Genomic DNA, 115,343 nt, shown 5'->3' with positions numbered 1-115,343 from the left:
ATATATTCTGGTGTTTTTTTCACCTCAATGTCGCCAATCCACAACACCTTAATGATTGATTTTTTATAGCATTTAAAATCAACAAGTTAAATGTCTCCAATTGGAGACACGATAAAAGCAGAGGTGTCGGGATTTAGTGACAAAAAAAGCCCCTCACCCTAACCCTCTCCCCAAAGGGGCGAGGGAACTGGATCGGAGCTTTTGCTTGGTACCTGCCTCACAAAAGGAGGGAACTGGATCGGAGCTTTAGTTTGTTCCCCTTCTTTTCCCCCTCTCCCTTTAAGGGAGAGGGTCGGGGTGAGGGTAATCAGCCCAGTTGCTTACGCGCATTGCGGAAAATACGCATCCACGGGCTATCTTCGCCCCACTCAGCCGGATGCCAGGAGTTGCTCACGGTGCGGAAAACGCGCTCAGGGTGCGGCATCATAATGGTGACACGCCCGTTTTCGCTGCTTACCGCGGTTATCCCGTTTGGCGAGCCGTTCGGGTTTGCCGGGTAGGTTTCGGTCGCGTTGCCGAAGTTGTCCACAAAGCGCAGCGCTACCAGGCCTTTGCTCTCCAGCGCGGCCAGATGCGCGGCATCACGAACCTCCACATGCCCCTCACCGTGAGAAACGGCAATCGGCATATGGGAACCGGCCATGCCCTGCAACAGCAGCGACGGGCTGGAAGTGACTTCTACCAGGCTGAAACGCGCCTCGAAGCGGTCCGAGAGGTTGCGTACAAAGCGAGGCCAGAGGCTGCTGCCCGGGATCAGCTCACGCAGGTTGGACATCATCTGGCAGCCGTTACACACGCCCAGCGCCAGGGTTTCCGGACGGTGGAAGAAGGTTTCAAACTCGTCGCGAACGCGCTGGTTAAACAGAATGGACTTCGCCCAGCCTTCACCCGCGCCCAGCACGTCTCCGTAAGAGAAGCCGCCGCACGCTACCAGCGTATGGAAGTCCTCAAGGCCGGTACGGCCGGCCAGCAGGTCGCTCATATGAACGTCGATGGCGTCGAAGCCCGCGCGATGGAAGGCGGCAGCCATCTCAACGTGGGAGTTAACGCCCTGCTCGCGCAGAATCGCGACTTTAGGCCGTGCGCCGGTGGCGATGTACGGTGCAGCGATGTCTTCTTTAATATCGAAGCTCAGCTTCACGTTCAGGCCAGGATCGTTTTCATTCGCCTTGGCTTTATGTTCTTCATCCGCGCAGTCCGGGTTATCACGCAGGCGCTGCATCTGCCAGGTTGTTTCCGCCCACCACATACGCAGCCTGCTGCGGCTTTCGCTAAACACCGCATGGCCGTCGGCACTAATGTTGAAGCGGTCACCCGCAACGGCTTTGCCGAGGTAATGCACGCAGTTTGCCAGGCCGTTCTCCGCCAGCAACGCTTCCACCGCCGCGCGATCTTCGGCGCGAACCTGGATAACCCCGCCCAGTTCTTCATTGAACAGCGCGGCCAGACGGTCCGCACCCAGGCTCGCGATATCAACATCCACGCCGCAGTGGCCGGTAAAGGCCATTTCAGCCAGCGTAACCAGCAGGCCACCGTCTGAGCGGTCGTGCCAGGCCAGCAGTTTGCGTTCGGCTACCAGCGCCTGCATCGCACTCCAGAAGCCTTTCAGTTGCTCAACGCTGCGAACATCAGCAGGTTTATCACCCAGTTGGCGGTAAACCTGGGCCAGCGCGGTTGCGCCCAGAGCATTGTGGCCAGCGCCTAAGTCGATCAGCAGCAGAGCGTTGTCTTCGGTGCTCAACTGAGGAGTCACGGTAGCCCGCACGTCTTCCACGCGGGCAAAGGCGGTAATAACTAGCGACAGCGGAGAGGTCATCTCGCGCTGCTCGTTACCTTCCTGCCAGCGGGTTTTCATCGACATAGAGTCTTTACCCACCGGAATAGTGATACCCAGCGCCGGGCAAAGCTCTTCGCCTACGGCTTTAACGGCTTCATACAGGCCAGCATCTTCGCCAGGGTGGCCTGCGGCGGCCATCCAGTTGGCGGACAGTTTAATGCGTTTCAGGGAACCGATTTGGGTCGCTGCGATGTTGGTCAGCGCTTCGCCAACCGCCAGGCGGGCGGAGGCGGCAAAGTCCAGCAGAGCCACAGGAGCACGTTCGCCGAGAGACATTGCCTCACCGTAGTAGCTGTCGAGGCTGGCGGTAGTCACCGCGCAGTTCGCGACAGGAATCTGCCACGGGCCAACCATCTGGTCACGGGAAACCATGCCGGTAACGGTGCGGTCGCCAATGGTAACCAGGAAGGTTTTTTCCGCCACGGTTGGCAGGTGCAGCACGCGGTTTACCGCGTCGGCAATGGAAATGGCGCTGCTATCGAAGGCATCACCCTTCGCTTTTAGCGTCTCAACGTTACGCTCCATTTTCGGCGTTTTACCCAGCAGCACGTCCAGCGGCATGTCGATTGGCTGGTTGTCGAAATGGCTATCGTTGAGGGTCAGATGCTGTTCGGTTGTGGCTTCGCCGATAACCGCATAAGGCGCACGTTCGCGGCGGCACAGTTCATCGAACAATGGCAGTTGTTCAGGCGCAACGGCCAGCACATAACGTTCCTGGGATTCGTTACACCAGACTTCCAGCGGGCTCATGCCCGGCTCGTCGTTAAGGATGTCACGCAGTTCAAAGCGGCCGCCGCGACCGCCGTCGCTCACCAGTTCCGGCATGGCGTTAGACAAGCCGCCCGCGCCCACATCGTGGATGAAGAGAATCGGGTTGTCTTCACCCAGCTGCCAGCAGCGGTCGATAACTTCCTGGCAACGACGCTCCATTTCCGGGTTGTCGCGCTGTACGGAGGCAAAGTCCAGATCCGCGTCGGACTGGCCGGATGCCATAGAAGAAGCCGCCCCGCCGCCGAGGCCGATATTCATTGCCGGGCCGCCGAGGACGATAAGTTTGGCGCCCGGAGTGATTTCACCTTTCTGAACGTGGTCGGCGCGGATATTGCCGATGCCGCCAGCCAGCATGATAGGTTTGTGGTAGCCACGCAGCTCCACGCCGTTATGGCTGTTGACCTGCTCTTCGTAGGTACGGAAGTAGCCGGTCAGCGCCGGGCGACCGAATTCGTTATTAAACGCGGCTCCGCCAAGCGGGCCTTCGGTCATAATATCCAGCGCGGTGACGATACGGTCAGGTTTGCCAAAATCCTGCTCCCACGGCTGTTCAAAGCCGGGAATACGCAGGTTAGATACGGAGAAGCCCACCAGACCTGCTTTCGGTTTAGCGCCGCGCCCTGTTGCGCCTTCATCGCGGATTTCGCCGCCGGAGCCGGTTGCGGCCCCCGGCCATGGAGAAATGGCGGTCGGGTGGTTGTGGGTTTCTACCTTCATCAGGATATGCGCTTCTTCCTGATGGAAGTCGTAGCGCCCTGCTTCGCGGTCGGCAAAGAAGCGGCCAACGGCGGAACCTTCCATTACCGCGGCGTTGTCTTTATAGGCGGACAGCACGTAATCCGGCGTTTTCTCGAAGGTGTTTTTGATCATCTTAAACAGCGATTTCGGCTGTTTTTCGCCGTCGATAACCCAATCGGCGTTAAAGATTTTGTGACGACAGTGCTCGGAGTTCGCCTGAGCAAACATATAAAGCTCGATGTCGTTCGGATTGCGGCCAAGTTTGTTGAACGCAGCCTGTAAATAGTCGATTTCGTCTTCCGCCAGCGCCAGGCCAAGGCGTAGGTTAGCCTCCACCAGCGCTTTACGCCCCTGCCCCAGCAGGTCAACGCTCTGAACCGGAGCCGGCTGATGTTGGGCGAACAGCTGTTGCGCGTCGTCCAGAGAACCGAATACGCTCTCCATCATGCGGTCGTGCAGCAGAGCGGCAACATCCTGCCACTGTGCGGCGGTCAGCGTGCTGCCGGTAACATACCAGGCCACGCCGCGCTCGAGGCGTTTTACCTGAGGCAAGTCACAGTTATGGGCGATGTCGGTCGCTTTAGAAGACCACGGGGAGATAGTGCCCGGGCGTGGCGTAACCAGCAGCAGGGTGCCGGTCGGCGCGTGTTCTGCGAGGGTTGGGCCATACTTCAACAGCCGTTGCAGACGCGCGAGCTCATCAGAGTTCAGCGGCGCATCGAGGTCGGCAAAATGAACATACTCGGCATAAATATCGCTTACCGGAAGGTTAGCATCGTTAAAACGGGCCAGGAGTTTGTTGATACGAAATGCCGAAAGAGCAGGCGAACCACGCAGAATTTCCATCATTAAAGATCTCTCGTCTTCAGGGCGAAGGGGGGAAAACGGGCGGTATTATAGTGAATCCTCCGTCTTGACGAAACCGTTTGCGTATAAATAACAGCAGAAGTTTTTATCGTGCAAAAACTAAACGATATATTCTTAAAAGTTGCTTACTGGCGTTTTCTTACGCAAAATGCGCCTCATCAACACACGAGGTTCATATAAATCATGTTTATTGTTGGCTGAGACTTAACCCGCTGCAGAATGTTATCTATTTGAAAAGAATAAAGATTAATTATCTGCTTATCGGTATCGTCACCTTGTTGCTGGCAGTGGCATTATGGCCCTCCATTCCAGGTTTCAATCAGACCGAAAACCGCATCGCCGCGATTAAAGCGCGGGGGGTTTTGCGCGTCAGTACAATCTCATCTCCGCTGACCTATACATTGATTAACGGTAAGGCATCCGGGCTGGATTATGAGCTGGCGAGCCAGTTTGCCGATTACCTGGGCGTAAAGCTCAAAATTACCGTACGCCCGGATATCAACGTGCTGTTTGATGACCTGGACAACGATAAAGCCGACCTGCTTGCCGCCGGACTGGTGTACAACTCGCGCCGCAGCAGCAATTACCAGGCAGGGCCTACTTATTATTCCGTCTCTCAGCAAATGGTGTATCGCGTGGGCAGCCCGCGCCCAAAAACGCTGGCTGGCGTGAAGGACAATCAGCTGGTGCTCTCTTCGGGCCAGGCCGTGGTAAGCGATCTTCAGAAACTGAAAGAAAGCCAGTATCCTGACCTTAGCTGGAGCATTGCGGCCAAACAGACCAGCAACCAGCTGTTGCAGCAGGTCGTTGACGGCACCATCGCTTTTACTATTTCTGACTCCATCGCCATCAGTATTTTCCAGCGCGTCCATCCGCAGCTGGCCGTTGCGCTGGACGTTACCGACGAACAACCCGTCACCTGGTTTTCAACCCGCGACAGCGACGACAGCATGAGCGCCGCCCTGCTCGATTTTTATAATCAAATCAGCAGCGACGGCACGCTGGCGCGGCTTGAGGAAAAATACCTCGGCCACGTCGGCGATTTTGATTATGTCGATACCCGTACTTTCCTTAACGCGGTGGACTCCGTCTTGCCAGACCTGCAGCCGCTATTTGAAAAGTACGCCGACGAAATAGACTGGCCTCTGCTGGCGGCAATCTCTTACCAGGAATCACACTGGGACACCCACGCCACTTCGCCGACCGGGGTGCGCGGCTTAATGATGCTGACCAAAAATACCGCCCAAAGCCTCGGTATCACCGACCGACTGGATGCTGAGCAGAGCATAAGCGGCGGCAGCCGGTATTTGAAAGATATGATGAGCAAAGTGCCGGACACGGTGCCTGAATATGAACGCATCTGGTTTGCGCTGGCGGCCTACAACATGGGCTATGCCCATATGCTCGATGCCCGTCAGCTGACGGCGAAGCAAAAAGGCAACCCGGACAGCTGGGCGGATGTTAAAACCCGCCTGCCCCTGCTGAGCCTGAAGCCTTATTACAGCAAAACGACCTATGGTTATGCTCGTGGACACGAGGCTTATGCGTACGTGGAGAATATCCGCAAGTATCAGTTAAGTCTGGAAGGGTATTTGCAGGAAAAAGAGCGGCAGGCGGCGCAGGAAGAGAAGTTTGCCGAGGCTTACCCGGTGGTGGCCCCGGTGGAGCTGTCTACTCCGCCTTACGGTCCTTTTCCTTTAGGGCCTTTTTCTCAAGACGACGGGCGCGAAAAAAATCACTCAGCATGGCCGAGCACTCTGACGCCAGTACGCCCTCAGTAACCTCAACCTGATGGTTCATACCGGGGTGGCCGAGAACGTCCATCAGCGAGCCAATAGCGCCAGTTTTTGCGTCACGCGCGCCAAACACCAGCCTGCCGATACGACTGTGTACCATCGCGCCCGCGCACATCACGCAGGGTTCGAGAGTGACATAAAGCGTGGTGTCGAGCAGGCGGTAGTTTTGCAACACCAGCCCGCCCTGTCGCAGCGCCATTATCTCGGCGTGTGCGGTAGGATCGTGGCGGCCAATCGGTCGATTCCATCCTTCACCAATCACCTGATTGTTATGTACCAATACCGCGCCAACCGGTACTTCGCCCTCATCCCAGGCGCGCTGTGCCAGCGTTAAAGCATGGCGCATCCAGTGTTCATGGGTAAATTCTGTCTCAGACACAAGGCTCTCCGCGGGATAAGTGGGCGGCGCATTATACACACCGCATACCGGATGCGAAACGACCTCACTCGAGCTGCTGTAGCTGCCCCTGCGGGGTGACGCGCCAGCGATGCTGGCAAAAATAGAGCAACGGGTTGTCCTGGTGGCTGTCGCTGTAGCCACTATAGAGGCACAGCGGAGCGCCAATTTTCTGCTCCAGCTGCACGACTTTTTCGTGGCCGAGGCAGCGCAGCGTTAGCACCCAGCCGCCGTTAGCCCGCGCAATCTGGCTGGCGATAATCTTTACTCTCGGCAGCCACGGCGTATCGAAGTAAACCTGCTCCACCAGCGGCTGCGGCGAGCCGGTTATCAGCCAGACATCGGCATCCGGGCTGCTGAGATAGCCGGTAAGCCGCTGCTGAACGACGGGAAATGCCGTGACCTTATTGCGAAACCAGGCAACGAACTCCTTTTGTAACCGCTGGAGGCGAGCTTCGCTGCGGCCAAAAGTCGCTCCCCACAGCAGCACGCTCATCGGCCAGCGCGCAGCGCTTCCTTTAACCAGCATTCCCACGCCGACTATCGGCAATAACAGCGTAACCAGCAGAATATTCAGCGGCAGCCGCCGCAGAAGATAGATCAGAAAGCTGCCAAACATGTCCTGCTGATGTAAGGTGCCATCCAAATCGAAAAAAACGACGCGGCGCGAGTTGTGGATCGTCAAAGCTGGCTCCTTTAATGTTCTGGTTCCCGATATAGCCCTCGTCAAAGCCTAACAGATAGCGTGGCGCTTTTCCGCGCCCAATCCGCCCGGTGGCCTGGCGGCAGTTGAAAAAAACCAGAATATTTAATTCGGTAACATTGCTCTATAATGGAATTTATAATTCGCTCAGACGCTTATAATGGCGACCTGTCATCGAAATTGCCGTTTCGGAGGTGAAATGAACTGTTTACTGCGCATCAGAAGTCGTTACGCCATGCTGGCCCAGAGTGACCGCAAGCTGGCCGACTTCCTGCTCTCTGAACCCGACCGTGCACGCCATCTTAGCTCTCAGCAGCTGGCGGAGGAAGCCGGTGTCAGTCAGTCCAGCGTAGTAAAATTTGCGCAGAAACTGGGGTTCAAAGGCTTTCCGGCGATGAAGCTCGCGATTAGCGAAGCCTTAGCCAGCGGCCAGAATCCTAACTCCGTGCCGGTACATAACCATATTTTGGGTGACGATCCGCTGCGCCTGGTTGGGGAAAAACTGATCAAAGAGAATATCGCGGCGATGCATGCCACGCTGGATATCAATGCGGAAGAGAAGCTGCTGGCGAGCGTAGCGCTGCTGCGTAACGCGCGGCGCGTGCTGCTGGTGGGAATAGGCGCATCTGGCCTGGTTGCGAAGAATTTTTCGTGGAAGTTGATGAAGATCGGCATTCATGCCGTAGCAGAACAGGATATGCACGCCCTGCTGGCGACGGTACAAGCCATGACGCCGGAAGATGTACTGCTTGCAGTCTCCTACTCTGGTGAGCGCCGCGAAATTAATCTGGCGGCCGATGAAGCCCTGAACGCTGGGGCAAAGATTCTCGCCATTACCGGGTTCACGCCCAATGCGCTACAGCAGCGCGCCAGCCTTTGTCTGTATACCATAGCGGAGGAGCAGGCTACCCGCAGCGCGGCAATTTCCTCCACCAGCGCCCAGATGATGCTCACCGACCTGCTGTTTATGGCTTTGGTGCAGCAGGATCTGGAAAACGCCCCGGAGAGAATTCGCCAGAGCGAGGCTTTGGTTAAGAAGCTGGTTTAGTGGGGCAGAAAAGCCGCCCGCAGGCGGCTGAAACAGGGCTTACAGCCCTTTGCTTTTGAGGCGAGCAACATGCTCGACGAACAATTGAACCGGATCGGTGTTATTAGCCACCACGCCCGCCAGCTGGTTAATGGCGTCAACGTGATCCATTGAATAGTCGGAACCAATCACTTTGCCGAGGTGGCTGCTGTAGCGGCCGACCAGACCGTCGTTCTGGAAGCGCTCATTGGTGAAGAGGATGGAGAAAGCCAGCATCGCGACGTGCAGCGGATCGAGGTTGTTGGCGCCCTGATGCAGCGGGTTGTAGTCGATGATGCCGCTCCAGGAGTAGTAATAGACGCCGTTAACCAGCTCTTTACCCTCGCCGCCCCACTCCGCCGGCAGACCCTGCGGATATTTTTTGTTGAAGGCCGCAACACCCTCGCTGGTTAATGCCTCCAGCGCCTCAATGCCGGACTGCGGCAGGCGCGGAGAACCGGCCAGCGCGGAAAGTAGCTGCCCAAAGGCGGACATCGCCGCATTAGCGATAGACTCCGGTAGGCGGCCCGGCGTCAGCGCAAGACGCACCAGGTCGGCAACTTCAGAGCCGTGGTTTACCCCGTTGACCGAGGTCACAGAGGCAATCAGTTCCGGATGGGTAGCCGCAACGTAACGGCAGGCCAGCGGCCCCTGGCTGTGGCCAATCAGGTTAACTTTCGCCGCACCGGTCTCAGCCTGAACCTTGCGGACAAACTCAAGCAGCTGTTCACCACGTAGTTCGTTGCTGTTTAGCGCGGAAAGCGTGGCGATGTAAACCTTCGCTCCTGCCTTTTCCAGCGCCTCTTTGATGCCATAAAAATAGGGATAGATCCCACCGATTTTGTCGAAACCAAGTAGGCCGTGAACCAGGACGATAGGGAACTTTAAGGATGAAGCTGACATATGAATAACCTCTTTGACGTTGAAATAAAAAAGCCTCGCACGCGAGGCTTATCGAAGGCACTGATTGCGGATGTACTCTTGCAGCCCCGCTAGCTGCTTGTTGCTCGTTTCGATCCGCTCCCTGAGACGGAAATAATCCCGTTGAGCGGCGTCAGTAAGTCCGGGGGAGGCTGCATCATCCAGCCCGGTGGCGCTGGCGGAGCCAGGCATTGTTTTACAGGTGCCGTTGAGCCGCAGCCGCTGACTGCCAGCAGCCACATCACGCTGCAAATTTTCAATCGTGAGGCGGGCATGAGTTAGCTCCTCGCTATAGCGGGCATCCAGTTGGCTGATTTTCTGCTGCCGCGTGCGCAGGTTTTGCAAAGCGGCCTGCTGCTGAGCAAGCTGCTTCAGGGCTTCGTTTGCTTTCTGTTTTTGAGCGCCGTATTGCTGCTGAAAAAACCAACAGCTGACGATAAGCAGGGCAAATGCGGCCGCGAGCATGGTCTTTAATCCTTTCACTTTTTCCCCTCCTGCCAGTTGCAGACCTGGTATTCCACCTCGCGGCGGTTAACCAGCCCCTGCCACTGCCTGCCCCCGGCCAGCGTCCAACTTTTCAGCCCGGCACAAGCCCGCGTGTAGTCACCGGCGTTTAAAGCCCGCAGCAGAGATGAGCGCAGAAAAGCGGCGGTGCCTACGTTGTAGGTAAAGCTAATCAGCGCCGCTTTCTGGTATTCGTTAACGGGAACCTTTATTGCCTGCTCTACTGCGCGAGCGGCGGGCTGCAAATCTCTATCAAGCAGCGTTTTGCATTCAGCGGGGGAATAGGTTTTAGCGGGAGAGATGTCTTTCCCGGTATGCCCGTAGCAAACGGTAAGCACGCCCGCCACGTCGTAGTAAGGCGTATAACGTACGCCCTCAAGCTCGGGCAGCATCACGCTGGCTATCGTCAGAGCGCCCGCCCCCGATAAACCCAAAAGTGCCTTTCTCAGTCCGGGAGAGAGAGCCATTAATTACCTGCCTTTTTCACTACCTCGCTGACTGCCCTAATAATTTCAATCTGCTCGGCTCGGTTAAGGGTATGCAAGTCATCCACCAGCGCCTGGAGGATGCGGGTGCGCTTCTGGTCTTCAAGATGCTGGCGGTGCGCGTCCAGCCTGCCGCCCAGCCACGAAGCCATAGAAATCAGTACGCTAATCAGCCCGAATATCATGTAGACCATATCCTGTGTCGTGATACCCAGACCGGCGGCAAGCGCCGCAAGCCACGCAGAACATTGCGTGACCAGATTCGCTGGTTGGTCATTCATGGGGGTAAACCTTCGGTTGAAGTGTCGAACTACTGGACAAGTAAGGATGAAATGCGGAGTTAAATAAGCGCTATTGATTTGCCGCGCCGGGTTTGCTTCCCGGTCGCGCTCGGTAAACCGGCCTCATTAGTAGGGCCAGCCTGATAAAGTTTTCTTTGTTTCGCATCCAGCTGATTGCGCAGTAGCTGGTAATGCTCCGCCTGCTGGATGATATGCAGGCCGTAAATGTTAATCACCTCCAGCGCCTTATCGGGGCGGCTGCCGGGCTTGCGATTTAAAGTGAGAATGGGTCGCGCATCGGGTTTTGCCCTCACCCCCACCAGAAGCGGGTTTGCGGCTTTCCAGACGGCCTGCTTTGCCTCGCGCCGCTGGCGGCGACGTGTCTGTGCGTCCATACAACCTCCTGTCAATCAACTTTGGTGATACCTTATTGATATCCCAAAGCTTATTGCTTTGGTGTATGCGCCCTTTTTCAGGGCCTGATGTTAAGGAGCGTTCACTTACCTGTGAGTCGGTGCGTCCTGCCGATGAATTGATATTGAACCAAAAGTACGAACCAGTCAAGAACCCAAAGTACGAAATATTTCAAAAAAAACGGATTTAGCAATTAACTATTGATTAATAATAAGATTATTTTTAGATGGCTCTGTATTCGAGTGGCGGCAAGAGAGCACGCTTCAGAAGTTTACTCAGGCCAGTGACTAAAGCTGGAGAGCGCAGCCAACACGGCTGCGGCTTGTAGGATGCGCTATTTCAGGCGTGGCGGCGTATCGCGTGGCTATACATCACCCGGCCGATGATTTTGAGATGCTGTTCATTCTCTTCGCTAATTCGCCAGTCCGCATATTTGGGGTTGTCGGAGCGAACCAGCAGGCTGTCGTGGGTCATTTGCAGACGCTTGACCAGCAGTTGGCCTTTATAGAGGAAGACATAAATTCCGTCGCCGTCGAAATAGTCTTTCGCGATATCGACAAAGATATAGTCACCCAGCTCGATAGTGCCGGACATACTATCGCCGGTGACGGTAATCACCTTGATTGTCGAGGCAGGACGATGGCCGAACAGCTCCAGCGCCTCCTGGCTGTCGTAAACAATATGATTGATGGTTTCGGTAACTTCACTGGAGATAAGCCGCCCCGGCCCCGCGCTGGCTTCGATATCCAGCACGTCGATACGAAAGCCCTGCTCTTCCGGCTGCCGAAATTCGTAAACCACCGCATCCTCAGCATGAACGGCAAGATCGCGAGCCTCCGGCGAATAAGCGCCTTCGCTGCCGTGTTGTAACCACAGCACGTCGGCATGGAGGAAGGTTGCAAGCTCATACATCTTATCCTGCCTCGGGATCGACTCGGCGTTGAGCCATTTACTTACCGCCTTAGAGGAGACGCCCAGCGCGCGCGCTATTGCCATACCGCGCCCAAATTCATCGAGGTTTGCTTCGCTGCAGGCCTGCGCCAGCCTGCGGGAAAAAGCTTCGCGCAGTTGTTCTCTCTGTACCATAAGTACGATCCCGGTGGAGTTATCATGACCAATAGTTCAAGTCTACCACGTACTGAAAGTACGGGAAGCAGAAAACGTAAAGGCTCAGCATCATTGGGGATGTTTTGCTTTTGTGGTAAAGTGCGCGCCATCGAAATTTCCGTGCGGTAGAGAATGCATTCATTGAACAAAACACTGTTTAAATATACATGCATTTTTGATTTTACCAGCGGGAAACGTGAAAATATCTTTTTGACCGGCAGGACGGGTAAGGCAAGGCACTGAAATGGCACTATTAATTACGAAAAAGTGTATCAACTGCGATATGTGCGAGCCGGAGTGCCCGAACCAGGCTATTTCGATGGGGGAGGCTATCTACCAGATAGATACCGACCGCTGCACCGAATGCATTGGCCATTATGAAACGCCGACCTGCCAAAAAGTTTGCCCTATCCCGGGCACAATCATCGGCGATCCGGCGCATAAAGAAAATGAAGAGCAGCTTTGGGATAAATTTGTGCTGCTCCACCATGCCGATAAGCTTTAGCTTTCGATTATCACCGTCGCGCAGGCGTAATGGCGCTCGTCGGCAAGCGTTACGTGTACCGACCGCACGCCCATTTTCTTCGCCAGCCTTTCGGCCTCCTCCCAGAAACGCAGCTGCGGTTTACCCAGCGGGTCGTTAAACACCTCGAACTGATTAAACGCCAGCCCGTTGCGGATCCCGGTGCCGAAGGCTTTCGCTGCCGCCTCCTTCACCGCAAAACGCTTCGCGAGGAAACGAACGGGCTGCTGATGAGCCTGATATTGAGCCCATTCGTTTTCGCTCAACACGCGCTTTGCCAGCCGGTCGCCGGAGCGGGAGATGACGCCTTCAATGCGTTCAATCTCCACGATATCGGTACCAAGGCCAAGGATCGCCATTAACGACGCGCTTCCAGCATCAGGCGTTTCATTTCCGCCACGGCTTCTTTCAGGCCGCTCATCACCGCTCGCCCGATAATGGCGTGGCCGATATTCAGCTCATACATTTCAGGAATACGGGCGATAGCCTGCACGTTGTGGTAAGTCAGGCCGTGCCCGGCGTTAACCTTCAGCCCTTTAGAAGCTGCATAAGTAGCCGCTTCGGCAATACGCGCCAGCTCTTTAGACCGGGTCGCTTCGTCTTTCGCATCGGCATAGCAGCCGGTGTGAATTTCGATATACGGCGCGCCAACCGCAACGGCAGCATCGATTTGCGCATGGTCAGCGTCAATAAACAGCGAAACCAGAATACCCGCGTCGGCCAGGCGTTTACAGGCATCGCGCATTTTGTCCAGTTGGCCAGCCACGTCAAGCCCGCCTTCGGTAGTCACTTCCTGACGCTTTTCAGGCACCAGGCAGCAAAAATGAGGTTTCGTCTCGCAGGCGATAGCAAGCATCTCTTCGGTGACGGCCATTTCGAGGTTCATGCGGGTGTCGAGGGTTTCGCGCAGCACGCGGACGTCTCTGTCGGTGATATGGCGGCGATCTTCACGCAAATGTACCGTGATGCCGTCCGCTCCGGCCTGTTCTGCGATAAACGCAGCCTGGACCGGGTCCGGGTATGCCGTGCCGCGTGCGTTACGCAGGGTAGCGATATGATCGATGTTGACGCCTAACAGTAATTCAGCCATGACAATCCTCAGAGTTCGCAGACAGATGCCGGGCAGTTTACACCTGCCGGGGAAAGCGTGGCTACAGGCGGTGATTACTGTGAGCTATCCGGGGATTCAGGTGGCGATTTTTTCGGCACAAACTGGCGGAACAGTTCGCGGCTTTTAAGCGGTTTACCTTGCAAATAAGGTTTGAGCGCCATACGGGTGAAGCGTTTTGCGGCACGGAGCGTATCACCGTCCGGAAATTCACGCTCGGCCAGCGCCCTCAGATGGCGGCCGGTAAAACTGTTATGGCCAATGACCACGCTGGCGATAAAGCCTTTTTCTTCCCGATAAGTGTAGGTCATGGTGTCGCTGACCTCTTCCCCGCTACCGGCGCAGTGGAGAAAGTCCACGCCGTAGCCAAGATGCCCCAGCAAAGCCAGTTCAAAACGACGCAGCGCAGGCTCCGGCGTGCCTATGGTGCCAGCCAGCGCCTGAATACAGTAAAGGTAGTCGAAGAAGAGTTCAGAGAAACGGGTCTCCTGCTCCAGCACGCGAGCCACCAGCTCATTAACGTACAGGCCGCTATAGAGAGAAATACCGCTTAGGGGAAGTGCCAGCGAGACAGCTTCGGCGCTGCGCAGCGTTTTGACTTCGCCGCGCCCGCCCCAGCGAACCAGCAGAGGGGTAAAAGGCTGTAACGCCCCTTTGAGGTTAGAGCGTTTCGAACGCGCGCCTTTAGCAATCAGACGGACGCGCCCGGACTCTTCGGAAAACAGGTCGAGCAGAAGGCTGGTTTCGCTCCAGGGGCGACTATGCAGGACAAAAGCCCGTTGCCAGCCTTCCATGTGATTAACTCAGGTCGTCGGTATAACCGAGGCTACGCAGCGCGCGCTCGTCATCGGCCCAGCCTGATTTCACTTTAACCCACAGCTCAAGGTGAACTTTGGCTTCGAACATCTCTTCCATATCTTTACGGGCTTCAATGCCGATGGTTTTGATTTTGGCACCTTTGTTGCCAATGACCATCTTCTTCTGCCCTTCACGCTCAACGAGGATCAGCCCGTTGATGTCGTATCCGCCGCGTTCGTTGGTAACAAACTGTTCAATTTCAACGGTGACGGAGTAAGGCAGTTCGGCCCCCAGGAAACGCATCAGTTTTTCACGGATGATTTCTGACGCCATAAAGCGCTGGGAACGGTCGGTAATGTACTCTTCCGGGAAGTGATGGATTGCTTCCGGCAGGTGCTTACGAACGATTCCGGCGATGGTGTCAACGTTCATTCCGGTTTCAGCAGAAATCGGCACGATGTCGAGGAAGTTCATCTGGCTACCGAGGAACTGCAGGTGCGGCAGCAGAATGCTCTTGTCCTGAACGTTATCAACCTTGTTTACCGCCAGAATAACCGGCGCACGGCTATCACGCAGCTTGTTAAGCACCATCTCGTCGTCCGGCGTCCAGCGGGTGCCTTCAACCACGAAAATAACCAGCTCAACGTCGCCGATAGAGCTGCTGGCCGCGCGGTTCATCAAGCGGTTGATGGCGCGCTTTTCTTCCATGTGCAGCCCCGGGGTATCGACATAAATAGCCTGATAAGCCCCTTCGGTATGGATACCCATAATGCGGTGACGCGTGGTCTGCGCCTTACGCGAGGTAATGGAAACTTTCTGCCCAAGCAGCTGGTTCAGCAGCGTGGATTTGCCGACGTTCGGACGGCCAACGATGGCCGCGAAGCCGCAATATGTTTTTTCTTCGCTCATTCCAGCTCCAGCTTTTTAAGCGCCTGCTCAGCTGCAGCCTGTTCCGCTTTACGGCGGCTCGAACCAGTCCCAACGACCGGCTCAGGCAGGCCACTCACCTGACAGTGAATGGTAAATTCCTGATCGTGCGCTTCACCACGAACCTGCACCACCAGATAAGACGGCAGCGGCAAATGGCGACCCTGCAGATACTCCTGCAGACGCGTTTTAGGGTCTTTTTGCTTGTCGCCCGGACTGATTTCGTCGAGACGGGTCTGATACCAGGAGAGGATCAGACGCTCAATGTTCTGGATATCGCTGTCGAGGAAAATGCCGCCGATTAATGCTTCAACGGTATCGGCAAGAATCGACTCACGGCGGAAGCCGCCACTTTTCAGCTCACCCGGCCCAAGACGCAGACACTCACCCAGCTCGAATTCACGAGCGATTTCAGCCAGCGTATTACCGCGAACCAGCGTCGCACGCATACGGCTCATATCGCCCTCGTCTACACGAGGAAAGCGATGATACAGCGCGTTAGCGATAACATAACTGAGAATGGAGTCACCCAAAAACTCAAGACGCTCGTTGTGTTTGCTGCTGGCACTACGGTGGGTTAATGCCTGTTGCAACAGATCCTGATGTTGAAAAGTGTAGCCCAGCTTACGCTGCAGCCTATTTATTACGATGGGATTCATGCGATACCAAAATTAATGAATGCGTCAACTATTCAGCACACGGAACAGACCTGAGAAACAAACCAACGCTGTTTCGTGTGCCGTGGCTCCCTTTCGGGAGCCAACCTTTAAAAGCGGGATTATTCTATACACAACGACAGGGGATGTCGTTAGTTTGTGGGATTTAATTGCTTAATGAATGCCGCCAATCCGATTCAAACGAACACCCGTTGGCCATTCGCCTTCCTGTTTCTCGAAACTCATCCAGATAGCTGTCGCTTTACCGACCAGATTTTGCTCCGGAACGAATCCCCAGTAACGGCTATCGGCGCTGTTATCGCGGTTGTCACCCATCATGAAATAATGACCCGGTGGCACAATCCACGTTGCCAGCGGCAGGCCGGACTGCTGGTAATACATTCCCACCTGATCCTGAGCAATCGGCACGGTCAGAATGTTGTGAGTGACGTCGCCCAGCGTCTCTTTACGCTCGCTCAGGCGCACGCCGTCATCACGGGTCTGGTCTTTGGGCATCTGGAAGAAACCGGAGGTCGCTTCGCTGCCGTTACGGCGGGCAAAGGTCTGCACAAAATCACTGGCTTCCACATTGGAATAAGTGATTGGCAGCGCATTGTCACAGGCCTGACCGGAACTGCAGTTCGGCTGAACGGTCACTTCCTTAGACTGCGGATCGTAGCTTACGCGGTCACCCGGCAACCCCACCACGCGCTTGATGTAATCCAGACGCGGATCTTCAGGATATTTAAATACCGCGATGTCACCGCGTTTAGGGTGCCCGGTTTCAATCAAGGTTTTCTGGTAAATCGGATCTTTAATTCCGTAGGCAAATTTCTCTACCAGAATAAAATCACCGATTAACAGCGTTGGCATCATCGAACCTGATGGGATCTGGAACGGCTCGTAAATAAATGAGCGCACCACCAGAACAATAGCCAGCACCGGGAATACCGAAGCGCCGGTTTCCAGCCAGCCCGGTTTAGGGCCGACCTTTTTCAGCGTCTTTTTGTCCAGCGCGTCACCGGTGGCAGCCTGAGCTGCCGCCTGTTTTTCACGACGTTTTGGCGCAAAGATAAATTTATCCAGACACCATAAAATGCCCGTCACCAGCGTGGCTACCACGAGGATCAAAGCAAACATATTCGCCATGCCAACTCCTTAGATTATTTGCCGTCTTTGCCGACATGCAGGATGGCGAGGAACGCTTCCTGAGGCAGTTCGACGTTACCGACCTGCTTCATACGCTTCTTACCGTCTTTCTGTTTCTGCAACAGCTTTTTCTTACGGCTTACGTCACCGCCGTAGCATTTTGCCAGTACGTTTTTACGCAGCTGTTTCACCGTCGAACGCGCGATGATGTGGTTGCCGATGGCAGCCTGAATCGCGATATCGAACTGCTGGCGAGGGATCAGATCTTTCATCTTCTCCACCAGCTCGCGGCCGCGATACGGGGCGTTATCGTTGTGCGTAATCAGCGCCAGGGCATCCACGCGGTCGCCGTTTATCAGTACATCAACGCGCACCATGTTGGAAGCCTGGAAACGTTTGAAATTGTAATCCAGCGACGCATAGCCACGAGAAGTCGACTTGAGGCGGTCGAAGAAGTCGAGCACCACTTCCGCCATCGGGATTTCGTAGGTCAGGGCAACCTGGTTCCCGTGGTAAACCATGTTGGTCTGCACGCCACGTTTTTCGATGCACAGCGTGATCACGTTGCCGAGGAATTCCTGCGGCAGCAGCATGTGACATTCGGCGATAGGTTCACGCAGCTCTTCGATGTTGTTCAGCGCAGGCAGCTTGGACGGGCTATCAACGTAGATAATCTCTTTGTTGGTCGTCTGCACTTCGTAAACTACCGTTGGTGCGGTGGTTATCAGGTCGAGGTCATACTCACGCTCCAGACGTTCCTGGATAATTTCCATGTGCAACAGGCCGAGGAAGCCGCAGCGGAAGCCGAAGCCCAGCGCAGTGGAGCTTTCTGGCTCGTAGAACAGGGAGGCGTCGTTCAGGCTGAGTTTGCCCAGCGCATCACGGAAGTTTTCGTAATCGTCAGAGCTGACCGGGAACAGACCGGCATAAACCTGAGGCTTAACTTTCTTAAAGCCGGGCAGCGCTTTGTCCGCCGGGTTGCGGGACAGCGTCAGGGTATCGCCTACCGGCGCGCCCAGGATGTCTTTAATCGCACAAACCAGCCAGCCAACTTCCCCGCACTTCAGTTCGGTACGGTCAATTTGCTTCGGTGTGAAGATGCCCAGACGGTCTGCGTTATAGACCTGGCCGGTGCTCATTACTTTTACTTTATCGCCCTTACGCAGGGTGCCGTTTTTCACACGGATCAGGGAGACAACGCCGAGGTAGTTATCGAACCAGGAGTCGATGATCAGCGCCTGCAGCGGCGCGTCCGGGTCGCCCTCAGGTGCCGGTATGTCGCGTACCAGGCGCTCTAAAACGTCAGGCACGCCCACGCCGGTTTTCGCGGAGCAGCGCACCGCGTCGGCCGCGTCGATACCAACAATATCCTCAATCTCTTCAGCCACGCGCTCAGGGTCAGCGGCAGGCAGGTCAATCTTGTTGAGAACCGGAACTACTTCCAGGTCCATTTCCATGGCCGTGTAGCAGTTTGCCAGGGTCTGAGCTTCAACGCCCTGCCCGGCATCCACCACCAGCAGAGCGCCTTCACAGGCCGCCAGCGAGCGGGAAACTTCATAGGAGAAGTCAACGTGCCCAGGGGTGTCGATGAAGTTCAGCTGATAGGTCTCACCGTCTTTGGCTTTGTAGTCGAGCGTGACGCTCTGCGCTTTGATGGTGATACCACGTTCACGTTCCAGATCCATGGAGTCCAGAACCTGAGCCGCCATTTCGCGGTCGGACAGGCCGCCGCAAATCTGGATGATACGGTCAGACAGCGTCGATTTACCGTGGTCGATGTGGGCAATAATAGAAAAGTTGCGTATGTTCTTCATAGTTAGAGGTTTTTATGCCTTACAAATGGCCTGTGAGCTCGGCGCTTCGCGCAGTACGGAGCAGGATGTCAGTGACTGTCTTCTGCCTGAAACGCCGCATTCTACACTACAACCAGAAAGCGAGGAAACTGCTCATCCTGCAAGCTTAGTTAAGCCGTAGGCAGGATGTGCAAAGATATGTCAACCAGAGGGAAATTACGGGTTTTCAGCCGGGGGAGTTGAGGTGTCGACGCGTAATGCATCCGGGCCAAGCGCAACGCTCAGGATAACCGGCTGCCAGCTTTCACGGCTGCTGAAGCGCTGTGAAACGCCTCGCGCAATCAGGAAGCCGCCCACGCCGCCCAGCAGCGCCCCGGCCATAGCAGCGAGGTTGGTGCTAAACAGCGTCTGGAACAACGCGGAACAGAGGAACAACCCGACCAGAGGCGACATATAAACCAGCAGAGCGGAACCCAGCAGGCTGCCTTCGGCAATGCCCAGTTCAACTTTCTGCCCCGCCACCAGCGGCTGCTCGCTTGGCACCGACAGCAAATGACTGGTTTGCGGCCCGAGCTTATTCAGTACCCGGGTGCCGCAGCCCGAACGCGAAGCGCAACTGCTGCAAGAAGCCTTGACGTCGCAGTGCAATAAAGCCTCGCCGTTTTCCCAGGAGACAACGGTCGCCCACTCTTTAATCATGGCGTCGCCCCGTTGAATTTAATGCTGTCGGTAATACGTTTGGCCGTTTGCGGAGGTAACTCACCCACAACGGTAATTTCCGTTTTATCCCGAATTTCAGTATTCACGGTGCGGCGGCCGGTGCGTACCATCTGATCGCCATTGGTGCTGGCAGCCGGCGCCTGGCTGACGTTCACCGAGAAGCTGAACAAACCGTCAGAATAGAGGCGAGACTCAATCGGAACGCCAACGGTCGGCAGCGGCCTGCGGCTGCTGGAAACTTCACTGAACCCCTGCGGCAGCCAGGACGGCGCCCATGAGAAGTTAGCTTTCTCCGCGCCCGGCACAGACAGCAGCGGCGGCAGAGTAGCCTTCGCAAGGTTCTGCATCAGGCTGCTGGCCTGGTTCTCTACGGAGAACGAAACCACCCGGAATTGTTCCAGCGTTTCGCCATCGCGATCCAACAGATCGACGCGCAGCGGCAGCTTGGTTTCAGTATCGATCCAGACAATATAGTTATAACGCGTTCCGTCTCGCGCAACGACGCGAATTACCTCGCACAGGCGATCGGCAATACGCGTGCGCCCGACGGAGATAAAGTCGTAATACGGCGTTAAGCGCTTGAAGTCGGTATAGACGATGGACGGAAGGGAGTCGACGATGTAGTCCCCGGTGAGCGTGAACGGCTCAAGCCCGGGTTCAAAATAGCTTATCTCGTTGCCGCGCTGAACCACTTCCCTGCGCGGGCCATCCATTTGCAGGAACTGGGCAAGCGGGCGGTTATCAAGACGCGCGTGGCGGTAACTAAGAGACTCAATCCCTTGTTTACTGATATTGATAAACGCCAGCTCATAGTTGAGTGACTGACTTGCCTGGTTCATCTGCTGCAACAACGCCCCGGACGAAACAGTGTCCGCCGAGGCGCTGGAGGTGAACAACAGGCTGCCTGCCACTAAAGACAGGGCACACCAAAGTTGCTTCATTACTGCGATTGCGTTCCTAAAGTTTGGTTTCCTGGCACTTGCACAGCGGCCTGCTGGGTTTGCGCCTGTTCAAACTGGAGCTGCTCGGAGTGTAAACGACGCTGCAATTCATAATCCTGCAGCATAGCGTTAATACGACGACGCTGTTCCTGTACCTGCTGACTGCTGCTGCCGTTGCTGGCAGTTGCATCAGACGGTACGCCCAGGCTTACCGGGCTGGCTTTGCCCATCATCGGCAGCGTGTTAAATACCGGAGTTTCCGGCTGAGCAGCACCATCAGACTGGCCGTTATAGTGCTGTACGCCGACGATAACCGCAAGCGATACGCATGCAGCAACGCCCATCTGGGTTAGCTGGCTCGCCCACGGACGCACCTTGTGCCAGAACGGCATTTTCTGCCATTGCTGAGGCTGCGGCTGTGATTCGGCAATCAGCGGCGCGACTTTGCGCACTGGTTCATCAGCGATAGCCGCCATCACTTTGGCAGAAATATCGAAATGAAGAATGTCACTGGTATCTCCGCGCATCGTGTCGCGGATGAGATGGTAGCTCTCCCAGCTCTGCTGTAGCGTCTGGTCTTGCGACAAACGGTTAAGCAGCTCGCTATCGAGAGATTCGCCATCCATTAAAGCGGAAAGTTGTTCTTTCTGCATGCCTAAATACCCTTCCAGTAATCCGCTATCGTCAACGCCTGATAAGCGGTTGAACTTTATTATCGATAGCTTCCCGAGCACGGAAGATACGAGAACGCACTGTACCTACCGGGCAGTCCATAATGGCGGCTATCTCTTCATAGCTCAAACCATCCAGCTCCCGCAACGTAATTGCCATGCGTAAATCTTCCGGGAGCGACTCAATAGTACGGAAAACTATCTGTCTCAGCTCTTCAGACAACATTAAGTTCTCAGGGTTCGAAATTTCTTTCAGCGCGCTGCCACTTTCGTAGTTTTCCGCATCAATTGCGTCTACATCGCTGGAAGGTGGACGGCGCCCCTGAGCAACCAGATAATTTTTTGCCGTGTTGACCGCGATGCGGTACAGCCACGTATAAAACGCGCTATCGCCGCGGAATGAGTCCAGCGCGCGATAAGCCTTAATGAATGATTCCTGTACCACGTCCGGGACATCCCCTGACGGTACATATCGGGAAACCAGGCTCGCAACTTTATGCTGGTAGCGAACCACCAGTAGGTTGAAAGATTTCTGATCTCCCTTCTGGACCCGTTCGACGAGGACCTGATCCGTTAACTGCTCGCTCATCCGAGGTAATGTCTCCCCAAACCTAATATCCACGCGTAATCGAAATGCCACTCGAACCCTGCATTTTTGAGCAAGCTTAGAGTTGGAGCGCCCGAGGTGAGCAAAGTTCCGTTACGCCTTTGTTTTTCTGTCATGTTTCGCGGATTGAATCTTTTCATTATAAGTTCCGCTACGCAAAACGGTAACGCCGATTCTTCCGAATCACCGCTTAAAAAGTTAGCGAGCAGAGTATCGCATGAATCGAGGCTTTTCATCATTTAATCTGCTGTTTATCCCCTGTAAACGGGATTTTTTTACATATTTTGACCGACTTCTCCCCGCAAGATCTCCGGGTGCCACTGTTTAGTGCGCCCAACAATTTCATAAAAAAGAGTGTCCTGACGCGCACCTGGTGCTATTGTCGGCCTACCACTGTTTAGTAAATTAAACATCATGAATATAAATAGCGATCTGGTCTGTGATGTTCTTATCGTCGGTAGCGGCGCTGCCGGCCTCTCTCTGGCCCTCAGGCTTGCCCACAACAGCAAGGTCATTGTGCTGAGTAAGGGGCCGATTAATGAAGGGTCAACCTTTTATGCCCAGGGCGGCATTGCGGCGGTGTTCGACGAAACCGACAGCATTGGCTCCCATATCGACGACACGCTTATTGCCGGAGCAGGGATCTGTGACCGCGATGCGGTAGAGTTCGTCGCCAGCAACGCCAAACACTGCGTACAGTGGCTGATAGACCAGGGCGTGATGTTCGACACACAGACGCTTGCCAACGGCGAGGAAAGCTACCATTTAACCCGTGAAGGCGGCCATAGCCACCGCCGCATCCTTCACGCGGCCGACGCCACCGGCAAAGAAGTCGAAACCACATTAGTTGGCAAAGCGCTCAGCCATCCGAATATTCAGGTTATTGAACGCAGTAATGCCGTGGATTTAATCATCTCCGATAAAATCGGGCTGCCGGGAACCCGTCGCGTGGTGGGAGCCTGGGTCTGGAACCGCAATCGCGAAAAAGTTGAAACCTGCCGGGCTAAAGCCGTGGTATTGGCAACGGGTGGTGCTTCGAAGGTTTACCAATATACGACCAACCCGGACATTTCATCCGGCGATGGAATTGCAATGGCCTGGCGCGCAGGCTGCCGGGTAGCAAACCTTGAATTCAACCAATTCCACCCGACGGCGTTGTATCACCCGCAGGCGCGAAACTTCCTGCTTACCGAGGCGCTGCGCGGCGAAGGCGCTTACCTGAAGCGCCCGGATGGCTCCCGCTTTATGCCGGACTTTGATGAACGGGCAGAGCTTGCGCCGCGGGATATTGTCGCCCGCGCAATCGATCATGAAATGAAGCGTCTAGGCGCAGACTGCATGTATCTTGATATCAGCCATAAGCCGGACACTTTTGTGCGCCAGCACTTCCCGACTATTTATGAAAAACTGCTCGGGTTGGGCATTGATTTGACTAAAGAAGCCGTTCCCATCGTACCGGCCGCGCATTACACCTGCGGCGGCGTAATGGTTGATGAGCACGGGCGAACTGACGTTGACGGGCTTTATGCGATAGGAGAAGTGACTTATACCGGCCTGCATGGCGCAAACCGTATGGCTTCTAACTCTCTGCTTGAATGCCTGGTTTACGGCTGGTCTGCCGCAGAGGATATTCTTAAACGCCTGCCCTACGCACGCGAGAGCAAAAATCTGCCGGACTGGGATGACAGCCGCGTCGACAATCCCGACGAGCAGGTCGTTATCCAGCATAACTGGCACGAGCTGCGGCTTTTTATGTGGGACTACGTGGGGATTGTTCGCACAACCCGGAGGCTGGAACGTGCGCTGCGCCGCATTACCATGCTTCAGCAGGAAATTGACGAGTATTACGCCAACTTCCGCGTTTCCAACAATCTGCTTGAGCTGAGGAACCTGGTGCAGGTGGCCGAGCTTATTGTGCGCTGTGCGATGCAGCGCAAAGAGAGCCGCGGCCTGCATTACACGCTCGACTACCCGGAGCAGCTAAGCGATTCAGGCCCAAGCGTACTGTCGCCGCTCTACATAAACAGGTAGAAATCCTGGGTCAGGCCGCAATAGCCTTCGGAATAGGTTTGGTCTGGCCCACGAATCACCAGGCGTTCGCTAAAGTATTCCCCACCAGTTGGAGAGAGCGCCAGCATCACGCGATGCGGCAAGCGGGTTTCGTTATCCGCAACATCCGTGCGATAGCGAACGTGCCAGCCCTCGGATTTAGCCAGTTCGCTGAAAGCCGTACCGGCCGCTTCCGGCATAATCACGCAGAAAAAACCGTCTTCGGTTATAAGCTGCTCCGCGCTGCTCAACAACGCACGGTGATCCAGCGTAGTGGTGTAGCGTGCCTGAGCACGTTCCGGCGAAGCACAGTTGCTTCCCTGCTCAAAGAACGGCGGGTTGCTGACAATCAGGGAGTAACGCTGAGTTGCCTGCTGCGCCCAGTCGCGAATATCCGCACAGTGGACCTTAATACGCGAAGCCCAACGGCAGGCAGCCGCATTTTCCGCAGCCTGTTCTGCGGCAATCGGATCAAGCTCTACGGCTTCAATAGTGACGTCTTCCGGCGTACGCTGAGCCAACATCAGCGCCAACAGGCCGCTGCCGGTGCCGATATCCAGCACGCTTTTTACCCTGGCAACCGGCACCCATGCGCCGAGTAGCGTTCCATCCGTTCCCACCTTCATGGCACAGCGATCGTGCGCGACAAAAAACTGTTTGAAAGTGAATCCGTCCCGACGTAATACCGCTTTTTGATCCGACATCTTATCTACCTTGCAAAGAAACCGCCGTAGCATAAGTGAAACGAGCAACGACGGAAAGACACAAACAGATGAAGATCGCGGTCATAACGTCTATAATCGGCGTCCCAAATAGAGGTAGACCATGACTGTAAGCACTTTTTCCGAACTCGAACTTGATGAAAGCCTTTTGGACGCGCTCCAGGAGAAGGGCTTTACTCGCCCGACAGCAATCCAGGCTGCGGCCATTCCTCCTGCACTTGAAGGGCGCGATGTGCTGGGTTCAGCACCAACGGGTACCGGTAAAACCGCAGCTTACCTGCTGCCTGCTTTACAGCATCTGGTCGACTTCCCGCGTAAGAAATCTGGCCCGCCGCGCATCCTGATAGTGACGCCGACCCGCGAACTGGCTATGCAGGTAGCGGATCACGCCCGCGAGCTGGCAAAACATACCCATCTGGATATCGCGACCATTACCGGCGGCGTGGCTTATATGAACCATGCAGAGGTTTTCAGCGAGAACCAGGATATCGTGGTTGCGACAACCGGTCGCCTGCTGCAATACATTAAGGAAGAAAACTTCGACTGCCGTGCGGTTGAAACGCTGATCCTTGATGAAGCAGACCGCATGCTGGACATGGGCTTCGCGCAGGATATTGAAACCATTGCCGCTGAAACCCGCTGGCGTAAGCAGACGATGCTGTTCTCCGCAACGCTTGAAGGCGATGCTATCAAGAACTTCGCTGAGCGCCTGCTGGAAGATCCGGTTGAAGTTTCGGCTATCCCGTCCACGCGTGAGCGCAAAAAAATTCATCAGTGGTATTATCGCGCTGATGATATCGAGCATAAAACCAAATTGCTGGTTAACCTGCTGAACCAGCCGGACACCACCCGCTCTATCGTCTTCGTGCGTAAACGTGAGCGTGTGCATGAGCTGGTTGCGTGGCTGCGCGAAGCAGGTATCAATACCTGCTATCTGGAAGGCGAGATGGTGCAGGCTAAGCGTAACGAAGCTATCAAGCGTTTAACCGATGGCCGCGTTAACGTGCTGGTTGCTACCGATATAGCTGCCCGAGGGATTGATATTCCTGATGTCAGCCATGTGTTCAACTTTGACCTGCCGCGCACCGCTGATATCTACCTGCACCGCATCGGTCGTACCGGGCGTGCGGGTATGAAAGGCACCGCAATTTCTCTGGTTGAGGCTCACGATCATCTGCTGCTGGGTAAAATTACCCGCTACATGAAAGAGCCGATGAAGTCTCGCGTGATTGATGAACTTCGCCCAACGACTCGCGCACCTAGCGAGAAGCTTACCGGCAAGCCTTCCAAGAAAGTGCTGGCCAAGCGCGAAGAGAAGAAAAAAGAGAAAGACAAAGAGAAGCCGCGTGTGAAAGTTCGTCACCGCGATCAGAAAAACATCGGTAAACGCCGCAAGCCAAGCGCGACGAAAGATGATACTGCTGAATAATCACTCTGCATAACAAAAAAGCCGCCCTTTTGAGGCGGCTTTTTTGTGGCAATTCATCTGATTATGGGTGCTTTGAAGCACTTCTTTGCTGAAAGCGTAAAAAAGCCGGCTCGCAGGCCGGCTTTTTATCACATAACAGAAATTACAGGCTTTCGGTGAAAGTACGGGTAATAACGTCGCGCTGCTGCTCCGGAGTCAGGGAGTTAAAGCGAACCGCATAACCTGAAACGCGGATGGTCAGCTGCGGATATTTTTCCGGATGCTTAACGGCATCTTCCAGCGTTTCGCGGCGCAAAACGTTAACGTTCAGGTGCTGACCGCCTTCCACGCGAACTTCCGGTTTTACTTCCATTGGAATTTCACGGTATTCGAACTGACCCAGTTTGCTCACCGCAACTACTTCATCTTCAGCAAAACCGGCTTTTGCACAGACGCAGCGCGCCTCGCCTTTTTCGTTGTCGAGCAGCCAGAAAGAGTTCAGAAGTTCATCATTTGCCGCTTTTGTAATCTGGATACCAGTAATCATTTTATTTCTCCCTCAGGGTAATGTGCTGATTCTTTGGGCCAGCAATCTGGCTCATTGGTAAAACCTTTGTTGCTTTGTTGTTCTTATATCAGTCTGCCTGGCTCGATTCTTTGACTTAAATCAATTAAATCCACACACTAAAAATGGCTATAAGAGGATTTATTTGTTTTACATCAACTTAGCGACATGCGGTAATATTAAAAAGTTTGTAAATTTTCAACTTTATTTTGCATCGTAGCCCATTGATGCCACGCAATATTTTGCTCATGAAGCAGAAGCAGTTAAGCTATCGGACAAACACATTCGCGGGAGAGCGAGATGACAACCCAACTCACCTGGCACGACGTGCTGGCTGAAGAGAAGCAGCAGCCCTACTTTATCAATACGCTTAATGCTGTTGCGGCAGAGCGGGCGGCGGGCGTAACTGTTTATCCTGTGCAGAAAGACGTATTTAACGCTTTTCGTTTTACCGAGCTGGGTGACGTTAAAGTGGTGATTTTGGGTCAGGATCCTTATCACGGCCCGGGGCAGGCACACGGGCTTTCTTTCTCGGTGCTCCCGAGTATTACGCCGCCACCCTCGCTGGTCAATATGTATAAGGAGCTCGCCGCTTCCGTTCCTGGCTTTACTCGCCCGACGCACGGTTACCTGGAAAGCTGGGCGCGCCAGGGCGTGCTGCTGCTCAACACGGTGCTGACCGTAGAGGCCGGAAAGGCGCATTCCCACGCTAACTTCGGCTGGGAAACCTTTACCGATAAGGTGATTGCATTAATTAATCAGCACCGTGAAGGCGTGGTATTCCTGCTGTGGGGCGCACATGCCCAGCGTAAAGGCAGTATTATCGATCGCCAGCGGCATCATGTTTTAACAGCGCCTCACCCGTCACCGCTTTCGGCACATCGCGGTTTCTTCGGCTGCGGGCATTTTGTGAAGGCCAACGAGTATCTGGCCGGGCGCGGAGAGCAAGCAATAGACTGGATGCCACAGCTGCCGGCTGAAAACAGCTGAATTCAAAGCAAAAAAAAGCCAGCTATTACGCTGGCTTTTTTATCACAGGGAAAGTGGTTACGCCTTGTTCTGACGCCACCATTCACCCAGCAATACGCCGGTTGCTACCGAAACGTTGAGGCTTTCAACATTCCCCGTACCTTCAATTGCCACGCTCATATCCGCGTTTTCAAAAGTGGTATCGGAAACGCCGTCGCGCTCCTGACCAAGCACCAGCACCATTTTCTTAGGCAACTCGGCTTTGTACAGCGGAGTTCCCTGGTGGCTGGAGGTGGTTACGATGGTATAGCCCGCTTTACGGAAGGCTTCCAGACCGTCACCAAACGTTTCGCCACTAATGGCAACTACGTGCTCAGCGCCGCCTTCTGCGGTACGAACCGCCGCGCCAGACTCCAGTAAAGAAGCATCCTGAATCAGCAGCCCCTTCACGCCGAAGTGCGCACAGCTACGCATGATGCCGCCGAGATTATGCGGGTTACCCACATCTTCCAGCGCCAGCACACAATCGTCTTCACCGGCTTTATTCAGCCAGCTCTGAACGCTGATGCCGCTGCGTTTTTTAATAATGAAGCAAACGCCGCCGTGATGTTCTGTTCCGGAAGCTTTTGCAAGTTCCGCATCATCCACTACGTGGTAGGCCTTGCGGTTCGCAGCCATCCAGCGCAGCGCCTCTTTGAAGCGCGGCGTTACGCTCTGGATAAACCAGGCGCGCACGATGCACTCAGGGCGACTCTGGAACAGAGCCTTACACGCATTTTCACCATAGACGCGGGTTTCTTCGGCGCGCTGGCGACGAATCACTTCCGGATCGATGACATTTTTAGTGCCGGTACCGTCATTGTCGAACGTTGACGGAGCTTCTTCTCTTGGCGGACGGGAAACCGTACGCCACGGGGAAGACGCTTCACCGCGATCGCCTCTGTCGTTACGTTCATTACGATCGCGCCCGCCGCGAGGTTTATCATCGTGACGAGCCGGACGGCGACCGCCGCCTTCACCACGCGACGCACCAGCAGGACGCCCACCACCTTTCCCGGTACGCGGGTTTTGGGTGCGTTTTTCGCTTTCGTCGTCACCGCGGACATACATCACTTTGACCTTGCCGCTTTTACCTTTAAATTCGTCGTTCATTGTTCCTCCACCTGGCTGAGCGCGAAGCGCGCAGATTACCTGATGTGGCATGGGTTAGCCATTAACTTTGCTTAAAAGCTAATAACTATTGTACTCATTGAATAAATCGCTTTGTTGAGCCACACATCTTCACCGATAATATGTAACATACTTGAAACATCCTCGGCGCCTGACGCCGATTTTCGACAACCCATTCTCTCTGAGGTGAGTTATGAATACCGTTTGTGCCGACTGCCAGGCCATCAACCGCATTCCTGACGACCGTATTGATGACGGCGCAAAATGCGGCCGCTGCGGTCACGAACTGTTTGATGGCGAAGTGATTAACGCCACCAGCGCCACGCTGGATAAACTGCTGAAAGACGACTTGCCGGTAGTTATCGATTTCTGGGCGCCATGGTGCGGCCCGTGCGTTAACTTTGCCCCGATTTTTGAAGATGTCGCCGAAGAACGCAGCGGCAAAGTTCGCTTTGTTAAGGTGAACACCGAAGCTGAACAAGAGCTTAGCGCACGCTTCCGCATTCGAAGCATTCCAACCATTATGATTTTCAAGAAGGGCCAGGTTGTCGATATGCTGAATGGCGCAATGCCAAAAGCACCGTTTGATAGCTGGCTGGACGAAAATCTCTAAAGCTGAGGGGCATCTTCTTTGTGCCCCTTGACGCTATCTACGTTAGAATGGCGTTTTTAACCAAGTCTGCTTAATGATCGAAAACGCCGTTCTTCGCCTCCGTGCCGCTCGTCTCGCCCGCGCTACCCGCCCTTTTCTCGCTCGCGGGAACCGTATTCGCCGCTGCCAGCGCTGCCTTTTGCCGCTAAAACAGTGCCTGTGTGAAACACTTCAGGCGCAAAGCGCACGCAGCCGTTTTTGTCTGGTGATGTTCGACACCGAACCGATGAAACCCAGCAATACAGGGCGTTTAATTGCCGATATCTTACCGGATACCGAGGCTTTCCAGTGGTCGCGTACCGAGCCACCTCAGGCGCTTTTGGATCTGGTTGCCAACCCAGACTACCAGCCAATGGTGGTTTTCCCGGCCTCTTACGCAGATCCCGGGAGAGAAGTGCTCTCGGTTCCCCCTATGCACGGTAAACCGCTGCTGTTTATTATGCTGGACGGCACCTGGACCGAAGCGCGAAAAATGTTTCGCAAAAGCCCGTATCTCGACTCGCTGCCGGTCATCTCCGTGGATTTAAGTATTACCTCTGCCTACCGATTGCGTGAAGCGCATGCCGACGGCCAGTATTGCACCGCCGAAGTTGCGGCCGCCTTGCTGGAACTGGCCGGAGATAGCCTGGCCTCTAAAGGGTTAACGGACCATTTCACGCTGTTCCGCGAACGCTATCTGGCGGGGAAACCTCATCATCAATCCAGCATCACAGCAGAAATCACGGAAAACGTTTAGACTCTCCTCAACATCACTCAGGGGAGAGAGTCGTGAGCCAACGAGGACTGGAAGCGCTGCTGCGTCCGAAATCCATTGCCGTTATCGGCGCATCGGCAAAAACCGATCGCGCCGGCTATTTAATGATGCGCAACCTGCTTGCCGGAGGCTTCAATGGCCCGGTTATGCCGGTCACTCCGACTCATAAAGCCGTGTGCGGCGTGCTGGCCTGGCCAGATATCGCAAGCCTGCCGTTTGCCCCGGATCTCGCGGTTATCTGTACCCACTCCCGTCGTAATCCGGAACTGCTTGAAGCCCTGGGTAATAAAGGCTGCAAAGCCTGCATTATTCTTTCGGCTCCTCCTGAGCAGTTGTCCGATCTGTTAGCCTGCGCAGCTCGCTTTCAAATACGACTGCTTGGCCCAAATAGCCTCGGGCTGCTTGCTCCGTGGCAGGGGCTAAATGCCAGCTTCTCTCCGGTCCCTATTCAGAAAGGCAAACTGGCTTTTATCTCTCAGTCAGCCGCCGTTTCAAATACCATCCTTGACTGGGCGCAGCAGCGCGAGATGGGCTTCTCCTGGTTTATCGCCCTCGGCGACAGCCTCGATATTGACGTAGATGAGTTGCTCGATTACCTGGCGCGGGATAATAAAACCAGCGCCATCCTGCTATACCTTGAACACCTCAGCGATGCTCGCCGTTTCGTCTCCGCCGCGCGAAGCGCTTCGCGTAATAAGCCCATTCTGGTGATTAAAAGCGGGCGTAGCGCTAAAGCCCAGACGCTGTTAAAGACTCATCCCGGACTCGACGCTGCCTGGGACGCGGCCATTCAACGAGCTGGCCTGCTGCGGGTTCAGGATACTCACGAACTGTTCTCCGCCGTTGAAACGTTGAGCCACATGCGCCCGCTGCGCGGAGAACGTTTAATGATAGTCAGCAACGGCGCGGCTCCGGCAGCGCTCGCGCTGGACGAGTTATGGCTGCGTAATGGCAAGCTCGCCGTTTTAAGCGAGGAAACCACACAATCGCTGGCGGCGGCTTTACCTCCCGGAGTAGAGCCGGGTAACCCCATTGACTTGCGCGATGATGCCACGCCAGGCCGCTATTTATTGGCGGTAGAGAAACTGCTGGATAGCCATGATTTGGATGCGCTAATGGTGATTCATTCTCCCAGCGCTGCCGCTCCGGGCACGGCCAGCGCTCTGGCCTTAATAGATTTATTACAACGCCATCCGCGCGGTAAATACCTGACGATTATCACCAACTGGTGCGGCGAATTTTCCTCCCAGGAAGCAAGGCGTTTGTTTAGCGATGCTGGCATTCCGACCTACCGCACGCCGGAGGGAGCGGTAACCGCCTTTATGCATATGGTGGAGTATCGCCGCAATCAGAAGCAGCTGCGGGAAACCCCGGCCCTGCCCGCTAACCTGACGGCCGACACCGGCGAGGCCCATCATCTTATCCGCCAGGCGCTACAGCAGGGCGTGACGACTCTGGATACCCATGAAGTCCGCCCGATACTTCAGGCCTATGGGCTTACAACGCTGCCAACCTGGATTGCCAGCGACAGCGCCGAGGCAGTGCATATCGCCGAGCAGCTTGGCTACCCGGTGGCTTTAAAGCTCCGCTCTCCTGATATTCCACATAAATCAGAAGTTCAGGGGGTGATGCTTTACCTGCGCACCGCCAGCGAAGTGCAGCAGGCGGCTGAGGCGATTATCGATCGAGTGAAGCTAGCCTGGCCGCAGGCACGTATTCATGGGCTGCTGGTACAAAGCATGGCGAACCGCGCTGGTGCTCAGGAGCTGCGGGTCGTGGTCGAGCACGATCCAGTGTTTGGCCCGCTGATTATGCTGGGAGAAGGCGGCGTCGAATGGCGACCAGAAAGGCAGGCTGCCGTCGCACTTCCGCCTTTAAATATGAACCTGGCCCGTTATCTGGTTATTCAGGCAATAAAGAGCGGCAAGATCCGCAGCCGTAGCGCGCTGCGCCCGCTGGATGTGGCGGGGATAAGCCAGGTGCTGGTGCAGGTTTCCAATCTGATAATCGATTGCCCGGAAATCGAGCGTCTTGATATTCACCCGCTGCTGGCCTCGGGCAATGAGTTCACTCTGCTGGACGTAACGCTCCAGCTAGCTAAGTTTACCGGAGATGCAGACGCCAGGCTCGCAGTGCGCCCCTATCCCCATCAACTTGAGGAAGTTGTGCAATTAAAAAATGGCGATCGCTGCCTGTTCCGACCGATCCTGCCGGAAGACGAACCCCAGTTGCAGCGTTTTATTGCCCAGGTAACCAAAGAAGATCTCTATTACCGCTACTTCAGCGAGATCAACGAATTTACCCACGAAGATTTAGCCAACATGACGCAGATCGACTACGATCGGGAAATGGCGTTTGTGGCCGTGCGGCGAGTCAACGGCTGCGATGAGATCCTGGGCGTAACCAGAGCGATTTCAGATGCGGATAATGTTGATGCCGAGTTCGCGGTACTGGTACGTTCTGACTTAAAAGGGCTTGGGCTGGGGCGTCGGCTGCTGGCCAAACTTATCGGTTATACCCGACAGCACGGCCTTCTGAGGCTGAATGGCATTACCATGCCAAACAATCAGGGGATGATAACCCTGGCCCGGAAACTGGGTTTCAGCGTTGATATTCAGCTTGAAGACGGTATCGTAAGCCTGACGCTGAAGCTAAACGAAAGCACAGATTCGTGAGTAAGGTACTGGAAAACATACTCACTTTGCCGGGCAGTAGTGGTATTATCAGCAGGTTCTGACGTCTGGATTTTGCAGAAGGCCATCCAATGAATAGAGAAGATAAGCACTGTGATGTTGTCTAAATTTAAACGTAATAAACATCAACAACACCTTGCCCAGTTACCCAAGCTTTCTCAATCAGTTGATGATGTAGAGACCCTGTTCTCCCCGGCAGATTTCCGTGAAACTCTGCTGAATAAAATCGCCTGCGCGAAGCAGCGTATTTGCATCATTGCGCTGTACCTCGAGCAGGATGATGGCGGTAACGGTATTCTGTCTGCCCTTTATCAGGCCAAACAGCTACGCCCGGAACTGGAAGTTTCCGTACTGGTTGACTGGCACCGTGCCCAGCGCGGACGTATTGGTGTTGCCGCAACCAACACCAATGCGGACTGGTATCATCGCATGAGCGAACAGTTCCCCGACGTGAAAATCCCGGTATACGGCGTTCCGGTCAATACCCGCGAAGCGTTGGGCGTGTTGCACTTTAAAGGTTTCATCATCGATGACTCCGTTATCTACAGCGGCGCCAGCCTCAATGATGTTTATCTGCATCAACACGACAAGTACCGCTACGACCGTTATCAGGTAGTGCGCAACCAGCAGCTGGCCGATATTATGTACGGCTGGGTGAATCAGAATCTGGTTCATGGCCGTGCAGTCCATCGTCTCGATGTCACTGACAGGCCCAAAAGTCCTGAGATCAAAAACGATATTCGCCTGTTCCGTCAGGAGTTGCGTGATGCCAGCTTCGTCTTCCAGGGCGATGCGGATAACGACCAGCTTTCGGTCACGCCGCTGGTTGGCCTGGGGAAATCCAGCCTGCTGAATAAAACCATCTTCCACCTGATGCCGTGTGCGGAGCGCAAACTCACCATCTGCACGCCTTATTTCAACCTTCCCGCAGTGCTGGTGCGCAATATTATTCAGTTGCTGAGGAACGGAAAGCAGGTTGAAATTATCGTCGGGGATAAGACGGCGAACGACTTCTATATTCCGGAAGATCAGCCATTTAAAATTATCGGTGCATTACCGTATCTCTACGAAATTAACCTACGCCGTTTCCTGAGCCGCCTGCAGTATTACGTGAATACCGGGCAGCTGATTGTGCGTCTGTGGAAAGATGACGACAATAGCTATCACCTTAAAGGTATGTGGGTGGATGACGAGTGGATGTTGCTCACCGGGAACAACCTGAACCCGAGAGCGTGGCGCCTGGATTTAGAAAATGCCCTGCTGATCCACGATCCTAAAAGAGAACTTGAGGCGTTGCGAACCAAAGAATTGGATCTGATTCGCACCCACACCACGGTTGTTCAGCATTATCGTGATTTACAAAACATTGCCGAGTATCCGGTGAAAGTTCGCAAACTCATTCGTAGATTGCGTCGAATCCGTATCGACAGGCTTATCAGCCGTATTCTCTGACTAGATTAGCCCTGCATTGCAGGGCTTTTTATTGCCAGCAGCGGGTTAAAGCTTAATCCCTTTTCCTTTCTGATGAAGCATCAGCGATACAAGAAATGCCACCGCCCCCATACCGGATACATACCAGAAGAAGGCCGTTTCGCTGCCCATAGATTTCAGCGAAAGGGCAACATATTCTGCGGAGCCGCCAAATATTGCGTTAGCGACCGCATAAGAAAGCCCCACGCCAAGGGCACGCACTTCCGGTGGGAACATCTCGGCCTTAAGAATGCCGCTGATTGAAGTATAAAAACTAACAATCACCATCGCCGCCATTACCAGAGCAAAAGCCGCCCACGGAGAATTAACATTTTGTAGAGCCGTCAGAATGGGGACAGTGAGTATTGCGGCCAGCCCGCCAAAACACAGCATAGAGGTTCGACGACCAATTCTGTCAGACAGCGCGCCGAAGAACGGCTGGATAACCATAAAGACGAACAGAGCAAAGGTCATCAGGGCACTGGCCGTATTGGCATGCATCCCGGCGGTATTCACCAGATATTTCTGCATATAGGTGGTAAAGGTATAGAAAGCCAGCGAGCCGCCGGCGGTAAAACCAAGCACCATGATGAAGGCTTTACGATTTTTCCACAGCCCGCATAACGTCCCGGCATCTTTATGTGCCCGAGTTGTTTTATCCGACGTTTCATCGAGCGAGCGCCGCAAATAGAGTGCAACAATGGCCAATACGGCACCGATGGCAAACGGAATACGCCATCCCCAGCTACGAAGATCTTCATCGCTCAATGCCTGCTGCAAAACCACCACAACCAGAAGAGCGGCCAGCTGCCCGCCAATCAGCGTGACATACTGGAACGAGGCGTAAAAACCTTTGCGCCCTTCGACGGCAACCTCACTCATATAAGTCGCGCTAGTGCCATATTCTCCCCCAACGGAAAGGCCCTGAAATAAACGAGCCAGAAGCAGTAACGCCGGAGCCCAGGTGCCAATCGTCGCGTAACCGGGCAAGCAAGCTATGACCAGTGAGCCAAAACACATCATGCAGACGGAAATGAGCATCGAGTTTTTACGACCATGCTTATCGGCAATATATCCGAACAGCCAACCGCCAATAGGCCGCATCAGGAAGCCGGCGGCAAAAACACCGGCAGTCTGTAAAAGCTGGGTTGTGGTATTCCCGGCCGGAAAAAAGATGTGAGCAAAGTAGAGCGAGCAGAATGAGTAAACATAGAAATCAAACCACTCAACCAGGTTCCCGGATGATGCGCCAACAATAGCCCAGACCCGCCGGCGAGTATCCGCGGCCGTCAGCGCAACATTTGCTTCATTTGTTGTTTCGATCATTTTATTTTCTTCTCCTGTCTTCCTTAATGGGCGTAACCACCCCGGATACAGTAAAGCAGGAGAAACAAAATTCGTGAGGCGAAGTTTTCTGTTGCTGAGTTGTTACAGTGATTTTTGTGAGCAGGCTAAGCTTTTATAGCTGTAGATGGGATAGAGGCTATTTCTTTGGTGATATTTCCAGGTCACAGAAAGCAAAAAACCCCGGCCTTTCGGTCGGGGTTATTGCTAATTTGATGCCTGGCAGTTGTATGCCGGGCTGTCCTGCCCGTCACCCTGCGGGCAGCCTCCGGCTGTGCAAATCCGTTCCCGATTTAGTACTCGTATCATCCTGATACTCGCCCCTCCGGGGCCGTCGCTCGCGGCGTTCAAACGTGTTCCCGACACGTTTGTCGCATGGCCATGCTCGTGTAGAAAATTTCCATGGTTCTGATAAAAACAAAAAGGCCACCCGTAAGGGTGGCCTTGATGTTTTATTTGATGCCTGGCAGTTCCCTACTCTCGCATGGGGAGACCCCACACTACCATCGGCGCTACGGCGTTTCACTTCTGAGTTCGGCATGGGGTCAGGTGGGACCACCGCGCTACGGCCGCCAGGCAAATTCTGTTACTGACCGTCACTTCGTGACCATCAGTTCAATCCTGAACTTCGCTGAAAATCGATTTGTCTCGCAAAACACCTTTGGTGTTGTAAGGTTAAGCCTCACGGGTCATTAGTACTGGTTAGCTCAACGTATCGCTACGCTTACACACCCAGCCTATCAACGTCGTAGTCTTCAACGTCCCTTCAGGGGAATCAAGTTCCCAGGGAGAATTCATCTCGGGGCAAGTTTCGCGCTTAGATGCTTTCAGCGCTTATCTCTTCCGCATTTAGCTACCGGGCAATGCCATTGGCATGACAACCCGAACACCAGTGATGCGTCCACTCCGGTCCTCTCGTACTAGGAGCAGCCCCCCTCAATTCTCCAGCGCCCACGGCAGATAGGGACCGAACTGTCTCACGACGTTCTAAACCCAGCTCGCGTACCACTTTAAATGGCGAACAGCCATACCCTTGGGACCTACTTCAGCCCCAGGATGTGATGAGCCGACATCGAGGTGCCAAACACCGCCGTCGATATGAACTCTTGGGCGGTATCAGCCTGTTATCCCCGGAGTACCTTTTATCCGTTGAGCGATGGCCCTTCCATTCAGAACCACCGGATCACTAAGACCTGCTTTCGCACCTGCTCGAGCCGTCACTCTCGCAGTCAAGCTAGCTTATGCCTTTGCACTAACCTCACGATGTCCGACCGTGATTAGCTAACCTTCGTGCTCCTCCGTTACGCTTTAGGAGGAGACCGCCCCAGTCAAACTACCCACCAGACACTGTCCGCAACCCGGATCACGGGTCTACGTTAGAACATCAAACATTAAAGGGTGGTATTTCAAGGTTGGCTCCACGCAGACTGGCGTCCACGCTTCAAAGCCTCCCACCTATCCTACACATCAAGGCTCAATGTTCAGTGTCAAGCTATAGTAAAGGTTCACGGGGTCTTTCCGTCTTGCCGCGGGTACACTGCATCTTCACAGCGATTTCAATTTCACTGAGTCTCGGGTGGAGACAGCCTGGCCATCATTACGCCATTCGTGCAGGTCGGAACTTACCCGACAAGGAATTTCGCTACCTTAGGACCGTTATAGTTACGGCCGCCGTTTACCGGGGCTTCGATCAAGAGCTTCTCCTTGCGGATAACCCCATCAATTAACCTTCCGGCACCGGGCAGGCGTCACACCGTATACGTCCACTTTCGTGTTTGCACAGTGCTGTGTTTTTAATAAACAGTTGCAGCCAGCTGGTATCTTCGACTGCCTTCAGCTCCACCCGCGAGGGGTTTCACCTACCGACAGCGTGCCTTCTCCCGAAGTTACGGCACCATTTTGCCTAGTTCCTTCACCCGAGTTCTCTCAAGCGCCTTGGTATTCTCTACCTGACCACCTGTGTCGGTTTGGGGTACGATTTAATGTTACCTGATGCTTAGAGGCTTTTCCTGGAAGCAGGGCATTTGTTACTTCAGCACCGTAGTGCCTCGTCATCACACCTCAGCGTTAACAGAAGTCCGGATTTACCTAAACTTCCCGCCTACATGCTTAAACCGGGACAACCGTCGCCCGGCTAACATAGCCTTCTCCGTCCCCCCTTCGCAGTAACACCAAGTACAGGAATATTAACCTGTTTCCCATCGACTACGCCTTTCGGCCTCGCCTTAGGGGTCGACTCACCCTGCCCCGATTAACGTTGGACAGGAACCCTTGGTCTTCCGGCGAGCGGGCTTTTCACCCGCTTTATCGTTACTTATGTCAGCATTCGCACTTCTGATACCTCCAGCAGACCTCACAGTCCACCTTCGACGGCTTACAGAACGCTCCCCTACCCAACAACGCATAAGCGTCGCTGCCGCAGCTTCGGTGCATGGTTTAGCCCCGTTACATCTTCCGCGCAGGCCGACTCGACCAGTGAGCTATTACGCTTTCTTTAAATGATGGCTGCTTCTAAGCCAACATCCTGGCTGTCTGTGCCTTCCCACATCGTTTCCCACTTAACCATGACTTTGGGACCTTAGCTGGCGGTCTGGGTTGTTTCCCTCTTCACGACGGACGTTAGCACCCGCCGTGTGTCTCCCGTGATAACATTCTTCGGTATTCGTAGTTTGCATCGGGTTGGTAAGCCGGGATGGCCCCCTAGCCGAAACAGTGCTCTACCCCCGAAGATGAGTTCACGAGGCGCTACCTAAATAGCTTTCGGGGAGAACCAGCTATCTCCCGGTTTGATTGGCCTTTCACCCCCAGCCACAAGTCATCCGCTAATTTTTCAACATTAGTCGGTTCGGTCCTCCAGTTAGTGTTACCCAACCTTCAACCTGCCCATGGCTAGATCACCGGGTTTCGGGTCTATACCCTGCAACTTAACGCCCAGTTAAGACTCGGTTTCCCTGCGGCTCCCCTATACGGTTAACCTTGCTACAGAATATAAGTCGCTGACCCATTATACAAAAGGTACGCAGTCACCCCATAAATGAGGCTCCCACTGCTTGTACGTACACGGTTTCAGGTTCTGTTTCACTCCCCTCGCCGGGGTTCTTTTCGCCTTTCCCTCACGGTACTGGTTCACTATCGGTCAGTCAGGAGTATTTAGCCTTGGAGGATGGTCCCCCCATATTCAGACAGGATACCACGTGTCCCGCCCTACTCTTCGAACTCACAGTATGTGCATTTTAGTGTACGGGAGTATCACCCTGTACCCTGCGACTTTCCAGACGCTTCCACTAACACACAAACTGATTCAGGTTCTGGGCTGCTCCCCGTTCGCTCGCCGCTACTGGGGGAATCTCGGTTGATTTCTTTTCCTCGGGGTACTTAGATGTTTCAGTTCCCCCGGTTCGCTTCGTTAAGCTATGTATTCACTTAACGATAGTGTGTCGAAACACACTGGGTTTCCCCATTCGGAAATCGCCGGCTATAACGGTTCATATCACCTTACCGACGCTTATCGCAGATTAGCACGTCCTTCATCGCCTCTGACTGCCAGGGCATCCACCGTGTACGCTTAGTCGCTTAACCTCACAACCCGAAGATGTTTCGCTTCAGATTATGAAAATTTGAGAGACTCGAACACACTTCTATTCTGTTCTTATTACGGAGAACAGAAACAGTGTGTCGTTTCAATTTTCAGCTTGTTCCGGATTGTTAAAGAGCAATATCTTAAACACGACTCGAAAGTCATCTTTAAGATATTCAGTGATAATGTCTTTCACTCATTATCGGTATGGCGTCCCCAAGGGGATTCGAACCCCTGTTACAGCCGTGAAAGGGCAGTGTCCTGGGCCTCTAGACGATGGGGACTCTGGTACTACTGTTGCTCGTTAATTTCTATCAGACAATCTGTGTGAGCACTACGCGGGTTTGTATCTTTTAGGTAAGGAGGTGATCCAACCGCAGGTTCCCCTACGGTTACCTTGTTACGACTTCACCCCAGTCATGAATCACAAAGTGGTAAGCGCCCTCCCGAAGGTTAAGCTACCTACTTCTTTTGCAACCCACTCCCATGGTGTGACGGGCGGTGTGTACAAGGCCCGGGAACGTATTCACCGTAGCATTCTGATCTACGATTACTAGCGATTCCGACTTCATGGAGTCGAGTTGCAGACTCCAATCCGGACTACGACGCACTTTATGAGGTCCGCTTGCTCTCGCGAGGTCGCTTCTCTTTGTATGCGCCATTGTAGCACGTGTGTAGCCCTACTCGTAAGGGCCATGATGACTTGACGTCATCCCCACCTTCCTCCAGTTTATCACTGGCAGTCTCCTTTGAGTTCCCGGCCGAACCGCTGGCAACAAAGGATAAGGGTTGCGCTCGTTGCGGGACTTAACCCAACATTTCACAACACGAGCTGACGACAGCCATGCAGCACCTGTCTCAGAGTTCCCGAAGGCACCAATCCATCTCTGGAAAGTTCTCTGGATGTCAAGAGTAGGTAAGGTTCTTCGCGTTGCATCGAATTAAACCACATGCTCCACCGCTTGTGCGGGCCCCCGTCAATTCATTTGAGTTTTAACCTTGCGGCCGTACTCCCCAGGCGGTCGACTTAACGCGTTAGCTCCGGAAGCCACGCCTCAAGGGCACAACCTCCAAGTCGACATCGTTTACGGCGTGGACTACCAGGGTATCTAATCCTGTTTGCTCCCCACGCTTTCGCACCTGAGCGTCAGTCTTTGTCCAGGGGGCCGCCTTCGCCACCGGTATTCCTCCAGATCTCTACGCATTTCACCGCTACACCTGGAATTCTACCCCCCTCTACAAGACTCAAGCTTGCCAGTTTCGAATGCAGTTCCCAGGTTGAGCCCGGGGATTTCACATCCGACTTAACAAACCGCCTGCGTGCGCTTTACGCCCAGTAATTCCGATTAACGCTTGCACCCTCCGTATTACCGCGGCTGCTGGCACGGAGTTAGCCGGTGCTTCTTCTGCGAGTAACGTCAATCACCAAGGTTATTAACCTTAATGCCTTCCTCCTCGCTGAAAGTGCTTTACAACCCGAAGGCCTTCTTCACACACGCGGCATGGCTGCATCAGGCTTGCGCCCATTGTGCAATATTCCCCACTGCTGCCTCCCGTAGGAGTCTGGACCGTGTCTCAGTTCCAGTGTGGCTGGTCATCCTCTCAGACCAGCTAGGGATCGTCGCCTAGGTGAGCCATTACCCCACCTACTAGCTAATCCCATCTGGGTTCATCCGATGGCAAGAGGCCCGAAGGTCCCCCTCTTTGGTCTTGCGACGTTATGCGGTATTAGCTACCGTTTCCAGTAGTTATCCCCCTCCATCAGGCAGATCCCCAGACATTACTCACCCGTCCGCCGCTCGTCAGCAGAGTAGCAAGCTACTCCCTGTTACCGCTCGACTTGCATGTGTTAGGCCTGCCGCCAGCGTTCAATCTGAGCCATGATCAAACTCTTCAATTTAAAAGTGTTTGATGCTCAAAGAATTAAAACTGTTTATAAAATCAGTAGTCACTCTTCAAGACTTGATATTTTTTTGCATCCTAAGATGCTGAGATATCAATCCTGCGAGTGCCCACACAGATTGTCTGATAAATTGTTAAAGAGCAGTGAGTTAGGCGCTTTCGCTTGCTAACTCGAGGTGGCGTATATTACGCCCTCCTCTTTCAGAGTCAAGCGTTTATTTTCGCTTTCGCCTGACTGACTACCGGGTTGTTAAGTCGCTTTCGAAGCCGCCTTGCCGTGTCAGTGGAGGCGCATTATAGGGAGTTCTCAGAGCCTGACAAGTATAAAATACAAAATAATTATCGAACGCTCATTTTCCAGGCGATAAGTATACATCCTGGCCAGGATTGGCCGTTTTACAAACAAAAACGAGCCCGAATGGGCTCGTTTTTTTACTTTATGTGACTTACTGCACTGCCACAATGCGGTCGTTTTTCACTTCCAGCTGAATTGTTTTCCCAGGAATCAGCTCCCCGGAGAGGATTTGCTGAGCCAGCGGGTTCTCAATTTGCTGCTGGATAGCTCGTTTCAGCGGACGTGCACCGTATACAGGGTCATAACCGTTCTCGCTAAGCAGCTTCAGCGCTTCATCAGAAATATGCACGCCATAACCACGCTCTTCGAGACGTTTGTACAAACGCTGCAGCTGAATCTGCGCAATAGAAGCTATATGACGCTCACCCAGCGGATGGAACACAACGACTTCATCTATACGGTTAATGAATTCCGGACGGAAGCTTTGACTTACCACACCGAGAACCAGATCTTTCATATGACCGTAATCCAGATCGCCAAAGCGCTCCTGAATTAAGTCCGAACCAAGGTTCGAGGTCATAATCACCACCGTATTGCGGAAATCGACGGTTCTGCCCTGCCCATCGGTCAGACGACCATCATCCAGCACCTGCAGCAGGATGTTAAATACATCCGGGTGCGCCTTCTCGACTTCATCCAGCAAAATCACCGAATAAGGACGGCGACGCACGGCTTCGGTCAGGTAACCGCCTTCTTCATAACCAACATAGCCCGGAGGTGCCCCTACCAGACGGGATACGGAGTGTTTCTCCATAAACTCCGACATATCGATACGCACCATCGCATCGTCGCTGTCGAACATAAAGTTAGCCAGCGCTTTGCACAGTTCGGTTTTCCCTACCCCGGTTGGCCCGAGGAACAGGAACGACCCAATAGGACGGTTTGGATCGGACAGCCCCGCACGGCTACGGCGAATAGCATTTGATACGGCTTCCACGGCTTCGTCCTGACCAATCACTCGCTGATGAAGTTCTTTTTCCATGCGCAGCAATTTGTCACGCTCACCTTCCAGCATTCTCGCTACCGGTATCCCGGTCCAGCGCGCCAGCACTTCGGCAATTTCCGCATCCGTCACCTTATTACGCAGCAGACGCATAGTTTTGCCTTCGCTTTGGGTTGCCGCCGCTAGCTGTTTTTCCAGCTCGGGGATTTTCCCGTACTGCAGCTCGGACATCCGTCCCAGGTCGCCTACCCGGCGGGCCTGCTCGATAGCGATTTTCGCCTGCTCCAGCTCGGCCTTAATAGTTTGAGTCCCGGACAGCGAAGCTTTCTCTGCTTTCCACTCTTCTTCCAGCACTGAATAGTCGCGCTCTTTCTGCTCCAGCTCTTCGTTGAGCATGCTGAGGCGTTTTTGGCTGGCTTCATCCGACTCTTTCTTCAGCGCCTGCTGCTCCAGCTTCAGTTGGATGATGCGGCGGTCAAGGCGGTCAAGCTCTTCCGGCTTGGAGTCAATCTGCATACGGATACTGGATGCAGCTTCATCAATAAGGTCGATGGCTTTATCCGGCAGTTGACGGTCCGCAATATAGCGATGAGAAAGCGTAGCCGCCGCAACGATCGCCGGGTCAGTGATTTGCACATGGTGGTGCAGCTCATAGCGCTCTTTCAGCCCGCGCAGAATCGCAATGGTGTCTTCAACAGAAGGCTCGGCGACGAACACTTTCTGGAAACGGCGCTCCAGCGCGGCATCCTTCTCTATATATTGACGGTATTCGTCGAGCGTAGTCGCCCCTACGCAGTGCAGCTCGCCGCGGGCAAGAGCCGGTTTAAGCATGTTACCGGCGTCCATCGCGCCGTCTGCTTTACCTGCACCAACCATAGTATGCAGCTCATCAATAAACAGGATGACGTTGCCTTCCTGTTTTGAGAGATCGTTCAACACCCCTTTCAGGCGTTCTTCGAACTCACCGCGATATTTCGCACCGGCCACCAGCGCGCCCATATCAAGAGCCAGTACCCGGCGACCTTTTAGCCCCTCCGGCACTTCACCATTAATAATGCGCTGAGCCAGTCCTTCAACAATGGCCGTTTTACCCACGCCGGGCTCACCGATAAGCACCGGGTTGTTTTTGGTACGACGTTGCAATACCTGAATAGTACGGCGAATTTCTTCGTCGCGGCCGATAACCGGGTCCAGTTTGCCCTGTTCGGCACGCTCGGTTAAATCGACGGTATATTTCTTCAATGCCTGACGTTGGTCTTCGGCACCCTGGTCATTCACGCTCTCACCTCCACGCATCTGCTCAATAGCGGCGGTAATATTTGCTGTCGTTGCGCCCGCCGATTTCAGCAGGTCCGTCAGCGTACCGCGCGACTCAAGCACGGCCAGAACAAAGAGTTCTGACGAGATAAAGTTATCGTTTCTTTTTTGTGCGAGCTTGTCACACAGGTTCAGCACGCGAACCAAATCCTGAGAAGGCTGGACGTCGCCGCCGGTACCTTCTACCTGTGGCAGGCGGCTTAGTGCCTGTTCGATTGCGGTACGCAGCTGGCCCGCATTAACCCCGGCAGAGGTCAGCAGCGGGCGCACGGAGCCACCTTCCTGATTGAGCAAGGCGCTCATCAGGTGAAGGGGTTCGATGAATTGATTGTCGTGCCCAAGTGCAAGAGATTGGGCATCGGCGAGAGCAAGCTGGAATTTATTGGTAAGACGATCCAGACGCATAACTCCTCCCATAAACAGGTCAAATTTGCTACTGGAGATTAAATGAGGTCATCCCTCAATTATTCAAGGTTAATGACCTGAAATATATGAAGCGTGAGCTACCCGCACTGGATCGTCTTGATTCAAGAGGTTATATCAGCCAAATGAAACTTGCCATACGCCCCGTGGTTCTGTCGCGACGATATGAGAAGAAATCGCCACTTTCGGTCCAGGTACAGCGATCGCCGCCGTACACCTGCGTGACGCCCACATTGGCCAGCCGCTGGCGTGCCAGCTGGTAGATATCAGCATAATACTTTTCTCCGGCAGCGCGAAAAGCAAAGGCCGCTTTTTCGTCCTTTGCCATAAAGGCTTCGCGCACTTCCGGCCCGACTTCAAAGGCTTGCGGGCCGATAGCGGGCCCCAGCCAGGCGCGGATATTTTCCGGGTTATCCTGAAAACAGGCGACCGTCTCTTCAAGTACGCCGTCACACAGCCCACGCCAGCCAGCATGAGCTGCCGCCACTTCTGTCCCGGCAGCATTACAGAACAATACCGGCAGGCAATCCGCCGTCATCACCGCACAAACCGTTCCGGGCGTATTGCTATAAGAAGCATCCGCTCGTTTTGAGGCATACGGTTCGCCCGCCAGCTTCAATACCGCTTTGCCGTGTACCTGTTCAAGCCAGACCGGCTTCGACGGCAGACCGGCAGCGGCATAAAACAGCCGGCGATTCTCTTCAACGTGCTCTGGGTTATCACCGCAGTGGGCGCCCAGGTTGAGTGAATCATACGGCGCTACGCTTACGCCGCCGATGCGGGTTGAGCTGCAGGAAGCAACCCCCTGAGGCAGGGGCCACTGCGGGACAATCGTTTTGCTCATAGCCAGTCCATTTGATCCTTGTGGAGTTCGGTATCGGCACGCAGGGCTTCGATAAGGTCAACCATATCTTGCGGGATCGGCGCGCTCCACTCCATCAGAATCCCGCTGATTGGGTGGTAAAGACGCAGCATGGTGGCGTGCAGCGCCTGGCGATCGAACTTGCGCAGAATGCTGACAAACTCATCCGACGCGCCTTTTGGCGGACGCGGACGGCCACCGTACAGCTGATCGCCCACCAGCGGGTGGGTGATGTGCGCCATATGCACACGAATCTGGTGAGTACGGCCGGTTTCCAGACGCAGACGCAGACGAGTGTGTACACGGAAGTGTTCCATAATGCGGTAATGAGTCACCGCCGGTTTGCCCATCGGATGTACCGACATATGGGTACGCTTCGTCGGGTGACGGCTGATCGGCTCTTCCACCGTGCCGCCGCCGGTCATATGACCAATGGCAACAGCCTCATACTCACGGGTAATTTCACGCAGCTGCAGCGCTTCTACCAGGCGAGTTTGCGCCGGAACGGTTTTCGCCACCACCATCAGGCCAGTCGTGTCTTTATCGAGACGGTGAACGATCCCCGCACGCGGCACGTCAGCAATTGGCGGATAATAATGAAGTAATGCGTTAAGCACCGTGCCATCAGGATTACCTGCGCCCGGGTGAACCACCAGGTCGCGAGGCTTGTTGATCACCAGAATATCTTCATCTTCATAAACGATATTCAGCGGGATGTCCTGAGGCTCCCAGCGAACTTCTTCTTCGATTTCAGCATTGATAGCCACGCTTTCGCCGCCCAACACTTTTTCTTTCGGCTTGTCCCAGACAACGCCGTTGACCGTGACCCGCTGGTCAAGAATCCATTCTTTTATGCGCGAACGCGAATAATCCGGGAACAATTCGGCCAATGCCTGATCTAAGCGTTGACCCAGTTGTGAATCGGACACCGTTTCGGTGAGTTGTACTAGTTGTGCCATAGACAGCTTCTTTCGTTAACGTTGGGTTTTACGGCAATGCCGTTTAATATAATGTGCTATTGTAGCTGGTCTTTATCGGGAGCCGGAACACCGAACTCTCCCGGAAATAACATTACTTAGGAAAGTCAAACGTCATGACGCGCATGAAATATCTGGTGGCAGCAGCCACGTTGAGCCTGGCTTTGGCTGGTTGCTCCAGTTCCAAGGATGAGGTTCCTGATAATCCGCCTTCTGAGATCTATGCGACTGCCCAGCAAAAGCTGCAGGACGGTAACTTTAAAGCGGCGATAACGCAACTGGAAGCGCTGGATAACCGTTATCCGTTCGGCCCGTACTCTCAGCAAGTGCAGTTGGATCTGATTTACGCTTACTACAAGAATGCGGACTTACCGCTGGCTCAGGCGGCGATCGATCGCTTCATGCGTCTTAACCCGACTCATCCAAATATCGACTACGTGCTCTACATGCGCGGCCTGACCGACATGGCGCTGGACGATAGCGCGCTGCAGGGCTTCTTCGGCGTCGATCGCTCCGACCGCGATCCGCAGCACGCGCGCGATGCATTCAACGACTTCTCGAAGCTGGTGCGCGGCTATCCAAACAGCCAGTACGTTACGGATGCGACCAAACGCCTCGTGTTCCTGAAGGATCGTCTGGCGAAGTATGAGCTTTCCGTGGCGCAATATTACACGAAACGCGGCGCATGGGTGGCAGTAGTTAATCGCGTTGAAGGTATGCTGCGCGATTACCCTGATACTCAGGCAACTCGCGACGGGCTGAAACTGATGGAAAAAGCCTACCGCGAAATGCAGATGCCGGGCCAGGCTGAGAAGGTAGCGAAGATTATCGCCGCCAACAGCAGCAACACCTGACAGGTCAAACGGTAAGAAAAACGGCAGCCTCGGCTGCCGTTTTTTTATCTGCCGACGCAAAAACTGAAACGATTTAGCGTCAGGTCATCCTATCAAATATGGACGTGATTCCCGATTACTACAAGCGTTAAGAGCCGATATCCTGTCTTGCCTCACAAAAAGTCTTCGTTGACAAAAAGTGACAAAATAACGTGATCTTAATCACACATTTTGACATTAAGAACGGTATGCTGGAGTTACCAAGACGGCAAAGACAAGAGGTAAATTTATGACAATGAACATTACCAGCAAGCAAATGGAAATCACCCCAGCTATTCGCCAGCATGTCGCCGACCGTCTCAGCAAACTGGACAAGTGGCAAACTCATCTAATTAATCCACATATCATTTTGTCCAAAGAGCCTCAGGGTTTTGTGGCTGACGCCACGATTAACACACCGAATGGGCACCTTGTAGCCAGTGCCAGACATGAAGATATGTATACGGCTATCAACGAATTAATCAGCAAACTGGAGCGACAATTAAACAAAGTGCAGCACAAAGGTGAAGCACGTCGCACAACAGGTTCAGTGAAAGACGTGTCCTTCGCAGAGGCAGAAGCCGACGAAGAGTAGTCCGTTACTCTCCTTCCACTTACCCTAACGCGCCTCCGGGCGCGTTTTTTATTGACAGAACGAAAACAGAGCGGGTACTTTAGCTCTCAGACTTCTCAGGAATCAGACATGAAACTCACCCCGTTTTTCTTCGCATTCTTTTTTACCTTCCCCTGATTGGGAGGCAATTCGTCGTGTGATAAAGAATGCGAAGACGAACAAACAAGCCTCCCAAACGGGAGGCTTTTTTTATGGACATCGAAAAGGTAGCGTTATGACCGAAATTAACCCGTTGCTGGCCCTGCGCGATAAAATCAGCGCGCTGGATGAAAAGCTGTTGGCCCTGCTGGCAGAACGCCGCCTGTTGGCGGTTGAGGTGGGTAAAGCTAAACTGGCTTCGCATCGCCCGGTGCGCGATATCGATCGTGAAAGAGATTTACTGGAGCGCCTGATTGCCCTCGGTAAAGACCATCATCTCGATGCCCATTACATTACCCGCCTGTTCCAGCTGATTATTGAAGACTCGGTTCTTACTCAACAAAGCCTGCTGCAACAGCATCTGAATAAAACCAATCCGCACTCGGCGCGCATAGCTTTCCTTGGCCCTAAAGGATCTTATTCGCATCTTGCCGCCCGCCAGTATGCCGCCCGCCATTTCGAGCAATTTATAGAAAGCGGATGCGCTAAATTCCACGATATCTTCAACCAGGTGGAAACCGGCCAGGCCGATTACGCGGTAGTGCCTATCGAAAATACCAGCTCCGGTGCCATTAACGACGTTTACGATCTGCTACAGCACACCAGCCTCTCCATCGTGGCGGAGATGACGGTGCCTATCGACCATTGCGTGCTGGTTTCCGGCTCCACGGATCTCGACAGTATTCAGACGGTTTACAGCCATCCTCAACCGTTCCAGCAGTGCAGCCAGTTCATCAACCGCTACCCGCACTGGAAAATTGAATACACAGAAAGCACTTCTGCGGCGATGGAAAAGGTCGCTCAGGCTAACTCTCCTCATGTCGCAGCCCTGGGAAGCGAAGCTGGAGGGGCGCTATACGACCTTCAGGTACTGGAACGTAATCTGGCCAACCAGACGCAGAACATTACCCGCTTTGTAGTTCTGGCCCGTAAGGCGGTTGAAGTTTCGGACCAGGTACCGGCCAAAACGACTCTGCTGATGGCTACCGGCCAGCAGGCTGGCGCACTGGTTGAGGCTCTTCTGGTGCTTCGCAATCACAATCTGATTATGACCAAACTGGAATCACGCCCGATTTACGGTAACCCGTGGGAAGAGATGTTCTATCTTGATATTCAGGCCAACCTGAAGGATGAAGAGATGGGCAAAGCCCTGCGCGAGCTGGGCGAAATTACCCGCTCGCTCAAAGTGCTCGGCAGTTACCCGAGCGAGAACGTCGTTCCTGTTAATCCTGCCTGATGAGATACGGGCCAGCCCGGCACGGGCTGGCCTCTCAGCGTTCACGAAACTTCAGCTTCTCCATCCCCGCTACGGCAACCCGCAATGAGAATATCGCGCCGGAAAGCGGTAACCTTGCGACTTCCTCATCGTCCATGTTTTCCCGCGTGGTGGTGATAAACAGCGTTTTCATGTCGTCCCCCCCAAAACAGACCATCGTCGGGCAGCGCACCGGCAGGCGATGCTCTTCAACAATGTCACCCTGCGGGGAAATACGCGCTATTCGATAGCCGTCAAACAACGCAGTCCAGTAGCAACCTTCATTGTCTATTGCCGCGCCATCCGGCATGCCCTCGCCTTTAGCAAAGCGTTTAAACACTTCACGCCGCCCCGGCTCGCCTTGCTCATCCAGTGGGGTGCGGTAAATCACGGCATTTGGCGTATCAGAGGTATACATCCATTTGCCGTCGGCGCTAAAAGCCAGGCCGTTGGCGCCGCGAATGTCATGCTGAATAACGTGCGGAGTCAGGTCGTTATCCACACGGCATAGCAGCGCACCGTTGTAATCCCCCGGCCCCCAGAAAGTGCCCGCGTAAAAACGACCAAAGCGATCGGTGCCGCCGTCGTTAAACCTTGCCAGCGCTGGGTTGCTCGGGTTATCGCAAACTTTGCCGATAATCAGCCCGGTTTTATTGGTTAGCCAAATTCCGCTGCGCATCGCAACAATGAAGCCGCCGGACTCCCGCAACGCAAAGCAGCCCACTTCTTCGGAAAACTGAATAACATCATGCTTGCCGCTGGCAAGATGGTAACGGTGGATCTCATTCTCAAGAATATCCGTCCAGTAGAGGCTACCTTCTTCTGCGCTCCACGTAGGGCATTCGGGCAAGTGACCGGTATAGTCGAACAGCAGCTGCGGCTCAGCCATTTCAGGTATCCTTTTGGCAAACAAAAAAGCCAGCGGGGGCCCCCACTGGCTTTTGATTATAAAACCTTTTGGCCATTACTGGCGGTTGTCATTTGCCTGGCGTAACAGGACGCGGCTCTCATTCTGGAAACGCTGCGCGTAATCCCCAAACCAGTGCTCGACCTTGCGGAAGCTGTCGATGAACGCCTGCTTATCGCCGTGCTCCAGTAAAGCAATCGCCTCGCCAAAGCGTTTGTAGTAGCGCTTAATCAGCGCCAGGTTGCTTTCTGAAGACATAATAATGTCCGCATAAAGCTGAGGATCCTGGGCGAACAGCCGGCCAACCATCGCCAGCTCCAGCCGATAGATAGGCGACGACAGCGCCAGCAGCTGCTCCAGCTGCACATTTTCTTCCGCCAGATGCAGGCCATAGGCGAAAGTAGCGAAGTGGCGCAGCGCCTGGATAAACGCCATATTCTGGTCATGCTCAACGGCGCTGGAGCGGTGTAAACGAGCGCCCCACACCTGAATTTGCTCCAGCAGCCACCGGTAAGCTTCCGGCTGGCGACCGTCGCAGTAAACCACGACCTGTTTCGCCAGGCTGCCGCTGTCCGGCCCGAACATCGGGTGTAAGCCCAGCACCGGGCCAGAGTGGACGGCAAGCATCGCCTGCAGCGGGCCATTCTTTACCGAAGCCAAATCAACCAGAATGCAGTCCGCCGGAAGCGGGGGCAGTTTGGCAATGACCTGCTCGGTAATGTGAATCGGCACGCTGACAATAACCATGCCCGCGTCAGCCAGCAGCTCGGGCGCGTTATCCCAGTCCTGTTTTTCGAGAATGCGCACCTGGTAGCCGGAAAGCGTCAGCATTTTTTCAAACAGACGCCCCATTTGGCCGCCACCGCCTACGATAACCACAGGGCGCAGCTCTGGGCGCAGCGTTTTAAAGCCTTTATCATTCTCGCTGGAGTAAGACTCGCGCATTACCCGGCGCAAAACATCCTCAATCAAATCAGGCGGGACACCAAGCGCCTCGGCCTCTTTGCGGCGTGACGCCAGCATCGACGTTTCGCGCTCCGGCACGTAAATCGGCAAGCCGTAGCGGCTTTTCACTTCACCCACTTCCGCTACCAGCTCCAGCCGCTTTGCCAGCAAATCCAGCAGGGCCTTATCCACTTCATCGATTTGATCGCGCAGCGCGGTCAATTCAGCAACCATAGTAAACCTCTTAAGCCTGACGAGCCGCCAGCGCAGCGCTCAGATCCTGATGGATCTCGCGCAGCAGACTGTCCGTGGTTTCCCAGTCGATGCAGGCATCGGTCACGGACACGCCGTATTTCATTTCGCTGCGCGGCTGCTCTGAAGATTGATTCCCTTCGTGAATATTACTTTCAATCATCAGGCCAATAATAGAGCGGTTACCGTCTTTAATTTGGGCGATGGCGGATTCGGCCACGCCAGGCTGGCGACGGAAGTCTTTATTTGAGTTGCCGTGGCTGCAATCGATCATCAGCGCCGGGCGCAAACCTGCTTTTTCCATTTCGGCTTCGCACTGGGCGACATCTGCCGGGCTGTAGTTTGGCACCTTGCCGCCGCGCAGAATAACGTGCCCGTCCGGGTTGCCCTGAGTTTGCAGCAGGCAAACCTGACCGGCCTGGTTAATTCCCACAAAACGGTGCGGCATGGCGGCAGCTCGCATAGCGTTGATTGCGGTGCCGAGGCTTCCGTCGGTGCCATTTTTAAAACCAACCGGCATAGAAAGGCCGGAGGCCATTTCGCGGTGAGTCTGGGACTCGGTAGTACGTGCGCCGATCGCAGACCAGCTAAACAGGTCGCCAAGGTATTGTGGGCTGTTCGGATCCAGCGCTTCGGTTGCCAGCGGCAGCCCGAGGCTGACCAGTTCAACCAGCAGGCGACGCGCAATCTTCAGACCAGCTTCCACATCAAACGAGCCATCCATATGCGGGTCGTTGATAAGCCCTTTCCAACCGACGGTGGTACGAGGCTTTTCAAAATAGACGCGCATAACGAGGTACAGACTATCGCTAACTTGTTCAGACAGAGCTTTAAAACGACGAGCGTATTCAATCGCAGCTTCCGGATCGTGGATCGAGCAAGGTCCACAAACCACCAGCAGGCGCGGATCGCGACCGGCGATGATATTAGAAATCGTCTGACGGGACTGCTCTATTTGCGCTTCCTGAGCCGCAGTGAGTGGGAATTCCGCTTTCAGCTGATCCGGAGTGATGAGTATCTGTTCGTCAGAGATATGAACGTTGTTAAGCGCGTCTTTTTGCATGATGGCTGTCCTGTAATAAGCTCGTTTGCGATAGTCGTTTCCTCATGGAGGAGCGCTTACTTTACTCGCCACAAGTAAAGAATGCAATCCATTATCCGTAAATTTATCGTTACAAAGGCGAATTAATCGCGCTTTCAAAGCAAATTACGTAAACATTAAATTACACAAGCCATAAAAATGCGTTTTTTTTGGGCAAAAATGCAGTAATCCCTGAAACGGCGAGTAAAAATTCATTCTGCTTCTATGCTGATAATATTCGCCCATGATGTTGGCATTACCCGGGGTCAATAGAAGACGATTTGCGCCCTCATTTCAGGGTTATTCTCGTTATTATTTTTAATTATCAAGAATATCATCACAAACGGGAATTAATGACGAGGTAAAGCGGGAGTGATATGCTCGATGGCACAATCATAAATAATGATGGCTGGTTTCACGAGCCTCAACGTTTTTCGGCTGGTGGGGCTTGAATGCCATGTTTATTTCACGCAGGTTAACCTTATCCGCGTTTTTTTTCGCCTGCCTGGTATTTACCACCCGAACGCCGGCGGTATCACAGGCAGACCCTGCGCTTTCCGGCCAGGTACGCACCATTGTTGCCGGTATTGTGAGCTATACGCGCTGGCCCCAGCTTCAGGGCCTGCCAAAGCTGTGCATCTTCTCAACAGCCGCCTATGCCGCCGCGCTCGGTGATAAAAATAGCGATATATCTTTTCAGCCGCAGATCGTTAAATCCGCCGATGAGGCATTAAATTCGCAGTGCGACGGCCTTTATTTTGGTAACGAATCACCACAACAGCAATTGCAATTAATAGAGCGTTATCAAACTCATCCTTTATTGTTAATTGCTGAGCAGAATCCGCAATGCATAATTGGCAGTGCTTTCTGCCTGAATATTCATAATGACGCAGTCTCTTTCTCGGTGAACCTTGACGCATTAGCCCGTAGCGGTGTCAGGGTAAGCCCCGATGTATTACTGCTGGCTCGGCCAGGGAATAGAATTCATGAATAAGGATTTGACCACGTCGTCACGTCCAACGTTTAAAGGCACGTTGCGCAGAATCAGCGTAATTAGCGTGGTCATCGCCATGTTAATCATCTGGCTGCTGCTTTCCGTCGCCTCAATGCTGACGCTCAGGCAATATGCCCAAAAGAATCTTGAGCTACTGGCCGTTACCGTTAGCCATAGCCTGGAAGCTGCCGTTGTTTTCCGGGACGGCGCGGCTGCCAATGAAACCCTCACCGTATTAGGCAAACAGGGGCAGTTTACCGCGGCAAAAGTAGTAGATGCCGAAGGTAAAGAACTCACCCACTGGCAGATGGAAAAATCTACCCAGCGCGATATGGTTGGTGGCCTGGTCACCCGCTGGCTCTACCCTCATCCGATAAAGCAGCCGATCCTTCATAACGGGAAAATCATCGGAGAAATGCGCCTGATTGGGGCGGATGCCACCGTTACGCTGTTTGTCTGGCTCTCTTTAGCCGTTTTAACGGCCTGTACCTTGCTGGCTTCGGCTATTGCGCTTGGTATCTCACGCCACCTGCACCATGATATTGACGTTGCGCTGCAAAATATTACCGACGTAGTCCACGACGTTCGCAGCAACCGCAATTTTTCCCGCCGCGTCCCGCCGGAACGAATCGAAGAGTTTCATCTTTTTGCCCAGGACTTCAACAGCCTGCTGGATGAAATGGAAGAGTGGCAGCGCCAGCTTCAGCTGAAAAACGCGTCGTTGCAAAAAACCGCCCTTCAGGACCCGCTTACCGGGCTGGCAAACCGCGCGGCATTTCGCAACGCTTTGGACAAGCTGATTGAAGATGCGGACTCGCTGCACAACACCGCCCTGCTATTTATGGACGGCGACAACTTCAAGTTCATCAACGATACGTGGGGTCACGCCGCGGGCGATGCGGTGCTTATCGAAGTGGCTAAACGCCTGCTGACGTTTGCCAGTACCCGGCATCTGGCATTCCGGCTGGGCGGAGATGAATTTGCCATGCTGCTCCACGCCGTGGACAGCGACGCTCAGGCCTCAACGGTACTCAACCAGCTAAAAGAAGTCGTTGAGCAGCCCATTCTTCTGCCGGGGGATCACTGGATAACCATGACGCTGAGCGTAGGCGTGGCGCTGGCAAAAAACATCCATTCGGCGGAAAACCTGATGGAAACCGCCGACCGCAATATGTATATACAAAAACACAAGCAGCGACAGCTGCTTAATAAACAGCTTCACAAGGATTGATTATGAACGCTTCTCGCTTATTGGCACCGGCAATACTCTTTTCCCTGCTGCTTACAGGCTGCCAGTCACCGCAGTCCACATTCTCTCCGGAGCAGAAGGCCGCCATGCGCTCTTACGGTTTCTCCGAGTCAAACGACGTCTGGTCGCTGGGCCTGTCGGACAAGATCCTGTTCGGTAAAAATCAGTACAAATTGCAGCCTGAAAGCTACCAGAACATCCAGTCCATGGCCGAAAAGCTCTCCGCTACCGGCCTGAAGCACGCCCGACTGGACGGCCACACCGATAACTACGGGGAAGACGGCTATAACGAGCAGCTCTCCCTGAAGCGCGCTAATATCGTGGCGGACGCCTGGGCTGAAGGGGCTAAAATCCCGCGCAGCAATCTAACCACCCAGGGTCTGGGCAAGAAATACCCGGTTGCCAGCAACAGCACCGGCGAAGGCCGGGCCGAAAACCGCCGCGTCGCGGTCGTTATCACCACGCCATAATTCAGCAACGAATTTAGCGCATAAAAAAAGGGCTGCCAGATGGCAGCCCTTTTATATGGATGTCGCCTAAGCGAATCTTAGTTAAGACGCTCTTTGATACGAGCAGACTTACCGGTACGCTCACGCAGGTAGTACAGTTTAGCTTTACGAACGGCACCACGACGTTTAACGGTAATGCTGTCGATTACCGGGGAGTGAGTCTGGAATACACGCTCAACACCTTCGCCGTTGGAAATTTTACGAACAGTGAATGCAGAGTGCAGACCGCGGTTACGGATAGCGATAACCACGCCCTCAAATGCCTGCAGACGTTTTTTAGAACCTTCAACGACCCATACTTTCACTTCCACGGAGTCGCCCGGACGGAAGGAAGGTACATCCTGTTTCATCTGTTCTTGTTCAAGTTGCTTAATAATGTTGCTCATAATTTAATCTCTTATCCTGGGTAAACTGATATTCGGGGGCTTACGCCTTCCCATCATGTTTATGTTGCTGCTGTTTATGTTCCCGCTGGAACTCAGCCAGCAACCTTACTTGCTCTTCAGTCAGAGCCAGGTTTTCCAGAAGTTCAGGTCTTCTAAGCCAGGTACGGCCCAGCGACTGTTTCAGGCGCCAACGGCGAATCTCCGCATGGTTCCCCGACAGCAATACCGCCGGTACTTCCATGCCGTCCAACACTTCAGGACGGGTGTAGTGAGGGCAGTCCAGCAACCCTTCGGCAAACGAATCTTCGGTTGCCGATGCTTCATGCCCCAGCACGCCCGGAATAAACCGGGAGACCGAGTCAATCAGCGTCATCGCTGGTAGCTCACCGCCGCTGAGAACGTAATCGCCGATTGACCATTCTTCGTCAATTTCGGTTTGGATAACGCGCTCATCGATCCCTTCGTAACGGCCGCAAACCAGAATTAGCTTCTCGTTTGTTGCCAGTTCACTGACGCCCGCTTGATCAAGCTTGCGCCCCTGAGGTGAAAGATAGATAACCTTAGCACCTTCCCCTGCCGCCGCTTTCGCTGCGTGGATGGCTTCCCGCAAAGGATTCACCATCATGAGCATTCCCGGTCCGCCGCCGTAAGGACGGTCGTCCACGGTACGGTGTCGGTCATAAGTGAAGTCACGAGGACTCCAGCTCTGAATGCTCAGCAGGCCATTTTTTACTGCCCGGCCAGTTACCCCGTAATCGGTAATTGCGCGGAACATCTCAGGAAACAGGCTAACTACACCAATAAACACAAGCCAATCCCCATTACGCTAGCTATTACCGTATGATTCCGGAGGTTTAAAAACCAGGATCCCAATCTACTTCAATGGTTTGAGTAGCGAGATCGACTTTCTTGATAACCTGCCCATCGAGGAACGGAACCAGCCGCTCCTTGATGCCAAATGCATCCTTCAGGTTTGCCTTGATGACGAGGACGTCATTAGAGCCGGTTTCCATCATGTCGATGACTTTACCGAGCTGATACCCCTGAGTCGTCACTACCTGGCAGCCCATCAGGTCTTTCCAGTAGTAGTCACCCGCTTCAAGAGCCGGCAGTTGCGTTGAATCCACGACAATTTCGCAATTGGTCAGCAGGTTCGCGGCATCCCGATCGTCAACGCCTTGCAGCTTGATGATCAGATCCTGATTGTGGTGCTTCCAGCCTTCCAGCTGTACTTGCTGCCACTGACCGCCGCGCTGGATAAACCAGGGCTGGTAGTCAAAAATGCTTTCGGCGTCTTCGGTGGAGGAAAACACTCTGAGCCAACCACGAATACCGTAGGAGGAGCCCATCTTGCCCAATACAATTGGGTTAACAGGTGCCTGTGCGGCGAGTTGCTTGCTCATCATGACCACCGTGACAGATTAAGCTGCTTTCTTTGCTTCTTTGATCAGCGTAGCTACGCGATCAGAAACGGTTGCGCCCAGGCCAACCCAATGTGCTACGCGATCCAGATCCAGGCGAACGCCTTCTTCTTTCTCGTTAGCGATAGGGTTGAAGAAACCAACGCGCTCAATGAAGCGACCGTTACGTGCATTACGGCTATCAGTAACGACAACCTGGTAGAACGGACGCTTTTTAGCGCCGTGACGTGCTAAACGAATAGTTACCATAACATCCTCTTTAGTGAATAAAACACCCGGCCCCATCGAGGGACGGAGCCAGGTGTCATATTAAAAGCCCGAAAATTTTACTCATTTCGGCGTAAAAAGCAATCGAAATAGCTTATCGCCCTGGGAAACCTGGTGGCATCATGCCTTTCATGCCACGCATCATTTTCGCCATGCCGCCTTTCTTCATTTTCTTCATCATGCGCTGCATATCGTCGAACTGCTTCAGCAGGCGGTTAACGTCCTGCACCTGCATGCCGGAACCCTGCGCGATACGGCGCTTGCGGGAACCTTTAATTATTTCCGGCTGGGCGCGCTCTTTCAGAGTCATGGAGTTAATAATGGCCTCCATACGCACCAGCACTTTGTCATCCATCTGGGACTTCACGTTATCCGGCAGTTGGCCCATGCCCGGAAGCTTGCTCATCATGCTCGCCATGCCGCCCATGTTTTTCATCTGCTTGAGCTGCTCGAGGAAGTCGTTCAGATCGAAACCGTCGCCCTTCTTCAGCTTGCTGGCGAGTTTCTCCGCCTGCGCGCGGTCAACCTTGCTTTCGATATCTTCGATAAGCGACAGCACGTCGCCCATGCCCAGAATACGGGAGGCAATACGGTCCGGGTGGAACGGCTCAAGCGCCTCGGTTTTTTCACCCACGCCGAGGAATTTAATTGGCTTACCGGTGATATGGCGAATCGACAGAGCCGCACCGCCGCGGGCGTCGCCGTCCACTTTGGTCAGCACCACGCCGGTCAGTGGCAGCGCTTCGTTGAACGCTTTCGCGGTATTCGCCGCATCCTGGCCGGTCATGGCATCGACAACAAACAGCGTCTCTACCGGCTTAATCGCGGCGTGAACCTGTTTGATTTCGTCCATCATCGCTTCGTCTACGTGCAGACGACCGGCGGTATCCACCAGCAGCACGTCATAGAACTTCAGCTTCGCCTCTTTCAGCGCCGCGTTAACGATATCGAGAGGTTTTTGCTGAGCGTCGGACGGGAAGAAGTCTACTTCAACCTGCTGCGCCAGCGTTTCCAGCTGTTTAATCGCCGCCGGGCGATAAACGTCGGCGGAAACTACCAGCACTTTTTTCTTCTGCTTCTCGCGCAGGAACTTACCCAGCTTAGCGACGCTGGTAGTTTTACCAGCACCCTGCAGGCCCGCCATCAGCACTACGGCCGGAGGCTGTGCCGCAAGGTTCAGGGCGCTGTTTTCTTCGCCCATCGCCGCAACCAGCTCGGCGCGAACGATTTTGACGAATTCCTGGCCCGGGGTCAGACTTTTGTTGACCTCATGACCTACCGCTTTCTCTTTCACGCGGTTGATAAAATCACGCACCACCGGCAGCGCAACGTCCGCCTCCAGCAGCGCCATGCGCACTTCGCGCAGCGTTTCTTTAACGTTTTCTTCGGTTAGCCGCCCACGGCCGCTAATATTGCGCAGGGTACGCGACAGACGGTCTGTTAAATTATCAAACATGGTATTTTGCCTAACGTGGTAACTGGGGCCGCAGCTTGCGACACAAAACTGAATTTGGCGGATTATATCATGAAGCCGCCTCGGGTGTGATCCAACGGTTGGAGCAGGCGGCAGGTAACGTTATACTGATTTTTTTCTTCCCTGGCCAATTTGACCGACACCTTAAATATGCCCGTTTTCGCCATTCTTGCGCTTGTTGCCTACTCCGTCAGCCTGGGGCTGATCATTCCCGGTCTTCTGCGGAAGAACAGCGGGTGGCGTCGTTTTGCCATTTTATCAGCGGCGATTGCGCTTATCTGCCACGCGCTGGCGCTGGAAGCTCGCTTCTTCTCCGTCGACGGCGGGCAAAACCTCAGCCTGCTTAACGTCGGCTCGCTGGTCAGCCTGATGATTTGTACCGTGATGACCATCGTTGCGTCCCGCAACCGCGGCTGGCTACTGTTACCTATTGTTTACGCCTTTGCCCTGATAAATCTGGCGCTGGCCACCTTTATGCCGAACGAATTCATCACCCATCTGGAAGCGACGCCGGGCATGATGGTGCATATCGGCCTGTCGCTTTTCTCCTACGCTACGCTCATTATTGCGGCACTTTACGCCCTGCAGCTGGCCTGGATTGATTACCAGTTAAAAAACAAAAAGCTGGCCTTCAGCGCCGAAATGCCGCCGCTGATGGTTATCGAACGTAAGATGTTCCACATCACCCAGGTCGGCGTTGTGCTGCTGACCCTGACGCTGTGTACCGGCCTGTTTTACATGAAAAACCTGTTCAGCATGGAGAACGTCGACAAGGCGGTATTGTCTATCCTCGCCTGGTTCGTCTACGTCATTCTGCTGTGGGGGCACTATCATGAAGGGTGGCGCGGCCGTCGCGTTGTATGGTTCAACGTTGCCGGGGCGGGTATTTTAACCCTCGCCTATTTTGGCAGCCGCGTGCTGCAACAGTTCGTTAGCTAATTTATTCTTTTTAAAGGAAACCACTTTTGGAACACATTTCAACCACCACGCTGATCGTGACGCTGATCATCATGGTGGTGGTGTCCGCGTACTTCTCCGGCTCTGAAACCGGCATGATGACGCTAAACCGCTATCGCCTGCGCCATCTGGCCAAGCAGGGAAACCGTGCGGCAAGGCGCGTCGAAAAACTGCTGCGCAAGCCGGACCGCCTGATAAGCCTGGTGTTGATTGGCAATAACCTGGTCAATATTCTTGCTTCCGCCCTCGCCACTATCGTCGGCATTCGCCTTTACGGAAATGCGGGCGTCGCCATTGCCACCGGCGTACTGACCTTTGTTGTGCTGGTCTTTGCCGAAGTGCTGCCGAAAACCATCGCCGCGCTCTATCCGGAAAAGGTCGCTTATCCCAGCAGCCTGCTGCTCGGCCCGCTACAAATCCTGATGATGCCGCTGGTGTGGCTGCTGAACACTATTACCCGCCTGCTGATGCGCATGGTCGGCATCAAAGTCGACCATATTATCAGCACCGCGCTGAGCAAAGACGAGCTGCGCACCATCGTGCATGAATCCCGCTCGCAAATGTCCCGGCGTAATCAGGACATGCTGCTCTCGGTGCTTGATCTCGAAAAAGTCAGCGTCGACGACATCATGGTGCCGCGTAACGAAATCGTCGGGATCAATATTAACGACGACTGGAAAGCTATCGTTCGCCAGCTTACCCACTCCCCGCACGGGCGCATTGTGCTCTACCGCGACACGCTGGACGACGCCATCGGCATGCTGCGCCTGCGCGAAGCTTACCGCCTGATGACCGAGAAAAAAGAGTTCACCAAAGAGGTGATGCTGCGCGCCGCCGATGAAATTTACTTTGTTCCGGAAGGCACGCCGCTCAACATTCAGCTGGTGAAGTTCCAGAGGAATAAGAAGAAAGTGGGCCTGGTGGTGGATGAATATGGCGATATTCAGGGTCTGGTGACGGTCGAAGATATTCTTGAAGAAATTGTGGGCGACTTCACAACTTCAATGTCACCGACGCTGGCCGAAGAGGTCACACCGCAAAACGACGGGTCGGTGATTATCGAGGGCAGCGCCAACGTGCGTGAGCTCAATAAAGCGTTCAACTGGACGCTGCCGGAAGACGATGCGCGCACGGTCAACGGCATGCTGCTGGAAGAGATTCAGGAGATCCCGGCTATCGGAACCCGTATACGCCTCGGGCAATACGACATCGACATTCTCGACGTGCAGGACAATATGATTAAGCAGGTCCGCGTGACGCCCGTTAAGCCGCTGCGCCAGAGCGTGGAGCAGTAGAGACAAAAAAGCCAGCCACAGGGCTGGCTTTTGTTATTTGCGTGGCTATCAGGCTTTTGCTACTGAAACCATCGCGGCGCGGATAGTACGGCCATTCAGGGTGTAACCCTTCTGCATCACCATCAGCACATGATTCGGCGCAACGTCAGCAGACTCGACCATGGCGATAGCCTGGTGAACGTCCGGGTTAAACGGCACGTTAGTCTCGCCAACCACTTCAACACCAAACTTACGCACCACGTCGAGCATAGATTTCTGGGTCAGTTCGATGCCTTCAATCATCGGCGCTAAATCCGGATTAGCTTTATCGGCAACTTCCAGAGCGCGGTCCAGGCTGTCGATAACCGGCAGCAGTTCGTTCACGAATTTCTCCAGTGCGAACTTGTGTGCCTTCTCAACATCCTGCTCGGTACGGCGGCGCAGGTTTGCCAGTTCCGCCTGATGGCGCGGCTCAGCTTCACGTTCGCGCTGTTTTAATTCGGCCAGTTGAGCCTGCAAATTAGCAATCTGTTCGTCGCGCGGATCCACGACATCGGCACCTTCTACGGCCTCGACTTCATCGTGCTGGTCCATTGCAATATCTTCCGGGGCTTGCTCGCCAGGTGTTTTCTGTTCTTTACTACTCATGAAATTCTCCGCGTTTTTAGCATTCATCTCGCTGGTTCGCTTATTATGGGGATCAGTTTCAGGGTTTCAAGGGAACCTGTCATATTGTCACAGGAACGTCTGCGAATAAGGACCACCAGGATAATGAACAAACATTTCAACTGCATCGGTATTGTCGGGCACCCGCGTCACCCCACCGCCCTGACCACGCATGAAATGCTGTATCGCTGGCTGTGCGCCAAAGGCTATGAAGTGATGGTGGAACAGCAAATTGCGCAGGAACTTAACCTCAAGCAGGTGAAAACCGGCACGCTGGCGGAGATTGGCCAGCAGGCGGATTTAGCCGTGGTTGTGGGCGGGGATGGCAATATGCTGGGCGCGGCTCGCGTTCTGGCGCGCTACGACATAAAAGTTATCGGCATTAACCGTGGCAACTTAGGTTTCCTCACCGATCTCGACCCGGACAATGCTCAGCAGCAGCTGGCCGACGTGCTTGAAGGCCATTACATTACGGAACGCCGTTTTCTGCTGGAGGCTCAGGTATGCCAGCACGATACGCCGACGCGCCTCAGCACCGCCATTAACGAAGTGGTACTGCACCCCGGTAAAGTCGCGCATATGATTGAGTTTGAAGTGTATATCGACGAAATCTTTGCCTTCTCCCAGCGATCGGACGGGCTGATTATCTCCACGCCTACAGGCTCAACCGCCTACTCGCTTTCTGCTGGAGGACCGATTCTGACGCCTTCCCTGGATGCGATAACCCTGGTGCCAATGTTCCCGCACACCCTTTCGGCACGCCCGCTGGTGATCAACAGCAGCAGCACCATCCGCCTGCGCTTTTCCCATATGCGTAGCGACCTTGAAATCAGCTGCGACAGCCAGATTGCGCTGCCTATTCAGGAAGGTGAAGACGTGCTTATCCGCCGGTGCGACTACCACCTAAACCTGATACACCCGAAAGATTACAGCTATTTCAATACATTAAGCTCAAAACTCGGCTGGTCAAAAAAATTATTCTAAAAAGGCCTCAGGCCACTTTACTGTATATAAAACCAGTTTATACTGTATGAAAACACAGTAACCAAATCGGACTCTAAATAATTCAGGTTGCAGCCAATACCTCTGCAACCTGGAGTATGCCGGGTACATACAGGAAGGTGTCTATGCTTGCCCAACTCACCATCAGTAACTTCGCTATCGTTCGTGAACTCGAAATCGACTTTCATCACGGTATGACGGCCATCACCGGGGAAACCGGTGCCGGTAAATCTATTGCTATAGATGCCCTGGGGCTGTGCCTCGGCGGCCGCGCGGAAGCCGATATGGTGCGTCAGGGCGCAAATCGCGCGGATCTCTGCGCCCGCTTTTCCCTGAAAGACACGCCGGCCGCCCTGCGCTGGCTGGAAGAAAACCAGCTTGAAGACGGCCTTGAGTGCCTGCTGCGCCGCGTCATCAGCAGCGATGGCCGCTCCCGCGGCTTTATCAACGGCACGGCGGTTCCGCTTTCTCAGCTGCGCGATCTCGGCCAGTTACTTATTCAGATCCACGGCCAGCACGCCCACCAGCTGTTGCTCAAGCCCGAACACCAAAAAACCCTGCTTGATGGCTATGCGGGTGAGCACTCGCTGGGTCAGCAGATGGCGGAGCGCTACCGTGAATGGCACCAAAGCTGCCGGTCTCTGGCTCAGCATCAGCAGCTTGCCCAGGAGCGCTCGGCAAAAGCCGAGCTGCTGCAATATCAGTTGAAAGAGCTTAACGAATTTGCGCCGGTAGCCGGTGAGTTTGAATTAATCGACGAAGAGTACAAGCGGCTAGCCAACAGCGGCCAGCTGCTTTCCACCAGCCAGCAGGCGCTGGACGTCCTTGCCGATGGCGAAGAGTGCAATCTGCAAAGCCAGCTGCATACCGTGCGCCATTTAATGGGGGAGCTGGTGGGAATGGACGATAAGCTATCCGGCGTGCTGGGGATGCTGGAAGAAGCGGCGATTCAACTTTCCGAGGCCAGCGATGAACTGCGCCACTACTGCGACCGGCTGGATCTTGACCCCAACCGCCTGCATGAGCTGGAACAGCGCATTTCCCGGCAAATCTCCCTGGCGCGCAAGCACCACATTTCCCCGGAAGAGCTGCCGACCTTTCACCAGAAACTGCTGGACGAACAGCAGCTGCTGGATGAGCAAACCGGCTCGCTGGAGGAAATGTTGCAGGCCGTCGCCCGGCATCATCAGCAGGCACTGACCGTCGCCACGGCGCTGCACCAGAGCCGGGTAAAACATGCCGCAGAGCTGTGTCAGCTGATTACCGAAAGCATGCACTCTCTGTCTATGCCGCACGGCAAACTTGCCATCGAAGTCGAATTTAACGAAAACCACCTGACCGCTGAAGGTGCAGACCGCATTGATTTTCGCGTCAGCACTAACCCGGGCCAGCCGCTGCAGCCGCTGGCAAAAGTGGCCTCTGGAGGCGAGCTGTCGCGTATTGCGCTGGCCATTCAGGTCATTACGGCACGTAAAATGGAAACGCCGGCCCTGATTTTTGATGAAGTAGACGTCGGTATCAGCGGCCCAACCGCTGCGGTGGTGGGCAAACTACTGCGTCAACTGGGTGAGTCTACTCAGGTGATGTGCGTAACCCACTTGCCTCAGGTTGCAGGCTGCGGCCATCATCACTTCTTCGTCAGCAAAGAGACCGACGGTGAAATGACGGAAACCCATATGCAGCCGCTGGACAAACGCGCCCGCCTGCAAGAACTGGCGCGCCTGCTGGGCGGCAGTGAAGTCACCCGCAATACGCTGGCAAACGCCAAAGAGCTGCTGGCGGCCTAATTGCCTTCGCGGTGCACGGATTTTTTTCACGCCGTGCATCGCATAAAAAACAGTCACTCATCGGCTAATTGGCCATTCTGTTATATTTTCAGCCAACTTTTTTACGCTCCCACGGTCTGAGTTGAGCGCCTTAAGGTTTTAAACTGCTTAAAGGTCTATTATCATCGGCATTATACGAATAAGCCACGCACTACTCGGGCCCGAAAAGGAATCAAATCACTATGCGTTGTAAAATGCTGACTGCTGCCGCAGCGGTTCTTCTGATGTTGACCGCAGGCTGTTCCACTCTGGAGCGAGTGGTTTACCGCCCTGACATCAACCAGGGTAACTACCTGGCACCGAATGACATCTCCAAACTCCGCGTCGGTATGACACAACAGCAGGTTGCCTACACTCTCGGCACCCCGATGATGAGCGATCCGTTTGGCACCAACACCTGGTTCTACGTCTTCCGCCAGCAGCCGGGCCACGAAAACGTGACTCAACAAACGCTGACCCTGACGTTTAACAGCAGCGGCGTACTGACCAATATCGACAACAAGCCTGCCCTGACCAAAGGGGAATAAGGCTGTCGGGATGGACAAAAAGAAAGGTGCTTTTCAGCACCTTTCTTTTTTTGTGTTATTTCTGCGCCGAACGCTCGGCACGCTGCCGCCTCAGCTCTTTAGGGTCAGCAATTAAAGGGCGATAAATTTCCACTCTGTCACCGTCCTGCACGGCGTCTCCGAGCTTCGCGGGGCGGCTGTAGATGCCCACTTTATTCTGCCGCAGGTCGATATCATCCCGCAGCTCCAGCAGACCGGAAGCGACGATCGCCTGTTCAACGGTGCTGCCTTCCTCGAGCTTTACCTTGCGCAAGTATTGCTTCTGGGGCAAAGCGTAAATCACCTCGACCTGAATCTCACGCGACACGATAGACCTCTTTGGCGCGGGTAGTGAATGCCTGAACCATGCTCCCGGCCAGTTCTTTAAAGATGCGGCCGAAGGCCAGCTCAATCAGCTTATTGGTAAACTCAAAATCGAGCTGGAACTCAATGCGGCAGGCATCTTCGCTAAGCGGAGTAAACTTCCAGCCGCCCATCAGAGATTTAAACGGGCCGTCCACCAGCTGCATCAAAATGCTCTGGTTATCGGTGAGAATATTACGGGTGGTGAAGGTTTTGCTGATCCCGGCTTTTGAAACATCTACCGCCGCCGTCATCTGATTGGCCGAAGCATCAATCACCCGGCTGCCGGTGCAGCCCGGTAAAAATTCCGGATAGGACTTTACGTCATTCACTAACTGATACATCTGCTCGGCGCTGTAAGGCACCAGGGCAGTACGGCTGATCTGCGGCATAGCAATTCCTGGGAGTCATAAAACGGACAAATAATAACATTTATCACCGCGCAAAGAAAAACTCTCTACCGCTCATGCTAAGATAAGCGCTTCTCCCTCGCGTAGGATGCGGGGTGTCTTTGAACTCCTGGAATAAGTATACTGAGCAGCACTATGACTAAGAAAAAAGCACACAAACCAGGCTCAGCCACCATTGCGCTAAACAAGCGCGCCCGCCATGAATACTTTATCGAAGATGAGATTGAAGCGGGTCTTGCGCTACAGGGCTGGGAAGTAAAATCACTGCGCGCCGGGAAAGCAAACATTGGCGATAGCTATGTCATTTTTAAAGATGGTGAAGCCTACTTGTTCGGCGCCAACTTTACCCCGCTGGCCGTGGCCTCCAGCCACGTCGTTTGCGACCCAACCCGTACCCGTAAACTGCTGCTGAACCAGCGCGAGCTGGATAACCTCTACGGCAGCGTTAGCCGCGACGGTTACACCATTGTGGCTTTATCGCTGTACTGGAAGAACGCCTGGTGCAAGGTAAAAATTGGCCTTGCCAAAGGTAAGAAGCAGCACGACAAGCGTACCGACGTGAAGGATCGCGAGTGGGCGCTGGATAAGGCACGAATTATGAAACACGCGGGCCGTTAAGCGCCAAACAATAATTTATCCGCCTGTGGCTCTTCTTCGGGAGAGCCATCATAAAAAAACATCCACGCTTTTTTATTTATCAGCTAATATGGTGTTCCGCCAAAAGTCACTTCAGCCTTAATTAAGCAGCACTAAAGGATATATGTTAATTTCTCCACATTCATTACGCGAAAAGATAAAAACCGCCCTCATCTAATATATAATATTTCTTTATTATTCCAGCCGATTATTCCTGCCGCTCTCACAAAATCAAAAATACATTCTGTTAATTTTTCACTACGCACAGAGATCCTGCCAGCCTTAATGCCTCATAAACCCTTCTCCACACAGGGTTTTAACCACTATTCACCTCTGCAAAAAACAGCCAACCGCTTCGATAGCATCAATAAAAACACATTAAAATCAATTGCATTAACAAGCCGTCAACTTCCAGGAAGACAAAGGGTTTACCTGTATTGTCCGGGTGAGTCATAAAATTTCACTGGTACTTAAGAACTACTTACATTGGGTTAAATATGGCTTAAGTTGCGCATTCATTTTTTCCTGTCTATATCATCAATAGCCCCTTATCAATAAACGACGAGTATACGAGCCTGAGAATTAACTAATTTTCGATTCCGCAACGGAAACACCGTTACTTATTAATAATCACTGCCATCAATTTTTGATGAAAGGCCCCCTTTCGCCTGCTTTCAGCGCGAAGGAACCCGCTTACTTAAATTTTTGCTTTCGGTAATTAATTATACCGGGCATCAGACTACCACCACGTTCATCGCGAATGGAGTGATAAAAATGCGTGCAATGACAATTATTTCTAAATTAACCGGCGTAAAAAACAACGTCGAAGCCTCTGAAATCATGTTAAAAGGTCCATCAATTGTCGAGCTAAAAATCGAGCGCGATGAGATTGCCAATTTCACGCGCTCCGGACAGGACCTGGTCATCAAGCTCAATTCCGGCGAAACCATCACCGTTAAAAATTACTATGCCTTCGCCGATCAGGGCGGAAACCAGCTGGTGCTGGAGGGCAAAGATGGCGTGCTGTGGTGGGTGCAGGATCCGGAAACCGCTCTACACTACGAGCAAATTGCCAATATTGATGAGGTGATGGCCGCTACCGGCGCACATTCCGAGGGCGGAGCCGCGTGGCCGTGGGTGTTAGGTGGGCTGGCAGTTGCTGCCGGGGGCGCGATTGCCGCAGCATCCAGCGGGGGCGGAGGTGGAAGCTCAGACAACGGTAGTAATCCGGGCAATCCCGGCAGACCAGATGTTACGCCACCAGCCGCGCCAACAGGCCTTACCGTATCGGCCGACGGGAAAACCATTACCGGCAACGCCGAAGCGGGCAGTACGGTAACCATCAAGGACGCAAACGGGAATGTGATTGGCTCTGGCACCGCAGGCAGCGACGGCAGCTTCACTATCCCCCTGAACACTCCACAACTCGGCGGTGAAACGCTCACCGCAACTGCCACCGATCCGTCCGGCAATACAGGGCCAGGCACTACGGTTATCGCCCCCAATATTCCGCTGCCGGGCGAACCAAGCATTACCGGCGTGACCAATGATAATGGCAATACCACAAACGGCGGGACCGTAAATAATAACCAGGCCACCAACGACAATACCCCAACCTTGCAGGGTAAAGGCCCGGCCGGGACCACCGTGTATATCTATGATAATGGCGTGCAAATTGGCACCGTCGTTGTCGGCTCTAACGGTACATGGAGCTTTACGCCTGGCAGCGCTCTGCCGGACGGCTCTCATGCCTTCACCGTCATCGCAACCAATGAAAGAGGCGAAAGCGCGACTTCCCCGGCGTACACCGTCACCATTGATACCGCGCCACCGGCCGCCGCAACAGGCCTGGCTGTGAGCCCGGATGGGGAAACCATTACCGGCCATGCCGAAGCGGGCAGCAGCATAACCATCAAGGATGGTAATGGCGTTATCGTCGGTACGGGTACAGCTGACGGCAACGGCAACATCAGCGTTCCCCTCGTCCCTCCTCAGGTTGATGGCGAAACGCTGACCGTCGTGGTTACCGATCCAGCAGGCAATAATAGCCCGCCTGTTCCGGCAACCGCACCAAACGTTCTGCCGCCGGTAGAACCCGTCATTACCGCAATCATTGACGATGTAGCACCAAACACCGGGAATATAGGGAATAACCACACCACCAACGACACCACCCCAACGCTTCAGGGGACAGGCCAGCCCGGCGATACCATCCATATTCTGTCTAACGGCGGCGAGATTGGTACCGCCAAAGTTGGGGTGAACGGTACCTGGAGCTTTACGCCAGCCACCCCGCTGGGTGAAGGCACATACACCTTTACCGCTTCAGCCTCCAACGTCAGGGGCGATAGCAGCGTTTCCGGTAGCTATACCGTTACCGTCGATACCACGGGGCCTGATGCCCCAAATGGTTTGCTGGTTTCTCCTGACGGTACAACCTTAACCGGTACAGCGGAAGCGGGCAGCACCGTCACCATCAAAGACACTAATGGCAACGTTATTGGTACAGCTACCGCCGACCCAACTACCGGTACATTTACCGTTACCCTGACCACGCCGCAGCTGGACGGCTCCAACCTTAGCGCTGTTGCCAGCGACCCGGCGGGCAATACCGGAAACCCGGGAGCGGTAACCGCGCCGTTCTACCCGCTGCCGACTATTCCGGTTATCACGGCGATAATCGATAACGCGTTACCTAACGTGGGCACGGTTCCGAACAACCAGTCAACCAATGACCAGACCCCGACTATTCAGGGGACGGGCGTTATCGGTGAAACCATTCATATCTTTGATAACGGGCTTGAGATTGGCACTACGGTAGTGGGAGCCGGTGGCACATGGAGCTTTACACCAGGCGTTAATCTGCTCGACGGCCCGCACAACTTCACGGCCACCGCCTCTAACATCCGCGGCGACAGCGGCAGCTCTGCGGGCTACAGCGTTACGGTTGATACCGTTGTCGATGCACCGGTACTCAGCCTGGTTGAAGATAATACTGGCTCCATCACTGGCCCTATCGGCAACAACGGCGTTACCGATGAGAAAAAACCCGTCTTCAGCGGCACCGGTGAACCCGGCAGCTCGCTCACCCTCTTTGATAATGGCCTTCCGATTGGCATGGTCACCGTCGGCAATGACGGTAAATGGACATTTACCCCAACCAACGCGATGGGTGAAGGCTCACATGCAATAACGCTACAACAAACCGATCCGGCAGGTAACCTCAGCAGCGTCACCGTCGGCCCAACCTTTACCATTGATTTCACACCACCGAATGCCGTTACGCTTAATCCGCGCGATCCGGACGGGACGACCGTGACCGGTACAGGGGAAATTGGCGCAACAGTTACCATTACCACCCTCTCTGGCGTCGTATTGGGCACCGCTCAAGTTGATGGCAGCGGCAACTTCTCCGTCACCCTGATGCCTGCGCAAACCCACGGTGAAGACCTTATCGCGAAAATTAGCGATGCCGCTGGAAACCAGGGGCCGAATACGCCATTCGAGGCCTCAAACTCCGGCTTCCCAACCGTCCCTGTTCTGATTTCGGTGACCGATGATGTCGGCCCAATTAAAGGGACGTTGACCAACGGCCAGGCGACGGATGACAACCGCCCGACTCTCAGCGGCACAGCTGAAGTGGGTTCCACCATTGCTGTCTTTGATAACGGCCTGCCGATTGGTTTTACTGTGGTTGATCCTGACGGCAGTTGGAGTTTTACCCCAACGTTGCCGCTGCTTGATGGCCCACATTCCTTCACCGTGAGCGCCAACAACGGCTTAGGCAACAGCGGAATATCCCCACCGTTTGGCGTAGTGGTTGATACCGCGGCTCCTCTGCCGCCAACCGGGCTTAGCGTCTCCAACGACGGCACAACGCTCACCGGGACAGCAGAAGCCAACAGTAAAGTGACCATCACCAACGCCAGCGGCACCGTACTTGGCACCGCGACGGCAGACGGTACGGGTCACTTCAGCGTGACGCTTTCCCCGGCTCAACTGAACGGTGAAGTTCTGACCGCGAAGGCCACCGACGTGGCGGGCAATACCGGCCAGGGCGCTACAACGCCCGCACCGGATCACACGCCGCCGAATGCACCAACCGGGCTTGCCGTCAGCGCGGATGGCCTGCAGTTAACCGGTACTGCCGAAGCTAACAGCGCCATCACCGTCAAAGACGGCAACGGAAACATCATCGGCGTGGGCACCACTGACATCACCGGGCATTTCGATATCTTGCTGGTGCCTCCGCAGCTTAACGGCCAGACGCTGCTGGTTACCGCCACGGATATCGCCACCAATACCAGTGCTCCGGCTACCGTTATTGCTCAGGATCACACGCCTCCTGCTCTGCCGACTAACCTAACGTTTAACGAAGACGGCACGGTACTGACCGGTAAAGCGGAGGCAGGCAGCACGGTAAAAGTGACCGATACGCTGGGCAACCCACTGGGCCAGGGCGTAGCAGGTCCGGACGGAAGCTTTACCATCACGCTGACCACGCCTCAGGCCAATGGTCAGCATCTGCAAGTGAACGCGACGGATGTCGCCGGGAATGCTGGACCGAACGCGCCAGTCACCGCGCCGGATATCACCCCGCCGAACATTCCGGTCATCGGTTCAGTAGTCGACAACGTGCCGGACCATACCGGTAACCTCAACAGCGGCGACCTGACCAACGACGATAAACCGACACTCTCCGGCACGGCCGAAGCTAACTCAACCGTGAAGATCTACGACAACGGTAATCTGATTGGCACCGTCAATGCCGACGGGACAGGGGCATGGACGTTTACGCCAACAACCGCTCTCGGCCAGGGTTCTCATAACCTGACCGTCACCGCTACCGACGCCGCAAACAATGTAAGCCAGCCAAGTGCCGCGTTTAACATCAACGTTGATTCGATTGCGCCAACAGCACCGACCATCACCCTGGTGAACGATGACGTTGGCACGGTAACCGGCCCGGTTAGCAATGGGGGAGCGACCAACGATCCTACTCCAACGCTTAGCGGCAGCGGTGAACCAGGCTCTACGATTACGATTTACGATGGGCTGAACCCGCTGGGAACCACCACCGTGAACGGCAGCGGCACCTGGACATTTACGCCAACCACGCCGTTGCTGGATGGGCCTCACGCCTTTACCGTCACGGCTTCAGATGCCGCAGGAAACGTCACCGCGCATTCCCCGCCATGGAACGTTGAACTGATCACTGCCTTGCCAAACGCGCCGACGATCGGCGAGATAGTGGATAACGTTAACCCGGATCTTGGCCCTGTACTGCCGGGCGGCGCAACCAACGATCCTCAACCCGTTATTAACGGGACGGCAGCCGCTGATGCGGTCGTCAAAATATACGATGGCACAACGCTTATCGGTACCGTCACGGCGGATGGCAGCGGAGCGTGGACATTCCAGCCAACTCAGCCGCTGAGCGAAGGCTCGCATACGCTTAATGTCTATGTGACGGATGCGGCCGGAAACACCAGCTCCGCCACAACGCAGATTGTGATTATCGACACCGCGCCTCCGGGAGCGCCTTCCATAGACGGCGCGCTGGGCAACGTCGCAGGCACGCCAATCACCCTGGTTAACGGCGGCAGTACCCAAAGCACCGAGCCGGTGCTCTCCGGTAAGGGCGAAGTGGGCGCCACCATCAAGCTGTACGCTGACGGCGGAACAACGCCAATCGGCAGCGCGGTCGTTGACGCCGACGGCAACTGGAGTATTACCCCGAATTCTCCGCTGGGTAGCGGGACTCATATCTTCACAACTACGGCAACGGACGCGGCAGGCAACGTCGGAGCACCTTCGGCCGAATTTACGCTGTCGGTTTACGCGGCACCTCCGACTCAGCCTGTTGCGCCTACGGTAACTGACAACGTGCCGCCTGTAGTGGGAACCGTCGCCCCTGGCGGCAGCACCAACGACACGACCCCAACCTTTAGCGGCACCGGCGTCGCGGGCTCCACCATCAACGTCTTCAACAACGGGAACGAGCTGGTCGGCACCACTATCGTGCGTTCAGACGGCACATGGAGCGTTACGCCGACAACGCCGTTTGGCGAAACAACCTACAACATCACCGTGCAGGTGACCGACCCGGCGGGCAACATCAGCCTGCCGTCTGCGCCGATCGCGATAATCGTAGACACCACGCCGCCAGCGGCACCGGCTATTGGCACCGTGGATGACAACGTTGGACCGGTTACCGGCGCTATCACCAACGGGATTACCGACGACCCGAAACCAGTGTTCCACGGTACAGGGGAAATTGGCGCAACCGTCACGCTGTACAGCGGCACCACGGCGATAGGCTCTGCGGTAGTAGACGGCACGGGTAACTGGACCATCACGCCGGATACCGCGCTGGCTAATGGCGAAAATACGATAACCGCTGTCCAGACCGACAAGGCTGGCAACGTCAGCGGGCCGTCAACCGATTATGTACTGACCGTCGATACCGTACCGCTTACCGCGCCGGTCGTCGTTGAAATCCAGGATAACGTCGGTCCAATTCAGACGCCGCTAGTCAACGGCAGCGTCACCGATGACACAACGCCAACCTTTACCGGCACCGGTAAAATCGGCAGCACGATTACGCTGTACGACACTAATGGCACAACCATTCTGGGTACCGGTACCGTAGGCCCGGACGGCAAATGGAGCATAACCACTTCCACGCTGTCGGAAGGCTCGCACAGCATTACCATTAAAGCCACCGATGATGTCGGCCATAGCGTTGGGCCATCTGCGCCAATTGTGATTGACGTGGATATCACTGCGCCAGGAAATCCTACGGTTCTGGTCATTGATCCGACCGGTACCCTGGTCTCCGGTACCGCAGAAGCCGGGGCGACGGTGATTATCAAAGATTCCGGCGGCAACGTTCTGGGTACGGGAGTTGCGGCACCGATAACCGGTGCCTGGGTCGTTACGCTTTCACCAGCCCAGACTACTGGCGCACAGCTTACTGCCGTGGCACAGGATCCAGCAGGTAACCAGAGTGGTGGCGTGAACTTTAACGCAACGACCTCGATTATCCCTCACCCTCCGACCATTGACACCGTGATGGATGATGTCAGCCCGGTCACCGGGAATGTCGGTAAAGGTGGCTCGACCAACGATACGCTGCCGACGTTGAACGGCTCAGGTGCCACTGCCGGAGCTGCGATTCATATCTATGTCGACGGAGTGCTGATTACTACAGTGTCGGCCGACGGCGATGGAAAATGGACGTGGACCGTCACCGATCCTCTGGGCGAGGGGCTACATACCTTCGCGGTCAGCCAGAATGTGCTTGGCGTAGAAAGCGGCCTGTCACCTGCCTACAGCATCATCGTAGACACCATTTTGCCAAACCAGCCGGTTATCCTTTCCGTGGTGGACGATGTAGTGGGCGGTGCCCTCGGGCCGTTGACCAGCGGTCAGGCCACTAATGACGCCAAACCAACTCTCAGCGGTACCGCTGAGGCCGGGGCTACGGTGAGCATTCTCGATAACGGCACCGTTATCGGTACTGCCACCGCTAACGCCCTGGGTATCTGGACTTATACGCCGACAACCAATCTTGGCGAAGGCGCACACACGCTTACCGTCACGGCAACGGACGCCGCCGGTAACGTCAGCCCACCTTCCACCGGCTTTGTGGTAAATGTTGATACCGTCGCACCGGGAACGCCTGTTGTGCTGACGGTTACCAACGACATTACCTCGCAGCCAATCACTTCTGGCCAGCCGACCAACGACAATACGCCAACCTTTAGCGGCACCGCCGAGGCGGGAACCACGCTGACCTTCAAAGACGGCAATGTCGTTATCGGTACCGTTACGGTGCCGGTGGGCGGTAGCTGGACCTTTAGCCCAACGGTTCCGCTGCTGGACGGCAGCCATAACATCACCGTGACCGCTACGGATGCGGCAGGTAACGCCAGCGGCCCGACCGCCGGGTTCAACGTGGTAGTGGATACCGTTCCGCCGATTGTGCCGATTATTCTCTCGGTAATAGACGACCAGACTCAGCCAGGTACCAACCTGCCGCTGATTAACGGCCAGTTGACGAAGGACACGCAGCCAACCCTGAGCGGGACGGCAGAAGCCAACGCCATCATCATCGTTAAAGACGGCAATAACGTGCTCGGCACGGCTCAGGCCGACGGTCTGGGTAACTGGACATTTACCCCGACCGGCCCGCTGGGACAGGGAACGCATACCCTGAACGTGACGGCAACCGATGCCGCAGGCAACGTCAGTACCACGGCCTCGTTTGGCGTGAATATTGACTCCGTCGCGCCAAATCCTCCGGTTATCGTCACCGTTCTGGATAACACCGCGCCGGTACTTGGGGCAATAACCAACGGCCAGGCCACCAACGAAACACGCCCTTCCCTTAGCGGGACGGCGGAAGCTAATGCCATCATCAAGGTCTACAGCGATGGCAACCTGATAGGCACCACCGTTGCCAACGGATCTGGCGCATGGAGCCTGACGCCGGTGGCCGCACTCGGCAACGGCCCACATACGTTAACCGTCACCGCTACCGACGCAGCTGGCAACGTCAGTAATCCGTCTAACGGCTTCGCGTTAACCGTGGACACCATTGCACCGAATGCGCCGACTATCGGCACCGTTGCGGATGCGGTGGGGCCAATCACCGGGAACCTGTCCAGCGGCCAGGTAACCGACGATACTCGCCCAACGCTGACCGGCACTGCCGAAGCTAACGCCAGCGTTAAGATTTACGATAACGGGAACCTGATTGGCACCGTACAGGCCGACGGCACCGGAGCATGGAGCTTCAGGCCGTCGACCGGGTTAACCAACGGCGGCCATGCGCTGACGGTCACCGCAACGGATGCCGCCGGCAACGTCAGCCTGCCATCTGCGCCGTTTAACGTGGTGGTAGATACCATCGCCCCTACTCAGCCGATTGTCATTCAGGCCTTTGACGATGTTGGCCCGGTTCAGGGGCCGCTGGTGAGTGGTTCAGCTACCGACGATACCCAGCCTGTGCTCAGCGGTACTGCGGAGGCTAACGCCACCATTAAGATTTACGATGGCGGCAACCTGATTGGCACCGTCACCGCCAACGCGCTGGGCGTTTGGAGCTTCACGCCGGGCACCGCGTTAGCCCCTGGACAGCATGTGTTCACAGTCACGGCATCCGATGCCGCCGGTAACACCAGCGTCGCGTCTGCCGACTTCACCCTGAACATCGTCAGCGGCGTATCGAATACGCCGGTGCTGACCTCGGTAGTGGATGATGTCGTCGGTGGTGTGGTAGGTCCGTTAACTAATGGCCAGGCGACTAACGATGCGCGTCCGACCCTGAACGGGACGGCGGATGCCAACAGCACCATCAAGATTTACGATGGCGGCAACCTGATAGGCACCGTGACCGCTAACGTACTCGGCGTCTGGGTGTTCACGCCGCCGAGCGCGCTGGCAAACGGCTCGCACACCTTTACCATCACCGCCACTAACGGCGCAGGCGTGGTCAGTAGTCCGACAGCTGGCTTCACCGTGGTCGTGGATACCGTTGCGCCTAACCAGCCGGCGATCACCTCCGTGGTGGATGACGTTGGGACGATAACCGGCCCGATTGGCAACAATCAGCCGACGGATGACACTCGCCCTACCCTGAACGGCACCGCGGAAGCCAACGCTACAATCAATATCTTTGATAACGGCGTACTTCTTGGCACCACGACGGCAAACGGCAGCGGCGTCTGGACATTTACGCCAACGCTGCCGCTGCTCCAGGGCAACCATTCATTTACCGTGACGGCTACGGATGCAGCAGGTAACGTCAGCGTAACGTCGGTGCCTGCCGGTATTGTCGTCGATACCGTGCCGCCGCTAGCCCCAACCGGCCTGACGGTGAATGCTACGGGCACAGTAGTAACCGGCCTTGCCGAAGCCAACAGCACCGTAACCATTACCTCAGCAACGGGAACGGTACTGGGTACGGCGAAAGCGGACGGTAGCGGCAACTTCAGCATCACCCTTTCTCCTGCACAGACCAGCGGCCAGTCTCTGCTTGCCTTTGCTCAGGATGCTGCGGGTAATACAGGGGTTTCCGCAGGCTTCACCGCGCCGTTCACCGGCGTACCGGGGCTGCCGGTTATCACCAGCATCGTTGACGATGTTCTGCCGAAAACCGGCATCGTGGGTAACGGCCAGAGCACCAACGATACCCGTCCGACGATTAACGGCACCGCCGAAGCCAACGCCACCGTTAAGATTTACGACAACGGTGCGTTGCTGGGCACGGTAACCGCGAATGCGAGCGGCGTCTGGACGTTTACCCCAACCGGTGCGCTGGGTGATGGCGTCCATGCCTTTACCGCTACGGCAACCAACGCCAACGGTACGGGCGCTGCGTCTCTGGCAACCTCGGTAATTGTCGATACCATTCCGCCGCTGATCCCAACCGGGGTTATCAGCGCCGATGGTTCAACGATCACCGGCGTAGCGGAAGCGAACAGCACCGTGACCATTACGCTGCCGGGCGGGATAACCGTCACCGGTACGGCAAACGCTTCTGGCGCATTCAGCATTACGCTGCCGACTCGCCAGATTGAAGGCCAGTCTCTGTCGATATCTGCCGCCGATGCCGCCGGGAACGTCTCGCCGTCGCTGTCGATCACCGCGCCTGTCCTGCCTCTGGCAGCAAGCAGCAACGTGGTCGATCTGGCGCTGACCAGTAACGCAGAAATCACCACCGCGCACTACAGTGGCTACGGTAGCCTGCTGATTGGTGCGCTTGGCAACGTGGCTTCGGTTCTCGGCAGCAATACCGCGCAGGTTGGCTTTACCATCGGCAACGGCGCTACCGGGCATATCACGATTAACGCCGCCGCGACCGGCGTAGTGCTTTCACTGCTCAATACGCTGGAAATTGCTATCCAGAAATATGATGCAGCCACCAACTCATGGACTACGATTGTTGACTCGTCTTTACCGCAGTTCCTTAATCTGCTGACGCTGGGTGCCACTGGCGTGACCCTGAACCTCGACGGGCTGGGCGAAGGGCAATACCGCGTACTGGGTTATAACACCAGCCTGCTGGCCACCGGCGCGACGACTAACCTTGCTGTGACCGTCGAGCAAACCAGCGCTGGCGTCGTCAGCGGCACCACTACCTCGGACGGTAACGTAATTACCGACGCAGGCCCTGGCGGTGCGGTGGATAACGCCCCTACCGGCACCGTGGTAACGGCTATCACTGATGCTAACGGCGTGAGCCATACCGTTGGCGCAGGCGGGCTGGATATTCAGGGCAAATACGGCACCCTGCATATCAACCAGGACGGCAGCTATACCTACACCTTAACCAATACGTCGGCCACGGTACTGGGCCGCACGGAGAACTTCACCTACACCATTACCCATAACGGCGTCAGCGACTCTGCACAGCTGATTGTTTCCCTGGGTAACGGCGCGCCGGCCAGCACGGTCACCGCAACGGATAACACCGCTTCTCTGACTTACGGCACCGATGTTGCTGCCGTTGACCACGGCGCATCGCAGCAGACCGGCCTGTCCGTGCTGAGCGTGGGCCTGGGTAACGTGGTCAACCTCAACCTGCTTGCCAATATGAGCAACCCGATTCTGTTTGATGTTGCAGACGGGTCGACTCGTACCATGACGCTGCAGGCGAACGTTGGCGGGGTTGCGCTGCTTTCCACCTTTGACCTGTATATCTACAAGTTCAACGTGGCCACCCAGCAGTATGAACAGTTCCAGGTGCAGAAAACCTGGCTGACGGCTCCGCTGTTGGGTGGCTCATCAGGCCAGCTGACCGTGACTCTGGGCGGCGGGGATTACCTGTTCCTGCTGATGAACGCCAGCGGCGTATCGGTGTTGACCAGCTACACGCTGAACATTCTCCAGGATCACACCTACGCGGTAGACAGCCTGGCGGCGTCGACCACCGGCAACGTGATGCAGGATGATATCGCCCCGGCGGGAAGTCTGCTGACGGCGGTGAACGGCGTGGCAATTTCGGCGACCGGCACCACCACCATCAACGGCAAGTTCGGTACGCTGACTATTGATGCGCACGGCAACTACACCTATACGCTGAAAAGCGGCGTGGGTGCAGACGGTATCAATACGCCAGACAGCTTCGTTTATACCGTTACCGCGCCAAATGGCGATACCGGGACCGCGTCGCTGAACATCACCGCAACGCCGCACACCGTGGATGCCGTGAACGACATCAGCTCGATTATGGCTATTGCGTCAACGCAGAACACTGCGGCTTACGCGAGTGCCAACGTCGGTTCAGCGACCTGGACCACTGCGCTGTTGGCATCCAGCCACGGCAACGGCAGCGGTACGTTCACCATTGCGGACAACACCACGCTGGGCGGAGCCGCCCTGGTGTTCAAAGTGGCTTCCGGTCTGGCGTTGGGTGGGTTGTCTGTGACCTGGACGCTGAGCGACGGTCAGGGCCATACCTACACCGGTACCTTTAGCGGCAGCGCGCTATTGGGCGGCACGGCCATTGTTCCGGTCACGGACCTGCATTCGGGCACCTGGACGCTGAGCTATGTTGGCAACATGGGGCCGCTAAGCGTAGGGAACATCACCATTACCCCAACGGTCACCGGGACTTCGCACCTGCTGGACAGCTTCACGGCGCAGAGCACTGTCGTACACGGCAATCTGTACGACGGTAGCGACTCTGCCGGTGCGTCAGACCAGCTTGGCAGCGTCCACACCCTGTTGACGATCAACGGCGTGAACGGCAGCACGGCCACCCTGAACCCGCTCACCAACAGCAACGCGGTAGCGACAATTCAGGGGCAGTACGGCACGCTGACCATCGATATCGGCGGGAACTATACCTACACCCTGAAGGCGGGTGTAGCGCCGGGATCGATCGTCAATAAGGAGACTTTCACCTACACCCTGAACGATCAGAACGGGCATTCAGACAGCGCTACGCTGACCATCAACATGAACCCGCAGTTCGTCAGCACCGCCTACGGAGACATCATCAACGGTTCGTCGGCCTACGCCGATACGCTGGTCTACCATGTCCTTGCAGGCGGCGCGAACGACGGTACGGGCGGCAATGGTGCGGACGTCTGGAAGAACTTCTCGCTCGCCCAGGGCGACCAGATCAACCTCCACGACCTGCTGGTTGGCTGGAACGGACAGACATCAACGCTGGGCAATTACCTGAACGTCGCTACCGTCGGCAATAACACGGTCATCTCTATCGACCGCGACGGCAACGCCGGAACGTTCCACTCAACCACCCTTGTCACTTTGGAGAACGTGCACACCACACTCGACGAGCTTATCCAGAACAACCATATAGTTGCCTGATAGTACAAGCGGAACAGCCCCGGGCGCGCAGACGCCCGGGGAATAAGACAGAAACGCAGTGCCATTTATTAGGGAAAAAACATGGGAAAAATACAGCCTGTTGCGTTATGGCTGGCTTGTGGTCTGTTTTCACTCCAGGCCTGGGCCGACGATACACCTGCTTCTATTACGACTCAGGGCCTCGCTCAGCAACAAGAGCTACCCTCACTCGATGGCTCAACCGCCCTCCCGCTGAATGCCCCTGCGCCCGGAACTTTAACGCTTAACGATGCGGTCAACCGCTCCGTCACCTGGCACCCCAGCATTCGTGAAGCAATAGGCAAACTTTACGGCCAGTCCGAACAAATTAACGTCGCGAAATCCAAATACTACCCGCAGATCAGCGCCGGAATGAATAACGGCTACACCAACACCTACAGCAACAGCGGATACAGCCCATCGCTGGTGCTTTCACTGTCCCAGATGCTGTATGACTTTGGCAAAGTGGCAAGCCAGGTACGCGCCGAAACCGCCGGGGAAGCTCAGGCTCAGGCCAACGTGCTGGTGAGTATCGATACCGTCGGGCACGACACCGCCGTGGCGATGGTACAGGTGCAACTCTGGCAGCAGATGGTCGACATAGCCAAAGAGCAGCTGGATGCGCTCTCGGCGATTGGCCGCCTGACACAGCAGCGCAACGATGAAGGAGCAACCTCGATGTCCGACGTGGTGCAGACCGATGCGCGTATCGAGTCCGCCCGTTCGCAGCTGATTCAGTACCAGTCCAACCTCGACAGCACTCAAGCAACGCTGATGAGCCAGCTCGGCTGGACCAGCCTCAACAAGATCAGCCCCGACTTCCCGAAAAAGCTGAACAACAGCTGCGATGTAGCGAAGCCTGATGACCGCCTGGTGCCTGCCGTTCTCGCGGCCTGGGCCCAGTCAAACGTCGCCCAGGCAAACCTCGACTACGCCAATTCGCAGATGACGCCAACCATCTCGCTGGAACCCTCCGTTCAGCACTATCTGAACAAGAACTACTCCGGCAGTGAAGTGCTGGATCGCACGCAATACTCGGCGTATATCCGCGTTGAAATGCCGATTTACCAGGGCGGCGGCCTGACCGCAAGACGCAACGCCGCAAGCCACGCGCTTGAGGCGGCGCAATCCGGCGTAGACAGAGTTCGCCTCGACGTGCGTCAAAAACTGATGGAGTCCCGCAGCCAGGCACTTAGCCTGGTCACCGCGCTCCAGGTCTTGCAGCGCCAGGAGCAGCTAAGCGCCCGTACCCGCGAGTTGTATCAGCAGCAGTATCTCGACCTGGGCTCGCGTCCGCTGCTGGACGTGCTCAACGCCGAGCAGGAAGTCTACCAGGCGCGCTTCGCGCAGCAACAAACGCTGAGCCAGCTCCATCAATTGCAGCTTAACTGCCTGTACAACACCGGCAGAATGCGTAACGCATTTGGTCTGGAACACCGCAACATCCAGTCACTGGAGATCCAGCCATGAGCCAGACAGCCCCTCCCGCCGGGGAGTTTTTAAGCGAACAGGCACTGACCCAATGGGCTCATGCCATCAGCCACGTTGCCGGGCATTACCGGGTGGTTTGCTCGCCCGGCACCATTCAGGCCAACGCCCCGTGGTTTAAAGATAAGACAATGGTTCCAGCCCTGACGCAGCTTTCACGCCAGGCAGGGCTATCCTTCCACCTGCTCGGCAACACCGAAAAGGCGATTGCCCAGTGGCGGCTGCCGGTAGTAGTGAACTTAGCCAGCGGCCAGATCGCGGTAATCGAACAGTTTGACGGTGTAGATACGGTGGATATCTGCTACTTCGACGACGAACGCCACACCAACCGACAGTCGCTTAGCAAACTGCTGCCTGAAATCCGTTTTGTTGCCGCCCTACGCCCGCTCTCGGCCCTGAAAGACAGCCGGGTTGACGCCTACATCTCACGCTTCAGCCCCGACTGGATGAAAGAGCTTATTATGCTCGACGTTCGCCCCTACGGCCCGGTGATGCTCGCAGCCTTCTGGGTGAACGTACTTTCACTGGCGGGCATTTTGTTCTCGATGCAGGTTTACGATCGGGTCATTCCCGCCCAGTCGTTCCCGACGCTTTATGTGCTGGCAACCGGCGTGCTGATCGCCGTAGTGTTCGGCTTTATCCTCAAAGTCACTCGCAGCAATATTATGGACGTGTTGGGCAAGCGAGCCGATATGCGCATTTCCGATCGCGTATTCAGCCACGCCCTGCGGTTACGCAACAGCGCGGTTCCCCGCTCCACCGGCAGCTTTATTTCACAGCTGCGCGAGCTGGAGCAGATCCGCGAGATGATCACCTCCTCGACCATCTCCACCATTGTCGATCTGCCTTTCTTTCTGCTGTTTGTGGTCGTGCTGGCGATCATCGCCCCGCAGTTGGCGTGGATAGCCCCGGTAGCGGCGGTCCTGATGGTGCTCCCCGGTCTGCTGCTACAGAAAAAGCTGGCAACGCTCGCCAACCAGGCAGCCCATGAATCCACCCTGCGTAATGCGGTACTGGTGGAAAGCGTGCAGGGGCTGGAGGACATCAAGCTGATGCAGGCGGAAAATCGCTTCCTGCAACAATGGAACAGCTATATCCGCATTACTGCCGAGTCTGGCCTGAAAACCCGCGAACTGACCCAGGGCTTAATCAGCTGGGGCATGACTATCCAAAGTCTGGTGTTTGTGGTGGTGATTTTGTTCGGCGCGCCGCTGGTTATTGAGGGCGAAATGACCACAGGTGCTATGGTCGCCGCTTCGATGCTGGCCTCAAGGATGATTGCCCCGATGGCAAACCTCTGCGGTGTGCTCGCACGCTGGCAGCAGGTCAAAGCCGCCAAGCAGGGGCTGGACAGCATTATGCAACTGCCGGTGGAAACCCAGCGTGATGAAAACCTCATCCACAAGGATATTTTCCACGGTCACTATCTGTTTGAAAGTGCCCAATTCAAATACCACAGCGAAGATCAGCGCATTCCGCTACGCATTGCCCGCCTGGAGATCCAGCGCGGCGAGCGCATTGCCGTGCTCGGGCGCAACGGCGCGGGCAAATCTACTCTGCTCCAGGCGCTAGCCGGAGGCGTCGATCTGGCAAGCGGCGAAGCCCGGCTCGACGATCTCGCTATGTCGCAAATCGACATGGCGGATCTGCGCCGCAATATTGGGTTCCTGAGCCAGAATGCCAGATTGTTCTACGGCACGCTGCGGGAAAACCTCACCCTCGGCGCACCACACGCCAGCGACGACGCTATCTTCGAAGTGCTGGAAGTCAGCGGCGCAAGCAACTTCGTGAAGCATCTGCCGAAGGGATTGGATCATCCAATAATGGAAGGCGGCAGCGGACTTTCCGGAGGGCAACGGCAGTCAGTCCTGCTGGCTCGCATGCTGCTGAGATCGCCCAACATCGTGCTGCTCGACGAGCCTACCGCCTCGCTGGACGATCATACTGAAAGAGAGTTTATTCAGCGCCTGAACCAGTGGCTCGGCCACCGCACGCTGGTTGTTGCCACCCACCGCGTGCCGGTACTTGAACTGGTGGAGCGAGTGCTGGTGCTAAAAGATGGCCAGCTCGTGATGGATGCGCCGAAGGCTCAGGCACTCAGTACAGCAAGACCGGTTCCGACTACGGCACCGGCCGCCGCCCAGACACCACCGCGGGAGTGGAACAATGAAAACCAGTCAGCATGACGTCACCATGGATTACCCGGACATCCAGCGCGAAAGCGAATTCTCCGGAGCAAGCCGCATCATCCTGCTCATCACGCTGCTGTTTATTCTGTTTGGCGTCTGGGCGTGGTTCGGCACCCTGGATGAAGTCTCGACAGGCACCGGGAAAGTCGTACCCAGCTCCCGCGAGCAGATCCTCCAGTCACTGGACGGCGGGATCGTCACCGAACTGTTGGTGCATGAAGGAGACAAGGTGCAGGCCGGACAGATAGTCGCTCGTCTTGATCCTACAAGATCAGAGTCCAACGTGGGCGAGAGTGCGGCCCGCTACCGTGCCTCTCTGGCCTCAAGCGCCAGACTCTATGCAGAGGTTAACGATGCGACACTTAAGTTTCCCGACTCGCTAAAAGCATGGCCGGATCTCATCGCTTCCGAAACCCGTTTGTTTAAAACCCGGCGGGCGCAGCTAAACGACTCAGAGGCCGAACTGCGGGATGCGTTGGTATCGGTCAACAAAGAGCTGGATATCACCCAACGGCTGGTAAAAAGCGGCGCAGCGAGCCACGTAGAAGTGCTGCGCCTACAGCGGCAGAAAAGCGACCTGGGCTTAAGGATCACCGACCTGCGCTCACAGTATTACGTTCAGGCGCGCGAGGCGCTGTCTAAAGCCAATGCCGAAGTAGATATGCTGGCCTCTATCATTAAGGGTCGCGAAGACTCGGTAACCCGCATGACGGTGCGCTCACCGGTACGCGGCATCGTGAAAAATATCCAGGTCACCACCATCGGCGGCGTTATTCCACCGAACGGTGAGATGATGGAAATTGTGCCGGTGGACGACCACCTTTTAATCGAGGCACGGCTTTCACCTCGCGACATCGCCTTTATTCACCCAGGCCAGCGCGCGCTGGTGAAAATCACAGCCTACGATTACGCCATTTACGGCGGTCTTGAAGGCGTGGTGGAGACCATCTCCCCGGATACGATTCAGGACAAAGTGAAGCCAGAAATTGTTTACTACCGGGTGTTTATCCGCACCAACCAGGATTATCTGGTGAACAAAATTGGCCGCCACTTCTCCATTTCTCCGGGCATGGTGGCGACCGTGGATATTAAAACCGGGCAGAAAACTATCATTGAGTACCTGATTAAGCCGTTCAATCGCGCCCGGGAGGCGCTGCGCGAGCGTTAATTAACCGCCTATTCCGCTGTCGCTTAAGGCATTTTGTACAACTTGCGTACAGCGGGAATTCTCTGTGTACGGCTGGTCAGCGCGGTGATAAATCTGTTATACTCCGTTTCAACACATTGGGGCTGATTCTGGATTCGACGGGATTTGCGAAACCCAAGGTGCATGCCGAGGGGCGGTTGGCCTCGTAAAAAGCCGCAAAAAAATAGTCGCAAACGACGAAAACTACGCTTTAGCAGCTTAATAACCTGCTAAGAGCCCTCTCTCCCTAGCTTCCGCTCTTAAGACGGGGATCAAAGAGAGGTCAAACCCAAAAGAGATCGTGTGGATGCCTTGCCTGGGGTTGAAGCATTAAAACTAATCAGGATAGTCTGGTAATGGCGTGTCTGTCCGCAGTTGCCCGGCGAATGTAAAGACTGACTAAGCATGTAGTACCGAGGATGTAGAAATTTCGGACGGGGGTTCAAATCCCCCCAGCTCCACCAAAATTCTTTGTTGATGGTCACCAGAGCCTGATATGAAGTCCTGAAAGCCCGCATGACGCAAGTTGTGCGGGCTTTTTTGTGTCCACATTTTGACTGGTTCTCGAGTAAGGATTCTTGCAGGTGCCGTTAACTGCGCAGGGAAAGAGCTAAGCGCAGCCTAGTGAAGAAGATCGCAGATCGGCAAAGCAGAGAACTCCCCTAAATGCTTTTCGGATTCAACTTCCGCAGCAGTTTTCCCGTGTTTATGACAATAAGATACAAACTCGCACCGAAGTTCCGACGTGGAGTTGCATTGATTGTGACAGAACACCGGAGCGATCGACGAGTCGGCAATTTCAGCGCGTATATACTCGGCAATATCCTTTGAAATATTAGAGAGTAAGGAAGAAATGACACGGCACAAAGCACGATAGTTATAGTGATTGTCATCGTGGAGCCGCATACCTTCGCGATAAAGCACGGAGTGATCCTTCGAACGTACTAGTTCAACCCGAATAATGGACTGCCCATTATGGCTAATTTCGGATCCGGTAATGTAATAATCAGCTTTTGACTTTTCTATGGCCAGCAAGAAATCACTATAATCCTGGAATGCCCGAGTGATTGAGGATGAAACGATCTCGATTGGAATATCATTATTTATCTTTATACGCTGAAGCCACTCAACTAATTGATCTTGCAAAAATGCCGAAGCTATTTTGTTTTTCATATCAAATGGAAATAGCGCAAGACTACAGTTTTCGGTTAATTCAGCGCCACTGAACGTCGCGCTGGGTTCTAACGATCCGGTCTTTTGACTTTCTGAATCGGTGAACATCTTAACGGATGAAAGCAGTCGATAGCCTTTGCCGTAAATGGTCTTAATAAAACGCTTTTTATCCGTTTGCCCGAGTACTCTGCGAAGAACATAAATGCAGCGGGTAAGAGACTCATCAGAAACAATTCCGCCCTTCCAGACTTTACTAATAATCTCCTCTTTGGAGATCATGCTATTGGCTCGCTCCAGCAGCAGATGAAGAACCGCGCTTTCTTTAGGAGCCAGCTCGACTTCCCCCTTATGATCGCAGATCAATCGCCCCTGCCTGAAACAAAAACTCTCAAATTTGTAGTAGATGACATTCATAATATGTAATTCCCTTTACAAAAACAAATGAGGTTAGATCACTTAATAAGTTACAAACATCATTTTAAAACATTGAGAAAGCTCAATCGATTAAATATATAAATCCGGGAGACAAACATGGCAAAGATGCCAATAACGCCGGGCGTAATCATTTTCCAAAAAACTACCAAGGATGCGGTTAAACGAGGCCTAGTTTTTCATCAAAAAAAATGTCCGTCAAGTTAGCCGGAGCAACGTTCAGAACAAACAGTAAGAATTTGAAAACAAAGGAGATTAATGAATTAATAATATTTTTCAGGCTAAATTTTGCGCATTAACAGCAATCAGTTTAGAGCATAATATTGTAAGAAGCGATTAGCTATCCGCTTTTATCAGCATAAAATGCTGAGGCGAGGTAATGCAATTTATTTATAATACCTTTGAATTAAATGTTAATCTTACAGTATTAAATAATACGCTCATAAAGAGACGTTGAGAATAACTAATTATGGCAACGGGACAATAATTGTCAGAGTGATTGCTGTAGAAATAATTAACAGGCAATACTGCTGGTAGAATAGCGGAGGGAGGAAGGTGATGGATTGGGTTGGAATACCGCGATGGCGCAACATCACTGCTGTAATGGCGCCAGGCATTATGGCACTTTGCCTGAAATCAGGCAGTTTGATTTAAAACAGTAAGTTAACACTCCAGATAGCGATTGACCGCCTGCTCCCAGCTGACCCTATTGGAAAAATTAAAATCGGCGGCATTGAAAGGATCAATAAACATGTAGTCAGGCCGGTATTCAGGCGTTCCGGCCTCCTTTACCCTTTGACATAGTTCATCTCTTTTTTGGCCATCGTTCATTTTTAGCTGCACATTATCCCAAAATGTCTTTTTTTGTTGGCTGCTAAGTGAATCGATACTTTCTTTGAGTAACCTGCTGTGCCGCGCATGCGCATATTGACTGTCCACCCGCCTCGCATCATACCAGGTTTTACTTCCTGCCAGGGCATAGAGAAAGGTTGCATCGCCCCACTCCCGCGATTTAATACAATTATTCATTCTTTGGTAGAGTTGAGCGGGCAAGTCAGCTGCAATAAACCTCATATCACTTTCACATTGCACCTGCTGGAGGTCTGCCGCTCCCTTTCCTGAAAGAGATTTACCCGGAGACTGACACCCGGAGATAAGCACCGGGACAAGCAACAATAGTAAGGCCAAAAGCTTACCAGTCGGCATTTTCATCATCTTTGATTCCATTTGATAACAGGATATTTTGCTTCCATTCTTCATACATAATAGTAAAGCCGAAATTAGGCGGACTCGCTTCTTTAGAGGCCATCTCATCAAGCGTCTTTATCTTTTCATGCGCATTCAGCTCATTCGATTGACGGGCGCTGAATGCAGAGCTATCTATATTCATGGTATTACTCCTCATGATGTTGAGTATCACGCATTGTTTCATCACATTGCGGATAACGAAGGGAAAGTTGTTCATGGAGATGCTGTATGGCCTGCTCAGATATTTTTTGATGATCTGGATAAAAATCTATTCCTCCGGTTAATGTCTCGACGCTAGAATAGATAAATTCCTCTGGGAAAAATTCGGCAAGCCGTTCTTTATATTTAAAAACAAAACGCGGCTCGTGGTGATATTCAAAAACCACCGAACCGGCATGCTTACCTTCCACCACACGAGACAGGCCCGTTCGGAATCGGCGATTCGCATAGGGCATTAGAATACAGACTGGAGAATTTTTATCATCTTTATCAAGTTCATCAACCCATTGCTCCAGCACGTTGAGAATAACGGCTTCCTCATCAAGGATGTCTGACAATAAAATTTTAATATCCTTCTGAACCTTAAGATAAAGATCATGGGCGTAACTCGAATTATTATCAATAAATTGGCAAACAGAATCGATAGACATCAACAAACCACGTTCATAACCGACACGATAAGCTTCTTTTTGAATATTATCGCTTTCCTGCGCGGCCTGCTTAATAAGTTGTTTAGCCCTGCTTTTCGCCTGCCTGAGCAGCCCATCGCCCTCCCTGATTTTCTTCAACGTTTTGGAAGGGATGAGCACGTTTTCGTGTACTTTATGAGGTGCTATGTTAGTGATTTCTTTTGGCATATTGAATGGCCATCCTTACCAATATTTCATTGTCATTCTGCTGCAAAATAAAACTATCCGACATATTCACCTCAGCCTGCTTTTCAAATAAAAGAGGAATGCGTTCTTTCATTAATAATGAAACATCAGAACTAAAGGTCATTAATTCCCGATACGCAAGGAAGCGCAAACATCCCCAGGTAATATCCCCTCTAAAATCATCCCTTGAGCCTGTTAATTCGCACTGCGTGAATTGAAAAGTCAGAGGATCAAGTTTGAACATTAAGCCATTATAAGCAAGAGCGGAACGATACCTGTGGCAGGCTGCCATAAAAGCAGCTTTAGCCAGTACCGCCCAGTGGTGGGCGAGATAGTTTTCTTTGCTATTCGATAAATCGATATCTCCCGTTGAAAGCCCATACTGATGCAAAATAATATCGTTGATAATGCTGCGACATCTTGCTGTAGCCAGCTTTTTGGGGAGTGAAAAACGCTTTGGATGGATCCATGAAATAGGATCGTAAATAATATATTTTACGTCAGCGTGCATCATTAGAGCCTTTGAAATCGGCACCTGGTTCCGCATCTGAATGACCCTTTTCAGGCTCTAAATCCGATTTATCCGGCACATCGTCACCTGTTATGGCACCTCCGCCGCTTCGTTCATTTTTATGAAAAATCGGGCGCCGCCGCATTGTCTCTTTCAGAGAATGGCCATTTTTTTTGAAGAACAAAATGAAAAGAAGAGCACTGGCAAATAACAGACCTACGATCAGCAACAACGACGTTACCGAGAATGATTTATCAGGTGCTACAACGGGTGGAACTCGCTGTACGTCTTCAGTTTTAGAAAGCACAACGGAGATATTATCGTAATCAATATTATCAAAGCTGTTTTTTAGAAACCTTTTCACATCACCAATCAGAAGCGACGGATCCACAATGCGCTCGTCATAATTAAGCAGCGATGACAAATGAACTGGCTTTTTGTTTCGCTCCCCCTCACCGGCATCAAAATCGTAGCTGACATGCACCCGAGCGGAGACAACGCCACGAATTGACAGCAATGACTGAGCAAGACGTTGCTCTATTCCAGAATATAAACGCGCTTTTTCGGCACGCGGGGAAGAGACCAGAGAGTCGGCCGGGAACATCTGCGCGATCTCCATCTTTGGCGCGCGAGGCAAGCCATATGTCGACATGAGATCAACGGCTGCGGCAAAGTCCTTCGGATCGACAGAAACGCTAAACCCTTCTTTTGCGGAATCTTTTTTGTCAGCCGAAATGTTATTGCGCTGCAACAGCGCAATAACCTCGTTCGCCTGGCTTTGATCAAGGCCTTTCAGCAGCTGTTCCTGCTTACAACCCGTAAGCAGCAGAATCATTAACGGCAGAACAAGATATAATTTTTTCATCATCAGGAACGCAGTAAAGTCTCTACAGCACTGACGCCTTTACGGGTCAGGGTACTGATCATTGAAACGTGCAAATTATAATCAGAGGTTCTTTGCTGTAGCCGGAATAACTCAGCCGGATCGGAGGTGACTCTTGCCTGCTGAAGCTTATTAATAACATCAGCCTGTTCAGCCTGAACCGTCGTAGATGTTTTTGCGTATGCCTGAATCATACGCTCCTCCAGCGACAGTGACGTAGGATCAGACATTGTAATATCCGATGCCTGACCGGTGAATGCCTGAATAGAATTCAAAGCTATACTCATAATCTTTCTCTTAATAATCCATTAGCGGAAGTTAGTAATAATTGCGGAAGCAACGTCCTTATAAACCTTCACAACGTTAGATTGCGCATTTCGGTAAAGCGTATATTCCGAAAGGCGAGACTGATATTGAGCCAACAGCTGTGGGTTGGATGGATCCTTCGTTAACTCAGATAAAGCTTCTGTTAACTCTTTATTTAATTCGGTAACCCCCTGGTCAAACGTGCTGGATGTATGGGACAAAAAACCGTCCCAGACGTAGGCCGTTGCCCTTGGGCTATCTACTGGCGAACTCATGTTATAACTCCTTTTGTAAGCTTCTCGGGAAATACCAATGGCCAGGTGATAATTTCACATATCCCTGTGTTCCATACTTATACGACTTGCCTTTCAGCCAGTCATTTTTCAGCTCGAGGGCGAATTGCACGTACTCTCCCCCCCAAGCCTGATAGTAGCGAGTAATAAACTCTTTCAACCTTTCCAGTTCGCCATCTTCAATGGCTCCACGAATAACAAAAGTTATGCTATTTCCGTTATTTATTTCGGTAAACGACAGAGCCATTTTTTTCAGGCCGTCAGCAGCGAGTAATTTTATTTTTTTATCAGAAATCTCAGAAATGGCGATGCTGTTGGCATAAGCAACATTTTTGATCAATGCGGCAATAAATCTATCTCTTTCCACATCGCTTAATCTGGTGCGCTCAGCGCTTATTTCGAGCACCGGATGTTTAACATCTGCAAGTCTTATTCGATGAAATTTCACCTGAGGCCAGTTACTCTCAATCCACTTGCCGAGCCGTTGCTCTTCGGCTCCTAAGGTCAGCACCTTTGTGCGATAAGGCTGTGGAATACGGACCATGGATTGAATCGCCCATTGAGCGGATTTATCATCGTCTGCAAGCACGTAAATAATTTTGTCATTGCCGTACACAATCTGATAGCTATCTGACGACCTATTCAAAAAATCAGCCACGGAGGTTATCTGCCGCTGTGTTTCAGTCAGCCATGTGTACCCGGCGAAAGAGATGCACCCCACAATTCCCAGAGCAACCAGAGCTTTCCACCACTGCTTTTTGGGGGCTCTACTCAGAGGTTCGACGGTGTTTTTTTGGGCTTCGTTAAGTTTATCGTTCGAATAGAATAGAATTTCATCTGAAAAACTGCCGTCCGCCTCTCGCCAGGCTAGCTTTTGCCCTCCGACGGCCACAATCTGGTTAGCCGGAAAAACGCTTTCCGGTGTAGCATCATCCTGAATTTCTCTCAAGATAACCGGCTCGTCGTCATTCTCTGGCACCAGAACTTCAAAATTTGAACCATTCTCTTTTGCCGGAATATAAATAGTATTTTCCGGTAAAAGCGTTCCATGATGCTGCTGACGAATAGCCTGTTCACCACTAATGATGAAGAGTGTTTTTCCCGATACAAGGGTAAACTCACATCCGCGTAACATTCCATTTAACAGACGAACGACCAGCTGTTTCCCGGGTCCACCGTTTTCTCTTTCTTCTAACATAACGAAGCACATGCCCTTGTAATCAAGGATGAATACAATAATCCATCAACCCTGGAGACAGGATACAATGAGCGATACGGGACATCCTGATTCAATTACAATGGAAAAATGATAGGCAATCTGTACAGATAGCGGGAGGAAAGCAATTGCAGATCTGAGATTAAATTAAACTCAGTTAGATATTTTTAAATATATATACCTTAACAATCACAAACGATGACAAGAAACCACTTTCTGGTTCAGGCATCTTCTTTTTGGCATCACTTTCCCATCATTATTTGCAGCAGGAATAACATTAACAGATAAGATGAGAGGTAAAAAAGAGGGAGAAAAACAAATACCCACTTTAAAAACTTTCTTAACAGGATATCCTCTTAGAGGTTGCAAGCGTTTAAGCTCACTCTCATCGAGTATAACGCGACTAACGATGTCGCACTCTATCAAATTGCAAAAGTCATAAATAGCTCTCCGAATTTTATTTTTCAGACTTACATTTTCTAATTTTTATCATTTCAGGAGTAACCACTCTACGTGTGGAATACATGTCATTGCTTTTTATACCCCCTTACGTTGCCAGAAACATTCATTACTCATGATAACTGCTGGCTGGTGGACAGCGCTTTGCCGACTATAGAATACAGGTCTTTAACATATTCCGTTTCAGCAAGAAACTCCTCCTTATATTCAATTTTGAATTTATCTTCCAGTGCCAGGGATATATCGAGCAATGCCAATGAATCAGCCAGCAAGTCATAACAGAGATGTTTTTCTGGTTGTACACCGTGAATAGAGCAGTTCAGCGTTGATGCGACTATTTCGTTAACCGCGCTAACAATATTATACTGAGTCATCATTCCCGTTATTCATTCCCCCCGAAGGGGGAATACCTTAGTTATTTTTTATTTGCCGGGCCGTTAAAGAATGGCGTAGCCTGAGCAGAACCACGGCTGCCAATATAGCCCTGATTTTGGCGATCCATGTAAGTCTGCGCACGTGGGCCTTTATTAGCCTGGCCACCCTGTACGCCATCTTTTTGGGATTTCAGATCGCTATTATTCTGTGCAACAACCCTCTGTCCTTGCGTAGCGCCAACCATTTTATGACCCGTGGCAGTCCGCTGGCTTACGGTGTTACTGACATCTTGCGAATTAACCGACTGGTGGGACTCTCGTGCAAAAGAAGCATCAGCACTCTCACTGTTAGCTCCTGAACCTGCCACTTTTGGCTCCGACACCTTACGAGCACGCGCAAAACTGGAAGGCACGCTACGCGCGGCGGAAGAGCCCGGGCCGCCTAAATAACCATTGGTCGCTCCCACCGGCGGATGTTTTTTCGCTGGCTGATGATTGAGGTTTTGAGGGGCTGTATGTGCTCTCGCCTCAGCACCGTGCTGGCTTGCTGCCTTAGCCGTGTTTTGTAAATCAACCGACTGCTTTGGGATTGCGGCATTTTTATCTGGCGCTGCCCGACCGGCTGCTCCGCCCCGCACGGGATTATTCACGCCAGCAAAATCGGAGGGAACGGCACGCGCACCGGACGAGCCAGGGCTACCTAAATAACTTCTGCTCGTGTTTACCGGAGGATGTTTTTTCATCGACGGATTCTTCGCCCCTGCCACACTTTGCGCACCTGCCTCAGGCTTTACAGCGTTACGCTGGACGTTGCCCACCACCGTTTCCGCCGTAGCCTTTTGTACCGTTGCATGTACCTGAGCGGAATTAATCAGAGGTGAAGCCTGCATCATTGCATGTTGCCCGATATGCGTCTGGGTTCCCGCTTTCATCCCTCGCTCATCGGCAGCCCGCTGTTCCACAGCGGATTTCCCCCTCTGAATATCCATCTCAGTTTGAACAGCAACCTTCGCTGACTCCTTACCCGCTGTTTGCGTTTCTCGCCCAATACCTGCTTTCCCTTTTTCGCGAGCAGAATCTGACGGTACGGAACGAGCACCGGATGAGCCAGGGCTACCAAAATAGCTATTTGTCGTCTCCACCGGAGGATATTTAGCTGACTGCTTATTCGATGCTCCGGCATCGCGTGTTGCCTGCTGCGTTACCATAGCCGAGAGTGTGGAAGACCGTGAGACAGCTTCCGTGCGTATGCTAGTACGCACTGTCTCTTTGGATATATTTTTCTGGGAAGTTGAATTTGCCTGAGCAAAGGCTCGATTACCTGCAACAGCCAGCCCTGCGTTGGTTGCCGCTTGAGCTGATGCTCCCGGCGTCTGCGCCCCGCGCCCGACGCCCACGCCGGAATTACCGCTGGCTTTATTACGCCCCGCATCCGACGGCGTTGAACGCGCCCCGGACGAACCCGGGCTACCGAAGTAGCTGGTGCTGGCATCAACCGTAGGGTGTTTTACCTCCTTCGCCGTTTGCTGACCCGCAGTGCGCATCTCAGGCTTAACGCCCATAGCCTGTTCACTCCCTGCGGAGGTTGCTTTGTCCGCTTTTACCGGTTGCGCCTGAACGTCGGACCCGGCCGTTGATGGCTGAGAGGATAAGCCAACCGTCTGCGCCCCGCGCCCGACGCCCACGCCGGAATTACCGCTGGCTTTATTACGCCCCGCATCCGACGGCGTTGAACGCGCCCCGGACGAACCCGGGCTACCGAAGTAGCTGGTGCTGGCATCAACCGTAGGGTGTTTTACCTCCTTCGCCGTTTGCTGACCCGCAGTGCGCATCTCAGGCTTAACGCCCATAGCCTGTTCACTCCCTGCGGAGGTTGCTTTGTCCGCTTTTACCGGTTGCGCCTGAACGTCGGACCCGGCTGTTGATGGCTGAGAATATGGGGCAGGGGCTGACGATGCTGCCTGAGGCTCCGTCCAGGAGTCTTTCACCGCCGAATTTACCCTGGGCTCCACGGCTGGCTGTACAACCGGCTTCGGCTGCTGTGTCTCATCGTCAGGTGTCACTTCCGCTCCAGGCTCTTGCGCCGGAACTGAAGGAATTGTGGCGGTATTTACCTTTGCAAACTGCCTGGTGAAAGGTTCTTCGGTAACAGGTGGATTGAGCCCCTCACCCGCCTGAGTGCCTGTCGCGGCGTTATGCTCAGTCTCTGTCTGAACATGCTGGCTATGATAAGGTGAAGCGCTATCAGTTTGAGTTAAATGGTCGTTTACCGGTGTTTTATCAAAATTGACGTCATTATCGGCTTTAGCTGATTCGCTGGCATTCATGCCGCCATTGATATTGGCATGGATAGAATTATCGATGGTGACATTATAAATTGTCTGGCCAGGCTGAGCGGGAGCCCCAGGCCCGGCTGTCGGGCCATCCTGCTTTTTGCCATCTGCGGCTGGCGCATTATCAGCCATTTCTGCAAGGCGATGATTCAGCAGATCGAAAATGATCGACTCATGATGAAGCCTGTTCTGAACCTGTTCAAACGGTGGCAGCGGCGCGCCGGAAATGCTGCAATGCATATCCTTATGCTCAGCCTGAGAGGCGCGAAACAGATCGCTGCTCTTATCCAGAACCTGCTTTTGCTGCTCTGCGGATAAACCGGAATTAAATATCGCAGTAGCAATTTTATCGGAAATTTGGTGATTAAAAGTTAAATCAGATTGTCCATTTTCGGCTCGGCTCAACCCAACCAGTCGATTGCAAACGCTGCGAAATTCGTCCAGCTTAGATTCGCTGGATTTCATCGACCCGGCGGCAAGGGAATCAATTCCCAGGCCATTTTTAGAAACAATAGATATAAATTTACTGGTCAGCTTATCAAGCTCACTTCTCTTTGCGCTGTCTTCCGGCCGCAGGCTGTCTTTCACCTCTTTGCGGATCATCAAAAAGTCGTTAACGCACCTGACGGCCCGATGCTCTTCCTGGCCCGAGAAGTGGGTGATCATACTAATGAATTTTTGAAATTTCTTTTCTTCAGTTTTATTATTTTCTTCTTTATGGCTGGCAATCAGGTCTTCTTTGGCATCATGCTGCTTTTGAGAGATAAACTCCTCGTCGGATGGAAGCTCATGCAGCGCTTTGCTTATTCCTTGTTTAAATGAAGTATCGGCCGAAATGCTCGCGGCTTCGCCTGCATTTGTTTCTTCCGCACGCTGCGGGGCAGCATTTATAACCGATGTTTCATCATTATTAACAACCTTAACGGTGCAATTTTCACGCCACTGCATTTTATCAGAACTGATAAATGAAAGGATATCAGTGACCGATGCCTGCTTAATACTCAGGCGGCCAGGAAGATCATCGATATTTTTAACCCCGTTAAGATTATCTCCGAGAGCCGTTTTATTTGCGGGCTCATTTTGCCTTACAAAATTATAGTTGATGCTGCCAACCCCAGAAACTCCGCCGCTCATAACAACCCCCTGTTAAATATTAAGGAAATTTTTATCACAGTCCAACAAAGAGGTAATGGTGCTACTCAAGACCTTGACTAAATTATCGAATGTAGAATTTGCGTTAGAGTATTTTTGGGTAAGCGTTTGCATGCCAGTCTGAACAGTATCTTTTTGCATATCCGTGCCAGCTTGCCATGCGGCCCATTCAGCGGAGTTATCAAACAACATCCAGTTCCCTTCTTTTCCTTTCCAATTCAGTTTGACTGAATCGAGGATCTTTTCTAGTGGACTAGTATCTATATTTACAGAATAACTGTTACCAGAACCTCTCAGACACTTGTTCGGATCGAGTCCCATTTCCTTGCACCAAGCCTCGCAATCTTCGCGAGAACTTTTACTATTATCTGTTGGGTACAAACGTGTAGCACTATCGCTACTATATTGACTGATCAAACTCTTGAGTGCAGACGTGAACTTATCGAAGTTAAGACGTATCTTACCGTCATCATCCTCCTGAATAAACTCCTTAAGTCTGGACATAAAGTCGGTGAAATCAGTGTAGAACGCTGCGTATTTCTCAACCGCGTTCTGGAACACATCCAGATAATCCTCTCCCATATTACCTATAGCATCGGCAACTGACTCGCAAATGTTCCAGCTGGAAGATGGTCCGGAACGTCCTCCTGAGGTTGCACTTTTTAAGCTGTCAAGGAGAGAATTATCCTGTTCAGCGCCATCCAGTTGAATATCAGGGCTGAGCAAACCAAGGTTTCGTAAAAACGCGCTCATATCAATAGCTGGCCCAGCACTGCTACGCTGATCTGCCGGTAATGGCAGTGAAGCTTTCATTTCAGGTGCGCCGCTATTGCGTAACACATCCATACGGGAAGAAACTTCACGGCTTACTAATGCCGTTCGTGCTTTAATCGCACCTAGCTTATCGATAAACACGTCAACACGATTGTCATTAAGCGATTGAATTAATTCATTTTTACCAACAATTACGGTAATGAACGGCTTATTTAGCAGACGATCCACAGCTGATTCAGCTTTGTAACCTTGTGTTGCCTTCTGCACAACAACATGCTGACTGGTAGTTGATGAACTATCTTTGGAATCGATTACAGAATGAAAAGCGTGACGATTGGGAATACTATTCAAATAGTTACTTGAAATACTCATGTATTTTTCCTGTAAGCCTCCTGAATAGGAGGCGGTATCTTTTGGAAACCTGTCAATTAACCTTTAATATTATTAGTCATTGAACTAATGGTAGCTGAACGATTTGTAAGTAACTGAGCCAGTAGTTGCAGTAGTTCTGCTTTAAAGCGCCCAATAGATTGCTGCTCACGCTCATCCGAATCCTTACGCGCAGCAAAGATGCCTTCATCAGTTTTATTGATCTGTGCTTTAGCATCGGCATTAGCCTTCTCAACATGACCATTTGAAGAGGACAATGTTGCTATATTTAACCCACCCTGACCCAGCATCTGCCCATGCATCTGCATTCTCATCGCATCATTGGCACGCATCTGCTGCTGCATATTCTCAATTGAAGCATCATGCTTGAGGCTATTTGGCTGCTTTTTCAGAAGTTCAACATCAGATGTATTCTCTTTACCTAAACCTAATCGTTTACCTGGCGATGCTTTAGCGGAAAGACTATCCGCACTGCGATTGAGATTAACCGCTTTCGTGCCATGAACCTTAATCGCTTTATTCGCATTGTTTAGTCCTTTGGTTTGCACACCAGCTGAGAGTCCACTAGAAGCCATTCCAATTGCAGCTCGCCCACTGAAACCATTGGCAATACTGGTAATATCAAACCCGCTTTTCTGAGCCAGTACAGCCAGCTCTGTACCCGCTTCGGTATAGGCCTTGCTAACCTGATCGTGAGACAAGCCGGAAAATGTAGAATGCAATTGTTCCATCTGCTTTGAAAAATTAACCGGATCGGCATCAATTTTCCCTTTTGGAATATCAGGTGCAATGTCTAAAAGAATTGAAGCAGTAATAACACTCTTGACAGCAGCATCTGCAAACACGGGAATACTTTTGCTATCACTGATGGCCGTTGATTTATCAGACTTAGCACCTGCCTGATCTACATAATCTTCGTTGCTTAAAGACTTCAGCGGTGCCTGATAAGCATTAATACTATTAGATGGGATGGATGACATATTTCTTCCTTATAGTAGAGGCTAATCAAGCCTTCATATTGCGTGTAATAAAATTGCCTGCTGCATTTTGGTTTTGTAATGCATCGGAAAGCATGAGGCTTATTGACTGAATTTGATTTCCATCCTGCGTAAAACAATTAATAATCGTGTCCAGCAAATCACGCAGAAGTTTAATATCAGTATTAGCCAACTGAAATTCAGCCAATGCCTTAGATGCTTCAAGTTGAACATTGGCAATATTCATACTCATTCCTGACTGCACAATAGAGTTTGACGCATCCATACCAACGCGCGCCATATTCAAATGGTTTAAATTAAGATTTTTGAGATGATTAATAACCGCCGAATCGTTACCCTTTAAAACACCGGAAATATTTTTCGTCATCTTTACAGAAATCGCTTCGATTTGCTGTGTAATCTGTTTTGTCAGCTGGCTTACCGCAGCAGAGCCTTTTTTAGCCATACCTTTCACGATCTGCGGGATGATTTTATCAATCACCTTTTTAATCGCGCTCTTAATCGCCTGCATGATTGCCGCAGTCATTGCTTTTGTCATTTTCTGGATTAAAAACTTAGCCGCACTTTTAGCAACTAATGCGATAGCGACAATGGCTGCAATAGCAACTACTGCGGTGACGGCAGTGTGAATAGTGTCCATCATATTCGCACCGGTGGCATTATCTATTGCCTTCAGCAGTAGGCCCAAAGGGGTGTAGTCAAATATTTTCGCGACAATATCTCCGAGAAAATTCATTAATGGCATCAGGACATGTTCCATTAACGGATCCATAACCATGCTGGTTAAAGATTTACCAGAAATTGCCTCAACAATAGGGTCAGCTACCATTAAGCCGATACCAATCGCCATCAAAGCCGTACCCGCACCGCCAAAGATGGTGGTAATGGCACCAAATGCTATTGCCAGGCCACCCAAAATTTTTCCGATACAGTCCGCCATTTTCTGCGTTTCTTCGGCTTTACGCACCTGCTCTTCATACTCATCTGACTTGCGTTTCATTTCGGCCTGGCGCGCTTTAGTCTGTATGCGATTCATCTCAAGGTCGCTCTTCAGCTTTTCACTTGCAACCTCATCCATTTTTAAAATGAATTCTGAAATCAGCTTAATCATGACCGCGGTACGTGAAAGCGCTTTCTCCGACTGCTCAGCCGCGTAGGTAACAGAAGAACTGGCTGGCAGATCTACACCAGAGAAATTTTTATTTAGCTCTGCTGTTTTAGCGTTGAGCTTATCGAGAATGTTTTGCCCGGCATCTATGGCAGACTGTGTTTTATTCTTTGCCGCAGTTAAATTTTCGTCGGCCTTTTGGTAAGCGGATGTGGCTGAGGCAACATCGGCTTTGGCCCTGGCGATATCTTCTTCGCTGGCATTAGGGTCTTTAAGCAAATTTTCCAGCACATTCTTGGCACTATCTAACTTGTCTTTGGCACTCGTCCATTCCGAATTAGCTGTCTTCTCTGCCTCCTTTGCTGAATCAATTACCTTACCTTGATCATCAAATTCGCTCTGCAAATCGTCCAACTCGGCAGACAGTTTCTCCGCTTGTAGAGTAATCGCCTCTGACTGCGCAGCCATTACTGCGGCGGCATTGGCAAGTTGATGTGCATCCATCGTATTGCTCAGTGACTGGTAGCGCAGCATCGCCAATAAAACCTGTGATTTATTCGTCAGGCTATTGGTGGGTTCACGGAGTACAGGCTGGTCACCGTCCATATCAATGCCGAGACTGAACTCTTCAGAAATACCAGTAGCAATTTCATCCAGGCTTCTTTGCTGCGCCATCACATTTAACTGTGCGCCTTTTGCTACAGAAATATGTGTTTTTCTGGATGCTGCATTTGTCGATGACAAAGTAGACTTTAACGAAGCATTCAAAACGGTAGTTTGAGCTGCTTTTGATGAACTCAAATCCATAATATGATCCTTTCTATTTTATCGCTTAATTACGCTGTTATTTTGAACTATTTCGCCTCATCAGAGGTTTCAGTATTTTCATCTGAAACATCCTCAATTCTATTTTGACGAATAGTCTTCATGTAAATTTTTGCTTTATTAACCAAGTGCTCATCTGCACATCTGTGGCAAATAATATCGAAGCATTGAAGTGCTTTAACTACATTACCCATTAATAACTGGCACTGGCCGGAATAAAATACCGGATGGAAATTATCTTCAGCCATAACGTAAGCCAGAGAATAAAAATCACAGGCTTTAAGATAGTTTTTCTTTAACTGATTAACCGCTCCCAAACCGATAAAATAGTCCGGATTTTTGAGATCATACATACAAAGAAAGTTGAAAAAGCTTTCGGCTTCGTCAAGGCGCCCTTCTTTATAATACTGATACGCATGAGCATATATATTTTCCATCGTATCATCGGGGATACCATGGATTTCACGTAATGTCGCGCCATGCTCCATGGTCGCGGTCATAATCAATTCAGCCTCTTGTTCAGTGATATTACCTTTCATTGTATCCATACCTCACTTTTGGTAGCGTCACCGTTCATTAAGATGACAATATTTAAACATGTGAATTCTAAACGTTCACATAAAGAACGCTCATTCTTACTTGTCTTCAGGTGGCTGTTGATGCTCAGTCGCCCAGGCATTTTCAACCTGCTCAAGCCAAATCAGAATTTCGATAACTTCATCAAGATCATCAATACTTACAAAGGAATAGCGGCGATGTGTTTTGAATATTTTGCGAGCAAGCCTGACGTTCTCGACTACCGGAACGCCAACTTTTTCAGCATAGGCACGCACCGCCAGCGCCCGCTGGTTGGTTTCCAGAACGGAGATAAAAGGGATGCCTACAACGTCCATGTTGATATAGATCCCTACGGCAATATGCGTAGGGTTGGCGACGATAACTTTGGAGTTCTCGATATCCGATTTAACCTGCTCGGAAAGCAGCTCCATATGAAGCTCTTTGCGTTTTGATTTTATTTCCGGATCGCCATCCTGCTCTTTATGCTCACGTTTGACTTCCTGCTTATCCATCTTAAGATCTTTAATATGCAAAAAGTATTCGGCTAGCGCATCAAGAATCAAAACCAACAGCGCGCAACACAGGCATAAATAAACCAGAGAGCTAAAGAGCTGCCCCCATATCGGGAAAATATTCTCTACTCCAGAATTTACCTGAGAAAATACCAACAGCTTATTTCCATCCCAGAACATAATTGCCGCAGTAATAAAACTCGCCAGAAAAAGCAGCGTTTTGACAACATCTTTCAACGTGCGCAGACTAAACAGTTTCTTAAAACCATTAACCGGGTTGAGTGCCGAAAAATTTATTTTTAGCGCCTTGCTTGCAAGTTTGAATCCCGTTTGCAGCAACGCTGGTAAAGCCGAGGCCGCTACACAGAGTAAAAAGAAAGGCAGGAATATTTTTACACCTGACCATAAAACGGCTCTGGCGTAACCCTCGGTGTCACTGATAAATCCATTTTCAATAACCCGGCGCCATAGCACCATAAGGTCTACAGCTCCAGTAAAGCTCACCAGATATTGCACGCCAAAAAGAATCAGGCAGGAGATAATAAGATCTTTGCTCTTAAAAGATTGACCTTTCTCGGCGGCCTCTCTTTTCTTTTTGGGAGTGGGTTTCTCCGTCTTGCTCCCCGACATTATGCCCTCCAGAATAAAAACTAAATATGGCAGCTTACCCAGGCCGGCATGCCTTCAGGTAATAGTTCCAGCAGCATGACTTTCCCTGGCAGCACCGGGGTGAAGTAAATAAGCAACAAAAAGAAAGCGATAAAACTCTTAACCGTTAGTGCGAGAGCAAAAGCATTAAGTTGAGGAGCAAATCTGGCCAATAGCCCCAGGCACAGCTCGGTTAAGAGGAAAATAACAATCAGCGGGCTGGCAAGAATCAGCGCATTGCTCACCAGCAGCCCCAAAAAACCCAACACGGGCGCGATGCCAGGAAGCGCCATCTGGTAAGGCCCCCAAAGCTGATAGCTTTTCTCAAAAACCTCCAGAAGAGTCAGCAATCCGCCGTGTTGCAACACGACCACTGCGGCAAACAAGTTAAACAGATTAGCCAACTCCGAAGTGTCCACACCGGAAAGCGGGTCGATGCTGCTACTAAGCGTTGCCCCGCGCTGGTTATCGATAACGCTACCCACCGCGTGCAGCACCCAACAGGGCAGGCACAGGAAAAAAGCCAGAATCAGACCGATGGCCAGCTCTTTAGCTATCAAAATCATAAACCAGACCGAATCAAAGCCTGCTATAGGTGCGCCGGAGTATGGCCACAGAGCCACGCCTACAAGCATTGCCACCGGCAGGCGAATAGCGCCGGTCAGGGTGCTGGAATTAAAAAATGGCAGCAGGATAAAAGCAGGCATTAAGCGGGCTGACGCCATCGCCATTTCATAAAGCCAACGGTGCAAGTCAAAGAAAAGCATCGTCTGCATGTTATCGGGCCATCGCCATCCGGATGACCTCCCGGGCGAAATTGATTAGCACATCGCCATACCAACCCGCTACCAGGAACAGACACAGTGCGACACTCAACAGCTTCAGGCCAAAGGGTAAGGTCTGTTCTTGAAGCTGCGTAACCGTTTGAAATAGCCCCACCAGCAGCCCGACTATCGTTGCTACGGCAATAGGTAAAGCTGAGAGCATCAAAATAAGGTAGAGCGCCTTATTACCCGCGAAGGTGATTTCATTCATAGTCCACCCGGCCTGTTAAGAAGCGAGATCGATGTATTGCAGCACCAAGCCTTTTGACAATAACGTCCAGCCATCGAGCACCACAAATAGCACCAGTTTTATCGGCACGGATATCGTAACCGGGCTCATCATCATCATCCCCAGCGCCAGTAAAATACTGGAAACCAGCAGGTCAATGACTACAAAAGGCAGGTAGAGGTAAAAACCGATTTTAAACGCGCTCTTTATTTCGCTTAATGCATATGCAGGAAGCAGGGAGAGAATTGATGGTCTTTCATCTTCCTGAGCAAGGCTGTCGTCTTCTTTATCCCGCTCTATCTGCACCCGCTCAAAAAAGCGAGTTAACTCGGGGTCTGAATACTTCTCCAGATAGCTTCGATAGCTGTCTAACCCATGCTCAACGAAATAAACAACTGATTGTGGATTGCTGGAATCCATATCCGAACGTTGGTATTCCTCATAGCCGTTTTTCACCACCGGCATCATCACAAAAAAGGAGAGCACGAGGGCAATGCCGTTTAACGTCATATTTGACGGTATCTGCTGTAAGCCTAAGGCGTTGCGTACCATGACAAAGACAATAGAGAATTTTATATAGCAGGTACCACAGGCAATAAGAAACGGGAGTAAAGTCGAAAAGGCCAGTATTGCAATAAGCGAAATATCATTACCTTGAATCATCGCCCGGCTCCTGATAAAGCTCTTTGACCTCTACGCCCAGGCGGTCTTCAATCCACACAACTTCACCGCGGGCAATCGCAACACCGTTGGCAGTAATTGTAATATTTTTCTCGGCATCGGGATCGCAAGGTAAAACCATTCCTTGATACAAAGATTCCAGCTCATCGATAGCAATACGATTTTGCTGCAATACAAAACCGAGTTTGACGGAAATTTTATCTCGCGGCATTAATTTTTGCGGCTCAGCTTCCGCATCATTTTCATAATCATCAAAATCTATTTCCGTATAATCATCTTCAGTGTCAAACATAAAACCATCCTCATTATGGGAAAACTTTCCAATAATATTGCCGCCCGAAAAAATAAAGTTTTGAGTCTTATTAACCAGCAACACATCTCCGACCGAAACGCGTTTTAGCAGGCTGATGCTAATAATGCTGTGCCCTACCTCAAACTGAATCTCCACCGGCAAATGTCCGACAGCCATCCCACCGGTGGAGTATCCCGGCGCAGCGAGATTTTCAGGTATGCCGTAAAACCATACCCGAGCATGCTGAAACTGGCAGGAGTACATTGAGTCAGTAATATTGGATCGACTCGTCAGACCCTTGCTTGCCAGCTGATGATATTCAAGCTCTTCAGGTAGCCCTTCCAGCGGATTAGAACTGTTAATAAACAGCTCTTCCAGCTGCTGTGCCGACCAGCAAGAGCCGGACATCTTTGCGCTTTCCGGCAAGATACCTGCAAACCAAGCTTGTAGATCTATGACCCCTTCCCAGCCCGTGTCACTGGTAAAATTGAGCAACGTCTCACCCGGTTTAATACCCTGCTGAAACACAAATCCCTGGCTTTTCCAGCGTAAAATATGCTGCCGCCACGCCAGCTCCTGGGACGAGTAATGGCGCAAATTTCCGCGTATCACGCTTGCTCCTCATCGGCGTCAGACTGTCGGTGCTGCCCTGGATGCTGCTTCTCTTGCTCATCCTGGAAAACCCATTCAGGATTCCCCTGATGGTGGTGCTCACTATGGTCGGCGAGGCGCTGTTGAACTAATGAATCGGAAGGGTGCAGCACCACTGGTGTGCCATTGTGGGCCGCCATTTGCACATTAACCTGATGACCTCTTCCCCAGTCTGAAAAAGTGTAAGTCAGCCGACCACTGGCTTGAGTTTTATTGGCAGGATGCTCAGAAGCTGCGCTTGCAAGTAAATCGCTGGACATTCGCGCATGGCTAAGCGTTTTGCCTGGATTGATGTCTTTAGCTGTATGTTCAGCGTTAGGCAGATGAGTATTTACCAGATGTGGGCGAATATTTTCCCTGGCGGATAATTGCTCATGCGGTCGGTCTGATTCAGATGAGGGGATGCCGTGAGGCTTCATCTCATTATCCTTTGTGGGCTGCTGAGTCCCCGCCTCTTTGTTACTTTTAACATGCCGCTCTGGCGATGAAATAATAACTCCCGAGCTATCTTTAGACGCCAACACTGTCGGTAATACCGTCGGTAATGCCGTCGGTAATGCCGTCGGCAATACCGGGTTATGCTCGTAACGAGCGAGATTCTTTGCCGATGGGCCAACTGCTGACGTCCTGGCTGGTTTACGGTTTTCCCCGCCTTCTAAAACACCTGCAGGACCGACGCCCTCAGCCGTGAGGGCTGGTAATACTGACCGCACCTGATTCTGGCTATGCTTTGCGCTTCCCCCCTGAAGGCTCATAGCCAGGCGCTGCATTGAGCGTTCAGCCGGCAAATAGCCCAGGGGCAAAGCCGCTGCCGTATCCTGGGTTTTAGAACGACCTTTGAGCACTTTCTTTGCTATATCATCCAGGCGGCTGGTGACCGATTCTCCCGCCGTTACGAATGCGGCCTCGTTGCCTGCATTGATATTATTTACCGCTGCCATGAGATCCTCTCTTCCGTTTCTGATTCCTCAATACGTGCCTCTCTGAGCCTTTTTTGTTTACGCTCGGCCGTACACAGATACTGATATTTATCCATTTTTCTGAGCAGAATTTTTCTCTTTTCGACAAGAGAACTCTTTTGCCTCTCGCAATCTTCTTGCTGGTGCTCAAGCTGGGATGACTGCATTTTCATCTCTGCCAACTTTCTTTTCAGCGCCCCCTGGCGACGCTGAATCGCCAATAATTTTTCTTTATTAAGTATGCCGTTGGGATAAAGATTCTTCATCAACGCCACTATTGCCGACATCTCCTCGTAGGCTTTATTTATTTGCGCAGAAAGAGAGCGATGAACACTTTCATTTTTAGCGATCAGCAAATCATTACGTTGAATATTGAATTCAGAGCGCACGATCAGAGCCTTTATTTTATGACGCAAGTTCTCTCATCTCCTGAAACACTTCACGGAAGCTGGCATGCTCATCTACGCCCTGCCGCAGCCATGCAAGTAGATCATCCCGCTTATTCATCGCATAATCGTTCTCTGCATTTTCGCCAGGCTGGTATTCCCCCAAATCAACAAAAATTTGTAGCTCTTCGATCTTCGCTAAAATACGCCGGATCTCTCCAGCCAGTTGAAGATGTTCAGGTTCACAAACCTGGCTGGAGACGCGGCTAACGCTGTTTAAAACGTCGATTGCCGGATAATGATTTTTGGCGGCAAGTTTCCGGCTTAAATAAAGGTGTCCATCGAGGATCGAACGAATTTCATCGGCTATAGGATCCGGCTCATCGTCACTCTCGAGCAAAATGGTGTACCACGCCGTAATACTTCCTGAATGGGTAGAACCAGGTCTTTCAAGCAGCTTCGGTAATGAGTCAAATACCGAGGCCGGGTAGCCCCGGCGAGCCGGTGACTCACCTGCGGCCAGCGCAACGTCACGCAGCGCTCTGGCATAACGAGTGATGGAGTCAAGAAACAACACCACATTCATCCCCGCATCGCGGAAATATTCCGCAACCGTTGTCGCAACCAGCGCTGCATTACAGCGATCGAGGGAGGAATAATCAGACGTGGCATACACCAGGATGCATTTTTGCTGGCGCTCTGACTGCCGCAGGGCTTCAGTAAATTCCGTGACTTCACGCCCGCGCTCTCCGATCAGCGCAATAACAAAAACGTCGGCGTCAGCCTGCTCAATCAGCATGTGCATTAGCGTGGTCTTACCGCAGCCCGCCGAAGCAAATATGCCCAGTCGTTGACCAATACCGCAGGTCATCACGCCGTCAATTGCGCGTACGCCGGTGAAAAACGGTTGGCGGATACCGACTCGCTCCTGATAGGAAGGGGGCGGACTATCAACCTGACGAACTTCCCTGGCGTAACCATCATGATTTTCTACGAACCGCTCAACAACATTACCGGCAGGATCGAGCACACATCCCAGCAGGTCATGACTGACAACCACGGATAAACTTGCCCCTGTGGGGCTGATTACAGCCTCCCGGGATAATCCTTTTGCGGTGCCAATCAGGCTCAAAACCGTGTTATCACCGTTAAATCCCAACACCTGAGCGCGCGCGACAACGGCCGGCTTGTCCCAGCTGGCGCGGATTTCGCACAACTCGCCAACCTTCACGCCGGGCAGAATCGCTTCAATAAGGGGACCAGAAAGACGCTGTGGGTGTGCCTGCTGGCGTAGTAGCTGCTTCATACTTGTTACCGAATCAGGCTCAGGAATTCTTCCTGCTGTGCAAAAAATTCATCCATCGCATCCGCAAGCCCTTTGCTGCTTTCCAGATAATCAGGATGAACCAGGCCACGCAGTTCGATGTAACCTTCGTTAACCTGCATTTGCAGCTGCCCCGTCATACAAAACAGGCAGCCGCTCATCATTTTTTCCAGCAACACCGAGGCTTTATGTTGTAAAACGGCGTCATTTGCTTCACACAGCTTTGACCAGATCCAGACATTGTCATCGGTAATACTGATCAACATGCTCGGATAATTATCAAAATCCAGGGATATCGTTGAATGAGCGTCAAAATCTCCTAAAAGAGACTCATCACAGCCACTTTCCAGAAGTGCATTACGAACCAAAGAAACAATATCGATATACATTATTATGATGTCCCTTATCAGATTGTTTTAATCACGTTAATAGAAACGCTGTCTGTTATCTCACCAAACGACATAACTTCGAGGTCTTTAAACCTTGTTTCGATAAATCGTTTTAAGAACCTTCGAATATCAACAGAAGTCAGCACCACCAAATCACGACATGATATGGTGACGCCGTCCATTGCCAATACAAACCGGTCCATTAGCTCATCGGCAATAGCAGGATCAAGATTCAGGAATGTACCTGAGGAAGTACTTCTTATGCCCTGCCTGACTTTTTCCTCAAATTCGCCAGACAGCATAATGACCCGTAATGAATTAGCCGTTGAAAACTTATGGCAAATATATCTCGCCATAGCTCCACGAATATGTTCAACCAAAGTAATGACATCCTTTTCGCGTGGTGCCCAGAGCGCTATGGCTTCCATAATCATTTTCATATTACGCACAGAGATACGTTCGCTTAAAAGACGCTGTAATACTTCTGAAATTCGCTGAACCGTAGCATGACGCATCACCTCCTTCATTAAGTCAGGATATTTCGCCTCCAGCTTGTCCAGCATATTTTTGGTTTCCTGAACGCCGAAGTATTCATTAATATGGCGAATCATAATTGCGGCAAAGGTGTGATAAACCTCATCAATACTGTTTCTCAGTTGGTAGCCTAAACCGGTTAGTGCTTTACGCTGGCTATCATCGACCCAAACCATGTCATCTACATAGGTGCAGGGGATCCCCATCTGTTCCAGCTCCGGTGAGCTATTTATCACGCGGAAAAAATTGAATTTGGTGCGGAACTGCTCGGCTTTGATCTCATTAATTAAAATGGTGACGGTGTCGGATTCCAGGTTAGCCGAAGGCTTAAGCGTGATGTCCGGCAGGCTGATACCATAATCAACAAAGAACTGACTGCGGTAGCGCTGGGCCAGCTTCTCTTTCTCGAATAATTTGGCATCTTCGTCGCTGACCAAAATGATCAGCGGCACCGTCTCCGACGTTACGCCATCAATATTCGTTAGCAGGCCAAGCTTGCTTTCCGTTTCATCGCTCGAACTGTCAGGGTCAAAACTGCTGGCGGGTTCAGCATCCGCGACCGTTGCAGATTTTCTTAACTTGCGATGCTGGTAGTAAAACAGGCCACCCAGCGCTAACGCGAGTATGACAAACACGGCCAAAGGAAAACCCGGAAGGCTGCCGATACCCAGCGCAATAATGGCGCCAATCACCAGCACCATCGGGTTATCAAACAGCTGGCCGACAATGGTTTTCCCCATATTATCGCCGTCGCCGTTAACACGAGTGACGATAAAACCAGCACCTATCGCAATCAATAGCGCCGGGATCTGTGCAACCAGGCCATCGCCAATGGTCAGCAGAGTGTAGATTGACAACGCGGAAGACATATCCATTCCGTGCTGTGCCACACCAACGCTGATGCCGCCAATAAAGTTAATAAAAATCACGATAATGCCGGCAATCGCATCACCCTTGATGAACTTCATTGCCCCATCAAAAGAGCCATAAAGCTGGCTTTCACGCTCCACTATGCTGCGACGTTCTCTGGCCCCGTCGGCATCAATCGACCCCGCACGCAGGTCGGCATCGATACTCATCTGCTTGCCCGGCATCCCATCAAGCGAGAATCGTGCGGCAACTTCGGCCACGCGCTCCGCCCCTTTGGTGATAACCATAAACTGCACAATAGTCACGATGGCAAAGATAACGAAGCCCACGACGAGGTTATCGCCGATAACAAACTCTCCAAAGGTAGCAATAATTTCGCCGGCATCAGCATCGTTCAGAATCAAACGGCTGGTACTTACCGACAGTGCTAAACGAAACAGAGTCGTTATCAACAGCACCGACGGAAATGTAGAAAAGTTTAAAATTCTGTCAATATAGAACGACGACAGAAAGACCAGAATAGATAAAACCATATTCAGGCCAATTAAAAAATCGACCAGATAGGTTGGCAGCGGAATCACCAACATCGAAATGATGACAACAATCAATATCAGGATAAATAATTCCGGATGGTTTCTTATCCTGTTTAAAAAATCGTTCATATTCTCAAATATCCATATGCGATTTGTTAACCGCCTTCCTGACGACGTTCTCTATTTTCATTAAGCAGAGCTTTATCCGCTAGCGATTCAAACTGAGCTAACAGGGCTTCGCGCTCATCAAGCGAGGTAAATGCTTCGTGGGGCATTTTTTTACAGTTAAAATAGATTATTTGTAACAGCTTCGCACGTTCGGTCTGTTTAACGAAACGCAAATAATCTCCCACCACCTGAGTCAGGTGATCGCTCAACGAATAAGGACTTTGCAAAGCGCTAAACATAAAAAATAGCCATGCACCTTCATCGTGATTTATTTCACGAACAAAATTATCGTTAAGTATCCCCTGCATAAATAAAATGTCGCAGGAGCGAATAAGCTTAATTTGACCAATCCGCCCCAATAAATACCCAAATTCAACGTGGCTGCAGCTGGGGTCGGCAGAGTCGATATCGGCGAGCACCGCATCTTCCATAAAGTTAATAACAATGCCGCGCTTCTCAACCCCGTATGTGGATATCCAATCCTGATACAGCTCAATCTCATGCTCGTCGCTTGCCAGAAATCCCCGGTAACTTTCACGCATCAGCGCCGGGCTCATCATTAACGTCTTCCCGAACAAACGCGCTTTTAGCGCAACGTTAATACCGGCTTTTAGCCGCTTAGGATCGGCTTCTTTTTCAACCTGTGAAAGTAGCTTTTTGAGGCGCTTGCGAACGACCTCATCAAGATCTCGCTGACGCAGAGTCTCGCGCAGAACCAGAACCAGGTCGCTTTCATCCGGAAAAAGAGAGCGTGCATGACGCAGCAGATTCTCAATATTTGAACCCTCGCTCCCCTTCAATATTTTGACCAGCTTGTCGAACTTAGGCTGAACCTCCTCATCTAACACCTGGTCAAAACTGGTTTCACCGGCGACTCCACTCTTTTTTTCATAGTCTCTGCGGCTACGAAACTGCGCCATCGCGGCAGACATCTCATCCGTTGCGTTCGAGAACCGCTGAAGTAGTGCGGCAGGTGATTCATCCTCCACCACCTGAGCCTCACCCTCGGCGAGCACATCCTGGCGATCCGTCTGGCTGGCACTCAATTCTTTATTGTTAGACAGCGCTTCCCGCCGCTGCATATAGAGATGCATGCTGGCATCGCCGTTGCCAATGCCTAGCGCCATTTTTGGCTATCCAGATAGTTAACCATCCAGTTCTGCAAGCGATCGCTGGAAAAGTCATCTTTCATTTCGCCAATCAGCGTATGTGCATCCGGGCTTAACGGCGCTTCAATCTCACGCGGCTGGATCAGGAATACTCGCACCATGTTTGAGGTTCTGTCTCGCTTATAGCGAAACAGGCTGCCAACCCACGGCAGGTCGCCAAGCAAGGGAATTTTCCCCTCAACTTTTGTCTCCTCATCTCGGGTATAACCGCCGATCAGCAGGCTTTTCCCTCGCGGAACGCGGGCAACGGTACTGATATTTGTTCTGCCGACTTCCGGGAGATCATCCGCCGTCATTCGGGTGTCATCATATTGATTGCCGTCTTCAACATTCAGCATCATTTCAATCTCGCCGCTTTCGGTAAAACGCGGAAGAACGCTAACCAGGGTGCCGTAAGTAACGCTTTCAAGCTGCGCGGTTCTTTCGCCCACCAGCTTGGAATAAAAAGTGCGGCTATTGTCGAAAATGGCCGGGATATTTTCCTGAGTCAGCAGCATAGGGCGCGAAACAATATTGGCTTTTTTCTTCTCGCTCAGCGCCAGAGCAGTGACCATAAAGCTGGCACCATCGATGGTGCTGGTTCCGCCATTTAGCGAAATCCCCAGGTTAGAACCGACGTTAAGATTGCCGGTCCACTGAACGCCTAAGTTTTCAAAGGCGTCTTTTTGCAAATCGACAATCCAGACGGAAAGTTCAATATGGCGCTTGGCGATATCCAGGGAATGGACCAAATTGCGAATATAGGCAACCTGCTCGGCGCTGCCCCTGACCAACAAGCTATTTGAGCCGGGGTCGGAGATAATGCTCATGCCGTTCCCGGTTGGCGGCGTCCTGACCTGGCTATCAAGCTGCTGAATGGCCTGCTCATTTGCTCCCCCTTCAGGAAAAGACCCCAGCAGCATTTCGTCTTCTGCGCTCGCTGTCGGAACCACCTTCCTCGGCGTAACCTGAACGCTACCGCCAGGGCTCGCGCCGTTAGACATGATCCGATTCACCACGCTGGAGATACCTGGAATAATGATTTTCTGGTCACGATAGCGATATTCCCGATCTTCAACGAAGGTGTTAAAGAGCGGGATAACGGCCAGGTTTTCACGCCCGTCATAACCGTCACTTTTTTGGTCGAGAAATTTTGCCGCATTTGAAATAAGGTCGATATAAATCGGAGGCCCTGAGACATAGAACGTTGAGTTTCTATTATCTGAGCGCAGCGGATAACGCTCGTCATAGAGGCCTGAATCTTTCAAAAAACTTTTAATAACATTAAACGACGTATTACGCAGAACGATAACCGTGTTACGAATTTCCGATGCGTCGTAAATGTAAATGGCCTGCCCGTCGTCATACCAGATCAGGCTTAATTGTTCAGCAACCGCACCCAAAACTTTCGGTGGGCGGGAGAGATCGAACTCTCCGCTAATTTTTTTTCGGGCTGCAATTTTGCTGATCACAACAGATTTTTTCATTACCGATGAAATAGCATCGAAAAAACCTTTCACACCTTCGTCTCGGGCAATATAACCCTGATCGTTTTGCTGGTCGGCCAGTGCAACCTGCGGCGAAGAAAAAACGAGTAAGGCAGCAAGTAAAACTCCAACCTTGTTGTGCCATTGAACTGTCATTATTAATCAACTCACGTGTAATATTTTTTTCAAATTTCGAGGCGAAACGCCAAATGCATCTTTCACTTCATTAGAAAAATGCGATAACGAGGCATAACCATGGTTCATCGCAATAGTTGTCAGATTATTATCACCGTCAATTAACTCAAATAATGCCCGGACCAGGCGCCAGTCTCTGAGCTCTACTTTGGCCGTTTTGCCCAGCGCATAGCGAGTTAGCCGCCTGAAGTGCGAAACGGATAGGCCATAACGTGAGCAAAGCACCTGCAGACGCTGGTTTGAATTGTCGCAGGACTCATCCAGTAGAAAATCAACAAGGTCATACCATTCGTTATTTTTCAGAACGTCTGAGAAAGCGGCAATATCATCGGCATGCAATAAAGTCTGATTTAAAAACCAATATTCAATACTTCGCGTCGAAGCTTCAGGACCTAAGGCCGCCGGCAGGTATCCCCAAAATCGCTCGGGGTTAAAATTTTTTTTCTTATGCTGTGATTTATCGACAAAAACCTGCAATTTGACTAAAAATGGAAAATCAATATCGCAATAATGGAATGAGCCGGACTCAACCGTTAATGTGCAGGGAGACAATACCAACATGCCACGTTCATTCGCATTAACCGATGTGGATTCCACCCGATCTTTCATCGCCATGGTAATGCGGCAAGGCTCCTGCTCTGTTGCGGTATAAAATAATGAATGCCGTGGGATTTCGAGCACACCTCCGGCAGCTAAATAGTCATTTTGGGCTGTAGTGTTCATCATCGACGCTTCATAGAGAATATTAGGTTGACGAGTTTAACGTGCAGAAACAGAACAAACATGACGGGATAACAATGATGGCTAACGCCTCAGGGAAGATTTTCATCAGATTCTTCGGCAGCGGGCAGCACTAGCGCAGCAAAGCAATATTACGGTGTGAATCCTTAAGCGGAATCAGGATATTTTCCCTGGAAGATTGACGGTAAATCCCCCAGACTTTTCGGGCATATTTCATCCTTAAGCGGTGTTTATTCTTTCCTGCCCCCGCGTTGTAAGCGCCTACCGCCTCCCAACCATAGCCGTAAATATTGACCATATTTTTCAGGATTGCCGCGCCAACCAATACTGAAACACAGGGGTCTTTGACCAGCATGGACTCGTTAATTCCATGCTTACCAAGCCAGCCCAAATGAGTGCTATTAATCTGCATCAGGCCAAAGTCACGAGAGCCGTTGTTGTTTTTACCCACTACAGAAGGATCCATGCCGGATTCAACCTGAGCAATAGATTTTAACAGCCTGACTTCCACACCCGATTTTTGAGCTGCAAACTTCCAGCAATCAGCGTTAGCTATACTTGTTGTGAGAAATAATAACACTAAAAAAATAATACATTTCATAATACACGGAGCCAGATAGCGACAACTTATTAACGTATTCAGTTACTTAATAAATTAATAGTGATGGAGTATTTAAAAGAATTATTTTCTTTTTATTAATAGTGGGGCGCATACTAATTGCCCCCCTCAGGCATAACTACCAGATTACGCTCATAGGCTAATATTCGTCATGCCTATACCGCCGGCTGCATTGATATAATCGACCTTGCTGATTGATTAAATTTCCCACGAACGCCTTCAACACTCCTATACTTACCGACGACACATTTCCGCACGTTCTGTTCTGCATGCACTGATTTATGCGAGATAACGATATGGAATTAAAGGATTATTACGCCATCATGGGCGTCAAACCGACGGATGAACTGAAGACTATCAAAACAGCCTACCGCCGACTGGCCCGCAAATATCACCCCGATGTCAGCAAAGAGCCGGACGCCGAAGCGCGTTTTAAAGAGGTCGCGGAGGCATGGGAGGTGTTAAGCGACGAGCAGCGCCGTGCTGAGTACGACCAGATGTGGCAGCACCGGAACGATCCGCAATTCAACCAACAGTCCCACCAGGCCGACGGCCAGAGCTATAACGCTCACGACTTCGACGACATCTTCTCCTCGATATTTGGCCAACAGTCCAGGCAGTCGCGCCAGCCCAATGCAGCACGCGGCCACGATATAGAAATCGAAGTCGCCGTTTTCCTCGAAGAAACCCTGGCCGAACACAGCCGCACCATCAGCTACAAACTCCCGATTTATAACGTTTTTGGCATCGTCGAGCAGGAAATCCCCAAAACCCTGAATGTAAAAATTCCGGCAGGTGTTGGTGACGGGCAACGCATCCGCCTGAAAGGCCAGGGTACACCGGGGGAAAACGGCGGACCAAACGGCGATCTGTGGCTGGTGATTCACATTGCGCCCCACCCGCTATTCGACATCGTTGGTCACAATCTGGAAGTCGTGGTGCCACTCTCGCCGTGGGAAGCCGCACTGGGAGCAAAAGTCGAGGTACCAACGCTCAAAGACAGCATTTTGATGACCATTCCGCCGGGCAGTCAAGCCGGGCAGAAGCTGCGCATCAAGGGTAAAGGCCTGGTCAGCAAACAGCATACGGGCGACCTGTTCGCGGTAATAAAAATCGTCATGCCGCCTAAGCCAGATGAAACAACCGCAGCGCTATGGCAGCAGCTGGCAGACGCCCAGTCGTCGTTCAATCCGCGTAAAGATTGGGGGAAAAAATAATGTCTACTGTCATCGTCACTTTTACCGTCACCGAGTTCTGCCTGCATACCGGCATTGCAGAAGACGAGATCAACGAAATAGTCGGCCTGGGCGTAATCGAACCCTATGATTTTGAAGCCAGGCCCTGGCAGTTCGATGACCACGCGCTAAACGTGGCACAGCGTGCTTTACGGCTAAGGCGCGAACTGGAGCTGGACTGGCCGGGCATTGCCGTAGCGCTGAGCCTGCTGGAGGAGAACGAACGGCTACGCCAGGAGAATCGCCTGCTGAAACAGCGAATTGGGCGTTTTATTCGCCACCCTTAGGCTCATAAATTGGCGAAAAATCCAGCATGATATATCCATGCGCCGTGAACGCTCTGATTCATTTAGGATTATTACCTAAGGCAACTTCCGCTTCGCTGTGCCAGGCTAATCTACGGTCATAAGGACTGATAACGTTTGTAGAGGATATTATGAAAAAAACGATCATCGCTTTATCTGCAATTCTGCTGGCTGCTCCTGTTTTTGCCGCGACCACCACACACGCAACCGACGAAACCGTCGCAGCCGCACATGAAGGCGCGAACACAGCGAAAGAAAAACTGCACGAGGCGCAGAACAAAGGCGAAGAGCTGAAGCTCAAGTCCAAACACGCCGCTGAAGGCAAAACCGATAGCACGGGCAGCAAGGTGAGCGAAGGCTCCCAGAAGGCCTGGCATAAAACCAAAGAAGGCACCGAGAAAGGTTGGAACGCAACCAAAGAAGGGGCTGAAAAAGGCTGGAACAAGACCAAAGAAGGCGCTTCCGACCTGAAGAAAAAAGTCAGC

98 protein-coding genes, 1 tRNA gene, 3 rRNA genes, 1 other RNA gene and 1 other annotated feature (1 of these 104 cut by a window edge) are annotated in these 115,343 nt (G+C 52.7%); of the genes, 31 read left to right on the top strand and 72 right to left on the bottom strand.

Annotation, left to right across the window (positions count from 1 at the left end; translation table 11 throughout):
* Positions 1-307 precede the first annotated feature (307 nt).
* Positions 308-4,195, bottom strand: a complete 3,888-nt coding sequence (gene purL, locus FOC35_RS13695) for a phosphoribosylformylglycinamidine synthase (RefSeq protein WP_172569173.1) — start codon at positions 4,193-4,195, stop codon at positions 308-310.
* 248 nt (positions 4,196-4,443) lie between these two features.
* Here purL and mltF point away from each other — a divergent pair, with 248 nt between their 5' ends.
* Positions 4,444-5,994, top strand: coding sequence for a membrane-bound lytic murein transglycosylase MltF (mltF, locus tag FOC35_RS13690; RefSeq protein ID WP_016537787.1), 1,551 nt, complete (start codon positions 4,444-4,446; stop codon positions 5,992-5,994).
* On the opposite strand, the gene tadA is transcribed toward mltF, so the two are convergent.
* Positions 5,885-6,388, bottom strand: coding sequence for a tRNA adenosine(34) deaminase TadA (tadA, locus tag FOC35_RS13685; RefSeq protein ID WP_071704108.1), 504 nt, complete (start codon positions 6,386-6,388; stop codon positions 5,885-5,887). The two genes, mltF and tadA, sit on opposite strands and share 110 nt — an antisense overlap.
* A gap of 64 nt (positions 6,389-6,452) precedes the next feature.
* Positions 6,453-7,085: a phosphatidylglycerophosphatase C gene (gene yfhb / locus FOC35_RS13680; protein WP_039899392.1), complete on the bottom strand. Its 633-nt coding sequence runs from the start codon at positions 7,083-7,085 to the stop codon at positions 6,453-6,455.
* A 223-nt stretch (positions 7,086-7,308) separates the two neighbouring features.
* Between yfhb and FOC35_RS13675 the strand changes: the two genes are divergently transcribed.
* Positions 7,309-8,157 carry a MurR/RpiR family transcriptional regulator gene (locus FOC35_RS13675; RefSeq protein ID WP_039898653.1) on the top strand — a complete coding sequence of 283 codons (849 nt, stop codon included), beginning with the start codon at positions 7,309-7,311 and terminating at the stop codon, positions 8,155-8,157.
* 39 nt (positions 8,158-8,196) lie between these two features.
* Here the strand turns inward: FOC35_RS13675 and FOC35_RS13670 are convergent, their stop codons facing one another.
* From FOC35_RS13670 to FOC35_RS13645, 6 genes are all read right to left on the bottom strand, one after another.
* On the bottom strand, positions 8,197-9,078 hold the full coding sequence (locus FOC35_RS13670) for a triacylglycerol lipase (RefSeq protein ID WP_016537805.1): 882 nt from the start codon (positions 9,076-9,078) through the stop codon (positions 8,197-8,199).
* Between the two features lie 48 nt (positions 9,079-9,126).
* On the bottom strand, positions 9,127-9,579 hold the full coding sequence (locus tag FOC35_RS13665; protein WP_172569172.1) for a lysis protein: 453 nt from the start codon (positions 9,577-9,579) through the stop codon (positions 9,127-9,129).
* Positions 9,576-10,067, bottom strand: coding sequence for a lysozyme (locus FOC35_RS13660; RefSeq protein WP_172569171.1), 492 nt, complete (start codon positions 10,065-10,067; stop codon positions 9,576-9,578). Before FOC35_RS13660 ends, FOC35_RS13665 begins: the two co-directional genes overlap by 4 nt.
* Positions 10,067-10,366, bottom strand: coding sequence for a hypothetical protein (locus FOC35_RS13655; RefSeq protein WP_172569170.1), 300 nt, complete (start codon positions 10,364-10,366; stop codon positions 10,067-10,069). Before FOC35_RS13655 ends, FOC35_RS13660 begins: the two co-directional genes overlap by 1 nt.
* 59 nt (positions 10,367-10,425) lie before the next feature.
* Entirely contained in the window at positions 10,426-10,761 is a 336-nt protein-coding gene (locus tag FOC35_RS13650) for an antitermination protein N (RefSeq protein WP_172569169.1), read from the bottom strand.
* Between the two features lie 358 nt (positions 10,762-11,119).
* Complete coding sequence (locus FOC35_RS13645) at positions 11,120-11,866, bottom strand: helix-turn-helix transcriptional regulator (protein WP_016537810.1); 747 nt, start codon at positions 11,864-11,866, stop codon at positions 11,120-11,122.
* 265 nt (positions 11,867-12,131) lie between these two features.
* Between FOC35_RS13645 and FOC35_RS13640 the strand changes: the two genes are divergently transcribed.
* On the top strand, positions 12,132-12,392 hold the full coding sequence (locus tag FOC35_RS13640; RefSeq protein WP_016537812.1) for a YfhL family 4Fe-4S dicluster ferredoxin: 261 nt from the start codon (positions 12,132-12,134) through the stop codon (positions 12,390-12,392).
* Here the strand turns inward: FOC35_RS13640 and acpS are convergent.
* From acpS to rseD, 12 genes are all read right to left on the bottom strand, one after another.
* Positions 12,389-12,769 (bottom strand): holo-ACP synthase, encoded by a 381-nt coding sequence (gene acpS / locus FOC35_RS13635; protein WP_172569168.1) that lies wholly within the window; start codon positions 12,767-12,769, stop codon positions 12,389-12,391. The genes FOC35_RS13640 and acpS overlap by 4 nt on opposite strands.
* Positions 12,769-13,500 (bottom strand): pyridoxine 5'-phosphate synthase, encoded by a 732-nt coding sequence (gene pdxJ / locus FOC35_RS13630; RefSeq protein WP_172569167.1) that lies wholly within the window; start codon positions 13,498-13,500, stop codon positions 12,769-12,771. The genes acpS and pdxJ overlap by 1 nt, the downstream gene beginning before the upstream one ends.
* Positions 13,501-13,574: 74 nt before the next feature.
* The gene (recO, locus tag FOC35_RS13625; RefSeq protein ID WP_172569166.1) at positions 13,575-14,312 is read right to left on the bottom strand and encodes a DNA repair protein RecO; all 738 of its coding nucleotides are present in this window, start codon (positions 14,310-14,312) and stop codon (positions 13,575-13,577) included.
* A 4-nt stretch (positions 14,313-14,316) separates the two neighbouring features.
* Positions 14,317-15,225 (bottom strand): GTPase Era, encoded by a 909-nt coding sequence (gene era / locus FOC35_RS13620; protein ID WP_016537816.1) that lies wholly within the window; start codon positions 15,223-15,225, stop codon positions 14,317-14,319.
* Entirely contained in the window at positions 15,222-15,902 is a 681-nt protein-coding gene (gene rnc, locus FOC35_RS13615) for a ribonuclease III (protein WP_039898663.1), read from the bottom strand. The genes era and rnc overlap by 4 nt, the downstream gene beginning before the upstream one ends.
* Before the next feature lie 171 nt (positions 15,903-16,073).
* Positions 16,074-17,048 carry a signal peptidase I gene (lepB, locus tag FOC35_RS13610; protein WP_016537817.1) on the bottom strand — a complete coding sequence of 325 codons (975 nt, stop codon included), beginning with the start codon at positions 17,046-17,048 and terminating at the stop codon, positions 16,074-16,076.
* Between the two features lie 14 nt (positions 17,049-17,062).
* Entirely contained in the window at positions 17,063-18,862 is a 1,800-nt protein-coding gene (gene lepA, locus FOC35_RS13605) for a translation elongation factor 4 (protein WP_016537818.1), read from the bottom strand.
* Positions 18,863-19,057: 195 nt separating this feature from the next.
* Positions 19,058-19,540, bottom strand: coding sequence for a SoxR-reducing system protein RseC (gene rseC / locus FOC35_RS13600; protein WP_016537819.1), 483 nt, complete (start codon positions 19,538-19,540; stop codon positions 19,058-19,060).
* Positions 19,537-20,502 carry a sigma-E factor regulatory protein RseB gene (gene rseB, locus FOC35_RS13595; protein ID WP_172569165.1) on the bottom strand — a complete coding sequence of 322 codons (966 nt, stop codon included), beginning with the start codon at positions 20,500-20,502 and terminating at the stop codon, positions 19,537-19,539. Before rseB ends, rseC begins: the two co-directional genes overlap by 4 nt.
* On the bottom strand, positions 20,502-21,155 hold the full coding sequence (gene rseA / locus FOC35_RS13590) for an anti-sigma-E factor RseA (protein WP_016537821.1): 654 nt from the start codon (positions 21,153-21,155) through the stop codon (positions 20,502-20,504). Before rseA ends, rseB begins: the two co-directional genes overlap by 1 nt.
* Before the next feature lie 31 nt (positions 21,156-21,186).
* Complete coding sequence (gene rpoE / locus FOC35_RS13585; RefSeq protein WP_016537822.1) at positions 21,187-21,762, bottom strand: RNA polymerase sigma factor RpoE; 576 nt, start codon at positions 21,760-21,762, stop codon at positions 21,187-21,189.
* The gene (rseD, locus tag FOC35_RS13580; RefSeq protein ID WP_147293951.1) at positions 21,759-21,896 is read right to left on the bottom strand and encodes a rpoE leader peptide RseD; all 138 of its coding nucleotides are present in this window, start codon (positions 21,894-21,896) and stop codon (positions 21,759-21,761) included. Before rseD ends, rpoE begins: the two co-directional genes overlap by 4 nt.
* A gap of 298 nt (positions 21,897-22,194) precedes the next feature.
* Between rseD and nadB the strand changes: the two genes are divergently transcribed.
* Positions 22,195-23,811, top strand: coding sequence for an L-aspartate oxidase (nadB, locus tag FOC35_RS13575; protein WP_172569164.1), 1,617 nt, complete (start codon positions 22,195-22,197; stop codon positions 23,809-23,811).
* Here nadB and FOC35_RS13570 read toward each other — a convergent pair.
* Entirely contained in the window at positions 23,796-24,533 is a 738-nt protein-coding gene (locus FOC35_RS13570) for a tRNA1(Val) (adenine(37)-N6)-methyltransferase (protein WP_172569163.1), read from the bottom strand. The genes nadB and FOC35_RS13570 overlap by 16 nt on opposite strands.
* Before the next feature lie 121 nt (positions 24,534-24,654).
* Between FOC35_RS13570 and srmB the strand changes: the two genes are divergently transcribed.
* Positions 24,655-25,980 (top strand): ATP-dependent RNA helicase SrmB, encoded by a 1,326-nt coding sequence (gene srmB / locus FOC35_RS13565; protein WP_172569162.1) that lies wholly within the window; start codon positions 24,655-24,657, stop codon positions 25,978-25,980.
* 142 nt (positions 25,981-26,122) lie between these two features.
* Here srmB and grcA read toward each other — a convergent pair whose 3' ends face one another.
* On the bottom strand, positions 26,123-26,506 hold the full coding sequence (gene grcA, locus FOC35_RS13560) for an autonomous glycyl radical cofactor GrcA (protein WP_016537828.1): 384 nt from the start codon (positions 26,504-26,506) through the stop codon (positions 26,123-26,125).
* 318 nt (positions 26,507-26,824) lie between these two features.
* Here grcA and ung point away from each other — a divergent pair, with 318 nt between their 5' ends.
* Positions 26,825-27,514, top strand: coding sequence for a uracil-DNA glycosylase (gene ung / locus FOC35_RS13555; protein WP_172569161.1), 690 nt, complete (start codon positions 26,825-26,827; stop codon positions 27,512-27,514).
* A gap of 57 nt (positions 27,515-27,571) precedes the next feature.
* Here ung and FOC35_RS13550 read toward each other — a convergent pair whose 3' ends face one another.
* Positions 27,572-28,645 (bottom strand): tRNA/rRNA methyltransferase, encoded by a 1,074-nt coding sequence (locus FOC35_RS13550; protein WP_172569160.1) that lies wholly within the window; start codon positions 28,643-28,645, stop codon positions 27,572-27,574.
* 211 nt (positions 28,646-28,856) lie between these two features.
* Between FOC35_RS13550 and trxC the strand changes: the two genes are divergently transcribed.
* The 4 genes from trxC (at position 28,857) to pssA (ending at position 34,214) form a co-directional block, all read left to right on the top strand.
* Positions 28,857-29,276, top strand: coding sequence for a thioredoxin TrxC (gene trxC / locus FOC35_RS13545; RefSeq protein ID WP_172569159.1), 420 nt, complete (start codon positions 28,857-28,859; stop codon positions 29,274-29,276).
* Between the two features lie 73 nt (positions 29,277-29,349).
* Positions 29,350-30,051: a tRNA-uridine aminocarboxypropyltransferase gene (locus tag FOC35_RS13540; RefSeq protein WP_172569158.1), complete on the top strand. Its 702-nt coding sequence runs from the start codon at positions 29,350-29,352 to the stop codon at positions 30,049-30,051.
* 32 nt (positions 30,052-30,083) lie between these two features.
* The gene (gene pat / locus FOC35_RS13535; protein ID WP_172569157.1) at positions 30,084-32,744 is read left to right on the top strand and encodes a protein lysine acetyltransferase; all 2,661 of its coding nucleotides are present in this window, start codon (positions 30,084-30,086) and stop codon (positions 32,742-32,744) included.
* A gap of 114 nt (positions 32,745-32,858) precedes the next feature.
* Positions 32,859-34,214 carry a CDP-diacylglycerol--serine O-phosphatidyltransferase gene (gene pssA / locus FOC35_RS13530; protein WP_172570368.1) on the top strand — a complete coding sequence of 452 codons (1,356 nt, stop codon included), beginning with the start codon at positions 32,859-32,861 and terminating at the stop codon, positions 34,212-34,214.
* A gap of 45 nt (positions 34,215-34,259) precedes the next feature.
* On the opposite strand, the gene FOC35_RS13525 is transcribed toward pssA, so the two are convergent.
* The 8 genes from FOC35_RS13525 to rluD all read right to left on the bottom strand — a co-directional run bounded on the left by FOC35_RS13525 (position 34,260) and on the right by rluD (position 45,914).
* Positions 34,260-35,558 (bottom strand): MFS transporter, encoded by a 1,299-nt coding sequence (locus FOC35_RS13525; protein ID WP_172569156.1) that lies wholly within the window; start codon positions 35,556-35,558, stop codon positions 34,260-34,262.
* Between the two features lie 479 nt (positions 35,559-36,037).
* Positions 36,038-36,153, bottom strand: a 5S ribosomal RNA gene (rrf, locus tag FOC35_RS13520).
* 94 nt (positions 36,154-36,247) lie between these two features.
* A 23S ribosomal RNA gene (locus FOC35_RS13515) occupies positions 36,248-39,155 on the bottom strand.
* A 206-nt stretch (positions 39,156-39,361) separates the two neighbouring features.
* Positions 39,362-39,437: transfer RNA gene (locus FOC35_RS13510), tRNA-Glu, on the bottom strand.
* Positions 39,438-39,511: 74 nt separating this feature from the next.
* A 16S ribosomal RNA gene (locus FOC35_RS13505) occupies positions 39,512-41,053 on the bottom strand.
* Together the 16S, 23S and 5S rRNA genes with 1 tRNA gene alongside form the textbook arrangement of a ribosomal RNA operon.
* Before the next feature lie 448 nt (positions 41,054-41,501).
* Positions 41,502-44,075 carry an ATP-dependent chaperone ClpB gene (clpB, locus tag FOC35_RS13500; protein ID WP_172569155.1) on the bottom strand — a complete coding sequence of 858 codons (2,574 nt, stop codon included), beginning with the start codon at positions 44,073-44,075 and terminating at the stop codon, positions 41,502-41,504.
* Between the two features lie 130 nt (positions 44,076-44,205).
* A complete protein-coding gene (gene yfiH / locus FOC35_RS13495; protein WP_172569154.1) occupies positions 44,206-44,937 on the bottom strand; it encodes a purine nucleoside phosphorylase YfiH in 732 nt (243 codons plus the stop codon).
* Positions 44,934-45,914 (bottom strand): 23S rRNA pseudouridine(1911/1915/1917) synthase RluD, encoded by a 981-nt coding sequence (gene rluD / locus FOC35_RS13490; protein WP_016537840.1) that lies wholly within the window; start codon positions 45,912-45,914, stop codon positions 44,934-44,936. The genes yfiH and rluD overlap by 4 nt, the downstream gene beginning before the upstream one ends.
* Before the next feature lie 134 nt (positions 45,915-46,048).
* Between rluD and bamD the strand changes: the two genes are divergently transcribed.
* The 4 genes from bamD (at position 46,049) to pheA (ending at position 48,813) form a co-directional block, all read left to right on the top strand.
* Positions 46,049-46,786 (top strand): outer membrane protein assembly factor BamD, encoded by a 738-nt coding sequence (gene bamD, locus FOC35_RS13485; RefSeq protein WP_016537841.1) that lies wholly within the window; start codon positions 46,049-46,051, stop codon positions 46,784-46,786.
* 268 nt (positions 46,787-47,054) lie between these two features.
* Positions 47,055-47,399 carry a ribosome-associated translation inhibitor RaiA gene (raiA, locus tag FOC35_RS13480; RefSeq protein WP_016537842.1) on the top strand — a complete coding sequence of 115 codons (345 nt, stop codon included), beginning with the start codon at positions 47,055-47,057 and terminating at the stop codon, positions 47,397-47,399.
* Between the two features lie 107 nt (positions 47,400-47,506).
* Positions 47,507-47,631, top strand: a sequence feature (Phe leader region).
* Positions 47,508-47,555, top strand: coding sequence for a pheA operon leader peptide PheL (gene pheL / locus FOC35_RS13475; RefSeq protein ID WP_100249759.1), 48 nt, complete (start codon positions 47,508-47,510; stop codon positions 47,553-47,555). Its footprint overlaps the feature before it by 48 nt.
* Positions 47,632-47,652: 21 nt before the next feature.
* Entirely contained in the window at positions 47,653-48,813 is a 1,161-nt protein-coding gene (gene pheA / locus FOC35_RS13470; RefSeq protein WP_039898688.1) for a bifunctional chorismate mutase/prephenate dehydratase, read from the top strand.
* Positions 48,814-48,847: 34 nt separating this feature from the next.
* Here the strand turns inward: pheA and FOC35_RS13465 are convergent, their stop codons facing one another.
* The 3 genes from FOC35_RS13465 to aroF form a co-directional block, all read right to left on the bottom strand.
* Positions 48,848-49,720, bottom strand: a complete 873-nt coding sequence (locus tag FOC35_RS13465; protein ID WP_172569153.1) for an SMP-30/gluconolactonase/LRE family protein — start codon at positions 49,718-49,720, stop codon at positions 48,848-48,850.
* Positions 49,721-49,795: 75 nt separating this feature from the next.
* Positions 49,796-50,917, bottom strand: coding sequence for a bifunctional chorismate mutase/prephenate dehydrogenase (gene tyrA / locus FOC35_RS13460; protein ID WP_172569152.1), 1,122 nt, complete (start codon positions 50,915-50,917; stop codon positions 49,796-49,798).
* 10 nt (positions 50,918-50,927) lie between these two features.
* Entirely contained in the window at positions 50,928-51,998 is a 1,071-nt protein-coding gene (gene aroF / locus FOC35_RS13455) for a 3-deoxy-7-phosphoheptulonate synthase AroF (RefSeq protein ID WP_172569151.1), read from the bottom strand.
* 475 nt (positions 51,999-52,473) lie between these two features.
* On the opposite strand from aroF, the gene FOC35_RS13450 reads away from it, so the two are divergent.
* The 3 genes from FOC35_RS13450 to FOC35_RS13440 are packed head-to-tail and all read left to right on the top strand — an operon-like array spanning position 52,474 to position 54,729.
* The gene (locus FOC35_RS13450; RefSeq protein ID WP_016537881.1) at positions 52,474-53,010 is read left to right on the top strand and encodes a YfiR family protein; all 537 of its coding nucleotides are present in this window, start codon (positions 52,474-52,476) and stop codon (positions 53,008-53,010) included.
* A complete protein-coding gene (gene dgcN, locus FOC35_RS13445) occupies positions 53,003-54,241 on the top strand; it encodes a diguanylate cyclase DgcN (RefSeq protein ID WP_172569150.1) in 1,239 nt (412 codons plus the stop codon). The genes FOC35_RS13450 and dgcN overlap by 8 nt, the downstream gene beginning before the upstream one ends.
* A 2-nt stretch (positions 54,242-54,243) precedes the next feature.
* Positions 54,244-54,729 carry an OmpA family protein gene (locus FOC35_RS13440; RefSeq protein WP_016537883.1) on the top strand — a complete coding sequence of 162 codons (486 nt, stop codon included), beginning with the start codon at positions 54,244-54,246 and terminating at the stop codon, positions 54,727-54,729.
* Positions 54,730-54,806: 77 nt separating this feature from the next.
* Here the strand turns inward: FOC35_RS13440 and rplS are convergent, their stop codons facing one another.
* The 5 genes from rplS to ffh form a co-directional block, all read right to left on the bottom strand.
* Entirely contained in the window at positions 54,807-55,154 is a 348-nt protein-coding gene (rplS, locus tag FOC35_RS13435) for a 50S ribosomal protein L19 (protein WP_008458168.1), read from the bottom strand.
* A 40-nt stretch (positions 55,155-55,194) separates the two neighbouring features.
* Positions 55,195-55,962, bottom strand: coding sequence for a tRNA (guanosine(37)-N1)-methyltransferase TrmD (gene trmD, locus FOC35_RS13430; protein WP_039898690.1), 768 nt, complete (start codon positions 55,960-55,962; stop codon positions 55,195-55,197).
* Between the two features lie 46 nt (positions 55,963-56,008).
* Complete coding sequence (gene rimM / locus FOC35_RS13425) at positions 56,009-56,557, bottom strand: ribosome maturation factor RimM (protein WP_039898692.1); 549 nt, start codon at positions 56,555-56,557, stop codon at positions 56,009-56,011.
* 18 nt (positions 56,558-56,575) lie between these two features.
* On the bottom strand, positions 56,576-56,824 hold the full coding sequence (gene rpsP, locus FOC35_RS13420) for a 30S ribosomal protein S16 (RefSeq protein WP_039899404.1): 249 nt from the start codon (positions 56,822-56,824) through the stop codon (positions 56,576-56,578).
* 112 nt (positions 56,825-56,936) lie between these two features.
* Positions 56,937-58,298 carry a signal recognition particle protein gene (ffh, locus tag FOC35_RS13415; protein ID WP_016537887.1) on the bottom strand — a complete coding sequence of 454 codons (1,362 nt, stop codon included), beginning with the start codon at positions 58,296-58,298 and terminating at the stop codon, positions 56,937-56,939.
* 168 nt (positions 58,299-58,466) lie between these two features.
* Between ffh and FOC35_RS13410 the strand changes: the two genes are divergently transcribed.
* The gene (locus tag FOC35_RS13410) at positions 58,467-59,255 is read left to right on the top strand and encodes an inner membrane protein YpjD (RefSeq protein WP_016537888.1); all 789 of its coding nucleotides are present in this window, start codon (positions 58,467-58,469) and stop codon (positions 59,253-59,255) included.
* A gap of 26 nt (positions 59,256-59,281) precedes the next feature.
* Positions 59,282-60,568, top strand: coding sequence for an HlyC/CorC family transporter (locus FOC35_RS13405; protein ID WP_016537889.1), 1,287 nt, complete (start codon positions 59,282-59,284; stop codon positions 60,566-60,568).
* Between the two features lie 48 nt (positions 60,569-60,616).
* On the opposite strand, the gene grpE is transcribed toward FOC35_RS13405, so the two are convergent.
* Complete coding sequence (gene grpE / locus FOC35_RS13400; RefSeq protein ID WP_039898695.1) at positions 60,617-61,195, bottom strand: nucleotide exchange factor GrpE; 579 nt, start codon at positions 61,193-61,195, stop codon at positions 60,617-60,619.
* 123 nt (positions 61,196-61,318) lie between these two features.
* On the opposite strand from grpE, the gene nadK reads away from it, so the two are divergent.
* The 3 genes from nadK to bamE all read left to right on the top strand — a co-directional run bounded on the left by nadK (position 61,319) and on the right by bamE (position 64,568).
* Entirely contained in the window at positions 61,319-62,197 is an 879-nt protein-coding gene (gene nadK, locus FOC35_RS13395; protein WP_008458177.1) for an NAD(+) kinase, read from the top strand.
* A gap of 143 nt (positions 62,198-62,340) precedes the next feature.
* Complete coding sequence (recN, locus tag FOC35_RS13390; RefSeq protein WP_172569149.1) at positions 62,341-64,002, top strand: DNA repair protein RecN; 1,662 nt, start codon at positions 62,341-62,343, stop codon at positions 64,000-64,002.
* A 221-nt stretch (positions 64,003-64,223) separates the two neighbouring features.
* Positions 64,224-64,568 (top strand): outer membrane protein assembly factor BamE, encoded by a 345-nt coding sequence (bamE, locus tag FOC35_RS13385; RefSeq protein ID WP_039898700.1) that lies wholly within the window; start codon positions 64,224-64,226, stop codon positions 64,566-64,568.
* Between the two features lie 55 nt (positions 64,569-64,623).
* Here the strand turns inward: bamE and FOC35_RS13380 are convergent, their stop codons facing one another.
* Both FOC35_RS13380 and FOC35_RS13375 read right to left on the bottom strand, forming a co-directional pair.
* Positions 64,624-64,914, bottom strand: coding sequence for an RnfH family protein (locus FOC35_RS13380; RefSeq protein WP_172569148.1), 291 nt, complete (start codon positions 64,912-64,914; stop codon positions 64,624-64,626).
* Positions 64,904-65,341 carry a type II toxin-antitoxin system RatA family toxin gene (locus FOC35_RS13375; RefSeq protein WP_016537895.1) on the bottom strand — a complete coding sequence of 146 codons (438 nt, stop codon included), beginning with the start codon at positions 65,339-65,341 and terminating at the stop codon, positions 64,904-64,906. The genes FOC35_RS13380 and FOC35_RS13375 overlap by 11 nt, the downstream gene beginning before the upstream one ends.
* Before the next feature lie 153 nt (positions 65,342-65,494).
* On the opposite strand from FOC35_RS13375, the gene smpB reads away from it, so the two are divergent.
* From smpB to ssrA, 6 genes are all read left to right on the top strand, one after another.
* On the top strand, positions 65,495-65,977 hold the full coding sequence (smpB, locus tag FOC35_RS13370; protein ID WP_016537896.1) for an SsrA-binding protein SmpB: 483 nt from the start codon (positions 65,495-65,497) through the stop codon (positions 65,975-65,977).
* 792 nt (positions 65,978-66,769) lie between these two features.
* A complete protein-coding gene (locus tag FOC35_RS13365; protein WP_172569147.1) occupies positions 66,770-79,339 on the top strand; it encodes a BapA/Bap/LapF family large adhesin in 12,570 nt (4,189 codons plus the stop codon).
* Positions 79,340-79,420: 81 nt separating this feature from the next.
* On the top strand, positions 79,421-80,827 hold the full coding sequence (locus tag FOC35_RS13360; RefSeq protein WP_016537899.1) for a TolC family outer membrane protein: 1,407 nt from the start codon (positions 79,421-79,423) through the stop codon (positions 80,825-80,827).
* A complete protein-coding gene (locus FOC35_RS13355; protein WP_172569146.1) occupies positions 80,824-83,031 on the top strand; it encodes a type I secretion system permease/ATPase in 2,208 nt (735 codons plus the stop codon). The genes FOC35_RS13360 and FOC35_RS13355 overlap by 4 nt, the downstream gene beginning before the upstream one ends.
* A 7-nt stretch (positions 83,032-83,038) precedes the next feature.
* Positions 83,039-84,202 (top strand): HlyD family efflux transporter periplasmic adaptor subunit, encoded by a 1,164-nt coding sequence (locus FOC35_RS13350; protein WP_172570367.1) that lies wholly within the window; start codon positions 83,039-83,041, stop codon positions 84,200-84,202.
* Positions 84,203-84,320: 118 nt separating this feature from the next.
* Positions 84,321-84,684, top strand: a transfer-messenger RNA (tmRNA) gene (gene ssrA, locus FOC35_RS13345).
* Positions 84,685-84,841: 157 nt separating this feature from the next.
* Here the strand turns inward: ssrA and FOC35_RS13340 are convergent.
* The 29 genes from FOC35_RS13340 to FOC35_RS13200 form a co-directional block, all read right to left on the bottom strand.
* Positions 84,842-85,807 (bottom strand): winged helix-turn-helix domain-containing protein, encoded by a 966-nt coding sequence (locus FOC35_RS13340; protein ID WP_172569145.1) that lies wholly within the window; start codon positions 85,805-85,807, stop codon positions 84,842-84,844.
* 681 nt (positions 85,808-86,488) lie between these two features.
* Entirely contained in the window at positions 86,489-87,040 is a 552-nt protein-coding gene (locus FOC35_RS13335) for a hypothetical protein (protein WP_172569144.1), read from the bottom strand.
* Positions 87,018-87,215 carry a hypothetical protein gene (locus tag FOC35_RS13330; protein ID WP_172569143.1) on the bottom strand — a complete coding sequence of 66 codons (198 nt, stop codon included), beginning with the start codon at positions 87,213-87,215 and terminating at the stop codon, positions 87,018-87,020. Before FOC35_RS13330 ends, FOC35_RS13335 begins: the two co-directional genes overlap by 23 nt.
* A 4-nt stretch (positions 87,216-87,219) precedes the next feature.
* Positions 87,220-87,930 carry a hypothetical protein gene (locus tag FOC35_RS13325; RefSeq protein ID WP_172569142.1) on the bottom strand — a complete coding sequence of 237 codons (711 nt, stop codon included), beginning with the start codon at positions 87,928-87,930 and terminating at the stop codon, positions 87,220-87,222.
* Positions 87,911-88,462 (bottom strand): hypothetical protein, encoded by a 552-nt coding sequence (locus FOC35_RS13320; RefSeq protein WP_172569141.1) that lies wholly within the window; start codon positions 88,460-88,462, stop codon positions 87,911-87,913. The genes FOC35_RS13325 and FOC35_RS13320 overlap by 20 nt, the downstream gene beginning before the upstream one ends.
* Positions 88,449-89,327 (bottom strand): EscJ/YscJ/HrcJ family type III secretion inner membrane ring protein, encoded by an 879-nt coding sequence (locus tag FOC35_RS13315; protein WP_305792498.1) that lies wholly within the window; start codon positions 89,325-89,327, stop codon positions 88,449-88,451. Before FOC35_RS13315 ends, FOC35_RS13320 begins: the two co-directional genes overlap by 14 nt.
* Entirely contained in the window at positions 89,327-89,629 is a 303-nt protein-coding gene (gene sctI / locus FOC35_RS13310) for a type III secretion system inner rod subunit SctI (RefSeq protein WP_016537909.1), read from the bottom strand. The genes FOC35_RS13315 and sctI overlap by 1 nt, the downstream gene beginning before the upstream one ends.
* 21 nt (positions 89,630-89,650) lie before the next feature.
* The gene (locus tag FOC35_RS13305; protein WP_172569140.1) at positions 89,651-89,923 is read right to left on the bottom strand and encodes a type III secretion system needle complex protein; all 273 of its coding nucleotides are present in this window, start codon (positions 89,921-89,923) and stop codon (positions 89,651-89,653) included.
* Position 89,924: 1 nt separating this feature from the next.
* Positions 89,925-91,139, bottom strand: coding sequence for a PrgH/EprH family type III secretion apparatus protein (locus FOC35_RS13300; RefSeq protein WP_172569139.1), 1,215 nt, complete (start codon positions 91,137-91,139; stop codon positions 89,925-89,927).
* Positions 91,140-91,729: 590 nt separating this feature from the next.
* On the bottom strand, positions 91,730-91,993 hold the full coding sequence (locus FOC35_RS13295; protein ID WP_016537914.1) for a phosphopantetheine-binding protein: 264 nt from the start codon (positions 91,991-91,993) through the stop codon (positions 91,730-91,732).
* 38 nt (positions 91,994-92,031) lie between these two features.
* Positions 92,032-95,457, bottom strand: a complete 3,426-nt coding sequence (locus FOC35_RS13290) for a hypothetical protein (RefSeq protein ID WP_172569138.1) — start codon at positions 95,455-95,457, stop codon at positions 92,032-92,034.
* 12 nt (positions 95,458-95,469) lie between these two features.
* Positions 95,470-96,621, bottom strand: a complete 1,152-nt coding sequence (locus FOC35_RS13285; protein WP_172569137.1) for an IpaD/SipD/SspD family type III secretion system needle tip protein — start codon at positions 96,619-96,621, stop codon at positions 95,470-95,472.
* Positions 96,622-96,677: 56 nt separating this feature from the next.
* Entirely contained in the window at positions 96,678-97,619 is a 942-nt protein-coding gene (locus tag FOC35_RS13280) for a hypothetical protein (protein ID WP_172569136.1), read from the bottom strand.
* A 25-nt stretch (positions 97,620-97,644) separates the two neighbouring features.
* Positions 97,645-99,552, bottom strand: coding sequence for a type III secretion system translocon subunit SctE (gene sctE, locus FOC35_RS13275; protein WP_172569135.1), 1,908 nt, complete (start codon positions 99,550-99,552; stop codon positions 97,645-97,647).
* 47 nt (positions 99,553-99,599) lie between these two features.
* On the bottom strand, positions 99,600-100,109 hold the full coding sequence (gene sicA / locus FOC35_RS13270) for a type III secretion system translocator chaperone SicA (protein ID WP_305792497.1): 510 nt from the start codon (positions 100,107-100,109) through the stop codon (positions 99,600-99,602).
* A 96-nt stretch (positions 100,110-100,205) separates the two neighbouring features.
* Positions 100,206-101,270 carry an EscU/YscU/HrcU family type III secretion system export apparatus switch protein gene (locus tag FOC35_RS13265; protein WP_172569133.1) on the bottom strand — a complete coding sequence of 355 codons (1,065 nt, stop codon included), beginning with the start codon at positions 101,268-101,270 and terminating at the stop codon, positions 100,206-100,208.
* Between the two features lie 20 nt (positions 101,271-101,290).
* Positions 101,291-102,064 carry a type III secretion system export apparatus subunit SctT gene (sctT, locus tag FOC35_RS13260; protein WP_172569132.1) on the bottom strand — a complete coding sequence of 258 codons (774 nt, stop codon included), beginning with the start codon at positions 102,062-102,064 and terminating at the stop codon, positions 101,291-101,293.
* Between the two features lies 1 nt (position 102,065).
* The gene (locus FOC35_RS13255; protein WP_016537922.1) at positions 102,066-102,323 is read right to left on the bottom strand and encodes an EscS/YscS/HrcS family type III secretion system export apparatus protein; all 258 of its coding nucleotides are present in this window, start codon (positions 102,321-102,323) and stop codon (positions 102,066-102,068) included.
* Between the two features lie 15 nt (positions 102,324-102,338).
* The gene (locus tag FOC35_RS13250) at positions 102,339-103,004 is read right to left on the bottom strand and encodes an EscR/YscR/HrcR family type III secretion system export apparatus protein (RefSeq protein WP_016537923.1); all 666 of its coding nucleotides are present in this window, start codon (positions 103,002-103,004) and stop codon (positions 102,339-102,341) included.
* The gene (locus FOC35_RS13245) at positions 102,991-103,926 is read right to left on the bottom strand and encodes a FliM/FliN family flagellar motor switch protein (RefSeq protein ID WP_172569131.1); all 936 of its coding nucleotides are present in this window, start codon (positions 103,924-103,926) and stop codon (positions 102,991-102,993) included. The genes FOC35_RS13250 and FOC35_RS13245 overlap by 14 nt, the downstream gene beginning before the upstream one ends.
* Entirely contained in the window at positions 103,923-104,906 is a 984-nt protein-coding gene (locus FOC35_RS13240; protein WP_172569130.1) for a type III secretion system needle length determinant, SpaN/EivJ family, read from the bottom strand. Before FOC35_RS13240 ends, FOC35_RS13245 begins: the two co-directional genes overlap by 4 nt.
* Positions 104,894-105,340, bottom strand: coding sequence for a surface presentation of antigen type M protein (locus FOC35_RS13235; RefSeq protein ID WP_016537926.1), 447 nt, complete (start codon positions 105,338-105,340; stop codon positions 104,894-104,896). The genes FOC35_RS13240 and FOC35_RS13235 overlap by 13 nt, the downstream gene beginning before the upstream one ends.
* Positions 105,330-106,616: a type III secretion system ATPase SctN gene (gene sctN / locus FOC35_RS13230; protein WP_016537927.1), complete on the bottom strand. Its 1,287-nt coding sequence runs from the start codon at positions 106,614-106,616 to the stop codon at positions 105,330-105,332. Before sctN ends, FOC35_RS13235 begins: the two co-directional genes overlap by 11 nt.
* Positions 106,617-106,621: 5 nt before the next feature.
* Positions 106,622-107,023, bottom strand: a complete 402-nt coding sequence (gene spaK / locus FOC35_RS13225; RefSeq protein ID WP_016537928.1) for a putative type III secretion chaperone InvB — start codon at positions 107,021-107,023, stop codon at positions 106,622-106,624.
* 17 nt (positions 107,024-107,040) lie between these two features.
* Positions 107,041-109,089 (bottom strand): EscV/YscV/HrcV family type III secretion system export apparatus protein, encoded by a 2,049-nt coding sequence (locus tag FOC35_RS13220; RefSeq protein ID WP_172569129.1) that lies wholly within the window; start codon positions 109,087-109,089, stop codon positions 107,041-107,043.
* 26 nt (positions 109,090-109,115) lie between these two features.
* Entirely contained in the window at positions 109,116-110,255 is a 1,140-nt protein-coding gene (sctW, locus tag FOC35_RS13215) for a type III secretion system gatekeeper subunit SctW (protein ID WP_172569128.1), read from the bottom strand.
* A complete protein-coding gene (sctC, locus tag FOC35_RS13210) occupies positions 110,246-111,919 on the bottom strand; it encodes a type III secretion system outer membrane ring subunit SctC (protein ID WP_172569127.1) in 1,674 nt (557 codons plus the stop codon). Before sctC ends, sctW begins: the two co-directional genes overlap by 10 nt.
* Positions 111,920-111,925: 6 nt before the next feature.
* Positions 111,926-112,684, bottom strand: a complete 759-nt coding sequence (locus FOC35_RS13205) for a helix-turn-helix domain-containing protein (RefSeq protein ID WP_172569126.1) — start codon at positions 112,682-112,684, stop codon at positions 111,926-111,928.
* Between the two features lie 127 nt (positions 112,685-112,811).
* On the bottom strand, positions 112,812-113,300 hold the full coding sequence (locus FOC35_RS13200; RefSeq protein WP_172569125.1) for a transglycosylase SLT domain-containing protein: 489 nt from the start codon (positions 113,298-113,300) through the stop codon (positions 112,812-112,814).
* Positions 113,301-113,614: 314 nt separating this feature from the next.
* On the opposite strand from FOC35_RS13200, the gene cbpA reads away from it, so the two are divergent.
* The 3 genes from cbpA to FOC35_RS13185 form a co-directional block, all read left to right on the top strand.
* Positions 113,615-114,535 carry a curved DNA-binding protein gene (cbpA, locus tag FOC35_RS13195; protein WP_172569124.1) on the top strand — a complete coding sequence of 307 codons (921 nt, stop codon included), beginning with the start codon at positions 113,615-113,617 and terminating at the stop codon, positions 114,533-114,535.
* Complete coding sequence (gene cbpM, locus FOC35_RS13190; protein WP_172569123.1) at positions 114,535-114,840, top strand: chaperone modulator CbpM; 306 nt, start codon at positions 114,535-114,537, stop codon at positions 114,838-114,840. The genes cbpA and cbpM overlap by 1 nt, the downstream gene beginning before the upstream one ends.
* A 149-nt stretch (positions 114,841-114,989) precedes the next feature.
* A protein-coding gene (locus tag FOC35_RS13185) for a hypothetical protein (RefSeq protein WP_016537936.1) crosses the window boundary here: on the top strand, positions 114,990-115,343 show its 5' portion. The gene runs 6 nt beyond the window's last position; 354 of the gene's 360 nt are visible here — the first part of the coding sequence; its start codon is at positions 114,990-114,992; its stop codon lies beyond the right edge, outside the window.

Origin of the sequence: Cedecea sp. FDAARGOS_727 (assembly GCF_012273235.1) — a bacterium.
GTDB lineage: Bacteria > Pseudomonadota > Gammaproteobacteria > Enterobacterales > Enterobacteriaceae > Cedecea > Cedecea davisae.
The sequence above is the reverse complement of the archived record's forward strand: the minus strand, read 5'-3'. Positions and strand labels throughout refer to the sequence as shown.

What these genes read in the sequence shown, in the direction of transcription:
- pdxJ (WP_172569167.1), bottom strand. Translation starts at nt 13,500, where the DNA reads ATGGCTGAATTACTGTTAGGCGTCAACATCGATCATATCGCTACCCTG.
- FOC35_RS13655 (WP_172569170.1), bottom strand. Translation starts at nt 10,366, where the DNA reads ATGAATGACCAACCAGCGAATCTGGTCACGCAATGTTCTGCGTGGCTT.
- FOC35_RS13295 (WP_016537914.1), bottom strand. Translation starts at nt 91,993, where the DNA reads ATGATGACTCAGTATAATATTGTTAGCGCGGTTAACGAAATAGTCGCA.
- FOC35_RS13645 (WP_016537810.1), bottom strand. Translation starts at nt 11,866, where the DNA reads ATGGTACAGAGAGAACAACTGCGCGAAGCTTTTTCCCGCAGGCTGGCG.
- FOC35_RS13290 (WP_172569138.1), bottom strand. Translation starts at nt 95,457, where the DNA reads ATGAGCGGCGGAGTTTCTGGGGTTGGCAGCATCAACTATAATTTTGTA.
- FOC35_RS13265 (WP_172569133.1), bottom strand. Translation starts at nt 101,270, where the DNA reads ATGTCGGGGAGCAAGACGGAGAAACCCACTCCCAAAAAGAAAAGAGAG.
- FOC35_RS13315 (WP_305792498.1), bottom strand. Translation starts at nt 89,327, where the DNA reads ATGATGAAAAAATTATATCTTGTTCTGCCGTTAATGATTCTGCTGCTT.
- FOC35_RS13250 (WP_016537923.1), bottom strand. Translation starts at nt 103,004, where the DNA reads ATGATTCAAGGTAATGATATTTCGCTTATTGCAATACTGGCCTTTTCG.
- bamE (WP_039898700.1), top strand. Translation starts at nt 64,224, where the DNA reads ATGCGTTGTAAAATGCTGACTGCTGCCGCAGCGGTTCTTCTGATGTTG.
- FOC35_RS13355 (WP_172569146.1), top strand. Translation starts at nt 80,824, where the DNA reads ATGAGCCAGACAGCCCCTCCCGCCGGGGAGTTTTTAAGCGAACAGGCA.
- era (WP_016537816.1), bottom strand. Translation starts at nt 15,225, where the DNA reads ATGAGCGAAGAAAAAACATATTGCGGCTTCGCGGCCATCGTTGGCCGT.
- FOC35_RS13200 (WP_172569125.1), bottom strand. Translation starts at nt 113,300, where the DNA reads ATGAAATGTATTATTTTTTTAGTGTTATTATTTCTCACAACAAGTATA.
- FOC35_RS13660 (WP_172569171.1), bottom strand. Translation starts at nt 10,067, where the DNA reads ATGGCTCTCTCTCCCGGACTGAGAAAGGCACTTTTGGGTTTATCGGGG.
- FOC35_RS13340 (WP_172569145.1), bottom strand. Translation starts at nt 85,807, where the DNA reads ATGAATGTCATCTACTACAAATTTGAGAGTTTTTGTTTCAGGCAGGGG.
- sctT (WP_172569132.1), bottom strand. Translation starts at nt 102,064, where the DNA reads ATGCAGACGATGCTTTTCTTTGACTTGCACCGTTGGCTTTATGAAATG.
- bamD (WP_016537841.1), top strand. Translation starts at nt 46,049, where the DNA reads ATGACGCGCATGAAATATCTGGTGGCAGCAGCCACGTTGAGCCTGGCT.
- tyrA (WP_172569152.1), bottom strand. Translation starts at nt 50,917, where the DNA reads ATGGTTGCTGAATTGACCGCGCTGCGCGATCAAATCGATGAAGTGGAT.
- pheA (WP_039898688.1), top strand. Translation starts at nt 47,653, where the DNA reads ATGACCGAAATTAACCCGTTGCTGGCCCTGCGCGATAAAATCAGCGCG.
- FOC35_RS13320 (WP_172569141.1), bottom strand. Translation starts at nt 88,462, where the DNA reads ATGATGCACGCTGACGTAAAATATATTATTTACGATCCTATTTCATGG.
- lepA (WP_016537818.1), bottom strand. Translation starts at nt 18,862, where the DNA reads ATGAAGAACATACGCAACTTTTCTATTATTGCCCACATCGACCACGGT.
- cbpM (WP_172569123.1), top strand. Translation starts at nt 114,535, where the DNA reads ATGTCTACTGTCATCGTCACTTTTACCGTCACCGAGTTCTGCCTGCAT.
- cbpA (WP_172569124.1), top strand. Translation starts at nt 113,615, where the DNA reads ATGGAATTAAAGGATTATTACGCCATCATGGGCGTCAAACCGACGGAT.
- dgcN (WP_172569150.1), top strand. Translation starts at nt 53,003, where the DNA reads ATGAATAAGGATTTGACCACGTCGTCACGTCCAACGTTTAAAGGCACG.
- FOC35_RS13305 (WP_172569140.1), bottom strand. Translation starts at nt 89,923, where the DNA reads ATGAGTTCGCCAGTAGATAGCCCAAGGGCAACGGCCTACGTCTGGGAC.
- pssA (WP_172570368.1), top strand. Translation starts at nt 32,859, where the DNA reads ATGTTGTCTAAATTTAAACGTAATAAACATCAACAACACCTTGCCCAG.
- raiA (WP_016537842.1), top strand. Translation starts at nt 47,055, where the DNA reads ATGACAATGAACATTACCAGCAAGCAAATGGAAATCACCCCAGCTATT.
- FOC35_RS13440 (WP_016537883.1), top strand. Translation starts at nt 54,244, where the DNA reads ATGAACGCTTCTCGCTTATTGGCACCGGCAATACTCTTTTCCCTGCTG.
- FOC35_RS13285 (WP_172569137.1), bottom strand. Translation starts at nt 96,621, where the DNA reads ATGAGTATTTCAAGTAACTATTTGAATAGTATTCCCAATCGTCACGCT.
- rseA (WP_016537821.1), bottom strand. Translation starts at nt 21,155, where the DNA reads ATGCAGAAAGAACAACTTTCCGCTTTAATGGATGGCGAATCTCTCGAT.
- rseD (WP_147293951.1), bottom strand. Translation starts at nt 21,896, where the DNA reads ATGACAGAAAAACAAAGGCGTAACGGAACTTTGCTCACCTCGGGCGCT.
- FOC35_RS13640 (WP_016537812.1), top strand. Translation starts at nt 12,132, where the DNA reads ATGGCACTATTAATTACGAAAAAGTGTATCAACTGCGATATGTGCGAG.
- rpsP (WP_039899404.1), bottom strand. Translation starts at nt 56,824, where the DNA reads ATGGTAACTATTCGTTTAGCACGTCACGGCGCTAAAAAGCGTCCGTTC.
- FOC35_RS13325 (WP_172569142.1), bottom strand. Translation starts at nt 87,930, where the DNA reads ATGCCAAAAGAAATCACTAACATAGCACCTCATAAAGTACACGAAAAC.
- FOC35_RS13465 (WP_172569153.1), bottom strand. Translation starts at nt 49,720, where the DNA reads ATGGCTGAGCCGCAGCTGCTGTTCGACTATACCGGTCACTTGCCCGAA.
- rimM (WP_039898692.1), bottom strand. Translation starts at nt 56,557, where the DNA reads ATGAGCAAGCAACTCGCCGCACAGGCACCTGTTAACCCAATTGTATTG.
- FOC35_RS13220 (WP_172569129.1), bottom strand. Translation starts at nt 109,089, where the DNA reads ATGAACGATTTTTTAAACAGGATAAGAAACCATCCGGAATTATTTATC.
- FOC35_RS13255 (WP_016537922.1), bottom strand. Translation starts at nt 102,323, where the DNA reads ATGAATGAAATCACCTTCGCGGGTAATAAGGCGCTCTACCTTATTTTG.
- rseC (WP_016537819.1), bottom strand. Translation starts at nt 19,540, where the DNA reads ATGATTAAAGAGTGGGCGACCGTTGTCTCCTGGGAAAACGGCGAGGCT.
- sctC (WP_172569127.1), bottom strand. Translation starts at nt 111,919, where the DNA reads ATGACAGTTCAATGGCACAACAAGGTTGGAGTTTTACTTGCTGCCTTA.
- FOC35_RS13570 (WP_172569163.1), bottom strand. Translation starts at nt 24,533, where the DNA reads ATGTCGGATCAAAAAGCGGTATTACGTCGGGACGGATTCACTTTCAAA.
- grpE (WP_039898695.1), bottom strand. Translation starts at nt 61,195, where the DNA reads ATGAGTAGTAAAGAACAGAAAACACCTGGCGAGCAAGCCCCGGAAGAT.
- rplS (WP_008458168.1), bottom strand. Translation starts at nt 55,154, where the DNA reads ATGAGCAACATTATTAAGCAACTTGAACAAGAACAGATGAAACAGGAT.
- rluD (WP_016537840.1), bottom strand. Translation starts at nt 45,914, where the DNA reads ATGGCACAACTAGTACAACTCACCGAAACGGTGTCCGATTCACAACTG.
- FOC35_RS13675 (WP_039898653.1), top strand. Translation starts at nt 7,309, where the DNA reads ATGAACTGTTTACTGCGCATCAGAAGTCGTTACGCCATGCTGGCCCAG.
- FOC35_RS13540 (WP_172569158.1), top strand. Translation starts at nt 29,350, where the DNA reads ATGATCGAAAACGCCGTTCTTCGCCTCCGTGCCGCTCGTCTCGCCCGC.
- FOC35_RS13335 (WP_172569144.1), bottom strand. Translation starts at nt 87,040, where the DNA reads ATGATGAAAATGCCGACTGGTAAGCTTTTGGCCTTACTATTGTTGCTT.
- clpB (WP_172569155.1), bottom strand. Translation starts at nt 44,075, where the DNA reads ATGCGTCTGGATCGTCTTACCAATAAATTCCAGCTTGCTCTCGCCGAT.
- ung (WP_172569161.1), top strand. Translation starts at nt 26,825, where the DNA reads ATGACAACCCAACTCACCTGGCACGACGTGCTGGCTGAAGAGAAGCAG.
- FOC35_RS13330 (WP_172569143.1), bottom strand. Translation starts at nt 87,215, where the DNA reads ATGAATATAGATAGCTCTGCATTCAGCGCCCGTCAATCGAATGAGCTG.
- rseB (WP_172569165.1), bottom strand. Translation starts at nt 20,502, where the DNA reads ATGAAGCAACTTTGGTGTGCCCTGTCTTTAGTGGCAGGCAGCCTGTTG.
- FOC35_RS13360 (WP_016537899.1), top strand. Translation starts at nt 79,421, where the DNA reads ATGGGAAAAATACAGCCTGTTGCGTTATGGCTGGCTTGTGGTCTGTTT.
- lepB (WP_016537817.1), bottom strand. Translation starts at nt 17,048, where the DNA reads ATGGCGAATATGTTTGCTTTGATCCTCGTGGTAGCCACGCTGGTGACG.
- FOC35_RS13450 (WP_016537881.1), top strand. Translation starts at nt 52,474, where the DNA reads ATGTTTATTTCACGCAGGTTAACCTTATCCGCGTTTTTTTTCGCCTGC.
- FOC35_RS13240 (WP_172569130.1), bottom strand. Translation starts at nt 104,906, where the DNA reads ATGGCAGCGGTAAATAATATCAATGCAGGCAACGAGGCCGCATTCGTA.
- acpS (WP_172569168.1), bottom strand. Translation starts at nt 12,769, where the DNA reads ATGGCGATCCTTGGCCTTGGTACCGATATCGTGGAGATTGAACGCATT.
- FOC35_RS13300 (WP_172569139.1), bottom strand. Translation starts at nt 91,139, where the DNA reads ATGTTAGAAGAAAGAGAAAACGGTGGACCCGGGAAACAGCTGGTCGTT.
- FOC35_RS13410 (WP_016537888.1), top strand. Translation starts at nt 58,467, where the DNA reads ATGCCCGTTTTCGCCATTCTTGCGCTTGTTGCCTACTCCGTCAGCCTG.
- sctI (WP_016537909.1), bottom strand. Translation starts at nt 89,629, where the DNA reads ATGAGTATAGCTTTGAATTCTATTCAGGCATTCACCGGTCAGGCATCG.
- recN (WP_172569149.1), top strand. Translation starts at nt 62,341, where the DNA reads ATGCTTGCCCAACTCACCATCAGTAACTTCGCTATCGTTCGTGAACTC.
- purL (WP_172569173.1), bottom strand. Translation starts at nt 4,195, where the DNA reads ATGATGGAAATTCTGCGTGGTTCGCCTGCTCTTTCGGCATTTCGTATC.
- srmB (WP_172569162.1), top strand. Translation starts at nt 24,655, where the DNA reads ATGACTGTAAGCACTTTTTCCGAACTCGAACTTGATGAAAGCCTTTTG.
- sctE (WP_172569135.1), bottom strand. Translation starts at nt 99,552, where the DNA reads ATGGATTTGAGTTCATCAAAAGCAGCTCAAACTACCGTTTTGAATGCT.
- nadK (WP_008458177.1), top strand. Translation starts at nt 61,319, where the DNA reads ATGAACAAACATTTCAACTGCATCGGTATTGTCGGGCACCCGCGTCAC.
- FOC35_RS13550 (WP_172569160.1), bottom strand. Translation starts at nt 28,645, where the DNA reads ATGAACGACGAATTTAAAGGTAAAAGCGGCAAGGTCAAAGTGATGTAT.
- nadB (WP_172569164.1), top strand. Translation starts at nt 22,195, where the DNA reads ATGAATATAAATAGCGATCTGGTCTGTGATGTTCTTATCGTCGGTAGC.
- sctN (WP_016537927.1), bottom strand. Translation starts at nt 106,616, where the DNA reads ATGAAGCAGCTACTACGCCAGCAGGCACACCCACAGCGTCTTTCTGGT.
- trxC (WP_172569159.1), top strand. Translation starts at nt 28,857, where the DNA reads ATGAATACCGTTTGTGCCGACTGCCAGGCCATCAACCGCATTCCTGAC.
- FOC35_RS13350 (WP_172570367.1), top strand. Translation starts at nt 83,039, where the DNA reads ATGGATTACCCGGACATCCAGCGCGAAAGCGAATTCTCCGGAGCAAGC.
- FOC35_RS13375 (WP_016537895.1), bottom strand. Translation starts at nt 65,341, where the DNA reads ATGCCGCAGATCAGCCGTACTGCCCTGGTGCCTTACAGCGCCGAGCAG.
- sicA (WP_305792497.1), bottom strand. Translation starts at nt 100,109, where the DNA reads ATGAAAGGTAATATCACTGAACAAGAGGCTGAATTGATTATGACCGCG.
- sctW (WP_172569128.1), bottom strand. Translation starts at nt 110,255, where the DNA reads ATGGCGCTAGGCATTGGCAACGGCGATGCCAGCATGCATCTCTATATG.
- FOC35_RS13205 (WP_172569126.1), bottom strand. Translation starts at nt 112,684, where the DNA reads ATGATGAACACTACAGCCCAAAATGACTATTTAGCTGCCGGAGGTGTG.
- rnc (WP_039898663.1), bottom strand. Translation starts at nt 15,902, where the DNA reads ATGAATCCCATCGTAATAAATAGGCTGCAGCGTAAGCTGGGCTACACT.
- FOC35_RS13650 (WP_172569169.1), bottom strand. Translation starts at nt 10,761, where the DNA reads ATGGACGCACAGACACGTCGCCGCCAGCGGCGCGAGGCAAAGCAGGCC.
- ffh (WP_016537887.1), bottom strand. Translation starts at nt 58,298, where the DNA reads ATGTTTGATAATTTAACAGACCGTCTGTCGCGTACCCTGCGCAATATT.
- aroF (WP_172569151.1), bottom strand. Translation starts at nt 51,998, where the DNA reads ATGCAAAAAGACGCGCTTAACAACGTTCATATCTCTGACGAACAGATA.
- FOC35_RS13365 (WP_172569147.1), top strand. Translation starts at nt 66,770, where the DNA reads ATGCGTGCAATGACAATTATTTCTAAATTAACCGGCGTAAAAAACAAC.
- FOC35_RS13670 (WP_016537805.1), bottom strand. Translation starts at nt 9,078, where the DNA reads ATGTCAGCTTCATCCTTAAAGTTCCCTATCGTCCTGGTTCACGGCCTA.
- rpoE (WP_016537822.1), bottom strand. Translation starts at nt 21,762, where the DNA reads ATGAGCGAGCAGTTAACGGATCAGGTCCTCGTCGAACGGGTCCAGAAG.
- spaK (WP_016537928.1), bottom strand. Translation starts at nt 107,023, where the DNA reads ATGTATATCGATATTGTTTCTTTGGTTCGTAATGCACTTCTGGAAAGT.
- FOC35_RS13525 (WP_172569156.1), bottom strand. Translation starts at nt 35,558, where the DNA reads ATGATCGAAACAACAAATGAAGCAAATGTTGCGCTGACGGCCGCGGAT.
- FOC35_RS13280 (WP_172569136.1), bottom strand. Translation starts at nt 97,619, where the DNA reads ATGTCATCCATCCCATCTAATAGTATTAATGCTTATCAGGCACCGCTG.
- yfiH (WP_172569154.1), bottom strand. Translation starts at nt 44,937, where the DNA reads ATGAGCAAAACGATTGTCCCGCAGTGGCCCCTGCCTCAGGGGGTTGCT.
- grcA (WP_016537828.1), bottom strand. Translation starts at nt 26,506, where the DNA reads ATGATTACTGGTATCCAGATTACAAAAGCGGCAAATGATGAACTTCTG.
- recO (WP_172569166.1), bottom strand. Translation starts at nt 14,312, where the DNA reads ATGGAAGGCTGGCAACGGGCTTTTGTCCTGCATAGTCGCCCCTGGAGC.
- smpB (WP_016537896.1), top strand. Translation starts at nt 65,495, where the DNA reads ATGACTAAGAAAAAAGCACACAAACCAGGCTCAGCCACCATTGCGCTA.